The sequence below is a fragment of the Streptococcus jiangjianxini genome, from assembly GCF_040225085.1.
GTDB lineage: Bacteria > Bacillota > Bacilli > Lactobacillales > Streptococcaceae > Streptococcus > Streptococcus jiangjianxini.
In genome coordinates this window covers 1-115,343 of record NZ_JBEHGL010000004.1, presented here as the reverse complement: position 1 = coordinate 115,343, position 115,343 = coordinate 1, and the positions used below count along the sequence as shown (strand labels likewise).

Below are 115,343 nucleotides of genomic sequence, written 5' to 3'. Positions count from 1 at the left end.
GGTAGCATGTCATGGGAAAACCAATCATAGGGATTACAAGCACTGAAACAAAGGTATCACCTGACGGTTTGATGGTTCACAGCTCAGTGTCTCGACACTTTGCACGTGCAGTCATTAAATCTGGTGGGGTACCAATTCACATACCAGTTTGTAGCCCAGACATGGCTGAATCCTATGTTTCGATGATTGATCGCTTGATTTTATCAGGCGGTCAAGATGTTCAACCTTCTCTTTATCATCATGAAAATGATACCGATACTAGCCTTTATTTTCCAGAGCGAGATGATTTTGAAGTTGCTCTTGTCCAAGAAGCCATTCGTCAGAGAAAGCCAATCATGGGGGTTTGTCGTGGGATTCAACTTTATAACACGGTACAAGGTGGTAGCCTGAATCTCGATATTAAGGGGCATCAATACGAAAATCCTGAAGTTCTTGTTCATGGTATTTCCGTTGAAAAAGGAAATGCTCTTCACGATATTTTTGGAAACAAAGGTGCGGTCAATTCTCTACACCATCAAAGTATTAAAGATTTGGCACAAGGTTTAGAAATTCTAGCGCGTGATAGCAAAGATGAAACCATAGAAGCTGTCCAGTCAAAAGATAAGCGCAGTTTTCTTGGAGTCCAATGGCATCCAGAATACCTTTTGGACATCAATCCCAAAAGTCAAAACTTGTTTAATTATTTCATCAGTTTATAGTCTGTCATCAACGGTGATAGCAAGCAAGATTCTCAATAACGATAGATAAGTTCCGAAGTAAAATCTGACACTTCGGAACTTTTTCGTGTTTTAGAAACAATCAATCACAATTCCTTGTCATTCTCCTATCACGAGCTATCTCTCATAATTTTCAATTTAGCCGTATATTATCAGTAGCAAATCAACCGAAAGGGTGTTGTCACGTCACAAGCGATCCATTTTTTAGAGGTTGTACAATCTCAATGTTTTGGAAAGAAAACGAGAAATAAGCCGCTGATGATTTGCCGTAAAGCTCTTGATCAGATAAGCGAGAGAGCCAATGTCTTGCCAGGTATCTGTTCTTCCAAAAATCTCTAAACCACTTAGATTAAGGGGAATAGCGTAATACCTTACTAGAAGAGTAATAGTCTGTTTATAGGAGATAGATGAAATTGAAAGAAACATCAAACTCTCTGCGTTTATAGCGATAATTAGTATATTTTTATCAAATGTTCATGAAATGATTAACCTTACTAAGGGTTAATCATTTTTAGGTAACGATGTAACACAAAATTGATGAATCGGGCGGATAGTTTGTTAAGATATATTTACAATTATCTTATACTATCAATCATTGTTTTATCATATATTAAAAATTTAGAATATTGTTAAAGACACTCATTTTTCCTTTTTTTTGAAACAAACATAGTGGTGATAGATTGATATTATCGGTTTTATTGTTCTTTAAAACTATTTCGATTTTTTTAATTAATGATTATTACTATTAACTATTGACACGTCAAATGCTTTCTGTTACAATCACCATAATCAAAGATATACTAATATTAAACTAATAATTAACTTGTGATTAGAGGTTGGGAATGAATGAAGTTTTGCGACAAGAAAAGAAGTATTTGATTACTATCGAAGATTATTATCGTTTGTCTGAACAGTTTTCACAATTGATGACTTTAGATTCGCACAGTTCTGGTGATGGCTACTGTATTCGATCCTTGTATTTTGATTCGTTAGAGGATGTCGATTGGCATGAAAAAGATGATGGCGTTGATTTACGACGCAAGATTCGTTTTCGTAATTATGGCAGCCATAGCCAATTTGCAAAATTAGAAATGAAGCAAAAGCAAGGAGCCAATCAAAAGAAGCGGTCCTTACGTCTATCTAGAGAGGACGCACAAGAATTAATTAAGGGAAACAATTCGGTCTTGTTATCTTACCCAGATGATTTTGCGGCAGAATGCTACGCCCTGATGAGTATGAAGCTTTATAAGCCTAAAACTGTCATTGAGTACCAGCGAAAAGCTTTTGTAGCAAAAGAAAATAATATTCGGATTACATTTGATCATCATATTATTGGGACTGAGTCCTGTTACGATATTTTTTCAGAAAACTTGAACCAAAATTACCTGTTAAATCCTTATTTGGTGATTTTAGAAGTCAAGTATAATGGATTTCTTTTATCATATATTAAAGAGTTGTTGGCTTCTATAGATGGGAGCGAGTTGTCAGCAAGTAAATACTGCATGGGTAGAGCTATTAGCAAGCATTACAGATTTTAACATTAGTAGTTAACGTTTAAGAGAGAGGATTAAAATGAAACAGTTATTGAGAGAAATTTTGGAGCAAAATGGGAATTTGACCTTCCAAGATATGCTATTGCATATTCTTGTAGCGGCTTTACTGAGTGGAGCCATCTATATCTCCTATGCCTATACGCATAGTGGAACGTCTTATAGTAAAAAATTCAATGTTTCTTTAATGACTTTAACAGTTTTAACAGCAACAGTAATGACAGTTATTGGAAACAATGTGGCTCTATCTTTGGGGATGGTCGGTGCCTTGTCTGTTGTTCGTTTTAGGACGGCTATTAAGGATTCGAGAGATACTACTTATATCTTTTGGACAATAGTAGTTGGTATCTGTTGTGGTGTTGGAGATTATGTCGTTGCTTCCTTGGGCAGCAGTGTCATTTTTGTTTTACTATGGATTATGGGCAGGGTTAAAAATGAAAATCGCCTGCTATTAATTGTTCGCTGTGACAGATTACTTGAAGTAGATGTAGAAGGTATATTTTTCCAATATTTTGCCGGCAGGGCAATCCAACGAGTCAAAAATTCGACGGCTGATTCCATCGAAATGATTTTTGAAATATCTAAAAAAGATTACGATAAATACTACCAAGAAGATAATCAGCTAACAGCAAAAGTTTACCAACTGGGGGATATTGATTATTTCAATATTGTTAGTCAAAGCGATGAAATCAATGGGTAGACTTATGAGAGGAAAAGTTATTTATGTAATGACACTTATGGGGCTTTTCTTATTTATCATTTTGGCGGTTAGTCTACCTAAACGTCACCATAAGAGGGTTCATCATCATCAATTGCCTTCCTATCCTACCAAGAAGGAGGGAAAGGGACTCAAGAGTCATCTACCTATCATCAGTATTGATACAAACCATCAAGCTATTCCTCTTGTGATGAAAGAGGCAGGAGCATACATTAAGGAAAAGGATAGTGTTCCCGCAAAAGTAGAACTTCGTGACCAGCTTGATCGTTCTCATGATATCAACGAAAAGCCCAGAGTGACAACAAAAGCTTTGGTTACCTATCGAGGAAACTCTTCCCGTTATTTTGATAAAAAGTCTTTAAAAATCAAGTTTGTGACAAAAAAATTAGATGAAAAAGAGTATAAGATTGCCGGCATGTCTAAAGAATCTGAATGGGTTTTACATGGACCTTTCCTTGATAGGAGTCTCATTCGGAATTATCTTAGCTATAATATTGCCGGTGAAATCATGGACTATGCCCCCAATGTTCGCTATTGTGAACTGATTCTTAATAATACTTACCAAGGGCTTTACCTTGCTGTTGAAAGTATTGAGCAGGGGAAAAAACGTGTGGATATTGAAAAAAGTGATAAAAGAACTCCTAAAACCGCTTATATTGTGGCTTGGGATAGAGAACATAAGGCCAAACAAAAACTTGATAATTACCTCCATTATAGTCATCAAGCTGGGGTTTCAGCGCTAGATGTTAAATATCCAGGCAAGAAAAGATTGACACCAGGACAGTTGGACTTTATTAATAAAGACATTAGTCATATTGAAAAAATACTCTATTCCTATGATTTCAGTAAATATCCTAAATACATAGATCGGAAATCATTTGCAGACTATTTTATCATTAATGAATTTTTTAGAAATGTAGATGCAGGGAAGTTTTCAACCTACCTATATAAAGACTTACGTGGAAAAGTTAAATTGGCAGTTTGGGACTTTAACAATGCTTTTGATAATCAAATTGAGAGCAGGGTTGATGAAGCTGATTTTACATTGACAGACGTTCCTTGGTTTTCAATGTTGGTCAAGGACCGAGAATTCGTTGATTTGGTTATTCAAAGGTATCATGAATTGAGACGAGGGGTTTTGGCAACAGATCATTTAAACACTTATATAGATGAAACGGTTTCTTTTTTAGATTCAGCTATTGAGCGAAATAATGATAAGTGGGGCTATGTTTATCAGCTCAAACATCCTGATTCAAGAAATTATTTACTACCTTTAGATCGTAATGTGACGAGTTATGAACAATCAGTTGATCAGTTGAAAACATTTATTAGGCGAAGAGGAAGATGGCTAGATAAGCATATTGAGACCTTATATCAATACAGCGCCCCTTCTAAGAATGCCAATACTACTTTGGAGTAAATCATTATGAGAAGATATTTAAGTATTGTTGGTTTATTGACTATTGTGCTGAGTTTTAGCTATTATTTTTATTACTTTGATGGGAGTCTTTATCTGCCGAGCGGACTTTTTGAAAAATCCATCAAAACTAATTTTCAAGTCAAAGACAAGTATATTTGTCAGACACAAACTGGTCAGCCTTTTCAAGTCAAAGGTGTTGACTTGGAGTCCTCTTTTGCAGGTTATCACCAAAATGAGTTTCCCATTGAAGAAGCAACCTATCGAAAATGGTTTCGGAAGATTACTGCTATGGGAGCCAACACCATTCGAGTGAAGGTACCGATGAATGTTGCCTTTTATGATGCTCTTTACCATCATAATCAAGAAGAAGATACTCCGCTTTATTTATTGCAGGGATTTCGAATTGATTCCTATCGAAACAATGCAGCGATGACCGCTTTTGATAATCCTTATCGAGGTTATTTATTACGTGAAGCTAAGGGAGTTGTGGACATCATTCATGGTCGTAAGCAGGTTTGGAATACAGATTTTGGTAGCAGCCATTACCATCATGATTTAAGCAAGTGGCTGCTTGGCTACATAGTTGGAGACGATTGGCACAGTGGGACGGTAGCTTATACGAATCACCAACAAAAATCTCGGCCTTTCAAGGGGAATTATTTGACAACGTCGCCTGATGCCAATTCATTTGAAGCGGTGTTAGCAGAAGTGATGGAAGAAGTGATTCATTATGAGAGTAAAAAATATGGTTGGCAACACCCCATCAGTTTTTCAAACTCTCCTATGACAGATCCTTTTTTATACCATAAACGTTTTGCGGCTCAGGCACCTAAATATGTGTCTCTCAATATCGAACATATTAAACCGACTGCTCAGATCAAGGCTGGCATATTCGCATCTTATAAAGCTTTTGATTTTCATCCTGACTATAAAGATTATCTTCTTTTTCATCGAACGGGAGTCAACAATGACATTATTAGACAGGTTAAAGCCTTATCCTTGGCGCAAGGATATGTCAGATTATTGACTGCCTTTCATAAAAAGCCTGTTCTTGTTACTGGTTTTGGTTATTCTACGTCCAGAGGAGTCGATAAGGATCGAATTGATCAAACGGAGTTGCCAATGACTGAAGAAGTGCAAGGCAAACGCATTGTGGCTGATTATCATTCCTTTATTGATTCTGGGGCTGTGGGAGCTACGATTAATGCGTGGCAAGATGATTGGAACGCTAGAAGTTGGAACACCTCCTTTGCGACAGATAAACATAGCAATTTTCTTTGGGGAGATGTGCAAGTTTATAATCAGGGATATGGTCTTATAGGCTTTAAAAATGCGCTGAAAACGCACCGCATTGACGGCAAAAAGGGAAAAGGAGAATGGCAAAAACCTCTCGGGAACCAGAAGAAAGGCCACCGCTTGTTTGTTGATAGCGATCAAACCTATCTTTATTTAGGCTTAGAGGGTAACTTTAGTGATAGTAATCAAGAACTTGTGATTCCGATAGATGTAACACCAAACTCAGGTAGTAAAAAGGCAACTGGCATTTCGGCAAGCTTTGAAAGAAACAGCGACTTTTTACTGTTGCTCAATCCTAAAGGTCAATCGCGGTTGTTGGTTCAAGAAACTTATAATGCTACTAAAGCAAACTATTTAAAACAGATGAATGGTAAAGATTTCTACACTTATCCGCCTGAGAAAGATTCGAGGCAGTTTGATTTGGTTACGATGGTTTTACGTAATACAACCATTCTTGAAGATATCGAAAAAGCAGGAGCAGCTGAGAGATACCTACCAACTTTTCCAACGGGACTCCTAAAAAAGGGGATGAATCAACATGGGGTTAAGATGCTTGATTCTCAAACAGATATTGTCTTTGGAGAAAAGTGGACTGAAATGCGGATTCCATGGCAGCTGTTGAATTTTTCAAATTCGGCTGCAAAACGTATTCACGATAATTATTTTCAGCATTATGGTGTTAAACAAATGGAAAGTAATATGATTGCTCTGGGATGCGGATTAGCACAGTCAAAAGACACTATTAGTATGACTGACTATCCTTTAGCTAATTGGGAGAGGCCTAAGGTTAAGACTTTTCAAAAAGCATCATACTCAATTATTAAAAAAGAGTGGAAGAAAAAAGGAGAGTAGTAATATGGTACATCGCGTTTTATATTTTTATATTATAATTTGTGTAGCATTGATTATTTTTAATCTTACTTATATTGTGAAGCAGCGTTTTATTCAGTTTCAAAGACCGCATGCCTTTGATCATTGGAAAAAAAGACGCTAAACACTAAGATGGAGGAGAAAAAAGGATGAAACTATTCTTTACCTTTTTGCAGGTATCACAGCTCATTTTTTTAGTGCTTTTGATTGCTTATGCCAGTTTTTTAATAGTTTCTATTGTTATTGGAGGGGTCCATCTTTATGAAAAGCGGACAAGTAAAGCCAATTTAACACCTTGTTCGAGCGATATTGCTGTTTCTATTATAGTTCCAGCTTATAATGAGGCAATGACCATTATTAGTTCGATTGATTCTTTACTCCATCTTGATTATGACAACTATGAAATTATCGTGGTTGATGATGGTTCTAGTGATCAAACGTCAGACTTGCTAAAAGATCACTTCCAACTCTCTCTTCATCCAAAAGATATCAGTCAACACATCCTGACCGAGCCCTATAAAGCAGTCTATAAAGGAGAGGCTAATAGCATACAGCTGACCTTAATTAACAAGGAAAATGGTGGTAAAGGAGATGCTTTGAATATGGGAATCAATGCTTCTTGTTATGACTATTTTGTGTGTTTAGACGCAGATTCAATGTTGCAGGCGGATTCTTTAACCCAAATTGTGAAGAGAGTTCGTCAAGATCCAACGGTAGTAGCAGTGGGTGGTTTAGTTCAAGTTGCTCAAGGAGTTAAAATTGAAAAAGGACAAGTGGTCTCATACCATCTTCCGTGGCATATGATTCCTTGTGTTCAAGCGATTGAATATGATTCTTCATTTTTAGGAGCTCGTATTTTCCTAGATTATTTGAAAGCTAATTTGATTATTTCGGGTGCTTTTGGTCTTTTCAAAAAAGATGTAGTGAAAGCTGTCGGTGGATATGATACACAGACCCTTGGAGAAGATATGGAGTTGGTCATGAAACTACATTTTTTCTGTCGCAATAATCAGACTCCCTATCGCATTTGTTATGAGACTGATGCGATTTGCTGGAGTCAGGCGCCAACTAGTTTGGGAGATTTGAGAAAACAGAGACGGCGCTGGTTTTTAGGACTTTATCAATGTTTGAAAAAATATAAAAGTATTTTTGCCAATTACCGTTTTGGAGCAGTTGGGTCTATTTCATACATGTACTATATTTTATTTGAATTATTATCTCCTTTTTTTGAACTTTTTGGAATGGGAGTCGTTTTATTAGCTCTTATATTTCACCAACTCAACGTTCCTTTCTTCTTTTCTCTCATTTCTCTGTATATTTGTTATTGTATTTTAATAACGTTAACGGCTTTTTTGCACCGTATTTATTCTCAAAAATTAATGATTGGGATTATGGATATCATCAAAGTTATTTATATAGCTATTTTTCGATATCTCGTGTTACATCCTATATTGACTTTAGTTAAAGTAGCTGGCATTATTGGCTACCGCGAGCATAAGAATGTTTGGGGACAACTGAAACGCGAACTTCAGATGCAGGAATACGATAGTTCACTTTCCCAGAAGAGCCCAAAATGATAGAAAACACAGAGTAAGTTTTTTTGACGATCATCACCAAAAACTTTTTCTGTGAAAATATCCCTAAAACAGTTACACCCAATAAATGAAGTCAGTATTGTTTGTGGAATAGTAAAACATTATAAGAAAATCAATCATAGTAGTAGACTTAAAGATAGAGGTCACTACGGTGATTGATTTTATTGTTTTTATAGAAGATATGTAGGCTTTTACGATGAACCCTATTGAAAAATATCAAAGTCAGTTCGGATTGACTCCAAAAGTTGTTCTGTTGGCAATTGTTTTGGGTGCTTTTAAAGAACAGTATATAAACTTTCAGCATTTTCCTCTTTGCAAGAGTTTTCGCGTTGGTAAGACTTTCTAGAAGATAAGTTATATATTTCTCAGTGTTTAAGCCATACTGCTTAGTCATTTCCAGTAAGCTCATGATAGTGTGAGTTACCTCTAGTTCTTTGTTTTCATGTAGAAACATCTCTAATAATAGGTCAGCTGGTTGTTGTTTTCTAAGTCTCTATAACTGAGGAGTAGTGACGATACTTGTAGCTTCTTTCACAGGAGGGGAGAACGGCATAATATCATAGAATGAAATTAGGATAAGGCAACAATACTTCCAAAAAAGTGCAGCAACGAAGCATTAGTTTTCTGAGGTATGTTAAGAAAATCTGGTGAAAGTACTATATAACATGGTATCATCGTTATACGGTTTTTGTTTCATTTTACGATACTGACTAGAGTTCATCTGTTCGTTGGTTCTCACTTTATCAAAAAAGAACGCAGTTAAGTGGATGATAGATTAGATCATGGTTTTTGAGTTAAATCCCATATGACATTAGAAGAAGCGGTGAAGATAAGTTTAACAATAAGTTTGAGCTTCTTAGTGATGACTGGCTTTTCTTTCGAAATGTGTCTTGCTAATATTCATCCAAAATCAAAAAATAACACGATGTATCGAATAGCAAAATAAGATTCTGCGGTTTAGAGCGAACGAAGTGAGCTTGAAAGGACATTTTCGTCGTAGAGGTATTATTAGTGACAGCAACACTGTCACTAATAACGGAATTTTTTGAGACTTAGGCTCAAATATTAGGAATGAAACTCCGAAGGAGGTTGCTTGCGTCCGCACTACTTAAGAAAAAATCAAAAAAAGTTATTTTTTGAAATTAACTGAGTATAAGAACAGAAAGTGAAGATTGGTTAGTTAGGGAGGTTTATTTGGGGGTGAGTAGAAATAAGCTGAAGAACAAGGGATTACCAAGTTTTGTTGTGATGTTCAAGTAAAAATGCTTATTTGGAAATAGTCTGACAATAGTTAATAGAGGTTAAGTTGTCAGTTTTAAATGGTGAAAAAATTCAGGGTAATAAAAATGATTCTGTTAAGTATAAGTCGCATTTTCTTTAAAAATACGGTAAAATAGTTCTGTTATAAAACGTCAAAAGAAAAGATAAAGTTATGAAATCTATTGGAATAGGTAAGTCACATAGCAAGATCATTTTGATGGGAGAACATTCTGTTGTCTATGGTTTTCCAGCTATTGCCTTGCCGCTCAAAAATATTGAAGTGACCTGTCAATTGACACTAGCTAAACACTCGCTAAAAATGACCATTGCCGATCCTTTGATTACGGCGATTTTTGCCGCTTTAGAGTATTTAGAAATCCCGCAAGCAAAAATAAAGTACGAGATTATCTCGTCTGTTCCACAAAGGCGTGGTATGGGGTCTTCAGCAGCGGTAGCTATTGCCGCTATTCGCTCTGTTTTTGATTACTATGAACGGGATTTGGACAATCAAACCTTAGAGATATTAGTCAATCAAGCAGAAATCATTGCCCACACCAATCCAAGCGGTCTTGACGCTAAGACGTGTCTAAGCGATAAGGCCATTAAATTCATCCGAAACATCGGATTTTCAACCCTAGAAGTTGATTTGGATGCCTACCTCGTCATTGCTGATACAGGCATTCATGGTCATACTAGAGAGGCAGTTGAAAAGGTTGAAAACCAAGAAGAAAAAGCATTGCCATTATTACATGGACTCGGTCAGTTGGCCGATGCCTTTGAAGAAGCCCTTGCCGAAAAAAACTTGGAACATATGGGCTTAGCGATGAACCATGCCCACGATTTACTAGATGAATTAGGTGTGTCAAGTCCAGAATCCAACCATCTAGTGCAGGTAGCTAGAAAAGAAAGAGCTCTGGGTGCCAAGATGTCAGGTGGGGGTCTAGGAGGTTGTATCATCGCTCTCGTCCATACAAATGAAGAAGCAGAGCAGCTATCTCGGATATTAGAAAAAGAAGGAGCCGTTAACACATGGATCGAAAACCTGTAAAGGTCAAATCGTACGCCAATATTGCCATTATTAAATATTGGGGAAAAGCAGATGCTGACAAAATGATTCCTTCCACCAGTAGCATTTCGCTAACTTTGGAAAATATGTTCACTGAAACGCAATTAACACCTTTGGATAAGGCAAGTTCAGATGAATTTTACATCGGAGATGTCAAACAAGGAGCCGATGAACTTAATAAAATGAGTAAGGTCCTAGACCTATTTCGTCAAGATCCGTCAGAATTTGTCAAAATCGAGACTTGGAATAATATGCCAACGGCAGCAGGACTGTCATCAAGTTCCTCTGGTTTGTCAGCTCTTGTTAAAGCAGCTAATGACTACTTTGAAGCTAATAAGTCACAAAGTGAGTTGGCTCAAATGGCTAAGTTTGCCTCTGGCTCTTCCTCTCGTTCTTTCTTTGGGCCTCTATCGGCTTGGGACAAAACGACTGGAGACATTTATCGCGTTGATACTGATCTCAAACTTGGTATGATTATGCTGGTTTTAAACGACCAAAGAAAAGCTGTTTCAAGTCGTGAAGGCATGAAACGTGCTTCAGAAACATCAAGTTACTTTTCAGAGTGGATCAGGCAATCCGAGCAAGATTACAAGGATATGCTGGTCTATCTCAAGGCCAATGATTTTGAAAAGGTTGGAGAATTAACAGAAGCTAACGCCCTTCGCATGCATGAAACGAACCACAAGGCTCAGCCAGCTTTTTCCTATCTAACGGACAAAACTCGGGAAGCGATGGCCTTGGTCAGAGACTTACGTCAATCTGGTGCGAAATGTTACTTTACCATGGATGCAGGACCAAATGTCAAAGTGCTCTGCCTAGAAAAAGATATGGAAGACTTGGCGGCTATCTTCCAAAACCATTATCAAGTTATTACTTCCCCAACAAAGGTTTTGTAAAATGAAGAAAACCATCAGTGTTCAAACCGGAGGAAAACTCTACCTTGCTGGAGAGTACGCTGTTTTGACTCCCGGAAAAACAGCTCTTATTAAAAATATTCCCCTTTACATGACAGCTCAGGTGAGTCAAGCGACTCATTTGCAACTTAAGTCTGACATGTTTGACTATGCTGCGACTATGACAGCTGATAAAGGTTATGCTTTGATTCAAGAAAGCGTGCGTACGTTTGCTGCTTTCCTTGATAAGAAGGTGGAAGACTTAGTTCCTTTTGAATTGTCTATTTCAGGCAAGTTGGGAAAAAATGGTAAGAAATTAGGAATCGGCTCGAGCGGAAGCGTGACTGTGCTCACCATTAAAGCGTTAGCGACTTTTTTTGAGATTATCCTCAGCAAGGACCAGCTCTTCAAACTAGCTTCCTACACCTTACTCAAGATGGGAGATAATGGATCCATGGGAGATATTGCTTGTATTACCTACGACGACCTTATCGCTTACACGTCCTTTGATCGCGATGCTATTTCAGCTTTGCTTTTGGAAAAATCCTTAACAACACTTTTAGACATGGATTGGGGTTACGAGATTGTCACTCTAAATCCCAAGCTAACAGCTGATTTTTTAGTAGGGTGGACAGCTCAGCCTGCCTTATCTAGTCAGATGATTAAAAATCTCAAAAATCATATTTCGGTAAGTTTTCTAGAGGAAACACAAAAGCAAGTTTTATATGCTAAAGCGGCTTTAACAAAGGGGGATAAAGACATTCTAAAAGCATCTTTAGAAACAGTTAGCGATCTCCTAGCTTCACTCAGCCCAGCTATATATACTGATAAATTATTAGCTCTCAAAGAAGCCAGTCAAGATTTGGATGCTATCGCCAAGTCTTCAGGAGCAGGTGGTGGCGATTGTGGCATTGCCTTGTCTTTTAATCCTGAAGACACAGCCACCTTAAAAGAACGCTGGGAAAAATCTGGAATTGAGATTCTCTATCAAGAAAGTTGGTAAGCATGACAGACTTAGTATTGATTAAACCCAATATAGACTATTTAGACACCATTACTGCCTATAAAAACGAATTTGCACAAGCAAATGAGCATCTTTATGGTGGTGCGTGTTTGGAAAATTATGTTGATTTAGCCGCTTGGATTGCCTACACTCAAGCCATCGAAACAGAAAGTGGCGTTAAAGAAGAGCGTGCACCATCGTCAACCTTTCTTTGTGTGCGTCAATTAGACCAAAAGATGGTTGGCATTTGTAATATCAGGCATCATTTGAAGCAAGATTTTTTAATTCATTTTGCCGGTCATATTGGTTACTCAATTTGTCCTAGCGAGCGGGGAAAAGATTACGCCAAAAAACAATTGAAACTTGCTTTAGCTAAAGCCTACGATCTCGGCATCACAAAAGTCTTGGTAACCTGTGATGTGGATAATATTGCTTCTGAAAAAACTATTCTGGCTAATGGTGGGGTTTATGACAATACCTATGTCAACGCAGACGATCATTCCCAAACCAAACGATTCTGGATAGAGGTAAATCATGGAAACAAATCGTAAAGACGATCACATTAAATACGCCTTAAAATACCAATCGCCCTATAATAGTTTTGATGATATGGAGTTGATACACCGTTCTCTGCCAGATTATGATTTGGACGAGATTGATTTGTCAACCCAATTCTTAGGTATGGATTTTGACTTTCCTTTTTACATCAATGCCATGACTGGTGGTAGCCAAAAAGGGGCTGAAATCAATCAAAAATTAGCTCAGTTAGCAGAAGCAACTGGAATTATCATGGTGACGGGTTCCTATTCAGCCGCTTTAAAAGACCCAACGGATACCAGCTTTCAGGTTAAAAAACATCATCCCAATCTTACCCTAGGGACCAATATTGGGATTGATAAGGATTACAAACTTGGCCTAAGGGCTGTTGAAGAGATGGTGCCTGCATTTCTACAAGTGCATGTTAATCTCATGCAGGAACTTCTTATGCCAGAAGGAGAGAGACATTTTCGTTCTTGGAAGGAAAATCTTGCTGATTATGCCAAGCATATGCCAGTCCCTGTCATGCTTAAGGAAGTGGGATTTGGACTGGATTTGAAAACTATGGAAACAGCCTATGATTTAGGATTTAGAGCTTTTGATATCTCTGGTAGAGGGGGGACCAGTTTTGCCTATATTGAGAATGAGCGTGGTGGTGACCGTTCATTTCTTAATGAATGGGGACAAACCACTGTACAAGCCCTTTTAAATGCCCAGCCTATGATGACTAAAGCTGATGTTTTAGCTTCTGGTGGTGTTCGCCATCCATTAGATATGATCAAATGTCTTGTTCTTGGTGCCAAAGCAGTGGGTTTATCCAAAACTGTCTTAGAATTGGTCGAAACAAAACCAATAGAAGAAGCTGTTGCTACGGTTAATGGCTGGAAAGACGATTTGCGCTTAATTATGTGCGCTTTAAACTGCCAAAAGGTATCGGACTTAAACAAGGTCGACTACATGCTTTATGGCAAATTGAATTACCTAAAAAAAGAGGATATCAAAAACTGAAGCTAGCACCAGCTAGCTTCAGTTTTCTTGTCTCAATTTTTGGAGCAAGGCTTTAGAGGTTGACAAGTTTATGTGTTTCGCCTTTAAGAGCTCTTGAACTAATGGTCCAACTTCTTTGTCTTTGGCACCAGCAAGAAGTGCCAAGGATTTAGCCTGCAATTTCATGTGTCCTGCTTGGATTCCTGTTGAAGTCAAAGCTTTTAGGGCTGCGAAATTTTGTGCTAAACCAAGTGATACAATCAAGCCAGCGAGTTCTTTAGCGTTAGGATTGCCTAACAAATCATGAGCGATTTGAACGGTAGGATTGAGCCCAATAGAACCACCTTTAGTGGCGATTGGCATTGGTAAAGTCATATGCCCCTTGATAGTGGCAGCTTCTTCATCGTAACTCCAGTGGCTCAACCCTCGGTACTGCCCGTCTCGGCTAGCATAGGCATGAGCCCCAGCTTCAATCGCACGCCAGTCATTACCCGTTGCCATAACCAAAGCGTCAATTCCGTTAAAAATCCCTTTATTATGAGTGCTAGCACGATAAGGGTCAACTTGTGCTAGTCGACTGGCCATGACAAGTTTTTGCGCCAGGTGATGCGCTTCTTCTTTATCCCGACTAAGGCTAGCAATATTAATCTGGCAGTCAGCTGAAACTAAACTTTCGGTAGCATAGTTAGAGAGGACAGCCATTAAAGATTGTCCTTGAGACAATTCTTCTAAAGAAGGAACTAGGGCTTCCATCATGGTATTGACCATGTTGGCTCCCATAGCCTCTTGGGTATCCACTGAAACATAAACCATCAGAAAGTCTTCTTTTGGCTCTAGCCAGAGGTTTCGAGTACCGCCACCACGTTTGACGATGGAGGGGTGGGCTTGATTCGCTAGGCTAAGCAAGGAGTCTTTTTGCTCTAAAATACTAGCAGTGGCATCGTCAACATTAGGAACCTCAAAGAGGGCGACCTGTCCAATCATTTGCCGATTATGGACAGTGGTTGTAAAACCTCCCGAGCGTTTAATGATTTTAGCGGCGAAGCTAGCAGCAGCTACCACAGAAGGTTCTTCCGTCACCATAGGTAAATGATAGGTTTTACCATTGACCAAAAAGTCAGGAGCGATAGCAAAAGGTAGAGACAGCTCAGAAATGACATTTTCTGCCATCTGATTCGCTGTTTCTAGCGGTAATTTCTTCTGTTTTTGTAAAATCTCTTGGCTCTCTTCATTGAGTAAGCCAAACTCTCTAATCAGGTCAATTCGTTCTTGTGGGCTTTTTTTAGCAAAGCCAGTCCATTTTAAATTAGTCATGTTCTTTTCTCACATAGATGCGTTGATGATTTTGGATATGTTCTAGGGCGAAAGTCCCTGTATCATAAGTGTCAAACTTGGCATTTCCTTCTTCAGTTAAGTTAGCTTCCTCATAAAAAAGTTTTTCATATGCACCGATACTAAGAGCGCTACGTTTCTCCAAGTCAGCTGCGCGATCACTGCGGAGCATTTCCTTAAAACCGTCTACCAAGTAAAGGGAGAAGATCTCAGAAACGGCACCAGAACCATATGAAAAGAGCCCAATTTTATCGCCTGCTTGGAGTGTTTGGCTATTTTCTAAAAGGGACAGTAAGCCTAAATAGAGCGATCCGGTGTAGATATTGCCGACTTTTCGGCTATATTGAATTGAGGCCTCAAAATGATTGGTTAAGTGGCTTTTAAATGATTCATCCAAGCCTTTAGGCATGATTTTTTTGAGTCCTTTTAAGGCTAACTTAGGGTATGGCAAGTGGAAGCAAAAAGCTGCAAAATCTTCCAGGTTGGCTTGATGTCGCTTTTGGTACTCAGCCCAAGTTGTTTTGAGACTGTCTAAATATTGTTTGGTTGAGTAGATGCCATCAACAAAGGGTGTTGTTGAATAATTTGGGCGCCAGAAATCATAGATGTCACGGGTTTGAGCGACATTGTCATCTGAGAAAGTGGCAATGCGGGGATTGGAGGTTACTAACATGGCGACAGCTCCTGCCCCCTGAGTGGCTTCACCGGCAGATGCGATACCATATTTGGCAATGTCACTTGCAATAACGAGAGCCTTGCGGTCAGGATTTTTTTCCACGTGCAATTTAGCATAGTTTAGCCCTGCGGTTCCGGCGTAACAAGCCTCTTTCATTTCCACAGAACGAGCAAAGGGTTGGATACCAAGGAGTTGATGAACATAGACACTAGCTGCTTTGGATTGGTCAATGCCGGATTCCGTCGCTACGATAACCATGTCAATAGCTGCTTTGTCGTCATCTGTCAAAATAGTTTGAGCAGCAGAGGCCGCTAGGGTGACAATATCTTCTGTAATCGGTGTGATACTTAAGGCATCCAACATCAGACCTGTTGTGTATTTTTCAATTTTTTGCCCACGAGCTTGGGCTAATTCTTCTAACTTTAAAACGTACTGACTGGTTGCAAAACCAATCTTATCAATTCCGATGGTCATAAAACCCTTCCTTCATCTCTTCATAAAATGTTTTAGTAATTAAATTGTAACATAAAATGACTCGTTGCTTGTTATTTTGGCATATGATTTGATTAAAGTGATGGAATGATTTAATAACCATTTTTCTAGTGGAAAAAAAGAAAAAAATTCGATAAACTATATTAGTTATAGAAAAATAAACGAGGTAATTAAGCCCATGACAAAAGCAGATGATATTTTCAAAGCCAATATTAAGCGTATCTTAGATGAGGGTGTCATGTCTGAACAGGCTCGTCCCAAGTATAAGAATGGTCAAACGGCTAATTCTAAATATGTGACCGGAGCATTTGCGGAGTATGATTTAGCAAAGGGAGATTTTCCTATTACCACTTTACGCCCAATTCCTATAAAATCTGCTATTAAAGAAATTCTGTGGATTTATCAAGACCAATCTAATAGTCTGGATGTTTTAGAAGAAAAGTACAATGTTCATTATTGGAATGATTGGGAAGTTGGTGACAGTCGGACCATAGGGGAGCGTTATGGGGCTGTTGTCAAAAAACATAACATTATCCACAAGATTTTGAAGCAACTGGAAGAAAATCCATGGAATCGCCGTAATGTCATCTCGCTTTGGGATTATGAGGCCTTTGAAGAAACAGGTGGTCTTCTCCCCTGTGCCTTTCAAACTATGTTTGACGTTCGACGGATAGATGGCGATATTTATTTGGACGCGACTTTGACCCAACGTTCAAATGACATGTTGGTGGCTCATCATATTAATGCCATGCAGTATGTCGCTCTTCAAATGATGATTGCCAAACATTTTGGTTGGAAAGTTGGAAAATTTTTCTATTTTATTAATAACCTTCATATCTATGATAATCAATTTGACCAAGCTAATGAGTTATTGAATCGTGAAGCTAACATATGTCAGCCACGCTTGGTATTAAATGTTCCAGATAAAACCAATTTCTTTGACATTAAAGCAGAAGATTTTGAACTAGTGGATTACGATCCAGTCAAGCCACAATTAACATTTGATTTAGCTATCTAGTGATTTTATGTCAGCATTTTTGCTTAAATTTTGCTAGAATGATAATAGATATTGAAAAGTAGGAAGCAGATGAGCAAAGACATTATCGCCATATGGGCAGAAGATAAAAATCATTTAATTGGTCATAAGGACCGCCTGCCATGGCGTCTACCAAAAGAATTGAAACATTTTAAAGAGACCACCATGGGGCAAGTATTGCTGATGGGTAGGGTGACCTTTGAAGGAATGAACCGTCGTGTTCTTCCTGGAAGACAGACTATCGTTTTGACTAAGGATAAAGACTACCAAGCTGACGATGTTATTGTCCTACACTCAAAAGCAGAAGTGCTTGATTGGTTTAATAACCAAGATAAAACCTTGTTTATTGTTGGTGGAGCTCGCATTTATCAGAGTTTTTTGTCTGTGGCTAACAAGTTATTGAAAACGGAAGTCGATGGTGTTTTTGAAGGAGATACCTATTTTCCTGATTATCCAGAAGCAGATTTCGAATTAGTTTCTGAAAGATTTTTTGAAAAAGATGACAAAAATGCGTATGACTTTACAGTTAAAGAATTAGTAAGGAAGGTGGAGTAAGCCATGCAGCGTAGTTTATTTGGTGTTTTTACCGCATGTTTGGCGATTATCTGCTTTTTATGCGCTTTGCCAGCGTTCAAAAAAAACCGATACGGATTAGGAGTTATTTTTTTATTAAATGCCTTCACAAATCTAGTTAATACGATTCATGCCTTTTACGGTACACTATTTTAGGAGATAAGAAAAATCATGGTTGGAAATCGAACGAATGATACAATGGTTTATTGCTCTTTTTGTGGCAAAAACCAAGATGAAGTCAAAAAAATCATTGCCGGAAATGGTGTCTTCATCTGTGATGAATGTGTTGCATTGTCACAAGAAATTATTAAGGAAGAGTTGGCAGAAGAAGTTTTAGCTGACTTGACGGAAGTACCAAAGCCAAAAGAATTATTGGCTATTTTAGATCAATACGTTGTTGGTCAGGACCGAGCTAAGCGTGCTTTGGCAGTAGCAGTCTATAACCACTACAAACGGATTAGTTTCACAGAAAGTCGTGATGAAGAAGATGTTGTTCTCCAAAAATCAAATATTTTGATGATTGGTCCGACAGGTTCAGGAAAAACATTCCTAGCCCAAACTTTGGCTAAAAGTCTCAATGTGCCATTTGCTATTGCTGATGCGACATCATTGACAGAAGCAGGCTATGTTGGAGAAGACGTTGAGAATATTCTTTTGAAACTGATTCAAGCAGCCGACTATAATGTAGAACGAGCTGAACGTGGCATTATCTACGTCGATGAAATTGATAAAATTGCCAAAAAAGGTGAGAATGTTTCTATTACACGCGATGTTTCGGGTGAAGGGGTACAACAGGCACTTCTTAAAATTATCGAGGGCACGGTTGCCAGTGTACCACCACAAGGGGGACGTAAACACCCAAGTCAAGAAATGATTCAAATTGACACAAAGAATATTCTTTTCATTGTTGGTGGTGCATTTGACGGTATCGAGGAAATTGTTAAACAGCGTCTTGGTGAAAAAATCATTGGATTTGGTCAAAATAGTAAGAAAGTCTCAGATGATTCGTCTTACATGCAAGAAATCATTGCCGAAGATATTCAGAAATTCGGTCTTATTCCAGAGTTCATTGGTCGCTTGCCTGTCACAGCAGCGCTTGAACAGTTGACGGTTAATGACTTGATTCTCATTTTGACAGAACCTAAAAATGCGCTTGTTCGCCAATATGAAACCCTATTATCATATGACAACGTTGAATTAGCATTTGATCGTGAAGCCTTAGAAGCTATTGCTGCCAAAGCAATTGACCGTAAAACAGGTGCGCGTGGCTTGCGCTCTATCATTGAAGAGACTATGATGGACATCATGTTTGAAGTTCCTAGCCAAGAAGATGTCAAGCGTGTTCGCATTACCAAAGACGCAGTAGATGGCACTGGTCAGCCTATTTTGGAAACAGCTTAGGAGGATTTATGGCTGAAGAACAGGTTTTAAATACCCACAATGCCTCAATTCTTTTGAGTGCTGCCAATAAATCTCATTACCCCCAAGACGATTTACCCGAGGTAGCTCTAGCTGGTCGCTCAAATGTAGGGAAATCGAGCTTCATTAATACGCTTTTGGGACGCAAGAATCTAGCGCGTACGTCAGGAAAACCAGGAAAAACACAATTGCTAAATTTTTTCAATATTGATGATAAACTGCGATTTGTTGATGTCCCTGGTTATGGTTATGCCAAGGTATCCAAAAAAGAGCGTGCTAAATGGGGAAAAATGATTGAGGAATACTTAGTTACACGTGATAATCTAAGAGTTGTTGTGAGCTTGGTTGATTTGCGTCATGATCCATCTCAAGATGACATCCAGATGTACGAATTTCTCAAATACTATGAGATCCCTGTTATTATTGTCGCTACAAAGGCAGACAAAATTCCTCGCGGAAAGTGGCAAAAACACGAATCAGCGATTAAAAAGAAATTGAATTTTGATCCCAACGATGCTTTTATCGTCTTTTCATCAGTAACTCGTGAAGGATTGGATGCTTCATGGGACACCATTTTAGATTACCTTTAGGAGAATTATGTTGATTGTATTAGCTGGAACCATCGGAGCTGGTAAAAGCTCTCTTGCCAAGGCTTTAGGAGAACATCTGGGAACAGATGTTTTTTATGAGGCTGTTGATAACAACCCTGTTTTAGATTTGTATTATGAGGATCCTAAGAAGTATGCCTTTCTTTTGCAGATTTATTTTTTAAATAAGCGCTTTGAGTCCATCAAGGCAGCCTATAAAGATGATAATAATGTGCTTGATCGGTCTATTTTTGAAGATGAATTGTTTTTAACGCTAAACTATAAACAAGGGAATGTCACGAAAACAGAACTCGATATTTATAAAGAATTACTCGATAATATGATGGAAGAGTTGGATGGTATGCCCAAAAAGCGTCCTGATCTTCTAATCTACATCGATGTTACGTTTGAAAAGATGCTAGAGCGTATTGAGAAGCGTGGGCGTTCGTTTGAACAAATTGACGGCAATCCAGGACTTTATGACTATTATCAATTAGTTCATGGGGAGTACCCAGCATGGTATGATAATTATGATTTTTCACCGAAGATGCGCATTGTTGGAGATGAATTGGATTTCGTCAATTCAGAAGAAGATCTCCAAACGGTTTTGAAGATGATTGAAGAAGAACTAAAAAAACTCGACTTGAACAAATAAGAAACAGCTACTGAGTTCACCTCGTAAGGGAGTGATCAGTGGCTTTTTGTTTTATGGTTAATACTGATCATTTCATAGTAGATTGAGAAAGGAATAGGACAAAGCAAGGAGCTTTAGATATAACTGGCGTCTATCAAAGTGACTTAACAATGGCCTAAGCTTTATTCAATTCATTATAATTGTTTCTTAGTAAGATTTTTCAATAAGAACAAAAGACTTGCGAGGAGCTATTAGTAATGATAAACTTGTTCTTGTATTAAATACAAGTTTAAATAAGAAAGCAAAAATATGGATACAAAATTTTCTGTTGCCCTTCATATTCTAACCATGATTAGTGAAAGTAAGGAAGTGTTAAGTTCGCAAACCCTTGCAACAAGCGTTGGGACAAATCCAAGTTATATTCGGAAAGTCATTGCTCTGTTGAAAAATGCTGGGCTGATTACCTCTCATCAAGGGAAGTCGGGCTACCAGCTCAGCAAGTCTCCTGAGGAAATATCCTTGCTAGAGATTTACTATGCGACGCAGGAAGTAGACCACATCCGTCTCTTTCAAATGCATCACCATGCCAATCAGGAATGCCCTGTTGGACAGCATATCGAAGGAGCAGTAGCTCCCATTTTTACAAGTGTGGAACAAGAACTTGAAAAAAACTTGGCAGACCAAACGCTAGATCAGGTGATTAGCAATCTCTATCATGCAGCCAAGTAAGCCCGTATCTGACGAATTCGTCAGATTTTTTCAAACCAAAGCCGTACTTGTTTCAGATACAAGTACAACGAAATAAAGAAAAGGAAGAAAACATGAAAGCAGCACAGCATACAACTTATAACAAAAACAATATCGCATTAACAATGGCAGACATTGCAAAACCGCAAATAAAACCAGAACAAGTCCTTATCAAGGTCAAGGCAGCAGGCGTTAATCCACTTGATAACATGATTAGCCGCGGTGAGGTCAATATGATTGTTCCTTATAAAATGCCACAGACAGCGGGTAATGAAGTTGTTGGTGTGGTGGAACAAGTAGGAATAAGCGTCAACCAATTTGTAGTGGGAGACCGTGTTTTTGGGCGTTTGCCACTTAATCATATCGGTGCTTTTGCAGAGTATGTCGCAGTAGATGCTGAGGCACTCGCGAAAGCTCCAGCTTATTTAACAGATGTGGAAGCAGCTGCTGTTCCTCTCACGGCCCTCACCATTATGCAGGCATTGGATTTGATGGAGGCGCAAGCAGGCAAGACCATCTTCATCTCTGGTGGAACTGGGGGTGTCGGTGGCATGGCGATTCCGATTGCAAAAGCTAAGGGGTTGACGGTTATTACCAACGGAGATGGTGCCAATGCAGAGCGTGTCCTAGCTTTAGGGGCTGATCGCTTTATCGACTATAAGACAGAAGATTACACCAAGCTCCTTGCGGACGTGGATTATGTCTTAGATACTCTTGGTGGAGAAGAGACTGAGAAACAGATGTCAATTATGAAAAAAGATGGGCATTTGGTATCCCTTCGAGCCATGCCAAATGGAGCTTTTGCAAAGCGCATGAACTTACCAAAGGCAAAACAATTGTTGCTCAAAGTAGCTGGTCATAAGTTTGACAAAATGGCTGCGAAATATGGTGTGCATTACCACTTTATCTTTGTAGAAAGCAATGGTCGACAATTACAAGAAGTAGCTGATATTTTTACGAAGCTTGAAATCAAGCCTTCTATTGATATTGGTTATCCATTTGAAGAAGTCAATGCAGCTCTTGATAAAGTAGCAAATGGTCGTTCACGTGGAAAAACAGTTCTCAGTTTTGACAATCATTAAGGAGAAAAAATGTCTTATATCACAACGAAAAATCAATATATAGAGGTAGCTGGTAACAGAATTGCTTACCGAGAACTGGGGAAAGGAAAATCAGATTTACCTCTCATCATGTTGGTGCACTTAGCAGCAACCTTGGACAATTGGGATCCAAAATTACTTGACTTGATTACTGAAAAACAACACTTGGTTGTTCTAGATCTGCCTGGTGTCGGTGCTAGTCAAGGGAAGGTGGCAACTACCATTCCTGGTATGGCAGAGCAGGCGATTGCTATTGTGAAAGCCTTGGGCCACAATCGGATTAACCTACTTGGACTTTCTATGGGTGGGATGATTGCTCAAGAAATCGTACGTCTAAATCCTGACATGGTTCAGCATTTGATTTTAGCAGGGACAGGACCTCGCGGAGGTAAAGAAGTCGATAAGGTGACTGGAAAGACCTTTCGCTATATGTTAAGAGCCACTTTTGAACGTACGGATCCGAAACGTTATATCTTCTATAACCATGATGAACAAGGTCCTATCTAAGCAGAGAAAGTCTTGGGTCGCATGGGAATGAGAAGCCCTGCTCATGCCGATAAGGCGATGAAGGTGCCTGGTTTCCTCACACAGCTAAAAGCCATTAAGTGCTGGGGGAAAGCCGCTGAAGATGATTGGCGTCATATCACGCAACCAAACTTGATTGTCAACGGGGATCAGGATATGCAAGTACCGACTGAAAATTCTTATGATATGCATAAGAAGATTAAGGGAAGTAAACTGATTATCTATCCACACGCAGGGCACGGATCCATTTTTCAATATGCTGATGAGTTTTCAAAAGAATTGCTAGCTTTCTTGGCAATTTAAATTGTTCGAATCGTGGTAACATTTCCTCAATATAATCTTCTAAAATGTACTACCGATGACTGTTGCGAGTAGATAATAGGTTATCTCTCCCATTATGCTTTTCGAAAATTAGAATCAGATCTTTTGGACATGATTGGATGATATTCAGTTCGTTTTTAGCTCGGTATTACTTAGTTTGATTTCATTTTTATTGAGAATTAATGACGGGGTAATGTAGACGTTTGAAACAATAGTAGAACAAGAGTGTCTCAAGAAAAGTATCGTTATTTGGCCATGTTTTCCTAAGATGTTTTGAGTTAAGCTCTATTTTCTCAATGAGATGATATTCAGGTGATCAGGGAGAAAATAGGATTTACTGTTTGGACCGTAATTGTAGTATCTGTATTTTATTTCGTTACAGTAGGATTTTCTAAAATAAATAATAGCTAACGTCTTTAGGCGCTGGCTATTATTTTGCTCTATATGTCTCATTCAAATCCTTCAACTTGAGTAATAGGAAGGCTTCTGGATGGTAATGCCGAGTGTTGTCAGTGTAAAACATTAGAAACTTGTCCATAACGGCAGTTATTTCTTCTTAAACAGTTTGGTGTTAGTGTATTTTTCACCATAAGCAACCATCAATTCTAAAATGGGTAAAAGGTCTCTTCCTTTATCAGTTAGTGAATATTCCACCCTAGGTGGCACTTCTGGATAGACACAACGGTTAATCAATTGATCATGTTCCATCTCTTTAAGCTGCTTAGTGAGTGATCCTTGGGACAGTCCTCCGAGATGGCGTTGAATGTCACTAAAGCGCTTATCCCCATCTGTTAAATAATCTAAAATCATCAATTTCCAGCGCCCTGTCATGATATTTTGCGTATACAATAGATGAAAAATGGGTGTTGGATTTTCCAAATCTTCTTTATGAAATCCTTTTGGACAGATTTTAGCCATAGTATACCTCAATAATCGTTAATTAACCTGATTGATTGAAATCCTAAAAGGAATCAATTCAACACAAAAGTGTACCTGGTCGAAAAATATTGCCGTCTTCACAATTAATCAGGTCGATGATAGACTTATTTTATCAAAAAAATAGAAAAGAGTATAAAAATGACATCGAAAAAACAAATGAAAATTGTCTTACAAATGGTATCTGGCTATGGGGGTGAATTTAAAACTTGGCGATTACCTGAAGCTAAGGCAGATGCCTATTCAGATATGGATCTCTATGTTGAATTAGCGCAATTAGCTGAAAAAGGGAAAATCCATGCGCTTTTTATGGCTGATACACCAGCTTTAGTTAACGATTTAGAAACCAACACTCCCATGCACTCAATGGATCCCTTGATTGCGATGACGTCTGTGGCACGTGCTACTTCGCAGATCGGGCTAGTGGGAACATTTTCGACAACCTTTAATGAACCCTATAATCTAGCTCGACATTTGAAAGCGTTAGATGTTATAAGTCACGGCCGAGTGGGATGGAATGCTGTCACAACTTCGACTCCTCAAACAGCGGCGAATTTTGGAACTCACATTGCTAATCGTGCAGAGCGCTATGAGAGGGCTCATGAAATGATTGAGGCGGTTCAATCATTATGGGGCTCATGGGGACAAAATGCCTATAAACATGATAAGGACACAGGACAATTTGCAGACAGTTCACAGATTAAACCAGTTCACTATCAGGGGCAATACCTGTCAACAATGGGACCTTTGCCAATTCCACCATCTGAACAAGGACAACCAGCTATTTTTCAAGCTGGGCCAAGTGGTGAAGGGATAAGACTTGCAGGCCGTTTTGCTTCAGCGGTTTATGCTAATCCATTTACGATTGAAGAATCACGTGATTATCGGAAAATTCTCCGTCAAAGTGCTGTCGATCACGGTCGTTCTGCCGATGATATTAATATCTTTACAGGATTTATGTTTACCATTGCCGATACACGTGAGGAAGCTTTGGCTCGTCGGCGTCAAGTGATGGACTTTGATCCTTTAGAAACAGAGCAACGTCTCGATTATTTGTCAGCTATGGTTGGTGTCAATCTCAAGAGTTTAGATGTTAATCGTCCCCTTCCGCAAGGTGTTAGAGAGATGTTGCAGGCACATTGGCAAGATCCACGTTCTAAAAGAGCAGTTGAATTACTTAAAGAAGGCTATTCTCCGATGGATGCATTAGCTATGGGAGTCATCAACTACCACCCTGTTGTTGTCGGTACAGCCAAGGATGTTGCCGATTTTCTCCAAGAATGGTTTGAATCCGGTGCCACAGACGGTTTCTCTATTGTGCCGGATTTAGCACACGATGGTGTGAAACGTTTTGTAGAAGAGGTTGTTCCAATTTTACAGGAACGCGGTATTTTCCATAAAGATTATGAAGGAACAACACTTCGTGACAATTTGGACTTACCCTATCAATATGGTTTGAGAGAAGAAGACTAAACTGTTAAAAAGGTAAGAGTATTAGTGCTTTTATCTTTTTTAGTTATTGACTTTAGACTTAATCTTTCATATAGTTGTAGTTACTAACACAAAATCATGGGAGGGGCTATGCTTCAAACAATTATGTCAGCTTTAGCTGTTTTTGTTTCGACAAGTATTGATTATGTTGTCTTGCTCTTTATTATTTTTACGAGTTTGGGACGAAAGCAGTTTGTTAAAGTTTTGACCGGTCAATATATTGGTATCTCGTTGCTGGTGATTGCTAGTCTGCTAATTGCCTATCTTTTTCGTTTTGTTCCAGAAGATTGGATGATAGGTTTACTTGGTTTTATTCCAATAGCTTTAGGAATTCGCTTTGCTTTTTATGGAGAAGTGGAAGAAGATGACGAAGCTGTTAAAACAAAGCTTGATAACGAAAGAGAGGTTTTGTTAGCTGTGACGACTTTGACAATTGCCTCTGGAGCGGATAACTTGGGTGTTTATATCCCTTATTTTGCAGGTCTTCCTTGGAATCAACTGACGATTGCTCTGTTAATATTTATTGTAGCAACTTTTCTGCTTAACTGGACAATCTACCAGATCGCTGACAATTCTTGGATAGCTGATGCTGTTGAGAGAGTTGAGAAATGGCTGTTACCTCTGGTTTTGATTGGACTTGGACTTTATCTATTAATAGAGAATGGAACGCTAAGTCACTTATTGAACATAGGCTAATCTCATCAGAAATCGATGCTTTAGTAATTAGCTAGCCAAGAAAAATAAAAAAATCGCATAAAAAGCTTGCATCTTTTAAAAAAGAATGATATTATTATAAAGGTTTTGAAATAAAACTGACCTAAGACAGCAGGGGAGCGCGACTCATAAACATCCTGCCGAGGCACAAAACGTAACGAATAAAATGTAACGTATTGTACTTTCGTGTCTAGGTTTAGGTGCGATTTTTTTGTGCCTAGCCCAAAAAATAAAAACGGAGGTAAAACTACTAATGAGTGAAGCAATTATTGCTAAAAAAGCTGAACAAGTCTCAGTTGTTGCTGAGAAAATGAAAGCTGCAGCATCTATCGTAGTTGTCGATTCACGTGGACTTACGGTTGATCAAGATACTGTACTTCGTCGTAATCTTCGTGAAAGCGATGTTGAGTTTAAAGTGATTAAAAACTCAATTTTGTCACGTGCTGCTGAAGAAGCTGGACTTTCAGAACTTAAAGAACTTTTTGTTGGACCATCTGCTGTAGCCTTTTCTAACGAAGATGTTATCGCCCCAGCTAAAGTTATCAGCGAATTCGCTAAAGACGCAGAAGCTCTTGAGATTAAAGGTGGTGTTGTTGATGGTTCATTCACATCTGTGGAAGAAATCAACGCTCTTGCATCACTTCCAAACAAAGAGGGTATGCTATCTATGCTCCTTTCTGTTCTTCAAGCGCCAGTTCGCAACGTTGCATACGCTGTCAAAGCTGTTGCAGAAAAAGACGAAGACGGTGCTGCATAAGCATCTCTTCGCAACTCGTAGCCTAAGGTTACAAACATTTTATATTATATCATCTATACTTGGAGGAAATTACAATGGCATTGAACATTGAAAACATTATTGCTGAAATTAAAGAAGCTACTATCCTTGAGCTTAACGACCTTGTAAAAGCTATCGAAGAAGAATTTGGTGTAACTGCAGCTGCTCCTGTAGCTGCAGCTGCAGCAGGTGCTGCTGATGCAGGTGCTGCTAAAGATTCATTCGACGTAGAATTGACAGCTGCTGGTGACAAAAAAGTTGGCGTTATCAAAGTTGTTCGTGAAATCACGGGTGAAGGTCTTAAAGAAGCTAAAGCTATCGTTGACGGTGCACCATCAGTTATTAAAGAAGGTGCTTCAGAAGCAGAAGCTAACGAAATCAAAGAAAAACTTGAAGCAGCAGGTGCTTCAGTTACTCTTAAATAATAGAGCGACTACAAAAGTAGCTTAGAAACATGATTAAACCGCTATTCTCAAGAGTAGCGGTTTTTTCTTTATGTGACTTTTCGCTATGAGGGTGAGCATCGTTGGTTATACCAAAAAACTCCAAACGCGATACAATAAAGGTGTTCAAGCCTAATGTAAAGCGAAAGGAGCAAAATATGGCACAAAAGGCACATAGTTTATCACACACAAAGTGGATGTGTAAATACCACATTGTGTTTACATCTAAGTATAGACGAAAAGTAATCTATAATCAACATCGAAGCAGTCTAGGCAAAATCTTTCGACGTTTATGTAGTTATAAAGGAGCCGAAATAATAGAAGGACATTTAATGCCAGATCATGTTCATAAGCTAGTTAGTATTCTCCCAAGAATCAGCGATTCAAGTTTCATGGGGTACTTAAAAGGTAAGAGTGCTCTGATGATGTTTAACAAACACTGAAAAGGCAACCCTTTTCAAGAAATGCTGGATAGTCGAGAGTTTGAACAGCAAGTTAAACAAGATATGCTAGAAGCCCAACAGGCAGGGGTACAAGGTGCTCCATTCTTTGTTATTAATAATAAATATGGAATTTCAGGAGCACAACCCTATGACTATATGGTAGCTGTGCTAAAACAAATCCAAAAAGAAGGATGACAAAATGAAACAATTTAAATTAGATTTGTTTGAAGGTAATCTTGATCAAGATCTTGATTTGGTTTGTGGAGTAGATGGTTGCCAGTTTTATTTAAAAGCACTTGATAGTTCTGACGTAGCTACTGAAGATCATAAAACTCACTCTAGGCGCGATGAGAGTAAGGTGGATGATGATTGATTAATGGAGTGATTTTCGTATTTTCCTATTTTGCATGTTAATTAATCATAGATAGGGGTCACAAATCCTCTGTTTTCAAAGGTTATGTGCGATTTTCACCATTGATTGTACCCTTTATCGTTTGGGTTAAATTTAGCAATTAATCGAGAGAGAGTTGTATGAATTAAAAGAATTATCAAAAAACTTTTTAAAACAGCTTGACAAGTTATTGTTATCATACTATACTTGTAACCAATCATAAACAAGGGAGAATAAGAAATGCTTTTAACTCAGTTATCTACTAGTAACCAAAATACTTTCTTTAACTTTAGTTTCTTTAGATAGCCGTTTGTGTCTCTTAGGTACAAGCGGTGCGCAAGTTTGTATCTATGAGGCTAAAGCATTTCGTTTTGACTTGGCTGATTAGATGAATATCTAACTGGTCAAGGGAGAACTTTTGATAAGTGGCTTTTGGATTAAAGTCAGTGTAAACCAGTTAGAATCTTTCTAGCTGGTTTTTTGTTTATGACGGTAACTTTTTAGATTTTTAGGGTGGTAATCCTAAATCCTAATAGCAGATACAAATGATTTGGAGGATTTTAAAATGAAAAAAATATGGAAAATAGTTGCTACGCTTGGAGCTGCGACACTTTTGTTGGCAGCCTGTTCTCAATCAGGAGGCAAGAATGCTACAAAAGAAATGCCAAAAGTTGGGATTTTACAGTATGTCGAGCATGAGTCCCTTACAGCAGCACGCAAGGGATTTGAGAAAGGATTGGCAAAAGCAGGTTACAAGGAGGGCAAAAACATCACTATTTCTTATGAAAATGCCCAAGGGGATCAAGCCAATCTGCAATCTATTTCTGAAAAATTGGTTTCTGATAACGACTTGGTTCTTGGCATTGCTACACCAGCTGCTCAGTCTTTGGTGGCAACATCTTCAGATACGCCCATCCTATTTACTGCAGTAACAGATCCAGTCTCTGCTAAATTAGTCAAGAGTATGAAGGATCCAGCCGGCATGGCAACGGGTACTAGCGATATGTCACCAATTGATAAACAAGTGCAATTGGTCAAGGAAGTCCTTCCAGATGCTAAAAAAGTTGGTATCATGTATACCACAAGTGAACGTAATTCAGAAGTTCAAGTGAAGCAAGCTGAAAAACTATTTAAAAAAGCAGGAATCAAGGTCATCTCAAAAGGGATTTCCTCAACTAATGATGTGCAGGATACGGCTAAAAGTCTGATGAAAGATGTCGATGTCATTTTCGTACCAACGGACAATACCATTGCTAGTGCTATAACACTCTTAAGTGACTTATCGAAAGAAACCAAGGTACCTGTTGTTGGTGGATCCGCTGACATGGTTGAAGGAGGTGTGCTTTTCTCATACGGGCCAGATTACGAAAAATTGGGCGAACAGACAGCTAAATTGGCGGTTAAAGTGATTGAGGGAAAAGATGTTGCTAAGATTTCTGCGGAATACCCAGAGGCGTTAACTGTAGCGGCTAATGACGATATGGCAAAAGCGTTGGACATTGACGTTTCAGGCATCAAAAAAGAAAAATAAGGAAACTTGTTCAGGTTTTGTGAAAAAATGGGGACAGTTCCAACAGAAAAAGACCGATTGTTGAGAAAATATCAAAGCTACTGTGGCTAGTTATCCGTGAGAAAGTATAATATTTTTGAATTATTCAGAAAAAATAACTTGACAAAGTCATTTCTTTAAGATAAACTTAGAACCATCATAAAACAAGGAGAAAGAAATATGTTACGACAAACGTCTGCCATTATGGCTCAAGCAAACTCATATTATTACTTTAGTTTCTTTAGATAGGCGTTTGTACCTTGTAGATACAAACGTTGCTAGTTTGTATCTATGAGGCTAAAGCATTTTTCGATTGTCGATAGCCGATTAGATGATATCAGTCTAAGCGGCTATTTTTAGGATTTAATGCATGCACCTAAAGAAAGCCGGTTGGACTATAGTCTAATCGGCTTTTTTGTTTATGATTTTCTAAAATTAACGGTTTGCTGGTAAAGGAGTTTATGATGAAAAAACGATTTAAAATGATGGTTGGTATTGTAGCGACAGGGCTTTTGTTAACAGGGTGTTCTCAGTCTTCGGACAAGGCCAATGAAGATGCTAAACATATTGGTATCTTACAATACGTCGAATTTGAAACCTTAGACGTTGCCCGTGAAGGATTTGTAGACGAGCTGGCGAAGAAAGGGTACAAAGATGGCAAGAATATTGTGATTGATTACCAAAATTCACAAGGTGATCAAGCTAACTTGCAAAGCATTTCAGAAAAATTGGTTAAAGACAGTGACTTGGTTCTAGGGATTGCTACTCCAGCAGCCCAAGCTCTAACAACGGCTTCGTCAGAAGTACCGATTACCTTTACTGCTGTGACGGATCCTCTTTCGGCTAAGCTGGTTAAAAGTATGAAAAACCCTGGAGCTAATGCAACAGGGACTACCGATATGGCACCAACTGAGGAACGCATTGCTCTTTTGAAAAAAGTAATGCCAAACTTGAAAAAAGTGGGCATCATGTACACGACTAATGAACGTAACTCAGAAGTACAAGTCAAGGAAGCTAAAAAAGTTTTTAAAAAGCAGGGCATTGAAGTGGTTACAAAGGGTATTTCATCAACCAATGATGTTCAAGATACAGCACGGTCTCTAATGAACCAAACAGAAGTGCTTTACATGCCAACGGATAACTTAATTGATAGCTCAATCACTCTTGTGACCGATTTATCTAAGGAAATGAAGATTCCGGTGTACGCGGCCAATGCAGACTTGGTTGAAAAAGGAGCGCTCTTCTCGTACGGACCAGACTTTGAAGAATTGGGTCGTCAAACGGCTCGTCAAGCCGTAAAAATCTTAGAAGGAAAAAAAGTTTCCCAAGTACCCGTGGAATCACCTGAAAATCTGACAGTTAAAGTAAATGATGAGATGGCTAAACTTTTGAAGATTGACATGTCAGCAGTTGAAGACAAAAAATAAGTATTAGAAAAAGGAAAATAAGATGTTAGATATTGTATTATCAAGTATTTCTCAAGGGCTTCTCTGGTCGATTATGGCTATTGGGGTCTTCATAACTTTCCGTATTTTGGATATTGCGGATTTGTCAGCAGAAGGTGCCTTTCCGATGGGAGCTGCGGTGACATCAGTTGGGATCCTTAATGGTTGGCATCCCATTTTAGCAACCGTTGCGGGTTTAGCTGGTGGTATGCTTGTTGGTCTGGTGGCTGGTTTCCTACATACCAAGATGAACATTCCCCCTTTGTTGACAGGGATTATCACCTTAACAGGATTATACTCAACAAACCTTCTGGTGATGGGGCGTTCAAACGTTTCACTGTCTATGCAAAAGACTTTGGTGACGATGTTCCAAGAGATGGGACTTGATAAAACTTACGCTGTCATTCTTATTGGTGTGATTTTTATTGCCTTGGTTATCTTGTCTCTCATGCTTTTATTGAATACACAGTTAGGACTTTCGCTTCGTGCGACAGGCGATAATATCGATATGGGGCAGGCTAATGGTATTAATGTTAATCAGATGAAAGTCCTTGGCTATATGATTGGAAATGGTTTGATTGCTCTCTCAGGTGCTCTTTTAGCCCAAAATAATGGCTACGCTGACCTTAATATGGGGGTAGGTACTATTATCATTGGTTTGGCATCAGTTATTTTGGCAGAAGTTATCATCAAGCACTTGTCACTTGGTAAACGCCTTATCTCTATCGTTTTGGGTTCAGTCATCTATCGTTTGATTATCGTTGTTATTTTAACGGCTAATGTCGATGCGCAAATGATCAAATTGGTATCTGCAGTTCTTCTTGCTATCATCTTATACATTCCAGAAATTCGTTCAAAACTTGGGATTAAAGCTTCAAAATCACTAACGGAGGAAAACTAACATGTCTTTACTTAGCCTACGAAATGTTCATAAAACTTTTGAAAAAGGAACGATCAATGAAAATCATGTCCTTCGTGGTTTGGATTTGGAGGTTGAAGAAGGGGATTTCATCTCGATTATCGGTGGTAATGGTGCCGGTAAGTCAACGCTTCTTAATACCATTGCAGGTGTTGTTCAAATGGATGAGGGAGATATTTCTCTCAATGGTAAATCTATCAAGAAAGATTCTGTTGCAGCTCGTTCAAAGCATATCAGCCGTGTGTTTCAGGATCCTCGTATGGGTACTGCAACCAATTTGACGATTGAAGAAAACATGGCTATTGCTTACCTTCGTGGTAAAAAGCGCAGTATTTTCAAAAAAGCTGTCACGGATAAAGAACGCCAGATTTTTAAAGAGGCTTTAAAAGAGTTAGGTCTTGGGTTAGAAAATCGAATGAAGACTGACGCAGGTTTCTTATCAGGAGGGCAACGCCAAGCGCTGACTCTTTCTATGGCAACTCTTGTTCGACCTGATATTTTACTTTTGGATGAACATATTGCGGCTCTTGACCCCAAAACGAGTGATATGGTTATGGCTTTAACCGAGAAAGTAGTTGAAGAACATGCCCTTACAACGCTTATGATTACTCATAATATGGAACATGCGATCGCGTATGGAAACCGTCTTGTTATGCTTTACCAAGGTAAAATCGTTGTGGATGTTAAGGGGAAAGAAAAGAAAAATCTTACCGTGTCACAGCTGATGGATCTTTTCCATAAAAATTCAGGTCAAATACTCAATGACGATGCGCTTGTATTAGGATAAGAGAGTTACTGAGTCTGGGATGGACAGTCATGATAACTAAAGGATCATGATAGTCTATCTCAGTCTCTTTTTGCACTAGTCGTCTCGTATATCAAACATCCTCTCACAGCTCGGCGCTTGTTTAGAAGAGAAAATGAGTAGATTGATTAAACGTTAGGTATAAGAATCCGTATTCACAATTGTGGTATACTAGAATTATAAATACGAGTTCTAACATAATAGATGGCAGATGAGAACGATAGCTTCTTTGTTCTTCCATCTGTTTTTTGTTGAACATCTTTCGAAAGCCGTTTTAGATGATCGATATAGTGATACTTTCTGGAGAGTAGGTTTCTATCCTAGCAAGTTTGTGTTTAGGGAGATGACTGTGGGTCGTTGATGTTGGTGTCTTTCCATCAGTTTTGCTAATGTTGTTAATGTTCATTAGGCATAAGGTCGTTTGAAAATGAGTTGCAAAATGTAAAATGTAACATGAAGACAAGGAGAAATAGGTAAAAAACGAAAATACACTTGAAAGTTTTTTTTGGTTAATGGAATTCTAGTACTCATCCAAAACAAAAAATAACACGATGTATTAAATAGAAAATAAGATTCCCCAGTTTAGAGCGAACGAAGTGAGCTTGAAAGGATCTTTTCGACGTAGTGGTATTATTAGTGGCAGTGCTGATATCACTAATAACGGAATTTTTGAGACTTAGACTCAAAAATTAGGAATGAAACTCCGAAGGAGGTTGCTTTTGTCCGCACTACTTAAGAAAAGATCAAAAAAAGTTATTTTTTGAAATTAACTGAGTATAAGTTATTGGTTTCGTCAAACCAATAGAAACAAGAGAAATCTTGTAAATTATCAGAAAATTTTGCTATACTAGATAAAACAATTCAAACAAGAAAAATGAGGTATGTTATGGCAGTGAAAATTGGATTACTCGGATTTGGGACAGTTGCCAGCGGTATTCCTTTTTTATTGAAGGAAAATCAGTCAAAGATTAGGGAATTAGCTGGAGAGAATATCGAAATCGAGAAAGTTTTGGTAAGATCATCTGATGATGCCGATCGTTTGATCTCCCAAGGGTATGATTATGATTTTGTAACTTCGATTGAGGATATCATCTCTGACCATTCTATTGATATTGTGGTTGAATTGATAGGTCGTATCGAGCCTGCTAAGACTTATATCAGTCAAGCGCTCAAAGCTCAGAAACATGTTGTTTCGGCTAATAAGGATTTGATTGCTATTCATGGTCAAGAGCTTATTGTCTTGGCTCAAGAAAATGAGGTCATGTTTGCCTATGAAGCTGCTGTTGCAGGAGGGATTCCCATTCTTAGGACCTTATCGGAGTCTCTGATGGCTGATAAAATCACTCGTATACTTGGTGTTCTTAATGGGACATCCAACTATATGCTCACTAAAATGGTCGAAGAAAATTGGACTTATGATGAAGCCTTAGTGAGTGCTCAAAAACTAGGTTACGCTGAAAGTGATCCGACAAATGATGTTGAAGGTATCGATGCAGCTTACAAAGTCGCCATTTTGAGCCAGTTCGGTTTTGGTATGGCTATTGATTTCGAAGCCATTGATCACAAAGGGATTAATGTCATCAAATCAGAAGATGTTAACGCGGCTAAGGAGTTAGGGTATGTTATCAAATTAGTCGGCGACCTCCAAGAGACTGACTCTGGGCTTTGGGCAGAAGTTGTTCCAACGCTTGTTCCTCTCAATCATCCCTTGGCAGCTGTCAATGATGTCATGAATGCGGTATTTGTGGAATCTGTTGGTATTGGGCAATCCATGTATTACGGTCCTGGTGCAGGTCAAAAACCGACAGCAACTTCTGTTATGGCAGATATCATACAGATTAGCCAGCACATGCTTGAAGGAAAAGTGGTCAAACCATTTAATGCTTATCAAAGATCGGTCCGGCTGGCAGAGGCAGAAGAAGTTGTTAGTGCTTATTATTTTGCGGTAGAAGCGAGCGATCAACCGGGACAACTCTCACATTTGGCGCAGCTGTTTGAAGAATATGCTATTTCCTTAGATCAAGTCTTACAAGGTAGGGCTGATCATGGCAAAGCTTTGATCACGGTCATTACTCATAATATCAACCGTAATCAGTTAGCAGATATCGTAACTGCCATCGATAGCTCAGAAGTCTTTGTCTTAGAAAATGCCTTTAAAGTTTTAGGAGAATAATATGAAGATTAGTGTTCCAGCTACTTCAGCCAATTTGGGACCGGGATTTGATTCGGTTGGACTAGCTGTTAGCTGTTATTTAAGCATCGAAGTGTTGGAAGCAAGCTCTAAGTGGGTCATCGAACATGAGCTAGTAGGAGTTCCTTGCGATGAGAATAATTTATTAATTAAGACAGCCTTAGAAATAGCGCCTGATCTACAGCCACATTGGATCAAAATGATTTCCGATATTCCTCTTGCGAGAGGTCTGGGATCGTCGTCATCTGTTATTGTGGCAGGGATTGAATTGGCCAACCAACTAGGAAAGCTCAACTTATCAGATGATGATAAATTAAATATTGCGACAAAAATAGAAGGGCATCCTGATAATGTGGCACCCGCCATTTTTGGAAACCTAGTAATAGCTTCTTACATCCATCAAGATGTGAACAAGATTGTGGCGGATGTCCCAGAAGCAGCTTTGGTGGCTTATGTACCAGCCTATGAGTTAAAAACCAGTGATTCTAGACAAGCTCTTCCACAAGAATTACCGTTTAAAGAGGCTGTTTTGGCATCTTCTGTGGCGAACATGGCAATAGCCGGTTTGTTGACTGGCGATTTAGAAATGGCAGGACGCGCTATGAGTCAGGATCGTTTCCATGAACCTTATCGTCAGAAACTAGTTCCAGAATTTGAAGAAATTCGAAAACTAGGGCAAGTCTTTGGAGCTTATGCGACCTATCTTTCAGGGGCTGGTCCGACTGTTATGACACTGCTTCCAAAAGATAAAAAAGCGGCTTTTATCTTGGCGTTAGAAAACCAGTTACCAGCTAAGGTGCTTGATTTAGAGGTGGATCGTAAAGGAGTATTTGTTGAACTCTAAAGCAAATGGGCTGAGGGATTCAACTTAACTTTTTACCAATGGTTTGTGAGAACTGCTATCTCTGTCCTGAAATCTTTGGATAAATCTTGAAGACTCTAGTTTTCTTATCGTATTTTTTAGATGATTGTTACCATGAATGCCTAAGGTGTTTTTACCTGTTTGATTTTTGGTGTTTGTTCTGATAAAAGAAACTAGCTTTTTCAGATCTGGAATTATTCTTCGCTAAAGGGCAAAAACAGCTTCTCTTGCGATGCTATGCCTTTTTAAGGAAATTTTGTCAAGTTAGCCTTAGATGTCGTCGGTTCAGATGCCAAGTCTATCTGATGGAATACTTAGTTCTATCAGACTTTTGGTTTTGAGTTATGAAGCTATCGCTTTGAGAAAGCTACTGTATTAACATTTTCTACCTAAATAAGATTAGTTTGCGGCATTAACTCGACGATGTGCTTGTTGATGGCTGTCAGTATTTTTAGAGAAAGATGCTTCTGGAGAACGTTAGCCATTTGTTTTTTATCTGAATCACTGTTCTAATCTCTTTCCTTGGACAAGGCTGATCACAAAAACGTAAATTTAATAAAAATATTAGCTTTGGGTTGGTCAAATGACCAGCTCTTTTGTTATACTTAGGTTATGATACATCAGATTGAAACAATGACTTACGAAGAGGGTCTTGCTTGGATTCATGACCAATTAAAATTTGGTATCAAACCTGGGATTGAACGCATGAAGTGGCTGCTCAATGAATTGGGTAATCCACAAGAAAAAGTTAAAGGCATTCATGTGGTTGGGACCAATGGCAAAGGGTCAACCGTTAATTATTTACAAGCAATGTTCACAGAAGCAGGCTACGAAGTAGGAACCTTTACGTCACCTTATATCATGGACTTTAGAGAGCGGATTGCCTTAAACGGAGAAATGATTTCTAAAGATGATTTATTACATCTACTTTCTAGAGTTAAACCTTTAGCAGAGCGATTACCATCGGAGACAGGCTATGAACCAGCTACCGAGTTTGAAATCATCACAACCATGATGTTTCTCTATTTCGGGCAGGTTCATCCAGTTGATATTGCTATCATTGAAGCTGGGCTTGGTGGCCTTTACGATTCTACAAATATCTTTAATCCTTTAGCAGTTATATGTACTTCAATTGGACTAGACCATCAGACTATCTTAGGTCAAACCTATGAAGAGATTGCTGCTCAAAAAGTGGGTGTTTTAAAAGATAAAGTTCCTTTCGTTTTTGCTGAAAATCGAATGGACGTGAAGACGGTATTTTACAAGAAAGCCAATGAGATGAACAGTCAGACGTTTGAGTTAGGGCGTGACTTTGAGGTTTCTGGACATAGCAGAGCTTTTAACTTTATAGGGCAAGGCTTTAAGTTAGAGAAATTAACCTTGAAAATGCGCGGACAACATCAGGTCACTAATGCTAGTTTGGCCCTTATGACGGCCTTCTTGTTGCAAGAAAAATACCCCAAACTGACGGAAGGTGTTATTCGCAATGCACTCGCCAAAGCTTCTTGGCTAGGCCGAATAGAATTATTAGAAGACAATCTAATGATTGATGGTGCCCATAATAATGAAAGTATAGCGGTATTGGTAGCATTGTTGAAAAAGGAGTTTGCTGAAAAGAACATTCACATCCTTTTTTCAGCCATTGATACCAAGCCTATTCAAGGGATGATAGAGCAGTTAGCCACTGTCGGAGAATTAACCCTTACGACTTTTAATTATCCTAATGCCGTTTCATTAGAACATTATCCCAGTGGATATCCCAAGGTGGCAAATTTTAAAGAATGGTTAAATACATACAAATCATCAGAAGAAGACCTATATGTTATCACAGGATCACTTTATTTCATCTCACAAGTGAGACAGTTTTTATTAGATAAATAAATTAGAAATTTGGGAAAAATCATGAATCAAAAAAAAGCAGAAGCAGCTGTTTATCAACTTTTAGAAGCTATTGGTGAAAATCCTAACCGTGAAGGACTTTTAGATACGCCAAAACGTGTAGCTAAAATGTACGCTGAGATGTTTTCGGGTTTGACAGAAGATCCTAAAGACCAATTCACAGCCGTCTTTTCAGAAGGGCATGAAGAGATGATTTTGGTCAAGGATATCCCCTTTTACTCCATGTGCGAGCATCATTTAGTCCCCTTCTATGGCGTGGCGCATGTGGCCTACTTGCCTAGTGATGGACGAGTGACAGGACTAAGCAAATTAGCCCGCGCTGTTGAAGTCGCCGCACATCGTCCGCAATTGCAAGAACGCCTAACGGCTCAAGTGGCTAATGCTTTGGAAGAAGCTATGAATCCTAAAGGTGTGTTTGTCATGGTTGAAGCAGAGCATATGTGTATGACCATGCGAGGCATAAAAAAACCTGGTAGTAAAACTGTTACAACTGTGGTTCGAGGCCTTTATCAAGAAGACGGAGCAGCCCGACGTGAAGTAATGGCGATGATTAAGGAGTAATGATGGTTAAAATTGGTAAATATGAACTTGCTGGTAAGGCACTGATCATGGGAATTCTCAATGTGACACCAGATTCTTTTTCAGATGGTGGCAAGTATGATAGTATTGACAAGGCACTCCAACAAGCTGAGGAAATGATTAAAGCTGGCGTTCATGTGATTGATATTGGCGGTGAATCCACTCGTCCAGGAGCATCATTTGTAACGGCAGAAGACGAAATCAATCGTGTTGTGCCTATCATCAAGGCTATTAAAGAAAAATTTGATGTTTTGATTAGCATTGATACTTATAAAACACAGACAGCCAGAGCTGCTCTTGAAGCAGGTGCTGATATTTTAAATGATGTTTGGGCTGGGCTTTATGATGGTCAGATGATGGCATTAGCAGCTGAATGGCAAGTGCCTTATATGCTCATGCATAATCAGGAAGAAGAAGGGTATGAGAATATCACGCAAGAGGTAATAGATTTCCTTAAAGAACGTGCACAAGCTGCACTAGATGCTGGAATTGCTAAAGATAACATCTGGATTGATCCAGGTTATGGCTTTGCAAAGTCAGCTCAAGATAATATTGATTTGCTTAAAGGTTTGGACCAAATTACGGCTCTAGAATACCCTGTCTTGTTTGGCATTTCCAGAAAGCGCACAGTGGTTTCTCTGCTAGATGGGGAAACGGATATGGACGAGAAAGACCAGGCGACAGCTGCCTTGTCAGCTTATGCCATTATGAAAGGGGCAAAAATCGTCCGTGTCCATAATGTGGCTGCCAATCGTGCTATTGTTAAAGTCATTAATCAACTGATATAGGAGTATGAAATGGACAAGATTGTTTTAAAAAATTGTCGTTTTTACGGTTACCATGGGGCGCTGTCCGAAGAAAATACTCTAGGGCAAATTTTCGTGGTCAACGCTACCTTGTCCCTTGACTTAGAAAAGGCCTCTTTGTCTGATGACTTAGAGGATACGGTGCATTACGGGATGGTTTTTGACTGTATCAAGCATCAAGTTGAAAATCAGCGTTATCAGCTTATCGAGCGTTTGGCGGGCGCTATTTGCCAAGATATTTTTGATCAGTTTATTCCTGTTCAGGCGATTACTCTTGAAATTACTAAAGAAAATCCACCTATTAATGGGCATTACGATGCTGTTGGTATCAGATTGGAGCGGAACAGATGACAGTTGTTTTTTTGAGTTTGGGTTCTAATATGGGAGATAAATTAGCTTACCTTAACCAAGCGATTCAAGCCTTATCAGAAATTCCACAGACGCAAGTGGTAAAAGTTTCGTCTTTCTATCAAACAGTAGCCTGGGGTAAGACTGATCAAGATGATTTTGTGAACGCAGCGGTTCAGCTTGAAACCAACTTAGAAGCCCTTGAGCTTCTTCGAGAATGCCAGCAGATTGAAAAGGATTTGGATAGAGTTCGTCACGAACATTGGGGACCGCGTACCATTGATATTGACATTTTGTTATATGGTGAAGAAACATTTAATGTTCCAGATCTAAAAGTGCCTCATCCTTACATGACTGAGCGTGCTTTTGTTCTGGTTCCCTTGGCTGAATTAACTGATAATTTGATGCTTCCAAATACTGGTAAAACAGTCTTGGAGGCCTTGTCTCAATTAAGCCATGAAGACGTTGTGAAAATTTAAAAATTTACTGTCACACCAGTTAATTTTTGGTATAATGAAGCTTGGTTATGCCAATTTTTGTATGTATGAGGGAAATGTGATGCTTAAAGAAATGGAAGAGGCTTTGTTTGGCATTGATATTCGTGTCGATGAGCCTTTGAAAAATTATACTTATACTAAGGTTGGAGGGCCGGCAGATTATCTTGCCTTCCCTCGAAATCGTTTTGAGTTGATCCGTTTGGTCAACTTTGCAAACAAGCATGATATCCCTTGGTTGGTTCTTGGAAATGCTAGTAATCTAATTGTTCGTGATGGCGGCATTCGTGGCATGGTTATCATGTTTGACCGTTTGAAAACGACAACGATTGATGGCTATGTGATGGAAGTCGAAGCTGGTGCTAATCTCAAGGAAACGACTAAAGTAGCACGTGATCATAGTTTGACAGGTTTCGAATTTGCAGCTGGTATTCCAGGGAGTGTCGGCGGTGCTGTCTTTATGAATGCTGGTGCTTATTGGGGTGAAATCGCCCATGTCCTTGTTTCAGCTCAAGTCTTAACACGTGACGGTGTCGTCAAAACACTTGACGCCAAAGACTTAACCTTTGGTTATCGCCAATCTGCACTACAAACCTCTGGTGATATTGTCATTTCGGCTAAATTTGCTTTGAAACCGGGTGATTATACTGCAATCACCCAAGAGATGAATCGTCTTAATCACCTACGTGAGTTGAAGCAACCTCTGGAATACCCATCTTGTGGTTCTGTTTTTAAACGTCCACCGGGGCATTTTGCAGGTCAATTAATTACCCAAGCTAACCTCAAGGGGCACCGTATTGGTGGTGTTGAAGTTTCTGAAAAACATGCTGGTTTCATGATCAATGTCAATAATGGGACTGCCAAAGATTATGAGGATTTGATTGCCTATGTTATTGAAACGGTTGCAAAGACATCTGGTATCACGCTAGAACGTGAAGTTCGCATCATTGGAGAATCTCTTTAATAAAAAATGTCAGCTCAGAAAGTCATCTTTCTGGGCTGATTGGTAGTTTAGACTTTTTAACTGGCTGAAAGGCTGGCTAGGTGCTTAGCTTCGTGTTTGATGCCTTTAAGGACCATTGTGACTATATGACCAAGTCTAGCTTTTCAGTTGAGAGTTTTCGAAAAGCTAGCTGAGCCAAAGCAAAGTTAAACAAATGACACAAGAAGACATTTGCTAGAAAATCTATGGAGGATTTATGACCATTGACTAATCCAATTATTGCCTTCAAAAATGTATCAAAGACATTTGAGGACAGTGGTACAACTGTTTTAAAAGATATTAACTTCGAATTGGAAGAAGGAAAATTTTACACGCTTCTCGGAGCATCTGGTTCTGGGAAATCAACGATTCTCAATATCATTGCAGGACTTTTAGAAGCTACAACTGGCGATGTATTATTAGATGGAAAACGTATCAACGATGTTCCCATCAACAAACGCGATGTCCACACAGTTTTTCAATCTTACGCTCTTTTTCCGCACATGACTGTTTATGAGAATGTGGCTTTTGCTTTAAAATTAAAGAAAGTAGCTAAAAAAGAGATTGATCAACGTGTTAAAGAAGCCCTTAAAATGGTGCAACTCGAAGGTTATGAAAAACGTTCGATTCAAAAACTATCGGGTGGGCAACGTCAACGTGTTGCTATCGCGCGTGCGATTATCAACCAGCCTAAAGTGGTTCTTTTAGATGAACCCTTATCAGCGCTTGATTTGAAGCTCCGTACAGAGATGCAGTATGAGCTTCGTGAATTGCAACAACGTCTTGGCATTACCTTTGTCTTTGTTACTCACGACCAAGAAGAAGCTCTAGCCATGAGCGACTGGATTTTTGTGATGAATGAAGGCAAAATTGTTCAGTCAGGAACACCGGTTGACATCTATGACGAACCCATCAATCATTTTGTGGCGACCTTCATTGGTGAATCTAATATTCTTGCAGCAACGATGATTGAAGACTATTTGGTCGAATTCAATGGTAAGCGTTTTGAAGCGGTTGATGGGGGTATGCGCCCTAATGAACCGGTAGAAGTGGTTATTCGTCCCGAGGATTTGCAAATTACACTGCCTGATGAAGGAAAACTTCAAGTAAAAGTAGATACGCAGCTTTTCCGAGGTGTTCACTATGAAATCATTGCTTACGATGAACTTGGTAATGAATGGATGATTCATTCGACTCGTAAAGCCATTGAAGGTGAGATTATTGGACTGGATTTCACACCAGAAGATATTCACATTATGCGTCTTCATGAGACAGAAGAAGAATTTGAAGCACGTCTTGAAGAATATGTTGAAACAGAAGAAGTTGAAGATGGTTTAATCAATTTTATCGAGGAGGAGCGCTATGAAGAAAACGGCTAGCTTTTTCTCAATTCCCTATTTTTTATGGGTCTTTCTCTTTGTTTTAGCACCAGTTGCCATGATTATCTGGAAATCCTTCTTTGATATCTCAGGTCAGGCTACTCTGGGAAATTATCAAACATTCTTTGGCTCATGGACTTACTTAAAGATGAGTTTAAACTCCATTCTCTATGCTGGTTTGATTACCTTAGTAACCCTTTTAATTGCTTATCCGACAGCCTTTATTTTGACTAGTCTCAAGCACAAACAGCTTTGGCTGATGTTAGTTATTTTACCAACTTGGGTCAATCTGCTCTTGAAGGCTTACGCGTTTATGGGGATTTTTGGTCAACAAGGTGGGGTCAATGCCTTTTTAAGCTTCATGGGCTTGGGACCGCAGCAGATCCTCTTTACTGATTTTTCATTTGTATTTGTAGCAGCTTACATCGAAATACCATTTATGATTTTACCGATATTTAACGCCTTGGATGATATTGATCGTAACCTTATTCATGCTAGTCGTGACTTAGGAGCCAGCGGTCTTCAAACCTTTACCAAAGTTATTTTCCCCTTGTCCTTGAATGGCGTCAGATCGGGTGTTCAGTCTGTTTTTATTCCAAGTTTGAGTCTTTTTATGTTGACGAGACTTATCGGAGGTAACCGTGTTATTACGCTGGGGACGGCCATTGAACAACATTTCCTCACTACTCAAAACTGGGGGACGGGATCAACCATCGGTGTGGTCTTAATTGCTGCGATGTTGATTATTATGTGGGCGACAAAGGAGAGGAAATCATGAAAAAATTAGCTAACATTTATTTGGTTTTTGTGTTTGTTCTCCTTTATGCACCGATTTTTTATCTGATTTTCTATTCCTTTAATAAAGGTGGCGATATGAATGGCTTTGCGGGTTTTACCATGGAGCATTATCAGACTATGATTTCAGATAGCCGCCTCATGTTGATATTGGCTCAAACCTTCTTTCTAGCTTTTTTAAGTTCTTTGATTGCGACGGCTATTGGAACTTTTGGAGCAATTTTTATTCATGAAAGTAAAAAGCGCTATCAAAATGGCATGCTGTCAACGAATAATATCCTCATGGTGGCACCTGATGTTATGATTGGGGCATCTTTCTTGATTTTATTCACAACGATTAAGTTTCAATTGGGATTTGCGACTGTTTTGCTCAGTCACATTGCCTTTTCTATTCCCATTGTTGTTCTTATGGTTCTGCCTAGACTTAAAGAAATGAATCAGGATATGATTCATGCCGCCTATGATCTGGGAGCCAGTCGCTCTCAAATGCTCAAAGAAGTCATGCTGCCTTACTTGACGCCGAGTATTATTGCTGGGTATTTTATGGCATTTACCTACTCTTTAGATGATTTTGCGGTGACTTTCTTTGTAACTGGAAATGGCTTTTCGACCCTTTCTGTTGAGATTTATTCTCGCGCTCGTCAAGGCATTTCCTTAGACATTAATGCTCTTTCAACCCTAGTCTTTTTCTTTAGTATTCTTTTAGTGATAGGCTATTATTTCATTTCTCAAGATAAGGAGGTTAAAGATGCGTAAATTAACATCCTTTCTGACAGGTATTGTTGCTATCATTATTCTTTTGTGGGGGACTAGTTTTATCTTGCAAAAGCAATCAGGTGATGTTTCAGATAAGTTAGTCATCTATAACTGGGGCGATTATATTGACCCAGATTTGTTGACCAAATTTACCAAACAGACCGGTATTAAGGTTCAATACGAAACCTTTGATTCCAACGAAGCTATGTATACCAAACTTAAACAAGGTGGTACCACTTACGATATTGCCATTCCGAGTGATTATACGATTGATAAGATGATTAAAGAAGACATGCTTATCAAATTGGACAAATCAAAAATAAAAGGGCTTGATCATATTGGTAAAGAATTCTTAGGGAAAAGTTTTGATCCTGCTAATGATTATTCTATTCCTTACTTTTGGGGAACTGTTGGCATTGTATATAATAAAAAACAACTCGATACTTACCCTAAGCATTGGAATGACCTTTGGAAGCCGGAATATAAGGATAGTATTATGATGGTTGACGGTGCCAGAGAAGTGCTTGGAATTGGGTTAAATAGCTTGGGATATAGCCTTAATTCTAAAAATAAAGCACACCTTGATCAAGTAGAGAAGAAGTTAAATCAGCTAACCCCTAACATCAAAGCTTTGGTTGGTGACGAGTTGAAAGGCTATATGATTCAAGGGGATGCACCGATTGGTGTGACTTTCTCTGGAGAAGCTAGTGAAATGCTTTATGAAAATGAAGATTTGGTTTACGTTGTTCCTACAGAAGGTTCCAATCTATGGTTTGATAACATGGTTTTACCTAAAACAGCTAAACACACTAAAGAAGCTTACCAATTTATCAATTTCATGCTAGAGCCTCAAAATGCAGCCCAAAATGCAGAATATATCGGTTATTCAACTCCTAATAACACAGCAAAGGCTTTACTACCAAAAGAAATCAAGAACGATAAGGCCTTTTATCCAAGTCAAAAAACCATCGACCGTTTAGAAGTATATGATAATCTTGGGCAAAAATGGCTTGGTATCTATAATGATCTGTATCTTCAAATCAAGATGTATCGTAAATAAAAGGTTATTCAAGTGCGAAGTTATCCATTTTTAGATCATTTTTGACATTTGAAGATGAAAAAACAACATTTTACGACTTTAGGATTAACATTTTCCGATAGAGTGTTATACTTTACATATAGAGACATGGAGGAACTCTCTCTCGAAACTCTCTCCTAAAATAACTTTCTCTTAACGTTTAGGATTCTTGATTTAAACTATCAATTACCCCATGTCTTACTTATTTCTTTCTAGTCTCAACGCGATGTTGAGGCGGATCTCATCCATTGGGTGAGATTTTTTTATTCCCTTTTATAGTCAAATGAACTACCTTTCAGAACAAGGAACACAAAGGCGCAGAAGGTACTTGATACTCATCGCTGAAAACATGCCAAAAAGAGAACCAATATGATTCTCTCGCATACCTATACTCTTTGAAAATCAAAAGCAGACCTTGTTGACTTGATTTGATGCCTCTCAGCTATATCTGCACGGCATCGCCTAGTCTACTTTTAATTTTCACTTAGTAGCAAGTACGGCAAGTCAACAGTGACCATGGATCAAAGTGAATTCAAAAGACTATATTACTTCTCGATTTGTGATATGATAGTGGGAGCAATAGGAGGTAAAAAATGATAAGAAGAGCAGTTATAGCTGACATTCCAAAGATTCAGGAATTATTAGGACAAATTTTGAGAGTCCATCACAATGTTAGACCTGATATTTTTAAGTCAAGGGGCAGTAAATTCTCAGAACAAGAATTACGAGAACTGATTCCTAATGATCAACATCCTATTTTCGTGTACGAAGATGATCAGGGTGAGCTTTTAGGTCACTTGTTTTTAATGATTCAAGAAAGGCAAGGGTCAGCTATGGTGCCCCATAAAACACTTTTTATTGACGATCTTTGTGTTGATGAAGCTGCGCGTGGTCAAAAAATTGGCGAGAAACTATACCGATTTACTTGTCAAAAAGCGTCCGAATGGGATTGCTACAATGTCACACTGAATGTTTGGAATGCTAATGCTAGTGCTGTTAACTTCTACGAACGTATGGGCATGACACCTCAAGAAATGAGAATGGAAACCATTATCCATCCTCACTTAGAAAATGAGCAATAGCCATGAAAAATCTTTTAGATTATGTCGCCAATGTAGGTCAGACATTGTTTTCTGAAAAGGCTCTGACCAGTTTAGATTTCGCCTTATTTAATGAATTGAGCTATCTGTCGATCTTCGAGTATTTACCCAACGACTTGAAGCTATCGGAATCCCTTGTCATCAATGATTTGGCTTTACGATTTCAGCAATATCATCAAGACATTCAATTCACCTTTCTAAACACCAAGGAGCGTATCAAACTTTTGGAAGCAGTTCTCAATAGTAAGCGTTATCAACATGTGGCTATTAATCATTATGTTAATGATATAAATGCTGAGTTTGAACGGCAATTTGCAGCCATGGTCTTCTCCATACCAGAGGAAAATACGCATCAGTTAGTTTTTCGTGGCACAGATGATAGCTTGATTGGTTGGAAAGAAGATTTTAAATTAACTTACATGCGGGAAATTCCGGCTCAACGTGCAGCTTCTATTTATTTAAAGGAAATTCTTCCGACTTTGTCTGGCCAGGTACTGGTTTCAGGGCACTCTAAAGGTGGTAACTTAGCCGTTTATGCAGCTGCGCATTTACCAAAAGAACTGCAAGATAAGATTGCACTCATTTATATGTATGATGCTCCCGGCTTTCGTCAAAACTTTTTACAATCACAAGGTTATCTGGCTATTAGATCTAAGATCCTTGCCATTAAACCATTCGAATCCGTAGTTGGTGTTATGTTGGAATCCGACAGAAAGCCAGTAATAGTAGCTTCTAAGGATCGAGGCATGGGGCAACACCCTATGTTGAATTGGGCAATAGATTTAGACAAAAATGAATTTGAAACCGTCACACAATTATCTCCAATGAGTCGGAAACTTGAAAAGACATTTGCGATTTGGAATAAGAGTTTGTCTCATTATGAGCTGAAAAACTTATTTGACCTCTTGTTTGATCAATTAATCGCTAGTGGTGTCACCAGTCTTAATGATTTCTCGGCGAAGAAACCTCTAGAAGTGGCAAAATATGTTGAGGTTTATCGAAGGCTATCGCCAAAACAGAAACGAGTATTTACTAGAGCACTCCATTTATTTATACAAGCCTATCGAAGCAATGCAGTGAACCCTCGAAGTACTAACTTGACAAGTATGTTAGCAAAATGGCAGCAAACAAAATCAGATTAAAAGGATTTGGAGCATGAGCCCCAAATCCTTTTAATCTTTTTCTTGACCAACACTGTAATAGGCCAGAGCAGTCATGAATCCAGCGAAAATGATACCACCAATAAGAGTTCCAATTAGTGATCCAGGCTGAGTCAATAGGTCCCACAAGGATTTCCCATTTTTCAAAGCAGTTAGACTATTTTGCATAAACATGAAACCTGTAAAGAAGATGCCAGATAGGATACCACGTTTGATTGCTTTACGTCTTTCTTTATCAACATCCTCTTTTGGCACCTCAATAATGCCACTGGTATCAATATCAGCCTTATCCATTTTCATTTTAAGCGTAAGTGGAATGATAAATATGGTGACTAAAATATTGATTCCGACATAAATCATTCCTGCATAACTGGGAAGAAAGTCGTATATGGTTACAAAAATAAGCGATGAGAACAAGATGTAATAAGTTAGGATAAGATAGGCATGCCCAGCTAGGCGATAAGCGATTTGCTGAACGTATTCATCAAACACACCTGTGATTCCAAAAAAGCGTGCAAATTGTTTTTCAAGTCTATTAGTTTTCTTTGACATGATCGTTTCCTTTCAAGTGTAAAACATAGATGAAGTGACTAGTAATTGAACCAACATAAAAGATAAAACAAAGTGAAGATGGTCACAAAAACTGTCAATAGTGATTATTGGTATAGTAATGCTATCAAGCCTTAAGTATCACGTGAGGTTAAAGGGCTGTTTTGAATTTTTTTAAACATGATAGGCATACTTGACAATCGAATGATTTGAAACAAGAAAGAACTGATGCTTTGTTTTCAAACAATGCCTAGTAGCTGAGCCCAATAACAGAAGAAAGCATGAATCAATAAAAGGATCAATTAATGGGGTTTTTTAGCCATAAGTCTATTTCCTTTTCAAAAGATGGAGACTAGTGGGTGTCCAATTATAAAGAGTCACACGGCGATTAGAAAAACTTCGAATAGTATCTCTCAAAAAAGAGAAGGTCAACTGAAAGTCTCTTGTTACTTTGCAGCTTCAGTAGAAAACTAATGCCAAGAACCTACCAGATGATTTTATTGTGTTCGGCTAAGCTAGAGCAATAGAGGACAATGCCTAATCATATGAATTCGCTGCTAGTTCTTATGATATTCTTCTTTTCAAACGTTGTCATTATTCTTTCTTTTACTTGGTTCCCAAAACAGTGTGTTAAGGTCACTTTGAAGGGTTTGGGCAAGTCTAATACAAAGGTCGAGCGAGGGATTATACTTATCGTTTTCAATCAAGTTGATCGTTTGTCTGGCTACCCCAATCGATTTAGCAAGGGCAAGTTGTGAAAACCCTTGTTTAACACGAAATTCTTTGACGCGATTCATGATAATCCTTTCTAAAATAAAATACTTTTATAGATGTGACATCATCAATTACAATTAAGAAGCAGAGTGTCAACTGTCAAGTATATGTGACATTATCATTATAGCACTAAGGTAAAAAATGTCAATTATAGATGACATAACGTTTAAAGCAAACTAAAAAAACGATACTAAGATCGTTTGTAGTAATATCTGTTACTTTTTGCCTAGAACCTTTTTCAAGGTAAAGAGAATATAGCCAACAAAAATATAAGCTAACAGGATAAAAAGAGTATTCTTACCAACTTGAAACCAGCCATATTTGTTAACATTGATAAAAAAGTAAGCAAAAGGGCTATCTTCAGCGCCAGGAATTGGCCATTTAAGCACTGTACCGTTAAAAAGCGCAAAGATAAAATAAGCTAATGGTGCAGCAGTCCACCAAAATGGATCATACCAGCGATAACTGTTTTTACGATCGATGAAAAGAGTATCTGAAATAAAGCCAATCGGTACAACGTAGTGAACAATTATATTTCTGACATTCCAAAATTCCTCAGCTTCTACTAAAGGAGCCAGCATGAAATGGTAAACTAAAAAAGTAATCGTGATACTCATTGTGACAGCAGCCTTTAGTCTAAGTGTGTTATTGTCAGAAATCTTTCCTGACCTAATTTCCCTAAAAACCAGATCAAAAAGAAATGAAACCACAAGGATGTTAGAGAGAACTGTGTAATAGAGCAACATTCCCCAACCATCTTGATAGAGTTGCATAGACACGCCAATCAGCCCAATAATAGCAAGGGATAAGCGATAGATAAGAGTTTTTGACATGATAATCCTTTCTAGATTAAGAAGCTCGTTTATTAATTTGGAACATTTTTCAAGCTATTTTTAGAAAGTTTATCGCTTTCTCATATATTTGGTTAATTTTTCAAGCAATACTTGCGATTTTTGATGTAATTGGTAGGAAATAGAAGGACCTTTAGTCTGCATAGCAGTTGCTAAAATGGTCTTCTCTTCAGAAGACAAAACATCAATAGATTGCCAATAGTTCAGGATGTCAAGGGATAGATCATCCAGTCGCAGATTTCGACGATTTTTACGACGTCGGCACAAGATCTGCAAAGTCCCGTAATTTTCAGGGAGCAATGGTGGTTCCTCGTGTTTTTTAGCTTTTGGTAAATGCTTCGAAGTTTGTAGCTTTAGAGCTTGACGTAGGCGTTCGTTTTCAGCTTGTAGCGCTTTTATTTGTTGCAAGTAACGCTCATTATCATTAGAAATCGGTGAGATGGTTTCAATGGATATTTCAGGGCGTTCTTCCTCTAGCAAGAATGGTTTGATATAATCAGTCCAAAGTTGGATTAGTTGGGCAAATTCTTCAGAGCTATGGGCGTCTTTACGACCACCTTTATAAATGAAATCTTTTAAACGTTTATAATCATTGAAAGCATGAAAGTTATTTTCAGGGCGTTCTCTAAAGACATCGTTTTCTAAAAAGTATGTGAGTAAGGGCCTCGAAAAATGGGCTTTGGTAAATTCTGGCAGTTGCTGGTGGCTTGCCAAGCGTTTGAGATGTCCTAGTTTTTTGACTTCTTTGGCTGGTAGATAATCGGTTGCAGCGGTAAAATAGGTGATGCAGTTAGCGCCGACATGAACTAATCGTTTGCCATTTTTGGCATTGACTAATTCATACCAATCTTTGATGCCTCTGGTTCCACATAAACAGCGGATAGAATCATCAATCTCGTTGTGGATTTTAGCGATGCTTTGCCATTCCTTGATTGCTGTCGGTAAATGATTAGATACAGAATTCTCTAAGATTTTGTCAGCTAGTGGTTGACGAATTTTTCCCAAAATAGACCTCCTTTTTTAGTAAAAATATTATAGCATAATCTTGGTGAGATGGCTCTTGCTATTGTATGAGGGTTTCGGTACAATAAGTGAAACAAATGGAGGTATGTCATGAAAGAGGTTAAGGGACTTTTAGTCATGGATGTTGATTCAACTCTAGTTCAAGAAGAAGTCATTGATTTATTGGGTGAGGAAGCAGGTGTCGGTGACAAGGTTGCTGATATTACCGAACGTGCCATGCGTGGCCAACTGGATTTTAAAGAAGCATTAACAGAACGTGTCGCTTTACTGAAAGGCTTGCCTGAGTCCATTTTTGATAGGGTTTATGGTAAGATTCACTATAATCAAGGGGCTAAGGAATTAGTTGACGAATTGCATGCGCGTGGCTATAAGGTGGGGGTAGTATCAGGCGGCTTTCATGAAACCGTTGATCGACTAGCCACTGAACTGGGAATTGACTATGTCAAAGCGAATCGTCTAGAAGTTGTTGATGGCTATTTGACTGGAAAGACAGATGGTGAGCTTGTAACCAAAGAAACCAAGGTTGCTAAACTGAAAGAATGGGCTGCAGTCAATCACCTTGCTCTCTCTCAAACCGTTGCTATGGGTGATGGGGCTAATGATCTCCCAATGATCAAAAATGCTGGTATCGGAGTTGCCTTCTGCGCCAAACCAATCGTCAGAGAAGAAGCCCCTTACTGCATAGACAAACCAGATTTGTATGAGGTGATTGGGATTTTAAATGAAAAAGAATAGGAGTAAAAGACGTGCCAATGAAGGTGCGTTTTTTATGATGTGTCTCTAAGCTGTATCTTGCTTCGTTAGAGGCGATACGCCAGAATCACCAGTTAAATGGGGATTCAGAACGTAGATAAACCTTCTCGGACAGAGTAGTCTCAAGGCATTAACTTTTACATTATTAACTAAAAAAGATTGAAGAAAATTGCTTGAAATGGGTTGATTCTTAAACCTAAACCGTTCTTTAGTCGAATGATTGCTTACATCATCACCACACTAAAAAGCACCGATTCGATACTCATCTTAGTCAAGTTGATGATGGACTAGCCTTAGTGTTCGCTATAATTCCTATCGCTCTGACTTTTTCAGAGGTTCAGTGCACTTAGATAGTTTTTTATTTTTGGTGCTAAAGTGGTGCTAATGACAAATTAAAAAGCCTTAGAAACACTAGTTTCATAGGCTTTTTTTGCTTATTAATTCTATTCCCATTCAACGGTTGCTGGTGGTTTACTTGTGATGTCGTAGACGATGCGGTTAACGTGGTCTACTTCATTGACAATACGTGTTGAAACTTTCTTGAGAACGTCCCATGGGAGTTGTGCAAAGTCGGCTGTCATTCCATCAATAGAAGTAATAGCCCGAATAGCAATGGTGTAGTCGTAAGTACGACCATCTCCCATTACACCAACAGAACGGACGCCAGTATTAACTGTGAAATATTGCCATACATCACGATCTAAACCAGCTTTGGCAATTTCTTCACGGAGAATGGCGTCTGACTCACGGACAGTTTCCAATTTTTCTTCGGTAATAGCCCCCATCACGCGGATAGCCAGTCCTGGTCCAGGGAATGGTTGACGCCAAACGATGTCATCAGGCATTCCAAGAGCAGTACCAAGCGCACGAACTTCGTCTTTGAAGAGTGTGTTAAGAGGTTCAATCAATTGGAATTGCATATCATCTGGAAGTCCACCAACGTTATGGTGTGATTTAATCGTTTGAGCTGTTTCGGTACCTGATTCAATAATATCAGTGTAGAGCGTTCCCTGAGCTAAGAAATCAACACCTTTAAGTTTGCTTGCTTCATCATCAAAGACATAGACAAATTCATTGCCGATGATTTTGCGTTTTTTCTCTGGATCTTCAACCCCCTCAAGAAGGTTCAGAAATCGTTTCGAAGCATCAACTCTGATGATGTTAAGACCAAATTTGCCTCCAAGCATTTCCATAACTTGGTCGCCTTCGTTTTTACGAAGAAGGCCATGATCAACAAAGATACAGGTTAGCTGATCACCGATAGCGCGTTGGAGAAGTACACCGACAACTGAGGAGTCAACCCCACCTGAAAGTCCCAACAAAACGTTACGATCACCAACGGTTTCACGGATTTTCTCAACTTCCATATCGATGAAGTTATCCATTGACCAGTCACCTTTAGCACCACAGATGTTCATCGCAAAGTTGCGGAGCATGTCGTTTCCGTATTCAGAATGACGAACTTCAGGGTGGAACTGGATACCGTAGATTTTCTTATCGGTGTTTTCCATGGCAGCGTAAGGGCAATCAACAGAGTCACCAACTAGGTGGAAACCTTGCGGAATTTCTGTAACGGCATCACCATGGCTCATTAACACAAGCTGCTGTTCAGGTGTGTTCGCAAAAAGGTCAGAAGGTGATTTTAAACGAAGGTAGGATTGGCCGTATTCACGATGACCAGCATCACCAGCAGGAACGACTTTACCGCCCAATTTGTGAGTGATCAGTTGCATACCGTAACAGATACCAAGAATTGGGATGCCTAATTCAAAGATTTCTTCATCAATACCAAAAGCATTATCAGCATAAACGGAATTAGGACCACCAGATAGCACAATACCAATTGGGTTAATCTCACGAATTTCAGCAGCAGTGATTTTGTGACTCATTAGCTCTGAAAAGACCCCAAATTCACGGATACGACGTGCAATCAACTGGTTGTACTGGCTACCATAGTCAAGGACAATGATTTTTTGAACATCATTCAAAAGTGAAACGTCAGTCATGATTACCTTCCTTTTTTTACGTCACTTGGACTTTAGTTAATTTATTCTAGCACAATTGCCTAAGATTCGCATTAGCTTTCTTCAAAAAACATAAGAAACCATTCTTTAAAGCTATCTTATTTTTTAAAAATTATGATAAACTATTGGTATAGATGTTTTAATTAACAAATGAATAATTTAAAGAAAAGAAATATTGAAAAACGATAGGGGAGTTGTGCCATGATACCGGCTTACATAAGAATTCATGATAGTATCAAAAAGGGAATTGATGAAGGAAAATGGAAAATTGGTCAACGACTTCCAAGCGAACGTGACCTTTCTGATCATTTTGAAGTGAGTCGGATGACATTGAGACAGGCTGTGACGCTTTTGGTTGAAGAAGGCATCTTAGAGAGACGTGTGGGAAGCGGGACCTTTGTGGCCAGCAGTCGTGTGCAAGAGAAAATGCGGGGCACAACTAGTTTTACTGAAATCATCAAGTCTCAAGGTAAAGTCCCTTCTACTAAATTGATTTCTTATAAGCGAAGTCATCCCAATGAGCAAGAGGTAAGGCATTTAAATGTTAAACCACACTCTTATATCATTCGGATGGAAAGGATCCGTTATGCGGATCATATTCCGGTCTTATTTGAAGTGACTAGTGTTCCTGAAAAATTAGTGAGGGATTTTGATAAGACTGCTATCACAGAACATTTCTTTCAAACCATGACAGAAAATGGTTATGAGATTGCTAAAAGTCAACAGACCATTTCAGCTAAGACGGCAGATGATGAAGTGGCTTCCTATTTGGAAATAGCACCTCACAGTGCTATCTTAGCCTTAACTCAGGTTTCTTATCTTATTGATGGACAGCCTTTTGAGTATGTTCGTAGCCAGTATGTTGGTGACCGATTTGAATTTTATTTAGAGAATAATTAGCAGAAATTGGGTAATACATCTTAGAAGTTGGTCATTGATCTTCATTTTGTGGTAAAATAAATGTTATGGAAATTGAAAAAACCAATCGCATGAATGCTCTCTTCGAATTCTACGCAGCTCTTTTAACGGACAAACAAATGAACTACATTGAGCTGTATTATGCTGATGATTACAGTCTGGCAGAAATTGCAGAAGAGTTCGGTGTTAGTCGCCAAGCGGTCTATGATAATATCAAACGAACTGAAAAAGTTTTGGAAACTTATGAAATGAAGCTTCATATGTATTCCGATTATATTGTTCGAAATGAAATTTTCGATGAGATCACAAAAAAATATGCTGATGATGACTATTTACAAGAAAAAATTGCTATCCTGAGTAGTATAGATAATAGAGAGTGATTTAGGCACTTTTAGCCGTATCATTTAGAATAACAAGTAAGAAAGAGGAAGACTAACATGGCTTTTGAAAGCTTAACAGAACGCTTGCAGAGCGTCTTTAAAAATATTCGTGGGAAAAAGAAACTCTCTGAGAAAGAAGTTCAAGAGGTCACTAAAGAAATTCGCCTAGCCCTACTTGAAGCAGACGTAGCCTTACCAGTGGTGAAAACCTTTATCAAGCGAATTCGTGAACGTGCAGTTGGTCAGGAAATCATTGATACACTTGATCCAACTCAACAAATCATCAAGATTGTTAACGAAGAATTAACTGCGATTCTTGGTTCTGAGACGTCTGAACTTGAAAAATCACCTAAGATTCCAACTATTATCATGATGGCTGGTCTTCAAGGTGCTGGTAAGACAACTTTTGCTGGTAAGTTAGCCAATAAATTAATCAAGGAAGAAAACGCGCGTCCTTTGATGATTGCCGCCGATATTTACCGTCCTGCCGCCATTGACCAGTTGAAAACCCTTGGTAGCCAAATCAATGTACCTGTTTTCGATATGGGGACTGAGACACCTGCTGTAGAGATTGTTAAGCAAGGACTTGAGCAGGCACGTCAAAATCGCAATGACTATGTTCTTATTGATACAGCAGGTCGCTTGCAAATTGATGAAACCTTGATGCAGGAACTCCGAGATATTCAAGCTCTGGCACAGCCAAATGAAATTCTTTTGGTTGTTGACTCAATGATTGGTCAGGAAGCGGCTAATGTTGCGCGTGAATTTAACGAACAATTAAATATTACAGGTGTTATCTTAACCAAGATTGACGGGGATACACGTGGCGGTGCGGCACTTTCTATCCGAGAAATTACTGGTAAACCCATTAAATTTACTGGTACGGGTGAAAAAATTACCGATATTGAAACTTTCCACCCAGATCGTATGTCAAGTCGTATCTTGGGAATGGGTGACTTGCTTACCTTAATTGAGAAAGCTAGCCAAGAATATGATGAGCAGCGTTCCATGGAACTCGCTGAAAAGATGCGTGAGAACACCTTTGATTTCAACGATTTCATTGATCAGCTTGACCAAGTTCAAAACATGGGACCTATGGAAGATCTTTTGAAGATGCTTCCGGGCATGGCCGGAAATCCAGCCTTGGCTAATCTTAAAGTTGATGAAAAACAAGTTGCTCGCAAGCGGGCCATTGTGTCATCGATGACTCCAGAAGAGCGCGAAAATCCAGACCTCCTAAATCCTAGTCGCCGTCGCCGTATTGCCGCTGGTTCGGGCAACAGTTTTGTGGAAGTCAATAAGTTTATTAAAGACTTTAACCAAGCAAAACAAATGATGCAAGGCGTCATGTCTGGCGATATGGAGAAGGCTATGCGTCAAATGGGGATTAACCCCAATAATCTGCCTAAGAATATGCCAAATATGCCAGATATGAGTGGTATGGATATGTCTGCTCTAGAAGGAATGATGGGGCAAGGAGGCATGCCTGACATGTCAGCATTTGGTGGTAATATGGATATGAGCCAAATGTTTGGCGGTGGCATCAAAGGGAAAGCTGGTTCATTCATGATGAAACAAGCTATGAAACGCCAAGCTAATAAAATCAAAAAAGCTAAGAAAAAACGTAAAAAATAAGTAAAAAAACATTAAATCCAGTTCTTAAAAGTTCTGGATTTTTCAATATTTCAAAAAAGTAGTTTAATACTATTTTTCATAACCTTTTAATACTCATCAAAAATCAAAAAATAACACGATGTATCGAATAGAAAATAAGATTCCGCAGTTTAGACCAAACGAAGTGAGCTTGAAAGGCTATATTCGACGTAGTGGTATTATTAGTGACAGTGTTGCTGGCACTAATAACGGAATTTTTGAGACCTAGGCTCAAAAATTAGGAATGAAATTCCGAAGGAGGTTGCGTTCGCACGCACTACTTAACAAAAGATCAAAAAAGTTATTTTTTGAAATTAACTGAGTATAAGGCGCTTTACTTTTAAAGCAGGTGGCACCATCGACTTTAGGATTTTCAGAACCAAAGCGAGTAAGTCGAACGAAAAATCCAGGTCTGAGACAGTTTTTGCCAGCCTTGCGTAGAGTTACCAGCAGAGCTTAGATCTTCACTATTAACCTGAACAGAATATTCAATCAGAAAAAGGACAGGGTTTATTGAGATGACTGTTTAAGTCGGATACTGTTTCCATTGAGTGGACATCCGTACCATCCTGTCACGGTATGATATTGTATTTCACCCTAAATGAATCAAATTCACTAGTATTATGTCAGTTGATCCTTAAGAGATTTACCAACCATCAGGAAGTGATGAGTGAAAGTCTCGGAGCGGTTTAAGCTTGGTTAATAAATAATTTCCTGTGAGACCAACGAAAAAACCAGAGAGAATGCCACTGAATGACAAAACCGGTAGATAATTTAAGACCAACCAAGACTGTCCAATCAGGGCAAAGACAAGTAATTGTCCGATATTATGCATGATCCCCCCCATAACTGAAATGCCAATGACGCTGACGCGCTTAGGACCTAGTGCCTTAATCCATAACATCATCAAATAACTTAGTACAGTACCTGCTAAACCGTATAAAAAGGTGGAAAAGGTCCCACTCAGAAAAGTTGAAACCAATAGGCGGAAGGTAACAACTTTAGCACTATCCTTGAAAGGCAAAGTAAATAGGGAAATGATGGTAATGAGGTTTCCTAAACCTAGCTTGGCACCTGGTGCAAAAGCGAAAGGTGTTGGAAGGAACCGTTCGAAAAAGGAAATAACCACTGCTTGAGCAACGAGCATGGTGATGAACATTAATTTGCGATTGGAGTTTGTCATAGGTCTATTTTACCATAAAACTCAGCCGCTATTTTTGTGAAAAGGATCCCAAAGTATATTGTTTAATACTAATTAGTCTGATATAATTGTAAGCGTATTATGAAAAATAAATAGGGGGATTTAGCTATGACAAAAGACATTGTTGTCGTTGGTGCCGGTTATGCAGGAGTGACTGCTGCTCGCCAATTAGCTAAAAAATACAAAAAAGACAAGGATGTGTCGATTACCTTAATCGATAAAAATTCCTTTCAAACTTATATGACTGAATTGCACGAAGTTGCCGCTGGCCGTGTGGAACCAGAAGCCATCAAATACGATTTGCAACGTATTTTTAAAAAATATCCCAAAGTCAATTTGGTAACAGATAAGGTTGTCTCAATTGATTATGACAATAAAAAAGTAGTTGCTGAACATCAAACGCTAACTTTTGATTATTTGCTCTTGGCTATGGGCAGCGAAACCAATGACTTTGGAACACCTGGTGTGAAAGAAAATGCCTTTACCCTTTGGTCAATCGAAGCAGCCGAAAAACTTCATGATCACATCGTTAATTCGTGCTTACAAGCGATGGGGGAACATGACGAAGCTAAACGTCGTGCTCTATTAACGTTCACAGTTATTGGTGCTGGTTTTACGGGTATCGAGATGGTTGGCGAACTGATTGATTGGGTGCCTATTTTAGCGAAACGCTACAAACTTGATCCAAAAGAATTCTCACTTAAAGTTGTTGAAGCATTGCCAACTATCCTCAACATGGTGACTGAGAAAGAACAAACGAAAGCCCGTAAATACCTTGAGAAAAAAGGTGTTGAGTTGATTCTTGCAGATGGGGTAACAAGCGTTGAAAAAGGTGCCTTGAATCTTTCGTCAGGACGTGTTATTCCAACCTACACGTCAATCTGGACTGCTGGAGCAAAAGCAAATACTGACGCAGCAGACTTCGGTATTGAAAAAGCGCGCGCAGGTCGACTCGTTGCAAACCAATACATGGAAGCTCAAGGCAAAGAAAATGTTTACCTAGCTGGTGATATCATGTACTATGAAGACGGCTCTCAAGAAGGTCGCCCAGTTCCTCAGATAGTGCAAGCCGCTGAGCAGACAGGGCATACGGCAGCACACAATATTATTGCGGCAATTAGTGGTGGTGAAAAAGAAGTCTTCAAAGGAAAATATGACGGTTTCCTTGTTTCTATTGGAACTAAATACACTGTTGCCTACGTTATGGATAAATACCATGTGTCTGGCTTTATTGCAAGTGCCATGAAGCACTTCACTAATCTTCTATACTTCTTTACTATCCGGAGTTTTTACAATATTGGTGCTTACATGCGTCATGAATTCTTTGACGTCGCAGATGGACGGAACATGTTTGGTAGCCATACATCAAGCAAGGGAAATCGCATGTGGTTGGTGCCATTGCGTATCTTTTATGGTTCTGTTTGGTTGCTCGAAGGGGTTAAGAAAGCCTTTGGACTATTTGGAACCCAGTCATGGTTTGATGATAAGGTAGTTTTCCCGTTTCCGTGGTTGCAAGAGGTAGCTGAAGCCACTTCAGGGGCTTCAGAGACAGCTGCTTCCTCAGAAGCCGTATCAGCGGCGTCTCAAGTAGCAGAAGGTGCCGCACAAGCAACTACAGAAGCTAGTCATCAAATCTTTAGTTTGAGCTACGCCTATGGTGAGGAGCCAATGCAAGTCTTGAAAGAAATGCCAGATTGGTTTGCCTCAATTATGAAATTCATGTTGCCAAACCAAGAAGTTGCTCTCTTCATGCAGAAAATGATGACCTGTGTTGAGATTGCAATTGGTCTTGCCCTTATTGTCGGTGCCTTTGTATGGTTGGTATCAGCTGTAACAGCAGCCTTCGTACTTATGTTTAGCCTTTCAGGGATGTTCTTCTGGGTAAACATTTGGTTCATCCCAGTTGCTCTTGCTCTGATGGCGGGGGCGGGACGTTCCTTTGGTCTTGACTACTGGATAATACCATGGCTAGGTCGTCGACTTGATCAGTGGATTTATGGAAAGCCTAGCCATCTCTACAGACGTTAACAAAGATGATAGGATTTCTAAAAAATCCGTGCTATAATAAGAGTAAGGTTATCTTACGGTGGTTATATTGACTAACCTGAGATAGCCTTTCTTTTTAATTAGTCGAAAAAACGAGTCATTTGTTAATAAGGAGTTTTACGTGGTACATCACATTTGGGATGACTTCCCAGAGATTCAAGAAGACTTAGAATCTGTTAGATCAATTATGATCTCTGAATTATCAGTGATACATCCAGAGGTTAAAGAAAAGATTATTGCTTATATGGAAGCTCCTGGAAAGTATCTGCGATCAGGCTTGTGTCTTTTGCTTTCTAAATCCAAGACAGGGCATATTCCAGAAGGAAAACTTTATCTTGCAGCTTATTTGGAAACCTTACATTTAGCGACTTTAATCCATGATGATGTCATTGATGAGGCGGATAGTCGTCGCGGTTTGCAAGTGATGAATAAATCCTTTTCCAACCGCATTGCCATCTATGCCGGAGACTATTTGTTGACTTATGCCAATCAATTTTTACGAAAAGCCTCTGAGCTTTTAGATGTCGGTAAAGAAGAACAAGAGCTGGGAAAACATAAGGTGGTTGAGCGAATATTGGTAGGTGAGCTGGCGCAATTAATGAACCAATTTGATTGTCAGGTGACTATGAAAGCGTATCTGAAGCAAATCAAAGGAAAGACGGCTACACTCTTTGCACTAGCTTGTCAAATGGGGGCTTGGGAAAAAGGGACCACAAGGCGAGAATCTCGCTTAGCTTATCGTCTAGGACAATCCATTGGTATGGCTTTTCAAATCAGTGATGATCTGATTGATTATCAAATTGATGAGAAAAACTCAGGCAAACCTCGAATGCAGGATATTCAAAATGGAATCTATACAGCACCTTTCTTATTTGCCAGAGAAACTGATCGTCAACTCATTGACCATTTCCAATTAGAAGAGAAAAAAGAGTGGTCAGAAGAAGAGTTAAGAGCTTTTTACAACCGCTTGAATCAAGCAAAAGCTTTCGAAAAAACAGAACAATTAATAAAAGCTTACCTACGGAAAATGAAAGAACAAAGCCAAGAACTCTTGCCTCCTGATGAAGCAGAAGAGCTAGTAAGCTTCCTATTTGAGGTGATGAATAGACAATTTTAATAAGAGTTTTACAAAAAGGAACTAGTAATGGCTAGTTCTTTTTACTATTTAGCTAGTGAGCAATGATAGCTTCTATTATTAAAATTACAGAAAAAAGAGTATAATAATACTCAATGAAAATCAAAAGTAGACTAGGCGACACCGATGAAGATAGAACTGTGGTTTGTCAAATCAAGTCAACAAGGTCGCTTTTTGAATTTTGAAAATTAGAGGTCCAAAAAGAAAGAGGTAACCCATGAAAGTAGCTACTTTTATAAAGCCGTATGAGATGACGGTGACAGAAACTGAAAAATCAAAAATCGAAGAGCCAACTGATGCCGTCATTCGAGTGGTCCGTGCCTGTGTCTGTGGATCAGATTTATGGTGGTATCGCGGGATTTCTCAAAAAGAATCTGGAACGTTTGCCGGTCATGAAGCTATCGGTGTTGTTGAAGCAGTTGGAAGTGACGTGACTCATATTAGACCTGGCGACTTTGTTGTTGTGCCTTTTACACATGGTTGTGGTCATTGTGCTGCTTGTAAGGCAGGTTTTGACGGAAATTGCCAACATTATAAATCAGGTCCAGTTATTGGCTACCAAGCAGAGTACATGCGTTATCGGAACGCTGATTGGGCCTTGGTCAAAATCCCTGGTCAACCACAAGATTATTCTGATGATCAACTAAAATCACTTTTAACCTTGTCTGATGTTATGGCGACAGGTTTTCACGCGGCTAAGACAGCTGAGGTTAAGTCAGGGGATACGGTGGTTGTTATGGGGGATGGAGCTGTGGGTCTCTGCGGTGTTATTGGTGCCAAACTTTTGGGTGCTGACCGTATTATTGCCATGAGTAAGTACCCTGATCGTCAATCCTTAGCTAAAGAATTCGGTGCAACGGATATCGTTGCAGAACGTGGCGACGCAGCTGTCGATCGGGTCATGGAACTGACTGATGGAGCTGGAGTCGATGCTGTTTTAGAATGTGTCGGTACAGAGCAATCACTGGATACAGCCATTAACATTGCGCGTCCAGGAGCGATTATTGGTCGTGTGGGTATTCCACAAAAAGAGACTATGAACACTAACCAACTCTTCTTTAAAAATATTGGACTTCGTGGGGGGATTGCTTCTGTCACAACATTTGACAAAGAGATTCTACTAGAAGCTGTTTTATCAGGTCAAATCAATCCTGGAAAAGTTTTTACAAAAGAGTTTGCATTGGATGATATACAGGCTGCTTATGAAGCGATGGATAAGCGAGAAGCGATTAAGTCTTTGATTGTTTTTTAATGGGATAATATTGAAAAGTTGAGCAGCCTCAAGCGCTCAGCTTTTTTAGTTAGTAATGCCAATATGACAAAAAGGGTAATTTTATCAAAAAAGATTGACCCAATAAGTCAAGTGACATTAAGCCCTTTTAAACTGACTGTTTGATAACTTTCTGATAGGGTGACCAGGCTATATCCGTTGACGATATCGGTCAAAAGTTGTAAATTATACCCTGGAGGAATTTATGAATAAAAAAATATCGACTAAGGTCTTTATGTGGTCAGCAGCCGTGACGGTCTTGTTAGTCTTGTTAGGAATTGTGATCCCAAAGCCCTTTCAAACGGCAACACAGCATTTGAGAAATGTTATTACCACTAACTTTGGTTGGCTTTACTTGCTATTAGTAACGACCATTTTAATGTTTTGTATTTTCTTTATTGTTAGTCCACTTGGACAGATTCGTCTGGGAAATCCAAATTCTAAACCAGAACATGACACCGCATCTTGGATTGCTATGATGTTTTCTGCAGGTATGGGAATTGGGTTGGTCTTCTACGGAGCAGCAGAACCCTTGAGTCATTTTGCCATCTCAACACCTAATGCACCACTGCAATCACAAGAAGCTCTGGCGGATTCATTTCGTTTTACCTTTTTCCACTGGGGTGTCCATGCTTGGGCAGTCTATGCTCTGGTCGCATTAGCACTTGCTTACTTTGGATTTCGTAAAAAAGAAAAATACCTCTTGTCTGTTACTTTGAAGCCATTCTTTGGCGATAAAGTAAATGGACCCTTAGGTACGATTGTCGATACTATTACAGTTTTAGCGACGGTTATCGGAGTTGCGACAACGCTTGGTTTTGGTGCAGCTCAAATCAATGGTGGTCTGTCATATGTCTTTGGTCTTCCTAATAACCAGTTTGTACAGATTATCATTATTGTTATCACAACTGGACTTTTTATCATGTCGGCTTTATCTGGTCTGGGCAAAGGGGTTAAGATTTTATCAAATATCAATTTGATTTTAGCCATAGGTCTTTTAGCCTTAGCGATTATCTTGGGGCCGACGGTCACTATTTTTGATACCTTTACCGAGACGATTGGTCTCTACCTTCAAAATTTTTTCCGCATGAGTTTCCGGGCGGCAGCTTTTGATAATGCTAAACGGACCTGGATTAACAACTGGACCGTCTTTTATTGGGCTTGGTGGATTTCTTGGTCGCCATTTGTTGGGGTCTTCATTGCTCGTATTTCCAAAGGGCGTACTATCCGAGAATTTTTAACCGTAGTTCTTTTAGTACCAACTATTTTGAGTTTCCTGTGGTTTTCATCTTTTGGTACACTTGCAAATAATGTCCAAACGGCGGGAACAGATTTAACAGGTTATGCAACAGAAGAGATTCTCTTTGCGACATTTGGGCAATATCCAGTGGGGAGTGTTTTATCAATTGTTGCCATTATTTTAGTTTCAACCTTCTTTATCACCTCAGCCGATTCAGCTACTTATGTTTTAGCGATGCTGACAGAAGATGGTCACTTGAATCCAACTAATCGCAAAAAATTAATTTGGGGCGTTGCTTTGGCAGGGATTGCTATTGCACTCTTGCTTTCAGGTGGTTTAAATGCTCTTCAAAATACTTTGATTATTGCAGCCCTACCTTTCTCAGTAGTTCTTATCCTGGTTCTTTTTGCTCTTTTGAAAGAATTATATCATGAGAAAAACGAAATGGGACTTGAGATCACACCAGATCGTCAACCTAAGAAAAATGAACCATTCCGTTCATATGAAGATTAAACAAGTAACTTTTCGTTACTATCAGTGGCTGAATTACAGCCAGAAAGGAGAGGAGATTTTTTGTCTGCTCTCTTTTTGTGTTTAAAATCCCAAATGACTTAATCTCAACATGTTTAAGAACGTCTAATGACCAGATTAGGTTAAATACTCTTAGGTGATTCAGAGAAGGTGCTAAAGCATCAGGTTTTCTATTAGTAATATCAAGAAGGGAGTGACATAAAACCAGTAAGACTAGGATTCAATAACTACTGGTATGGCATAACCATTACATTTTTGTAAAGAAGTTCAGAGAAAGCCTGATTTAATGCCGATGCTTTTCTTGAGATATTCTATTCTTATAATAACTGGGAAACTATTGACTGTCTGGAAAAAGGTCCATCTAAGCCATCTGTGGTATCTTTGCCAACCACTGAAAGACTTATTTAAAGTCATTGATGACGACATCATTTACCAAGAAGATATTTTAGGTAAAAGGCATCATCTCAATCAGAAAGACACAGGACTTTAGCTGACAGATGCTTCTATTAGTGAGATTGCTTAGCTGACGTCTCTCAGCCAAATGCGGAGCTTTAGCTGTGCCAAACGTAAACCCTTTTTTGTGTCTAGCTTAACCTTATACTTCAGAAACTAAAAATTGTCTCAAAACTTGTGGTATAATAAAGATTATCAATACCAAGAAAGTAAGATTATGGCAGATCAAGTAGATATTAACCGTTATCACCAACTAGCCCTTCAAAAACAGGACGTTCATCGTAAATTTCTTGCAAAACTCAAGAAAAAACCACCTAAACAGCTGGATAAAATCACCAAAGAACTTCATGAGCAAGTCTTCCGCGAGATTGATTGCACCAAGTGTGCTAACTGTTGCAAAGACTTAGGGCCGGATTTGACGGAAGCAGATATTATCCGCATGTCAAAACTCTTTCGCATGACATTATCAAGGTTTGAAAAGACTTATCTTCGCGTGGATGAAGATGGCGATAAGGTTTTTAAAGCCATGCCTTGCCCATTTCTGGGACCTGACAATCTCTGTGATGTCTACGATGCTAGACCTAAGGCTTGTGCAGCTTTTCCCCATACAGATCGCAAACGCATCTACCAAATTAATCACCTGACCTTAAAAAATACACTGATTTGTCCAGCTGCTTACCTTTTTGTCGAAAAATTACGGCAACGATTAGACTACTAAAAAATGATGGAAAATCTTGTTTATCTCGATTCAAGACTAGGCTAGAACACCGACTATTACTAGTTTTTTCCAGTCATTAAACCTACCACAACCTGCTAAGACTTAACAATCAAGTTAGGATGAAGAGAATCAGCTTATAGCTGATAACACTTATTTGGAATGCTTTCTTTTGTCTTAAAAACTGGATCATAACCTTTTACTAAGGCAGTAAAGGTCACATAGTTTAGATGGGTAACATTGATAATGTCATTCTTTTCATGACGAGCTCTAATGATTCAGATAGACCTTATATAACTTAGATCAGTTGGAGAGTCAACCAAAATGTCATTACATAAAGATAGATTTTTTTGAAATAAAACTAGGTTTTTTCTTGACTTAGAGTTAGTCTAACTTGATATAATAAAGGTGTAGGGATGTTCAATGCCTACAATCAAAGCTATATCAGAAATGATAGGCATTTCTGCACATGCCATTCGGTTTTATGAAAAAGAAGGCATGGTGGAGATTGCGAGAAATTTCAGAGGCATTCGCCAATTTGACGATTCTAGTATTGGCCGCCTGAAGGCTATTGCGCATTATCGTAGGGTTGGGATGTCCATAGAAGATATCCGACGTATTTTAGGAGAGTGTCACAATCATGCCTTGTCAATTGAGCTATTGGAGAAAACCCAACTTGAGTTGGAAAAGCAAATTGCAGAACTTCAAGAAACCCATCGCTATCTGATGGCAAAAATAGAAATTCATCGCCGCTTGGCTGAACTGGAAAAACAAAGTTTGTCAGATGCTGGGTGAACATATGCTTACGATAAACTCAAGTAAATAGAAAAGACTTGTCATAGCGAGCACCTTTTTAAATAATAGTTAGTAAAAAATCGATGACAAACAAGTCATCAAGGAGGATTTTATGGAAAATTACACACTTTCTAACGGCGTTCAAATTCCTAAAATTGGATTTGGAACATGGCAAATTCCCGATGGAGAGGAAGCATACAATAGTGTCACACATGCTCTTAAAGTTGGTTACAATCACGTTGATACCGCTCAAGTTTATGGTAATGAAGTGAGTGTTGGTAAGGCCATTGCTGACAGTGAGCTTGCTCGCGAAGACATTTTCTTAACCACCAAGGTATGGAATGACAAGCACGACTATGAGTTAGCCAAAGCTTCCATTGACGAATCACTTGAAAAACTAGGTGTTTCATACGTTGACCTTCTCTTGATTCATTGGCCAAATCCAAAACCAATCCGTGACCACTGGAAAGAAGGAAACGCTGGCGCTTGGAAAGCAATGGAAGAAGCTTATAAAGCAGGTAAAGTACGGGCTATCGGTGTTTCTAACTTTATGCAACACCATATTGAAGCTCTTCTTGAAACAGCTGAAATCAAACCGCATGTTAACCAAGTTCTTCTAGCACCAGGATGCCCACAAGATGAATTGGTTGCATTCTGTAAAGACAATGACATTCTGTTAGAAGCTTATAGCCCACTTGGGACTGGAACAATTTTCTCTAACGATATCGCAAAAGAAGTTGCTGAAGCAAATGGAAAATCGGTAGCACAAGTTGCCCTACGTTGGAGCTTGCAAAAAGGTTTCTTGCCGCTTCCAAAATCGGTAACACCAAAAAATATCGAATCAAACCTTGAGATTTTTGATTTTGAGCTATCAGCAGAAGATATGGCAACCTTAGATACTATCGAAGGAGTGAAAGCACAGAAAGATCCAGATACAACTGATTTCTAATGACAGTAACAAACCAAGGTGATTATCATCTTGGTTTTTATAGTCCTCCCAATCATTTTTAAGAAGCGGTAATATGCTATAATAGCCTAAAAGGAGGTACTATGACTCATTACAAATTTCTACTGTTCGACCTTGACCATACCCTATTAGACTTTGAAGCTGCTGAAGACGCAGCTTTGACAGAGATGCTTCTTGAAGTTGGGGTTGAGGATGTTGATGCTTACAAAGCTTATTACAAACCTATGAATCAGCAGCTATGGCGTGATTTGGAAGCTAAAAAAATCACTAAACCGGATTTAGTAAAAATGCGTTTCGTCTTATTGTTCGAGCATTTTGGTCATCAAGTTGATGGAGAAGCCATGGCCATGCTTTACGAAAAGCACATTAGTCAGCAGGGGCAAACCTACCTTGGCGCCCATGAACTCTTGGAGGATTTGATTGCGAATGGCTATGAGATTTATGGGGCAACCAATGGCATCACAGCTATCCAAGAGGGTCGTTTGTTACGTTCTAGCATCGGCACTCTCTTTAAGCATGTTTTTATCTCAGAGCAAGCTGGAACAGCTAAGCCAGATATTGCTTACTATGATTGGATTGGAGCTAATATCGAAGGTTTTGCCAAAGCTAAAGCTCTCATGATTGGTGATAGCTTAACGGCTGATATCCAAGGGGGACACAATGCAGGGCTTGACACGATGTGGTATAACCCAAAACATCACGTTAATAATAGTGGATTAGAACCAAACTATATTGTCAGTGACTATGATGATATCCGCAAGGTTTTATTACCCTAAACAAAAAGACAGAATTCAAAATGAATGGCACTCCAAAAGCTAGACAAAAAGCCAACCTTTGGATGTTATTTTTATGACATTAAGAGTTGAAAATAACAGCTACAATTGTGTTTGCTGAATAAAGAGGACGCACCCAGTATATCGATTTTTAAACGTTTCTAGTGTCATAATTGATAGTTTGTATTTGACAGTGAAAGCAATTGGCACAATCGTTTATTCCTTTATTTTATGAGTTGGAACAGGCAGCGACAAATCTCATTTATGGATGATTGTGATTCATACAAAGAATCGTAGGATGTCATTGTTATATTTCTTTGAAACTTGAAGGAATGACATCTGATAACGTAACATTTAACGGTTATCCTAACCTTCCAACTTTTTTCATGCTGGTATACATCAAAAGGCCAATATCATTTCCATGGTATATTTGAGACTTTTCATCAATTAAGAAACCATCTTTTTGGTATAATGATAGTATGAATCAACTGATCAAAAACAAGTTGGAGTTGTTGCCAAATAGTCCAGGTTGCTACCTCCACAAAGATAAAACGGGCAAAATCATTTATGTCGGAAAGGCTAAGAATCTTAGAAATCGAGTCCGTAGTTATTTCCGTGGTAGTCATGACACTAAGACAGAGATGCTGGTTTCTGAAATCGCCGATTTTGAGTTTATCGTCACTGAGTCGAATATCGAGGCATTGCTACTTGAAATAAACCTCATTCAAGAAAATATGCCTAAGTACAATATCAGGCTTAAAGATGATAAGTCCTATCCTTTTATAAAGATAACGAATGAAACTTACCCTCGCTTGATTATCACGCGTCAAGTCAACAAAAAGGACGGCGGTCTTTATTTTGGCCCCTATCCTGATGTCTATGCGGCTAATGACATCAAGCGTCTTCTAGATCGTATGTTTCCTTTCAAGAAGTGTAAAAATCCTGCTAACAAGGTTTGTTTTTATTACCACATTGGGCAATGCAATGCTCATACCGTCTGCCATACGAACAAATCTTACTGGGATGGTTTGATTACAGATGTCAAAAATTTCCTCAATGGTCATGATGACAAGATGGTTAAGGAAATGCAAAGCAAAATGAAAACTTTTGCTGAACGCATGGAATTTGAAAAGGCAGCTGAATACCGAGACTTACTAACAGCTATCCAAACCCTGAGAACCAAGCAGAGAGTTATGAGTCAGGATATGCAAGACCGCGATATTTTTGGTTACTATACCGAAAAAGGATGGATGTGTGTGCAGGTCTTCTTTGTTCGCCAAGGGAAACTGATTCAACGAGACGTCAATCTCTTCCCATATTACAATGAGCCAGAAGAGGACTTTCTGACCTACATGGGACAATTTTACCAAGAGTCTAAACATATCTTACCCAAGGAAGTTTTTATCCCATCAGACATCGATGAATCATTGGTTAAGGCAATTGTGCCAAGTAAGGTTATTAAGCCGCAGCGTGGAGAGAAGAAGCAGCTGGTTAATCTAGCTATCAAAAATGCTCGCGTCAGCTTGGAACAAAAATTCAATCTTTTGGAAAAAGATATTAAAAAGACCCAGGGCGCTATTGAAAATCTAGGTCAACTTATGGGAATTGATACGCCTGTTCGTATAGAGGCTTTTGATAACTCTAACATAATGGGAACAAGCCCCGTGTCAGCTATGGTTGTCTTTGAAAATGGCAAGCCAAATAAGAAAGAGTATCGAAAATATAAGATTAAGACGGTTGAGGGACCTGATGACTATGCTAGTATGCACGAAGTTATTCGTCGCCGCTATGGACGTGTCAAGAAAGAGCAGCTGACACCGCCAGATCTCATCATCATCGATGGAGGACAGGGGCAAGTTAATATTGCCAAAGATGTTCTCAAAAATGAACTCAATATGCCTATTCCTGTTGCTGGGTTACAGAAAAATGATAAACACCAAACGCAGGAACTCTTGTTTGGTGATCCTTTAGAAGTCATTGATTTACCGAGAAATTCAGAAGAATTTTTCCTGCTCCATCGTATCCAAGATGAAGTCCACCGTTTTGCCATAACCTTTCACCGCCAAGTACGAAGCAAGAATTCCTTTAGTTCCAAGCTAGATGGTATCAAAGGCCTAGGTCCTAAGCGCAAGCAAACCCTCTTAAAACATTACAAGTCACTGAGCAAAATACAAGGAGCCGACATTGCAGAAATGAAAGTCTTGGGCATTCCTGAAAAAGTAGCTGAAGACCTAAAAAAACGGCTAGGACACCAAGATGAGCAGTGATTAGATCTACAAATGTTAGAAGTGCAGAATTTTTAATAAAATAGCAATGGTTAATAAAGTCATCTTACAAACTTAGAGATATTGTTAAAAATGTTAAAATAAGGTACAATGTTCTTTGGTATTAAAACGGGAGTGGAAAATTATGGCGAAGCATAAACGCTCAATGAACGGTCGTTATCGGTCAAAATCATGGCAGTTGATTAACACCTGTTTATTGGGCTTGTATACATTATTAGCAGGTTTAACAGCAGTCATCTTATATAAAAATCATATTTTAGCGGTTAATGGGCTAAACTGGATTATATTTGCCGTCTGGATTCTGATTTTTTTAATAGCACTGATATGTCTCATTAGCAACAAACTTAATAAATTAATAGCTGTTGTCCTTATTTTATCAACTCTCTTAATTGGCGGTGTTCTTTTCTTTGCCAAATCAACGGTTGATGCTACAAAGAGAATGAATGAATCAGCCTTTTATTCGGAAGTGGAAATGTCAGTTATCGCTCATAAAGATAGTGCGCTCAATTCCATATCGGATGTGACAGCAGTTGAGGCACCGGTCGCACTAGATAGATCCAATATTGCTCAACTAAGGGATCACCTTCAGGAAAGTGACCAAAAAGAGTTGTCTCTGACTGAAACAGAATCTTACCAAACAGCCTACGAGACGATCCAAGCAGATCACAGTAAAGCGATGGTGATGAACAGTGCTTATATGCCATTGTTAGAGCAGTTGGATCAATCTGTTAAGGATAAAATAAAAACTCTTTACACTTATACCATTCGGAAAAAATCTAAAAATCAGCTCAAGCAGCATCAGTCTGATGTAATGAATATCTACATCAGTGGTATCGATACTTATGGTCCGATCACTACGGTGTCTAGATCTGATGTTAATATGATTATGACGATTAACAAGAAGACTAAGAAGATTCTTCTAACAACAACGCCACGGGATTCCTACGTTAAGATTCCTGATGGTGGTGCTAATCAGTTTGATAAATTAACACACGCTGGAATTTATGGTGTTGAAACGTCAGAAAAAACGCTCGAAAATCTGTATGGTATTAATATTGATTACTATGCACGGATTAACTTCACGTCCTTTATGAATCTGATTGATTTATTAGGCGGCATTGAAGTGATCAATGACCAAGCATTCTCTAGCAATGGTTATGATTTCCCAGTAGGAAAAGTTTCTCTAGATTCTAGAAAAGCCTTAGTATTTGCGAGAGAACGTTATCAACTAGAAGGTGGAGACAACGATCGTGGTAAAAATCAACAAAAGGTTATTACTGCCATTGTTAATAAACTCTCTAGTTTCAAGACGATATCAAACTTTTCAGGTATTGTTAATGGTTTAAGTGACTCTATCCAGACAAATATGCCAACCGAAACGATGATGCGTTTTGCTAATGATCAGATTGCTAGCGGCGGACGCTTCTCTGTGACTTCTCAGGAAGTTACAGGAACAGGCTCAACAGGAGAGTTAACCTCATATGCTATGCCAAATGCTAACCTCTATATGTACTCACTTGATAATGCTTCAGTAGAGAAAGCCAAGGCAGAAATCCAAAAGATAATGGGAGAGTCGCATGATTGATCTTCATTCTCATATTATTTTTGATGTTGATGATGGTCCTAGCACGTTAGAGGAAAGCATCGCGTTAATTGGAGAAAGTTACCGACAAGGTGTTAGAACTATCGTCGCAACGTCTCATCGTAGAAAAGGCATGTTTGAGACAGCCGAAGAGGTCATTTACCATCATTATGATCTTGTCAAAGAAGCAGCTGAAGCACAATTTTCAGGACTAGAGCTCTTTTATGGTGGCGAACTTTATTATACGACCAGTTTGATACAAAAACTTGAGTCTAAACAAGTTCCCACATACAATAATGGTCGTTATATCTTACTTGAATTTAGCGGCTCAACCCCTTGGAAAGAGATCCACAGAGCTGTGACACGAGTTTTAATGCTTGGTTTAATCCCTGTTGTTGCCCACATCGAGCGTTACAATGCTCTAGAATTTCATCAAAAAAGAGTTCAAGAACTCAGAGATATGGGGTGCTATACACAAGTTAATAGTCTTCACCTTTTGAAACCAAAACTATTTGGTGATAAGGAGAAGCAGTACAAAAAACGCGGACGATTCTTTTTGGAGCACGATTTGATTGACTGTGTTGCCAGCGACATGCACAATCTAACTAAGCGGCCCCCTTATATGGCACAAGCCTATCAGGTGGTTTTGAAACAAAAAGGGTCTGCTATTGCGGATGACTTGTTTAACCATACCCCAAAAATGATTATTGCCCAATAAAAACTAGGAGAAAACATGCAAACACCAACTATAGAAATTGATATGTTACAGCTATTAAAAAAAATCTGGAATCGAAAGTTTCTCATTTTACTCATATCCCTAATAGGCGCCGTTATTGGTTTATTGATTAGTATCTTTATAATCACGCCAGAGTACAAATCAACGACAAGACTGTACGTGGTTAGTCAATCATCTGGTGCCGACAATCCAACCGTTCAAGATATTCAAGCCGGTGGCTACTTGGTTAATGATTATAAAGAAATCATTACTTCTGAAGACGTTCTTGCTGAAGTGATTGAGAAGAAAGGTCTGACTTTATCACCTGGACAGCTATCGGCTAAAATGTCAGTGAGTATCCCAGCTGATACCCGTATTATTTCCGTTAGCGTGATGGATGAAAACGCCAATGAAGCTAGTGATATTGCAAATACACTTCGAGAAGTTTCAGCAGAGAAAATCAAAACAGTCACTAATGTACAAGATGTGACAACACTTGAAGCAGCGAAACCCTCAAAATCACCAGCAACGCCAAACACGAAACGAAATATATTGTTAGGTTTTGCTGTCGGTTTTGCGATCACGATTGTTGGTGTTATGATCGTTGAAATCTTGGATGACCGCGTTAAGAGACCAGAAGACATCGAAGATCAACTGAAATTAACATTACTGGGCATTGTTCCAGACTCTAAACATTTATAAGGAGAAGACCAGCTATGCCTAGACTAGAACTACATAGTAAACGTGAACAAGGGTTGGCGAAGACGGAAGAATACTTCAACTCAATTCGTACTAATATCCAATTTTCTGGGAATGATTTGAAAACGATTGTTATCACCTCTGTACAACCTAACGAAGGAAAATCAACAACCTCTGTTAGTTTGGCAAACTCTTTTGCTACTGCAGGTTTTAAGACTTTACTTATCGATGCGGATCTTAGAAACTCTGTGATTACAGGATCTTTTTTAGCACTTGAAAGATATGAAGGATTGACAAGTTATTTAACAGGTAATGTCGGTATTACTGAAATTTTTTGTAGCACCAACATCGACAACCTTGTCGTTATCCCATCTGGACAAAAATCTCCTAATCCAACATCTTTGTTACAAAATGCTCAGTTTGATCAGTTGTTACAAAAAGCAAGAAGTATTTTTGATTACATCATTATCGACTCACCACCAATTGGGCTAGTTATTGATTCGGCTATCATTGCTAAGCAATGCGATGCTAGTCTTTTGGTTGTTGAGGCAGGCGCTATCAAGCGACGTTTTGTCCAAAAAGCTGTTGAGCAAATGACACAAAGTGGGACACCTTTCTTGGGCGTAATTCTCAATAAAGTCGATTTGACTAAAGAAAAATACGGCGTTTATGGAAATTATGGGAATTATGGGAAAAGAGTAGAAACTAAAAAAGAAGCCAAAAAAGCTAAAAAAAACAAACGCAAGACGCGTTCAAGAGCATCGAGATAGCTTGTCGATAAGATTGATGAGTGAATAAATAGCATTGTGATGCTGGCTACTGGCTATATAGCGATAATTAGTTGAGGAGTTGATAACTATTTTTAAAACAGTAGGTTTTAAGTTGAGTCGTTTAAGAAGAAATATCAAGCGTTTGATTTTGATTTTAACCGACTTGTCTATGATCTTTCTGAGTACTTTATTCACACTGTGGATTCTTCAGGATTCACATTTGATGTTTAGTAAAACTCATATCATTGTATTTTTAATCATTAGCATTATTTATCTCATCGTGAGTTTTCAACTGCGCTTGTTCTCCATACTAACGCGCTACACCGACTATCGTGCTCTTCTTAATATTTCCTTGGCCCTATTTTGTTCTCACCTAGCCTTATTTGTGATTGAACAATTGGCACCTTTATCTCTTTTGATTTATCGCTTTCCTTTTTTGTCATTTGTTTTTTCAACTGCTTTCGTGTTTGTACCAAGGATATTATGGCGAACCTTGAATGATGAACGGCTGCAAAAAAACACTTCATCTGTCAAGTATGTCAAAACACTTGTATATGGTGGGGGAAAGGCTGGACGTATCTTTATTGAGATGATCAATAATAGCCAGACTGATATTGAAATTGTGGGAGTTATTGATGATGACCCTTATAAACAAGGTACCATCATCAATGGTGTCTGGGTTTTAGGGAATCGCGATGATTTAGTAAAAGTTGTTAAAGAATATGAAGTAAAGCAAGTTGTCTTAGCCATTCCATCATTGACTGGGCCAGAGCGGGAAACAATTCTTGACTTAACAAGAGGGCTAGATGTTAAGTTAACAGAAGTTCCATTGATAGAAGATACTATTCTCGGTCACATATCAGCGAGTTCTCTGAAAGAAATTGACATCGCCGACTTGTTAGGTCGAAAAGAGGTTGTTCTGGATCAATCGAGTCTCAATCAGTATTTTGCTAATCGAACCGTTTTAGTGACGGGAGCAGGTGGATCTATCGGCTCTGAGATTTGTCGACAAGTGGCAAAGTTTGGACCAAGAAGGTTACTGCTCTTGGGACATGGCGAAAACTCCATTTATTTGATTAATCGTGAGTTGTCTGGAATTTATCAGGGTGAAATTGAGATTGTTCCCTTGATTGCTGATATTCAAGATAGAGAGCTAATTTTTAATATCATGGAAAATTATGGGCCAGACATTGTTTACCATGCGGCGGCTCATAAACATGTGCCACTGATGGAATACAATCCTAAGGAAGCTGTTAAAAATAATATTTTTGGCACAAAAAATGTGGCAGAAGCCGCTAAACATGCTAACGTAGGCAAATTCATCATGGTTTCAACAGATAAAGCTGTCAACCCTCCAAATGTGATGGGAGCAACAAAACGTGTTGCAGAAATGATTGTGACCAGCTTAAATGAACCTGGGAAAACTCAATTTGCCGGTGTTCGCTTTGGTAATGTTTTGGGGAGTCGTGGGTCTGTTGTGCCACTATTTAAAGAACAGATTGCTAAAGGTGGTCCTATAACGGTTACGGATTTTCGAATGACACGGTATTTTATGACAATCCCAGAAGCTAGTCGATTGGTCATTCAGGCGGGTCACTTAGCACAAGGTGGTGAAATTTTTGTCCTTGATATGGGAGAACCAGTTCAAATCCTTGAGTTAGCTAAAAAAATGATTAAACTTAGCGGTTATAGTGAAAAGGATATCGGTATCATTGAAACTGGTATTCGACCAGGGGAAAAACTATACGAAGAGCTATTATCTACTAACGAACGTGTCAGTGAGCAGATATATGAAAAGATATTTGTTGGGAAAGTTGAGACAAAAGAGCGAGAAGAAGTTCTAAACTTTATTTATGACCTTGATAAGTTGGATAATGTTTCTCTAAAAGAAAAGTTAATTACTTATGCAAGGCAAGACTAACATTTAAAAGTGGTAAATGTTTTATTTACCCCTTTTACATAATCTAATACTGTTTATTTGATTATGTAAAGGGATTTTAGGAGGTTATTGTGTATCCAATTATTAAACGTTTGATGGCTATCATTTTATCCTTGAGTGCCATTGTAATTCTAAGTCCAATTATGTTATTGATTGCACTTGTCATCAAAATGGATTCAAAAGGTCCAGTTCTCTTTAAGCAAAAGCGCATTGGAAAAGATAAAAAACATTTTATGATTTATAAGTATCGAAGCATGTATGCGGATACTCCAGCTGATATGCCAACGCATTTATTGAAAGACCCAAATGCGATGATTACTAATGTTGGAAAATTTCTTAGAAAAACAAGTCTAGACGAACTTCCACAATTGATTAATATCTTAAAGGGCGAAATGGCTATTGTTGGACCGAGACCAGCACTTTGGAACCAGTATGACTTAATTGAAGAACGTGATAAATATAAGGCAAATGATATTCGACCAGGTTTGACAGGATGGGCTCAGATCAACGGTCGAGACGAGCTTGAAATAGAAGAGAAAGCCAAATTAGATGGCTATTATGTCAACCACCTAAATTTCTTCATGGATCTGAAATGTTTTATTGGAACCTTTATCAGTGTCTTAAAAAGTGATGGTGTTGTTGAAGGCGGAACTGGACAAAAGGATAAGGAAAATTAGATGAAAAAAATTCTAATTACAGGTGCAAATTCGTATATTGGAACTTCAGTAGAAAAATGGTTACTAAAAACACCTGACAACTTTCAAGTTGATACTTTGGACATGATTGATCCTAAATGGAATGAACATGATTTTTCCAAATATGATAGTATCTTTCATGTGGCGGGTATTGCACATTTTTCAAAAGATGAATCTAAGAAGGCACTTTATTATAAAATAAATACTGATTTAACAGAATCAGTCGCTCTGAAAGCTAAAGAGCAAAATGTCAAACAATTCATTTTTATGAGTAGTATTATTGTTTATGGTGATAGTACTTCTAAAGAAAGAATTATAACTAAGGATACTGAGCCATCACCAAGTGATTTTTATGGTGACAGCAAGTTGCAGGCAGAATTAAAACTTAAAACATTGAGTGATGATAATTTTAAAATTGTGATTGTAAGACCTCCAATGATATATGGAAAAGGTTCAAAAGGAAATTATCCTCGTCTATCTAAGTTAGCAAAAAGATTACCAGTTTTTCCTGATTTCAAAAACCAAAGAAGTATGCTACATATTGATAATCTAAGTGAATTCATCAAACAAATTATCTTACGACAAGAAGAAGGGGTATTTTTTCCTCAAAATAAAGAATATGTATCAACATCAGAATTAGTTAGCGAAATTGCAAAAGTACATCATCATAAAGTTTATTTAACTAAAATAGGTAATCCACTAATTCGTCTTTTATTTTTTAATGATAACATTAAAAAAATATTTGGCAATTTAATATATGAAAAAAAAATGAGTGAATATAATTTTGGATATCAAATTAGAGATTTTAAAGAATCAATAACAATTACAGAAAGTTAGTATGAAGAAAAAAGTTTTATTTTTAGTTAATCATGATTTAGTAATTTATAATTTCCGATTAGAAATTATTGAAAGGTTATTAAGCGAAGGTTTTGAAGTTCATATATCATCTCCGAATGGTATTAGAATTCTCGAGTTAGTTTCCATGGGTTGTAAATTCCACGAAATACATATCAATAGACATGGAATGAATCCAATGGAAGAAATGAGACTTATTCAGACGTACAAAAAATTATTTAGAAAAGTAAAACCATTGGTAATTCTTGGGTTCACCATTAAACCTAATATTTATGGAGCAATAGCAGCTAAAAAGTTTAATATTCCCTTTATTGCTAACATCACTGGATTAGGCACAGCTGTTGAATATAAAAGTTGGAAGCAACCCATTTTTATAAAGCTATATCAATATGCTTTTAAAGGTATAAACAAGGTTTATTTTCAAAATACTGCTAATCGAGATTTTTTCTTAAAGAATAAGATAGTCAAAAATAACTTTAGCTTAATTCCGGGTTCAGGTGTTAATTTAGAACGGTTTTATGAAAAAGAATACCCAAATGAAAAAATTATTAGATTTGCGTTCATCTCGCGGGTTATGAAAGAAAAAGGAATAGATCAGTATCTAGATACCGCAAGATATATTAAAAATAAGCATTCAAATACTGAATTTAATATTTATGGTTTTTGTGAGCAATCCTATGAAGATGAGTTGAAACAGCTAGAAACTGATGGTATTGTTAAATTTCATGGTATGATTACAGATATTGCTGGCGCTCTCGAAAGAACAAATTGCTTAATACATCCCAGTTACTATCCGGAAGGACTCTCAAACGTTCTTCTTGAAGCTTCAGCGACAGGAAGACCTATAATAACAACTGACCGACCAGGGTGTCGAGAAGTTATTGATGATGGAGTAAACGGTTTTTTAGTTAATCAACAAGATTCTAAAGATTTAATATCAAAAGTTGAAAAGTTTATCCTGTTATCTCATTCTGCTAAATCACAGTTGGGTCATAATGCAAGACTAAAAGTTGAAAAAGAATTTGACAGACAAATAATAGTAGAGCAATATATGAAAGATATTACTGATGTTTTAAAAGAGAAATGTTATGAATAAATATTTGAGAGCAATAACTGATTTACCAACTGCCATGATTAAAACCTTCTTATTGAAAGTCCGTCATGGTAAAAATGTAACTATTTCTTCTAGTGTTTTTATGTCACCATTTTCTGAGGTAACAGTTGATAAAGGTGCAGTATTTAAATTGGGAAAAAAATTTCGTCAAAGAAGTCAAGCAAAAATTAGAGTACGAAAAGGTGCTGAATTAACAATAGGCAAAGATATTTCTCTTAATCATGGTTGTATGATTGTGGCTCGTGAAAAAATAACAATTGATGATGGGGTTCAGTTTGGTCCAAATGTTTTACTTTATGATCATGATCATGATTATAAAATTAAGGGTGGTATCAATGCTGGTGCTTTCAAAACATCTCCAATAATCATCGGGAAAAATGTCTGGATTGGAGCAGGTTCAATAATTTTACGGGGAACTACTATTGGAGATAATTCTGTTGTTGCAGCAGGAAGTGTTGTAAAAGGTGAATTTAAAACCAATAGTTTAATATATCAAGTTAAAGAGACTAAAGTAAAAAGAATAAATTTTTGAGAAAATATTGAGAGTACATATGAAACAGAAATTATCTATATTAACACTCTATACTAAGGAAGGAGCTTCCTCAAATTATAGAGCATATATTTTTAACGAAAAACTTGCTGAGTCGTTTGAACTAAGTTGGTTTAATTTTTGGAATAAAAATTATTCAGGAAAATATATGCACAATAAAAAAAAATATTTGTTACGAATAGCTTTACTATACATATGGGGTACTTTAAAAAGACTTTTCCAACTTTATTTTTTAATTCCAAATTCTGACATTCTTTTGATTCAAAAGGGTGTTATACCGAAATTAAAACCTGTTTTTCTGACTCATTTAAAAAGAAAAGGTATTAGAATTGTTTTTGATGTTGATGATGCAATTTATTTGTTTGACAATGATAATAGCGATAGAATTGCATCTGTTTCAGATATCGTAATATGCGGAAATCAGACACTTCAAACCCATTATTCAAAGTTTAATACAAACTGTGTTATAATTCCAACCACTGATAATATTAATTTATATGAACCCTATTGGTCAAATACTTTTGATAAAAAAGTAATTGGATGGATTGGGAGCAAGACGACTGTTAATAATATTGATCAAATTGTGTCTGTAATTAATCAATTAGTTGATAAATATCCAGGCGTTAGTTTTGATATTATTAGTAATAGTGCATTAGATTTTCCGAAAAAAATTAAGAATACCCGATTAGTTCAATGGTCTTCCCAAAACTATTTAAAAGATCTTTCAAAAATCACTGTAGGGATAATGCCTCTAGAAGATACTCCAATAAATCAGGGAAAGTGTGGCTTTAAATTAATTCAATATTTAAACATGAAGAAGCCAGTCGTCGGCAGCAATATTGGAGTTAACGGTGAGATCATTGGCAAAAATGGATTTGCTGTTGATAGTGAAAGAGATTGGTTTATTGCTCTTGAAAAATTATTATTTGATCGCAGTGCATATCAAAATTGTATTAAGAATATTGAAGAAAAGTTTTTCCCAGTATATCATTATGATATAGTAGCACAAGATCTAATTGATATTTTAAAAGGAAAATCTAATAAAAAAAGTGAGGTATAAATGGCCTATATATTATTAGCAATGTTGTTACTTACAATATATTTTTCTTCAAAATTGTATGGTAATATGTTTAATCCAATAAGCGTGTTTTTGGGAGTAAATTTAGTTTCGTTAATTTTAATGTATGGATTATCTGGGTTAAATAATGAACTTTCTTTAACTATTTGGATTGTTATTATAATCATGTTTGTCTCATATTTGGTAGGTGTGTGTTTGGGATCATTCAAATATCGTCTATCAAGTAAAAAGGAGTCCAAAGTAAAGAAAACTTCGAGACAACGATTAATTTATTTACTCGTTGTTTATTGTGTGATATACAATATTTCGGCTTTTTGTTATCTTTGGAAATTGGACACTACTTATGGTCTATTTAGTTTTTTATCAAAGTTGGCAGAAATGAATGTGGCTTTTCAAGCTGGGGAGTTTAATATTGGAATAATAACTCATTTTTTACCATTGGCTTATACAATTTCTTTGCTGGTCCTATATCATATCAAATATTACGGAGGAAACATGATTCTATATATTCAATATATATTATGTTATATACCAGCAATTTCACCGCGTAGAGATACTTTATTCTATTTGATATTTATGTCTTTAGTATTTGTTTTTATGACTTCTAAAAAAGCTTCTACTGATGAAGAGTTAAAAAAATATTTTAAAATTTTTAGTATTAGCTCTATAGCTCTGTGGCTTATGAGCGTAAGCCAATCTCTTTTAAATAAAGCTTCAGAGAGTAATTTTAGACTTTTTAATTTACCCATACCAGCTTCTTTAAATGATTCTGTCATTTATATTGCAGGTAATTATCCTTATCTACAAAAATTATATGATTTTGGTCAGGTAAATTTTTATTATTTTTTAATTTCTACTCTTAGGATAGTTTATAAATATATTTTCTTGCTATTTGGTCTTTCGATTGATACGACGAATATTTTTGATTTACCTCTATACAATGTAGGAAGTAGTCATAATTTTTTATTTAACACAGCGCCTCTGGTTTATTACTTTATAAAAGAAAGTGGAGTATTTTTTTTCATAGGATTTATTATCCTCGGTTTAGTTACCCAAAAACTACATAATAGATTCGTATCAAATAAAAGTGCTGGAAATCTGTTGTTAGCTTCTTACGCCTATTTTATTGTATTCTTTTCTTTCAGATCTTATAATTTAATATATTTATCAACGGTATTGATGTTATTATATATGCTAATCGCTTATTTTGTAATTGAAGTAGAAAAGGATTAATTATGACAAAAATTTTAGTAGTCTCCTATCACTATCCTCCTTTTGAAGGGTCGTGTAGTGATAAAAATATACGAATTGTAAAAAAATTACTGAATTCAGGTTTTGAAGTTGTTGTTTTAACAAAACATGCTATAACTGATGACGAGAAAATGGATAAGTTCACGGTTATTCGAACTGAAAGCAATGGTGTTTTTCATAAAAATATTGATAAAATTCCAACATCTATATCCTCTAATAGCAATGGCTTTAACTACAAAAGACTCATCTCTGATAATTTAATACCCGACTCAGCAATTGACTGGTTTCCGGAAGCAAAAAAAACTTTCAAGAAAAATAAGGATAACTTTACTGATGTTGATTTAATTCTTTCTATTTCATCACCATATTCAGCTCATCTTGTATCTTCCTACATTGCTAAAAAACTCAATAAACCCTATATAATGGTGTATGGTGATCCTTGGCTATATGAACCTAAGCGAAAAAGAGGTTTTTTCAGATATCGTTTAGAGAAATTGATGGAACAAAAATTAGTTCAGAAAGCATCAAAAGTTCTTCTGATTACTGAATGGAATAAAAAAAAATATCAAGAACTTTATAACTTACCTGAAAATAAAGTTGTCACTTATCATATTGGTTTCGATCCACTTGATAGGATTAGTTGGGATAGTTCTATTAATAGTAGAGAAGGAGAACAAAGGACTCTAAAGATTATTTATGGTGGTTCGCTTGATGAAGTACACCGTGATCCCCGCCCGTTCTTAGAAGCTATGAAAAATATTGAGAATATTCATTTATCAATTTATAATTCTGACAACTCTAAAATTGCTGAATTTATTAAGAAATATGATTTAGAGGATAAGGTAACCCTCTCTCCACTTGTCTCAAGTTCAAAATTCAATGAGTTGTTAAATCATAATGACACGTTACTACTATTTGGAAATAGAACCCCTTTTCAAGTTCCTGGTAAAGTATTTAATTACATTGCTACTGGAAAAACTATTATCTATGTAAAAAATAATAGTTATGATAATGATGGTACAAAAGAAGTTTTAGAGAAATATAGTAATTATCTACTCATTGATAATACAGTAGAATCTATTGTTTCAAATATCCGTCAATTTCAAAAAAATAAGCAGAGAGAAAGTAACATTAGTCAATTTTCTTATAATGAAACCATGCAACCTATTGCAGATGCCATTAATGATGTTTTAGGAATCGAACATGAATAATCAAAAAAAAGATTTAGCAATTCATACCTTTGTTCGTATACTAGGTGGATTTATTTCATTTTCTTCTGTTTTCTTGATGACCTATATTTTTCCAGTTTCACAAATTGGTGAGTATAATCTTATTTTGAGTAGCATTAATATTAGCGTATCCTTAGGAACTTTATGGTTAGCGCAAAGCATCTTACGTTTTTACTACAATGATAAAAAACTTGGCTTTATAATTATTTTAAGTTGTTGTTCATTGTTGGTGAGTGTATTAATTTATATTATTTTTGCCTTAATTTTTAAGCAAAATATTAATTTCTGGATTATTACTTATATTATTATATTCGGTGTTTATCAAATAGGAGATGCGTTTTTTAGAAGTTCTAATAAAATTTATTACTATATGATTCTAGAACTAGCGATTTCAATAGGTAGAATTTTTCCGATGATTGTTTTTGCATTAATTTTTAAATCTATTAATGCTATCTTTGCTAGCCAAATTATATTAGTCGGTGCTTTATTATTAATTTTGATACTTAGAAATTGGAGAACATTTTTTAGTTTAGATTACAAAGTTGACCGAGCTGATTTTACTAGGTATTTTAAATATGGACTACCTTTAGTTGGTCTTACTGTCTCAAATTGGGTTCTGTCGGCTTCTGACCGCTATATCATTTCTTTTTTGGGGAGTAATAGTCAGGTAGGTATTTATTCAACCAATTATTTATTAGCAAATAGTATTTATATGTTGTTTTCGTTAATTGTTCTGGGAGCTTTCCATCCAATGATAATGCGAGAATGGCAAATAAGTAAGAGCAGCACAGAAAAGCTTGTCAACGAATCTATTAATGTTTATTTATCTTTAATGATTCCTCTATCTTTTTATGGAATTTTAAAATCTCCTGTTCTATTGAGTTTCTTTAAGGGAAGTAACTACTCTCATTATGCGAGTATTTTCAACTGGACTGTACTTGGGATTTTTATATACGGCTTGTCTATGTTATTTCATAAATATTTTGAATTAATTGAGAAAACAATTTTAATTTTTTATTTTAATATGATTGCGGCAGTTTTAAATATTATTTTGAACCTTGTATTAATACCACTATTTGGGTTTCAAATTTCTGCTTTTACTACATTCTTATCCTACCTTGCTTATATCATTTTAGTTCATTTAAATACTAGGAATAGTTTCACAATAAAATTCAATAAAAAGCACCTAATCATCCATTTTATTTTTAATTTAATATTTTATCTATTAGATTTATTTTTGGTAAAAAATAATTCAGCGATTACATTCTTTATAGAAGGCATCATCTATGTAAGCTTGACATTTTTGATCTATCAATTAACAAATATTTTTAAAATAACTGATTTAATTAAAAAAAATAGAGATTTAATCTTAATTTTTAATAACAGATGTAAACTTATGGTTAGTGATTGGTTGAAATTTTATGAAAAAGTGAGTTTATAAATCCCGCGTTGAAAACTGAAGTGCACCATAAAAGACAAATGAACATATCAAATCATCATTCTAGCAAAAAGTCTTCGTAATCTTACTTATCAACCTCACTAAAACTGGTTGTCAATGGCGCATGCTCCTACATGACTAACGGAATGGAGTTTCTTTCGTCGGCTCAAGGAAACTGGTCTGTGGGATGAGATTCTGACAGAGCTTGTTAAAAAAAAACGAGTAAAAACTAGCAGAGCAGTCTCTCCAACCTATACTATCGTTGATTCTCAAAGCGTGAAAACGACGGATACTGCTGAGGAGCGTGGTATTGATGACAGTAAAAAAGTCAAAGGAAGCTAGCGAATCATCCCCAAGCGTTGGGTTGTCGAGAGGACTTTCTCCTGGTTGAACCACTCTAGACGATTGTCAAAGAATGTTGAAAAGTCAGTATCATCAGAGGTCGCCTTTGTGAAACTATCGCATATTAGTCGCATTCTAAAGGTGCTATTATGTTGTAAATATAGATTCTAAATTCTCGTATAAAGCATCAGTGAAGTACGAGGTGTCGTTTTAAAAAAATTCCAGCAAATGAAACAGTCGCTAGTAACAATGCTAAGAATATACTATCATATATCCTCAGCACGATTAATAAAAAAGAAAGTGAGAAAATGAATGAAAAAAGTAATGATTGTTTTTGGAACAAGGCCAGAGGCTATAAAAATGTGTCCTTTAGTGAACGAACTCAAAAAACGATCAAATTTTGATGTTAGAGTTTGCGTAACTGGTCAACATAGAGAAATGCTTAATCAAGTTCTGAATGTCTTTTCGGTTATCCCTGATTATGATTTGTCTATTATGAAAGCTAATCAAACATTATATGACGTAACGAGTAATATTATATTAGGAATTAGAGGGGTTTTAGAATCAGAAAAACCTGATGTAGTTTTAGTACATGGAGATACATCGACAACCTTTGCGACTGCTTTATCAGCATTTTATTCACAAATTCCAGTTGCTCACGTTGAAGCTGGGCTAAGAACTTACGATATTTATTCTCCATACCCAGAGGAATTTAATCGTCAAGCAGTAGGCATTATTAGTGATTTCAACTTTGCACCTACTGAGACCGCTAAAAATTACTTGCTTAACGAAGGTAAAAAGGCGGATAGTATTTTTGTTACTGGTAATACTGCAATTGACGCTCTTAAAACAACAATAGAAAAAGATTATTATCATGAGCATTTGGAATGGGCTTCCGATAGTCGTTTGATTTTAATAACAGCACATCGTCGTGAGAATCTAGGTCCTGCTATGGAAAATATGTTCAAAGCCATTCGCCGTGTTATTGAAGAATTTTCTGACATTAAAATTATCTATCCTATTCATTATAATCCTAAAGTTAGAGAAGTCGCAAAAAAAATTTTCAAAAATTCTGATCGGATTCGCTTAATTGATCCTCTAGAAGTTGTTGATTTTCATAATTTTTTAAACGCCAGTTATTTAATTTTAACAGACTCTGGAGGCATTCAAGAAGAAGCTCCAAGTCTAGGAAAACCAGTTCTTGTTATGAGAGATACTACGGAACGTCCTGAGGGTGTCGAAGCAGGAACTTTAAAATTAGTGGGTACTGAAGAAGAAACAATTTACAAAGAATTTAGAACGTTATTAACAGATGAATCTGTATATAAGGAGATGAGTCGTGCTTCAAATCCTTACGGTGATGGATTCGCTTGCAAAAAAATAGCAGATATATTAGAGAAAAAATTATAAATTAAACATGAATGGATTAGAATTAAGCAATAAAACAATCTTAATCACCGGTGCTGCAGGTTTTATCGGTGGTAACCTTGTTATAGAACTTTTAAAGCAAGAAAACATTGGTCACATTATAGGATTAGACAATATGAATAATTATTATGATGTGGCTCTGAAAGATTTTAGACTTTCTCAAATCGAAATGTTAGTAACACAAAATAATGTTTCTTGGACGTTTATTAAAGGTTCTATCTCAGATAAAGAATTAATTGACGAAATTTTTACAACGTATAAACCTGATATTGTTGTCAATTTAGCAGCCCAAGCTGGTGTAAGGTATTCCATAACAAATCCTGATGCTTATATTGAAAGTAATATTGTTGGTTTTTATAATATTTTAGAAGCCTGTCGCCACTATCCTGTTGAACATTTGGTATATGCTTCCTCGTCTTCTGTCTATGGTGCTAATGCTAAAATACCATATAGTACAAGTGATAAAGTTGACAATCCAGTTTCACTATATGCTGCAACTAAAAAATCTAATGAATTGTTTGCTCATTCGTATAGTAAGCTTTATAATATTCCGACGACTGGTCTACGATTTTTCACAGTATATGGCCCTGCGGGTAGACCTGATATGGCTTATTTTGGATTTACTGATAAGTTAATCAAAGGTGATACTATTCAAATTTATAATTATGGAAATTGTCAACGTGATTTTACTTATGTAGATGATATTGTCAAAGGGATAACACTTGTTATGAATGGTGCTCCTAAGCAGAAAAATGGTGAAGATGGTTTACCAATTCCACCATATGCTATTTACAATATAGGAAATAGTCAACCAGTGAACTTATTGGATTTTGTTACTATTTTACAGGAAGAATTAGTTTTATCGGGGGTATTACCAACTAATTTTGATTTCGAAAAACATAAAGAACTAGTTTCTATGCAGCCTGGAGATGTTGCAGTGACTTATGCAGACACTAGCGATCTGGAACGTGATTTTGGATATAAGCCAAGCACAAGTCTTCGTCAAGGTTTAAGAGCATTTGCCGAGTGGTATTATGACTTCTATGTGAAAGGATGCTAATATGAAAAAAATCACAGTAGCTGGTACTGGTTATGTTGGACTATCAATGGCGGTACTATTGTCTCAGTATCATCAGGTGACCGCGGTTGATATTGTAGCTGAAAAGGTTGATCTAATTAATCGTAAAAAGTCCCCTATTCAAGATAAGGAGATCGAAGAATTTTTAGCCACTAAGGACTTGAATTTAACGGCAACTCTTGATGTTGAGTTGGCATATAAGGATGCCGATTTTGTGATTATAGCTGCTCCAACAAATTATGATAGTGACAAGGATTTCTTTGACACCTCAGCTGTTGAAACAGTTATTGAAACAGTATTGTCCCATAATGATCATGCGACAATGGTTATCAAATCAACGATTCCTGTAGGTTATACTGAGTCTGTACGTCAAAAATATCAGACTGATCGTATTTTGTTTAGCCCAGAGTTTTTGAGGGAATCACGCGCTTTGTATGATAATCTCTATCCAAGTCGTATCATCGTTGGGACAGACCTATCAGATGCTCAGGCTAAAGAAAAGGCAGAAACTTTTGCTAGTATGCTGGATAAAGCATCATACAAAGAGGACAATGATATCCTAATTATGGGATTGACAGAAGCAGAAGCTGTTAAACTTTTCTCGAATACTTATTTGGCACTACGCGTGTCTTACTTTAATGAGTTGGATACCTATGCGGAGTCTAAAGGCTTATCAACCACTGAAATCATTCAGGGTGTTGGTCTAGATCCACGTATTGGCGATTACTATAATAACCCTAGTTTCGGCTATGGTGGTTATTGCTTACCAAAAGATACGAAACAATTACTTGCCAATTATAGAGATGTTCCTCAAAACATGATGACTGCAATCGTAGAGTCAAACCGTACTCGTAAAGATTATATTGCGGATCAGGTGTTAAAACTTGCTGGTGCCTACCATGGTAGTGAATCTTATAATGCTGAAAAAGAGCATAAAGTGGTCATCGGAGTTTATCGTCTAACGATGAAGAGTAACAGCGATAACTTCCGTCAATCATCAATACAAGGTGTTATGAAAAGAGTTAAAGCTAAAGGCGCTGAAATTGTTATTTATGAGCCTTCTCTTGAAGATGGAACGACATTCTTTGGTTCAAAAGTTATTAATGATTTAAACGTATTTAAAGAAGTGACACATTCAATTATTGCTAATCGTTATGATAGTAGTCTTGATGATGTCAGTGATAAAGTTTATACGCGAGATTTATTTGGACGCGATTAATTATTTGTGAATTTTGGGAGATCTTTTGATCTTCTTTTTCTTGATGTCTTATCCCTCCCGTGAATTCCTTTCCATTTCGTGGTATAATGAGGTGTTGAAATTAAAAATTTCTAGCTATATTTTAGTTGATTAGGTCAGTTTTTGGCTAGTAAGTAAAGGAGTATGTTTATGTCTACGATTGATTTTAAAGCAGAGGTTGATAAACGCCGTGAGGATATGATGGCAGATTTGTTTACGCTTTTGAGTATTAATTCTGAGCGTGACGATAGTCAAGCGGATGCGCAGCACCCATTTGGTCCTGGTCCTGTTAAGGCTTTGGAGGCATTCTTGGAGATTGCTAAGCGTGATGGTTACAAGACACGAAATATTGATAATTATGCGGGTGAGTTTGAATTTGGAGATGGTGATGAGGTCATGGGGATTTTTGGTCACCTTGATGTCGTTCCTGCTGGTTCTGGTTGGGATACTGACCCTTATACACCTGTTATTAAAGATGGTCGTCTCTATGCGCGTGGCGCATCTGATGATAAAGGGCCTACAATGGCTTGTTACTACGGGCTTAAAATCATCAAAGAACTTGGTCTTCCTGTTTCTAAAAAAGTGCGTTTTGTGGTAGGTACTGACGAGGAGTCTGGTTGGGCTGATATGGACTATTACTTTGAGCATGCCGGTGTAAAAAAACCTGATTTTGGTTTTTCTCCGGACGCTGAGTTTCCAATCATCAATGGTGAAAAAGGTAATATCACTGAATACCTTCATTTCTCAGGTGATAATGACGGTGCGGTCGTTCTTCACAAATTTGAAGGTGGTCTGCGTGAAAACATGGTTCCTGAATCAGCAACAGCCCTTATTTCAGGTGATATTAATTTTGAAGACTTGTCTGAAAAACTTCGTGTCTTTAACGCTGATAACGACTTGACTGGTGAGATTTCTCAAGATAACGATGGTAATGTATCTATTACAGTTAATGGTAAATCTGCCCACGGCTCTATGCCATACAAGGGTGTTAACGGTGCAACTTTCCTTGCTAATTTCTTGAAAGACTTACCTTTTGAAGGTGGAGCACGTGCTTTTATTGATATTACAGCTGATGTCCTTCATGAAGATTTTGAAGCTGAAAAGCTTGGTTTAGCCTATACTGATGCCAAAATGGGTTCAGTTAGCATGAATGCAGGTGTTTTCTCTTTCTTGAAAGAAGAAGACAGCACTATTGCACTAAACTTCCGTTACCCTAAAGGAACAGATACTCAAACCATCAAAGCTGGACTTGAAAAACTTGAAGGAGTTGAAAAAGTAACGCTTTCTGAGCATGAACACACGCCTCACTATGTGCCGGCTGAAGACCCATTGGTTGAAACGCTACTTTCAGTCTATGAAAAACATACTGGACTTAAAGGACACGAACAAGTTATCGGTGGTGGTACCTTTGGTCGTCTCTTAGAGCGTGGCGTTGCCTTTGGTGCCCTCTTCCCAGATTCTATCGATACCATGCACCAAGCTAATGAATTCTCAGATGTTGAAGAACTCTTCACAGCAGCTGCTATTTATGCAGAGGGAATCTATGAATTGATAAAATAAGAATAAGTCAATAACTCACTCAGGTTGAAGGACAGGTCCGCTTTAGGCGAACTTTCTTCGGCCTTTTTGAGTTTTCTGATTAAAATGAGAGCAACCCCAACCTTTTTAAGGATTTGGTGTCAATCTGAGATTGCCAGCGACATTCAAAAAAGTGACAATCTGAAACTGGTTTTTAAGCTAAAAAACGGTATAATAGAGACTGTTACTAATATCAGGAGTATAGATTATGATTGAAGTTATTGGACCTGACTTGGCCAAATATCACCAACAAAAATTAGCCGATTATCTGGCCGCTAATCAGCGAGACCCTAAAGATGCGATTGTTTTTACAGGAGACTCGATTATTGAATTCTTCCCTTTGAAGAAATTTTTTGGTCGAGAACAAGTCATCTTAAATCGAGGAATTGCTGGAACAGATACCAATTGGCTTAAAGCGCACATCAAGGAACAAGTTTTAGAGGTCGAACCTGCCAAGCTATTTATTTTAATTGGAACCAATGATCTTGGTCTTGGTTATGACGAGAAGCATATTCTTAACAATATTGAGACCATTTTGGAGACTATCCAGTTTGAATCTATTGCGACCAAGGTCTATTTGATTTCTATTTTGCCGATTAGTCAAAAGAAAGACTATCAAGACAGGGTAAAAATCCGAAATAACAAGGCTATTCAGCGTTTAAATCAGAAACTTGAAGAACAACTTTTGGCTGACTATATTGATCTTTATCCGTATTTATGCGATGAAGAGGGTAACTTGGCTGATGAGTATACAACTGATGGTTTACATTTAAGTCAAAAAGGTTATGCTCTTATTTCTGAACACTTGAAGATGTATTTATAGAGTAAAAGGAGAATTCGTGAAAATAACAAAAAAAGAAGTAGGTTATATCGTTCTGACATTCTTTCTCTGTTTTGGGATTTATCAGAATTGGGAAAGTGGTGCTGGTCTGATAAAGACCTTCTGGAATGCTTTAAGACCCTTTTTGGTAGGAGCAGGTATTGCCTATATTATTAATATTGTCATGTATGTCTACGAAAACTGGTTTGGGAAGTTTATCAAGATACCGTTTTTACTAAAAATGAAGCGCTCCATTTCAATGATTCTGGCTTATCTGACCTTTATTTTAGTTGTGGTTTGGATTTTTTCAATCGTTCTTCCAGATTTGATTTCGAGTTTGCAAATGCTTTTGAAAATTGATACTCAAGCTGTTTCAAAAATCATTTCTGAATTAAATGACAACAAGGTGGTTGATCGTCTCTTAGACCTCTTTGGTCAAAACTCTGATATCAGCTCTACCATTTCCAAATCTACGCAACAAATCACCAAACAATTGCTATCTGTTCTGACGAACATCTTGACGTCTGTTTCCAATATCGCTTCAACAGTTATTAATGTCTTTGTTAGTCTTGTTTTTTCTTTTTATGTTTTGGCAAATAAGGAAACCTTGATTCGACAGGCGAGAACTTTGACAGAACTTTATACCGGTAGATGGGCTTCTAAGATTTTCTATGTCACAGAAATCCTTCATGACCGCTTTCATAGTTTCTTTGTGGGGCAGACCCTTGAAGCCGTTATTCTTGGTGCTTTAACGGCTATTGGCATGGTTATTTTTGGATTTCCCTATGCTGTAACCGTGGGGGTTTTGATTGCTTTTACTGCCTTAATTCCGATTGTTGGGGCATTTATTGGAGCTGGGGTTGGTTTCATTTTAATTGCGACGAAATCCTTCCAATTGGCCGTTTTTTTCATTATTTATCTGCTAATCCTACAACAAATTGAAAGTAACCTCATTTATCCTAAGGTTGTTGGAAATTCTATTGGTCTTCCAGGGATGTGGGTGCTTTTGGCAATTACTGTTGGAGGTGCTGTCAATGGTGTTCTTGGCATGCTAGTCGCTGTTCCAATTGCAGGAACCCTCTATCAGGTTCTTAAAGACAATGTCAGAGAGAAGCAGAAGAAGTCAGAAAAACAAGTGAGACCACCGCATTATTAAACAGAGCATAAATTTTAGAAGTAAATACAAACAAAGTTCTTAGAATTCAGTTTCTAAGAGCTTTTTGATGCAGCATGACATCAATGGCTTGCCGCTCCTATCAGATGAGAGTGTTTTTTGGTTGACTTACAAGGGGAATTTATGTGAAAATAGTTATAAATTATTGAAAGGTGGTTTTAGCAATGATTATTGGTATTCCAAAAGAAATTAAAAATAATGAAAATAGGGTTGGACTGACACCAGCAGGAGTTTTAGCTTTTAAACAAGCAGGACACAAGGTTTGGATTGAAAAAGATGCAGGTCTTGGTTCTGGCTTTTCTGATGAAGATTATATTGCTCAAGGAGCTGACATCAAACAAACGGCTGAGGAAACCTGGGCAGCTGATATGGTTATCAAAGTTAAAGAACCATTAGCTTCTGAATACGGTTATTTTCGTCCAGACTTACTGTTATTCACTTATCTACATTTAGCACCAGCACCTGAATTAACAGCTGCTTTACTTGATGGCGGATTAGCTGCAGTAGCTTATGAAACAGTCGTTGAAGATGGAAGATTACCTCTTCTCAACCCCATGAGTGAAGTTGCGGGACGTATGGCAACTCAACTGGGAGCACGCTTCTTGACAAAGATTGAGGGCGGATCTGGAATTCTTTTAGGTGGTGTGCCCGGTGTCAGAAAAGGCCGTGTAGTCATTATCGGAGGCGGTAATGTAGGGGTTAACGCAGCTAAGATGGCTGTCGGCTTAGGAGCAGATGTCACTATTTTAGACGTTAATCCAGCGCGTCTAGCACAACTCGATACACAATTTGATGGCAAAGTTCAAACCTTGATGTCAAATACTCTCAATATTGCAGAGGTTGTTGCAGAGGCTGATTTGTTGATAGGGGCAGTTCTTATTCCTGGAGCACGCGCTCCTAAGTTAGTCACTAAGGAAATGGTAGCTACTATGAAACCTGGCTCAGTGATCATCGACGTTGCTGTCGATCAAGGTGGCATTATTGAAACAGCTGACCGAGTGACGACACACGATGCCCCTACTTATGTCGTTGATGGTGTGATTCATTATGCTGTGGCAAATATGCCAGGTGCTGTCGCAAGAACTTCGACACTTGCCTTAACAAATGCTACATTACCGTATGCGCTTGAGTTGGCTAATAAGGGTCTTGAAACAGCGATTGCTGAAAATCCTGCTCTTCGATCAGGCCTCAACATTTATCACGGAAAATTGACCAACCAAGCTGTTGCTCAGGCTCATGATTTACCTTATCATGCTATTTAAGTCTTCGATATAGATGTTTGAAAGCATTAAATGCCATGTGCTAGGCTGTCAATTGAAAAGTGTCAGTGAACATCAATGGTTAAAAGAGATGAGATTCCGAGATTGTGTTGACATAGTAATCAGTAAACGTCAATGATAGAGATTGATAATTTGGTTGTTCAGATTTGAAGATACAGTCTTTGGGATGAAGAAATTTAATTCTTTATATTTGATTGGAAAAGCTAGGCAAACGTCTAGCTTTTTTGATATTTTTACGAATAGATAGATAGGACAATCAAATGACAAGGGGATTATTCTATGTATCAAGTTACTATTCCAAATGAAGCTCTGTTGCCTCGCGAACGTTTAGTTCAACTAGGGGCCGAAAAACTCAGTAATCAAGAACTACTAGCCATTTTATTACGGACAGGAACGAAAAAAGAGCCGGTAATGGCTCTGTCTCAATCGATTTTGTCTGAACTCAATAGTCTAGCTGATTTACAGGAGTTATCACTACAAGAGTTACAAACGATTCATGGTATTGGTCTAGCAAAATCAACGGAACTCAAAGCCATGCTTGAATTGGCTAAGCGGATTCATGCTTCAGAGACGAGACGTTCTGAGAGAATCATGGGAAGTCAGCAGGTTGCCAAAAAAATGATGATAGAGATAGGCAAGAAGAAGCAGGAGCATCTGGTTGTCCTTTATCTGGATACACAAAATCGTATTATTGAACAACGAACGATTTTTATTGGTACCGTCAGACGATCTGTTGCTGAGCCACGTGAAATCCTTTATTATGCCTGTAAAAACATGGCAACATCCATTATTTTAGTTCATAATCACCCTTCAGGGACTGTTGATCCGAGTGAGAATGATTTACGTTTTACAGAGAAATTGAAACGTTGTTGCGATGATATGGGATTGGTTCTGTTGGATCATCTGATTATTGGAAATAAGGACTATTTTAGCTTCCGAGAAGAGTCTGATGTACTGTAAATCATATTGATGACAGAATAAAATAGACCTTGCTCTATCGGCCAAGGATGCTTCAGAAATGCTGGTTGTGGTTGAACGCTTAGTCAGGGGGAGAGCGGAGTTTTCATTGAGACAACTCAGAAGTATCAACCTTTTGGGCTTTAGCAATCGCAACTTACTCAATGGTTGAAGCTTTAATACATTGGCGGTAGAAATCCTTGGTCTGGTTATTCTAACCATAGATTGCTATAAAAACCTTTTTTCTAATAGCTGACAGACATTTTCAATTGTTTGAGAGACTTAACAACAAAAAAGAGCGATTCTTATTAGAAATCGCTCGTCAAATATTAGGGGATTACCTTAACTCAAAAAAGTAGATTGTATGCTCTTTACCCAGTAAAATGAACTGAATAATCATGAATACGTGAGAAGAAGACAGGGTCAGAAATAGGAAGATAACAGGTTGATCATCAGATCCTTTATTCTCTTTTTAACCTTATGGAGGGCATTATCTCTTAAATACCTTCTTTAAAATGACAGGCAAAATCACGAGTCTTCGAAATCTTTGAAGCTAATTTTGTTTCTGGTTCATAAAGTAGAGAAGTGTCTGTAATTCGCTGGTAAGGTCTACGTATTGTACGACAACATCTTTTGGCACAGTAAGATGGACAGGAGAGAAGCTTAAGATCCCTTTGATACCAGCTTCGACTAGCTGATCAGCGACTTCTTGGGCTTGAAGGCTTGGAACGGTCAGGATAGCTGTTTCAATGTCAGTATCTTTGAGAGTTTCTTTAATGGTAGAGATGCCATGAATAGGAATGCCATCTGGAGAACTTGTTCCAACGATTTCATTATCATCGCGGTCAAAGGCAATGGCAATTTGCATTTTGTTGCGGTCATGGAAGCGATAGTGCATAAGGGCACGACCAATATTCCCCACCCCAACTAGTGTAACATTTGTGGTAGAGTGGTCGTCCAGAATATCAGCGAAGAAATTCATTAATTTCTTAACATCATATCCAAAACCGCGGCGACCTAATTCCCCAAAGTGTGAAAAGTCACGACGGACGGTAGCAGAGTCAATTCCCATTGCATCGGCGATTTGTTTAGAACTTGCTTTTTCAATATTATCAGTATAAAAACGTTTAAAAATACGGTAATAAAGTGATAAACGTTTGGCTGTCGCTTTTGGAATAGTTTTTTCAACAGACATAACTGTGTCTCCTTTTCTAAGATGTAGTTTAATCTTGATAAATACATCACTTGTTTAAATTGCTTTTACCTACCTATTTTAAATAATCTTTGTGAAAAATGCAACTTTTATGTCTAGCACGAATGTTTTGATGTCAACAATAAACAAGATAAAGAGACATATGATTAGAACGCTTAATGCTCTATAAAGCAGCTAGAATAAAGCAAGAAGCAAGCTTTTACCTGAGGCTAATGAATCCTTTAAAGGTTAAAAAAGAAGCTAGGATAACATTTCCCAACTTCAACTTGGTGTATTAGCTTAATGCTTTTTTATCAAGTGCGTAAAAGAGATTTCCGAAGTTACCGGAGTAGTCGATTTCCTCATCTTTGTATAGAACTTTTGTCACAGGAAAATGATCAGAAATACTAATCATACAAGCCATCTGGGCTCGACGATAGGCATCATAAGTCTCATAGCTAACTTCTTTTTCTTGTTTAGCATCGTTTAGATAGGAAATGGTTAGCATAAACCCTCCTTATAGCTCTTTTTTGGTAAAGACTTGACGTTCTACAAGACTGTCCATTAGGAAGTAGAATTTATCTTGCAGTATTTTATGGTCATCAGATTTAAAGATATTCACTAAGCGAAGACCTGATTGATCAGTAATATTGAGTTTAAAACCAGTTAATTCCTTATGGATAACAATTTTTAAGAGGAATCCTTGACCAGAGTTGGGGACTTCCTCCAAAAGGCGACTCAGTTCATAATGACCAACTTTATTTTCTGAAAAAGTTAAATCTTTGAGGGTATATTTTTTGATGTTTGGGTCAATAGCATAGCTGTATTGACAATCTTTTAGTGAAATTGATTTTTCAAAAGCCATTCTAGTCTCCTAATAATGATTTTAGTAGGTTAGCCAATCCGATAACCTCCTCTTCAGTATTTAATTCTGAAAAGCTAATTCGGATGGATTCTTGAAGCTTGGGTGAGTCCGTTCCATATTTGGCAGCCAAGACGTGACTGGGATCAACTGTCCCTGCTGTACAAGCTGAACCAGTGGAGACAGAGTATCCTTGTAAATCAAGCTGTGTTAAAAGAATGCCATTGTTGGCACCTGGAAAACCAATGTTTAACACATGTGGTATTGCTTTAGTATTGGTATTTAAATAAAAATTCAGTCCAGCTACCTGTTCCAAGAAAACGTGTTTGAGCTGAGTAACTTTATCCCAGTTTTCATCCAAATGCTTATGGCTATCAGATAAGGCCTTAGTCATGCCCGCAATACCGATGAGATTTTCAGTGCTGGCGCGACGTTTCTCTTCTTGTTCTCCGCCGTGTAGGAGAGGATCAAACAGCATCCGATTGCTAAACAGGATACCCACACCCTTAGGTCCATGAAACTTATGGGCTGAGATAGACATGAAATCAATGCCTAGTTTCTCTGGTTCTAGAAGGATTTTTCCAGCCACTTGAACGGCATCAACATGAAAGGCAGCAGGGTGGTCTTTTAATAAGTTACCGACTTCAGCAATTGGCAACATGTCTCCGGTCTCATTGTTGGCATACATGAGACTAACCAGAATAGTATCTTCTCGCAAAGCACCCTCTATGTCTTCAAGACGAATGACGCCATTAACTGGCTGCAGGTAGGTCACTTCGAAACCAAAGCGTTTTTCCAAATACTCCAGAGTATGTAGTACAGAATGATGTTCGACGGCTGATGTGATAATATGCTTGCCATTTTTCTGATGGGCTAGGGCATAGCCTTTTAAGGCAGTGTTATTACTTTCGGTTCCTCCAGAGGTGAAGATGATATTATTTGGAGTCGTGCTTAGAAGCGATGCTACTGTCTGTCGGTACTCTCTTAATTTTTGACTAGCTAATCGTCCATGCGCGTGAATACTCGATGGGTTTGCCAGCTGGAGTGTCATTGCTTGTGTCATCTCAGCGATAACAGGCTCTGTTAAGGGGGTAGTTGCAGCATTATCCAAATAAATCAAAATGTATTAATCCTTGTCTTGGTGAAATGTAAAGAGTGGGCTAAGTGGTTGGCGTTTTTGGATACGAACAATGGCATCGGCAAACAACTCACTAGCTGTGATGTATTTTGCATTGCTAGGGACACGTTCTTTTGATAAGACAGAGTCTGTTAAAAGAATTTCTTTGATAGGAGCAGCTTCTAAAATATCGGCAGCCCCACCAGCAAAGAGACCGTGACTTGATACAGCGTAAATGTCAGTAGCACCACCGCGCTCAACAATTTTACTTGCTTCTGCGAAGGTCTTACCAGTGTTTAAAATATCGTCAATAAGGATTGCTTTTTTACCAGCAACATCACCGATGATGTAACCTTCTTCACGATGGCTATCGTCTTCTTGTGCGTAATCAATGATAGCGATTGGTGCATCAAGGTATTCTGCTAGGCTACGAGCACGTTTGATGCCAGAATTTTTAGGGCTGACAACAACCACATCTTGCCCTGACAAGCCTTTGTTGATGTAGTGTTCAGCAAATAAGGGGGTTGTGAAGAGATTATCAACTGGGATGTTGAAAAATCCTTGGACTTGAACGGCATGTAAATCAAGGGTAACAACACGATCAACGCCAGCTTTAACCAGCATATTAGCGACTAGTTTAGCTGTAATAGGTTCACGAGATGCAGCAACACGGTCTTGGCGTGAATAACCAAAATATGGCATAACAACCGTGATTGAATTAGCACTGGCGCGTTTGCAGGCATCAATCATAATAAGCAATTCCCAAAGATTATCATTAACAGGGAAGTTGGTAGACTGAATGATGTAGATATCATCACCACGAACACTTTCTTCAATGTTAATCATAATCTCACCATCAGAGAACTGACGAGAAGAAAGTTTTCCAAGAGGAATGCCTGAGGCTTCAGAGATTTTTTCAGCGATATCATGATTTGATGTCAAAGAAAAAAGCTTCATTTGAGGGGTGGCGTTGTTTTGTGCCATGACAAAATGCTCCTTATATAATTAGTACAAGTATATTTTACCAAAAAAAGCCAGAAAAATACATGGAGACTAATTGTTTAACCAGACCATACGCATGAAACGATTATTTTCGAATGAAAGCATAGCTAACAATCGATAATTTTGGCATTTTTGAAAGTAATATGAGGAGTTGCTCATTGAAAAGGAAATGTGAGAATCGGGGACTTGGGGATCTGGAACGGTCCATCATGTTGCGTGGTCTTTAGCAGATGAAGAGAACGAAAAAGATTGACGAAAGTATCTGATTGAAAATGGTCACGATGTGACGGTTATTAGAGATCGAAAATATTTTAAATTTATCTATTTTAGAGAACCAGGTCAGGTTATTTTGAGATGGCAACACAGGTTCCAGGGCTTACGGTTGGCGAGACCAGAGAAAATCTTGGGAAAATCCTGCATTTGCCACAAAAATATGAATCACACCGTAAAGAGATTGAGAACAGGTTACCTAGGCAAAGGTAGTGTTCATGATAGGGATAATGAAAAAAGAGCTGAAGGATTTTCGGCTCTTTCTTATCGTCTATTTTGAAGGGTTGCTACAAAGCGGGCAACTTTACTTTTAGCATATTTAAAACTGATATTATGAGTCTCAAGGTAATCGTCAAAATCCTTTTGACCTTGTGTAGCATCTTCAACTTCCAGTTCTAGTTCGTAATCGATGCGATCGGCATAGTGATTTTTATCCAGAGCAAGGAGGCCAATTGGTAGACGGGTTTCGCGTCGAATAGTTGTTAAATGGCCTAAAACAGATAGTCTTTCGAGAGGGATATTTTTTTCGGTGAGTAGTTCTCTGACTTTACAATCGGGGAATTGTCCGCTATCCATGATTTCTCTGGCTTCTTCCTTGGTCAGGTCAACATTATATTCCATAGTGCCTACTTTTTCAGGGATTTTTAAGGTTAATTCGGCCGCCTTGTCGAAGGTTCTAATACGAAGAGAGAGTTTTTTGGCACGCATATCTCCTTCAGGAGTGTCAAAATAATAATTGGTTTGGGTGACAGGACTGACATGCATCAGGAGATTTTGCAGATGATTAAATTCTGCTTTATTGAGCATGGTCTTGTATTCGATTTCGAGATTACTCATAGACGGTTTTATTTCCTTTTTTGGTCTGAATATTATGCTATAATAATGATTAGACTTATTTTATAAAAAACTCCTCTTTTTTACAAGGGTGTGCCGTAAAACAAGATGGAAATTAGACAGGAGTCCTCAATGACAATGGATTGGGAAGAATTTTTAGACCCCTATATTCAAGCCGTTGGCGAATTAAAAATTAAACTGCGGGGTATTCGTAAACAATATCGCAAGCAAAAAAAGCACTCTCCTATCGAATTCGTTACAGGACGAGTGAAATCGGTAGAGAGTATCCAAGAAAAAATGGCTCTTCGTGGTGTTCTTTTGGAGAATATTGCCCAAGATATTCAGGACATCGCGGGGCTTCGAATCATGGTTCAGTTTGTAGATGATGTAGATGAGGTTTTGCAGTTATTACGACAACGCCATGATTTAACAATTATTCAAGAACGGGATTATATTCGACATATGAAGTCCAGTGGTTATAGATCCTATCACGTTGTGGTCGAATATCCTGTTGACACTATTGATGGGCAAAAGACTGTTTTGGCTGAAATTCAAATCAGGACCTTAGCGATGAACTTTTGGGCAACTATTGAACATTCGCTGAACTACAAGTATCGTGGGGATTTTCCAGATGATATAAAACAACGATTGGAAATAACAGCAAGAATGGCATTTGAACTTGATGAGGAGATGCGAAAAATTAGAGAGGACATTCAAGAAGCTCAGTTACTTTTTGATCCGGCTAATAGAAGTTTAAGTGATGGTATAGGAAACAGTGATGACACAGACGAATATTACAGATAAGCCGATGCGAGTGGCGATTATCGCCAATGGAAAATATCAAAGCAAGCGTATTGCTTCAAAATTGTTCAATGTATTACGTGATGCGCCAGATTTTTATTTGAGCAAGCAGAACCCTGATGTTGTGATAACAATCGGTGGTGATGGTATGCTGTTATCTGCTTTTCATATGTACGAAAAAGAACTGGATACCGTTCGTTTTGTTGGGATTCATACAGGTCACCTAGGTTTTTACACGGATTATCGTGATTTTGAAGTGGATAAGTTGATTGATAACTTGAGACACGACAAAGGAGAAAGCATTTCCTATCCCATCCTTAAAGTTAAGGTGACTTTGGATGATGGGCGGATTTACCGCTCACGTGCCTTGAATGAAGCAACCTTAAAACGTATTGAAAAAACGATGGTCGCAGACGTTTTAATTAACAAAGTCAAGTTTGAGCGTTTCCGAGGTGATGGCATCTTGGTATCGACACCAACAGGAAGCACCGCTTATAATAAATCTCTAGGAGGTGCCGTTCTTCATCCAACGATTGAGGCTCTCCAGATGACTGAAATTTCAAGTATCAATAACCGTGTCTTTCGTACGCTTGGGTCATCTATTATTATTCCAAAAGATGATCGCATCGTTCTTGTGCCAAAACGTTTAGGGACTTATACGGTTTCGATTGATAATAAAACCTATCATCATAAAAATATCGCTAAGGTGGAATTTTACATTTCTAATCATAAGATTCATTTTGTGTCTACGCCTAGCCATACTAGCTTTTGGGCTAGGGTTAAGGATGCCTTTATCGGAGACTTGGATTCATGAGGTTTGAATTTGTCGCCCACAGACCAGGCAAGGTCAAATCTCTTTTAAAGGAACATGATATTTCCAAGGGTCTTTTGGCTAAAATTAAGTTTAGGGGAGGCCGTATCTGGGTTAACAATGAGGAGCAAAATGCGATTTACATTGTTGAGGTTGGGGATGTGATCGCTGTTGATATCCCAGATGAATTGCCTTATGAAAAATTAGAGCCGATTATGGAGCCTTTGTCGATCGTATCTGAAGATGACCATTTTTTGGTGCTTAATAAGCCTTCGGGGGTGGCTAGTATTCCTAGTGTCAACCATTCCAATACCATGGCCAACTTCGTTAAAGGCTATTTTATGAAAAACAAGTACCCCAATTTGCAAGTTCACATTGTCACACGTTTAGACCGTGATACTAGCGGGCTGATGTTATTTGCCAAGCACGGCTATGCGCATGCTCGCTTGGATAAGCAGTTACAAAAGAAGGCTATTGAAAAACGCTATTTTGCCCTCATTTCTGGTAAAGGAAAACTTGACAAGCAAGGTGAAATCATTGCACCGATTGCGCGTGATGAGGATTCTATCATCACTAGAAGGGTCCACCATTCTGGAAAATATGCTCATACAACCTATGAGGTAGTTGCTTCGTATGGTGATGTTCATCTCGTTGATATCCGTCTTCATACAGGGCGTACGCACCAAATACGGGTTCACTTCGCTCACATCGGTTTTCCTCTCTTAGGCGATGATCTATACGGCGGCCGAATGGATTTGGGGATTGAGCGACAAGCCTTGCATTGTCACACCTTATCATTCTTCGATCCTTTCAAAGGAGAGAGGGTGACACATGAACTTGGCTTGACAAATGATTTCGAAAACGTTATCATGTCATTAGAAAATAATAATAGATAGAGGTATTTTTTTAACAATGGAAGGTATTCGTTCACTTTTTGGTAGTTTGCGTGAAAAAGTTGCTGGAAAACATGTTAAAATTGTTTTTCCAGAAGGAAATGATGAGCGTGTTGTTCGTGCGGCAGCCCGTTTGAAATTTGAAGGTTTGGTTGATCCAATCATCTTAGGTAAACCAGAAAAAGTCAAAGCTTTGCTAGCAAAACTAGGCTTTGAAGATCCAAAATCTGAAATTATCGATCCAGAAACTTACCAAGATTTTGAAGCGATGAAGGAAGCATTTGTTGCCATCCGTAAAGGGAAAGCAACTCTAGAAGATGCTGATAAAATGCTTCGTGATGTGAACTATTTTGGTGTGATGCTGGTTCAAATGGGACTTGCTGATGGTATGGTGTCTGGTGCTATTCATTCAACAGCTGATACTGTTCGCCCTGCTCTTCAAATCATCAAAACGAAACCAGGTATTTCTCGCACATCAGGCGTTTTCTTGATGAACCGTGAAAATACCAACGAACGTTATATCATGGCTGACTGTGCTATCAATATTGAGCCAAATGCTCAAGAATTAGCTGAAATTGCTGTTAATACAGCGCAAACAGCAGCTATCTTTGATATTGATCCTAAAGTGGCTATGTTGAGCTTCTCAACGAAAGGTTCTGGTAAATCACCACAAGTTGACAAGGTAGCTGAAGCAACTAAATTGGCCAAAGAACTGGCGCCTGAACTTGCCTTGGATGGTGAATTACAGTTCGATGCAGCCTTTGTTCCAGGGACAGCAGCCATTAAAGCGCCAGATAGCGATGTTGCTGGGCAAGCAAATACCTTTGTCTTTCCAGATCTTCAATCAGGAAACATTGGTTATAAAATTGCACAACGCTTAGGAATGTTTGATGCTATTGGACCAATTCTTCAAGGACTTAACAAACCTGTTAATGATCTTTCTCGTGGTTCAAGTGCTGATGATATTTACAAACTTGGTATCATTACAGCAGCCCAAGCACTAGAAGAAAAATAATTCTAAAAGCTGAGTTCTTTACTCGGCTTTTGTCGTTTTAAAAGAAGAAAAGGAGTATATAATGGTAAAAACAGCCTTAGTAACAGGAGCAACAGCTGGTTTTGGAGCTTCAATTGTAAAAGAATTAGTAGCAAAAGGTTATCAAGTTATTGGGACAGGTCGTCGCTTAGGACGTTTGACGGCTTTAAAAAATGAGTTAGGCGATGCATTTTTTCCCCTTCAAATGGATCTGCAATCAAAAGAAAATATCTCTGAAGCACTTGATCAGATTCCAGAGGTATTTCACCCCATTGATATATTGATCAATAATGCAGGGTTGGCTTTGGGTCTTGAAAAAGCCCATGAAGCTAATTTTGATGATTGGGAAACTATGATTATGACTAATGTCATGGGATTAACCTACTTGACTCGCCAACTCTTGCCAGGTATGGTGGACCGTCAGTCTGGTTATGTGATTAATATAGGATCAATTGCTGGCAACTACCCCTATCCAGGTGGCAACATTTATGGTGCCACTAAGGCTTTTGTAAAACAATTTTCGCTTAATCTTCGGGCTGATTTAGCTGGAACGCATGTCAGAGTAACCAACATTGAGCCTGGTTTGGCTGGTGGAACAGAGTTTTCAACTGTTCGCTTTAAAGGTGACGACGAAAAGGCAAGCAAACTCTATGAAAAAGCCAACAGTCTTCAGCCAGAAGACATGGCTAGAACAGTGGCTTGGTTGGTTGAACAGCCTGAACACATGAACGTCAATCGTATTGAAATCATGCCAACTTCCCAAAGTTTTGGTGCTTTGCCCGTTTATAAAGAAGATTAACCTCTAAAAAATGTCCAATTCCTTTGTTTGTAAAGGGGTGTTGAAGAAAACAAGAAAAGTGAAGTTGAACCTAAAATTCAACTTCACTTTTGGTTTAATCATCCTCTATTTTTGTAATTTGATGGTAGATTAAATACCACTTTTCGTTACGACGCCAGAGGCTCATGTGTTGTTTGTTTTCTAAAGTATAGGTGAGTAATTTTGTTTTTTGGCTAATGTTTCTTACTTGGAAGTTAGTGAAGTTGGCAGGGTAAAAGATTTTTTGATCTATAACTTGGTTCTTATTCAGAATGTTCCCGTTGGCTTCAATAGTAACGAAATCTTCGGAGATGTATTGCTCAAAATCTGGGATTTTGGAAAGGATAATCATTTCATTTTTATATAGTTTTTTGACCACATTTCCAAAAATATCGTCTTCAGGAATAGCAGCGGGTTCAACGTGGATATCAATATCATAAACTGAGAAACGTTCACTGAGCATTTTTTCGACTTGTTCTGTAATGTCATGGCTCTCATAAACCGAAAGATCAGGATTCATCTCTAAAACGATATCTAGGTAAATATTACTACCGTATGTTCGTCCACGCTGCGATTTGACTGCGGTTATTTTGGGAATTTCTAGAATGGCTGCTTCATATTTTTTGAGTTGAGATTGATCAAAACCGTCAGAGAGGCTAAACGTCGCTTCCATAAATATCCCATAGGCTGTTCTAAGGATAAAAAATGTGATGATAACAGCAACCAAGTGGTCAATAATGGGGAAATTTAGTGAGGATGCGATGATAGCAACCATAGTTCCCAAAGAAGTTAGAGCGTCAGAAAGGTTATCTTTTGAGGCGGCAACTAAGGCACTCGATTTTACTTTTTTAGAGAGCGTTTTATTGTAAACATAAACCCCAAACATGACAAGGGCTGAGATAAGGCCAACAATAGCAGCGAGAGGGTCAATGGCAGCCTCTTTGCCTGAGATGATTCTTTGAACGGTTTGGATTAATACTTGAAAACCAACCAAAAACATGATGAATGATGTGATAAGACTAGAAAGATCTTCAATCTTCCAATGACCAAAGCGGTGGTCTTCATCAGCTGGCTGGCTGGCTAAATGTAACCCAATCAAAAGTGTAATGTTTCCGACGATATCGGACAAGTTATTAAAGCCATCAGCTATTAGTGAAGACGAATTAAACCAATAACCAGAAATTAGTTTACCGATAGTAAGGACCATGTAAGCTGAAATACTCAAAATCGGACCACGCTTGGCTAAGCGTAAATTTTCAGAAGGATGTGACATGAAAGCTCCTCTATTTTTCTTAACTCTACCATTATAACACAAGAAAAACACCAGTTTCCTGATGTTTGTGTCTTATTTTTGCTTCGTAAAATATTTCTTCGTTTCATGAAGGATGACCGGTGATAATCCAAGCAATGCTATGAGGTTAGGAAAGGCCATGAGACCATTAACAATATCAGCCAACACCCAAATCGTTTCCAAACTAATATAGCCGCCAAGAGCAATCATAATAACATATAAAATGCGATAGACAATGATTGATTTACTACCAAAGAGGAATTCAAAACAACGTTCCCCGTAGTATGACCACCCGAGGATAGTTGTAAAGGCAAAGAGTATGAGACTGATCGTCAAGGCGATTTGACCAATATTACCGAAAACTTGCCCGAAGGCAAATTGTGTTAGGATAGCACCGTTTAAGTCTGTTGACCACCCATCAGTAACGATAATAGCCAAGCCAGTTAGAGTACAGATAATAATGGTGTCGATAAAGGTACCGGTCATTGAAATCAATCCTTGTTCAACGGGTTCATTGGTACGAGCAGCGGCAGCAGCAATAGGAGCAGACCCCAAACCAGACTCATTAGAAAAGACTCCTCGAGCCACACCAGATTGAATGGCTAACATGAAACCGGCACCTGCAAATCCTCCCAGAGCAGCTTGTCCCGTGAAGGCCGATTTAAAAATAAGGATGAGACTTGGAATAAAGTTGTTGGCATTAGCAAGGATAACCGCAATAGCTGCTAGAATATAAATCCCTGCCATGAAAGGAACTAACTTTTCAGAAACTTTTGAAATGGATTGAATCCCACCAAAGATGATGGCAGCTACAAGAACAGCCAAGATCGGACTGACCAGTTGTGGCGAAAGACCTATCGTATTTTTAAGGGAATCCGTAATGGAATTGACTTGTGTAAAGGTTCCTGATCCTAGTAGCGCCACCATGGATCCAAAAATGGAGAAAATGACTGCTAGCCATTTCCATTTTTGTCCCAGGCCATTGGTGATATAGTACATCGGCCCACCAGCTTTTTCACCATTTTCGTCTGTGATCCGATATTTGATAGCAAGCAGTCCTTCAGCATATTTGGTTGCCATACCAAAGAAAGCAGCAACCCACATCCAAAAGAGAGCGCCAGGCCCACCAAGCTTAATCGCAGTGGCAACACCAACAATATTACCTGTTCCTACTGTCGCAGCGAGTGCGGTTGCTAAAGCAGCGAAACTGGAAATATCGCCATCGCCATTAGCATCATCTGAAAAAATCAGTTTAATAGCAGTAGGGAGTTTGAAAATTTGAATAAAACCTAGTCGGCTAGAAAGGAAGATCCCAGTTCCAACCAAAAGGATTAGTAAGGGAGGTCCCCAAACGTATCTGTCAATGGATGATAGTAATTCGTACATGGTTGTATACTTTCTATAATGATTATTGAATAAAGGTTATAAATTAACGTTGTCTATTATATAGCTACTTGAAATGATTTGTCAAATAGAGAAAACACTATAGAAAATGAGTATTGTCAGCTAATTTTTATCAAAATATCGCTTAGTTTCTTTAATAATGATTGGTGAAAGCGCTAAAAGTGCTATTAAATTAGGAATGGCCATGAGACCGTTAACGATGTCGGCCAAAATCCAAATCAACTCTAGATTGAGAAAACCACCTAAACTAACCATGAGAACAAAAATCAAACGGTATAACGACAGGTGTTTGACACCAAATAGGAACTCAAAACACCGCTCACCATAATAAGACCAACCAAGGATTGTTGTGAAAGCAAAGAGTAAAAGCGAGATAGTCAAGGCGATAATACCCCATTCTCCAAAAATATCAGCAAAGGCAGCTTGGGTAAGAGGAGCACCGTCGAGAGATGTTGTCCATTGACCAGTTACCAATATGGCTAAACCCGTCAGGGTACAGATAATGATGGTATCAATAAAAGTACCAGTCATTGAAATCAAACCTTGCTCCACAGGTTCATCTGTTTTAGCTGCCGCTGCCGCAATTGGTGCAGAGCCTAGTCCAGATTCATTTGAGAAAACCCCACGCGCGATACCTTTTTGGATAGCTTCCTTTACTACGGCGCCAGTAAAACCACCGATAGCAGCAGTTTTGCTGAAGGCTGAGGTGAACACAAGGGAAATCGTCGGGAGGATGTGTTGGTAATGAAAGGCAATAACTAATAAAGCAGCAATGATGTAAAGGCTTGCCATAAATGGAACGACCTTTTCTGAAATTTTTGAGATTGACTGGATGCCGCCGAAGATAATAAGGGCAGTTAAGACTCCTAAAACAAGACTAACCAATCTAGGTGAGAAGCCAAAGCTATTTTCCAAAGAAGAGGTAATGGAATTGACCTGTGTAAAGGTTCCGATACCAAACCAAGCGACCAAGACTCCCGCGACAGCAAAAAAGATCGCTAATGGCTTCCACTTTTGTCCCATTCCATTGATAATATAGTACATTGGTCCACCAGAAACGTCACCATTAGCATCCTTGCTGCGATATTTAACTGCCAAGAGCCCTTCAGCGTATTTAGTGGCCATACCGAAGAAAGCAGCGATCCACATCCAAAATAGAGCACCAGGACCACCACTTTTAATAGCCGTCGCCACTCCAACAATATTTCCAGTACCCACGGTTCCTGCTAATGCCGTTGCTAGAGCAGCAAAACTAGAAATGTCACCTTCACCCTTATCATCAGCAAAAATGAGTTGAATGGCTTTGGGTAATTTGGTCACTTGAATAAGATGTAATCTGCTTGAAAGGTAAATGCCAGTCCCAACCAAGAGAATTAAAAGCGGTGGTCCCCAAACAAGACTATCTAGATGAGAGAAAAAAGCAATCATGACAAACTCCTCAACCGAAGGATTATTGGTTAAACAAAAGTAAAGAAAGAAAACCCACCTCTATTGAGATGGGTGTATGGTTACTAACGAAAATAGACGATGATGATAGCTAAAAAGTCTATCAAAACAGACCCTTAATAACAGGTCTCTTTCATTTGGTCCTTGCTTTCTGTCCTTTTGCCTGAGAGATTGAGCATAGCCTTGCCCCTTCGGCGCCCCACTAAAGGGGTCTCTCCAGAAGTCCGTCAGTAAACCAGTCCCACCTCTAATGAGGTACCTGAGAGTTTAACTCCTTCGGCGATAGTTGTTGGACTATCTTCTCCTGATTAACATCATTCGGTATATTTTATTTTGATTTATCATAATTCAATTAGTTTGGCTTGTCAAGTTTATTTTTAGAAATATTTTAAACTGACCTAGAAAACGAACAATGTGAGCCCTTTAAGCAAAAACAGAAAAATTCTAGGAGATTTTACACGTTAAAAGTGGTAAAATAGTAAATGATTTTACAAAAAGAAAGAGGACCTTATGAATCCTTTGTTAAACGGAATGAATGATCGTCAAGCTGAAGCGGTACAAACGACAGAAGGACCGCTTTTAATTATGGCAGGGGCAGGCTCTGGTAAAACACGCGTTTTAACACACCGTATTGCCTACTTGATTGATGAGAAATTTGTTAATCCTTGGAATATTTTAGCCATTACCTTTACCAATAAGGCTGCGCGTGAAATGAGAGAACGTGCTATGGCACTTAATCCAGCGACACAAGACACTTTAATAGCTACTTTCCACTCCATGTGTGTGCGTATTTTACGTCGCGAAGCTGATCACATTGGTTACAATCGTAACTTTACCATTGTTGATCCCGGTGAACAACGGACATTGATGAAAAGGATTCTCAAAAACCTTAATTTGGATCCCAAAAAGTGGAACGAACGTGCGATTTTAGGGACCATTTCTAATGCTAAGAACGATTTGTTAGATGACAAAGCTTACGAGATGCAAGCAGGAGATATGTATACGCAAATCGTTGCTAAATGTTACAAGGCCTATCAGGAAGAGCTACGGCGTTCTGAAGCTATGGATTTTGATGATTTGATCATGATGACCTTACGTCTTTTTGATCAAAATCCTGATGTTCTTAGCTACTACCAACAGCGCTATCAGTATATCCACGTGGATGAATACCAAGATACCAACCATGCCCAATATCAATTGGTTAAATTATTGGCGTCGCGCTTTAAAAATATTTGTGTCGTCGGGGATGCTGACCAGTCTATTTATGGATGGCGTGGGGCTGATATGCAAAATATTTTAGATTTTGAAAAAGATTATCCTCAAGCCAAGGTTGTTTTATTAGAAGAGAACTATCGATCGACCAAGAAAATTCTCCAAGCTGCAAATGAAGTCATTAATAATAACCGAAATCGCCGTCCTAAAAAGCTCTGGACACAAAACGCTGACGGTGAGCAATTGGTCTACTATCGTGCCAACAATGAACAAGAAGAGGCAGTTTTCGTGGCTTCGACCATTTCCAATATGACACGTGAAATGGGTAAAAACTTCAAAGATTTTGCTGTTCTTTATCGTACCAATGCTCAGTCTCGTACCATTGAGGAAGCTCTTCTCAAGTCCAATATTCCTTATACAATGGTTGGTGGGACTAAGTTCTACAGCCGTAAGGAAATTCGGGATGTGATTTCTTATTTGAATGTTATTGCCAATACAGCAGATAATATTTCCTATGAGCGGATTATCAATGAGCCTAAGCGTGGTGTTGGACCAGGAACATTAGAAAAAATCCGTAGCTTTGCAAACACTCAAAACATGAGTTTACTTGATGCTTCTGAACAAATCATGCTTTCAGGTGTTAAAGGAAAAGCTGCACAGGCGGTATGGGATTTGGCTAATCTGCTCTTAAATCTGCGATCTGATTTGGATAAGTACAGTATTACAGACCTGGTTGAAGCTGTTTTGGAGAAATCCGGTTACCTAGAGGCTCTGCAATTGCAGAATACTCTAGAAAGTCAGGCTCGCATTGAAAATATTGAAGAGTTTCTCTCAGTAACCAAAAACTTTGATGAAACCAACGTGGATGGACCTGATGACGAAACAGGAATTGATAAACTTGGCCGTTTCCTAAATGATTTGGCACTAATCGCCGATACAGACGATGGGAATCAAGAAGCCGCTGAGGTAACTCTGATGACACTCCATGCAGCCAAAGGTTTGGAATTTCCTGTTGTTTTCTTGATTGGTATGGAGGAAGGTGTCTTTCCACTCTCACGCGCTGCAGAAGATCCAGAAGAGTTAGAAGAAGAGCGACGCCTTGCCTATGTTGGCATTACACGAGCTGAAGAGATTCTTTTTATGACCAATGCTAACACACGTACCCTTTTTGGTAAAACTTCTTATAATCGTCCGACACGATTTCTGAGGGAGATTTCAGATGACTTGCTCCAATACCAAGGTTTAGCAAGACCAGCAACGTCTGCCTTTGGTGTCAAATATACCAAGGAGCAACCAACCCAATTTGGACAAGGCATGAGTTTATCGCAAGCGCTTCAAGAGCGTAAATCTCAAGCACAACCTCGTCCGGCAGATCGATCATATCACTCAAATAAGGGACCATTACCCTTCAGAAAAACAAGCCAATCTAACGCAACAGAAGTTGATTGGCAGATTGGTGATATTGCCCATCATAAAAAATGGGGAGATGGTACTGTCCTAGAGGTATCCGGCTCTGGGTCAACACAAGAATTAAAAATCAAATTCCCAGAAGTTGGCTTGAAAAAACTTCTGGCTTCTGTTGCACCTATTGAGAAAAAATAGGAGTTGTCAGAATACAGAATATGACCAAGATTGATAAGTCAATGAACTTGCTACTGATTTCTCTAGTAGCAAGTTCATTTTGTATCGGGATAACCCTTAGAAGAGACAATGAGGTTAGACTTAATAAAATTCAGAAATAGCGACATCGTAGTTAAGATAAAATAACTCATTGCTTTCCCACTAAAATCGATTGTACATAGAGACTAGGTTACCGCTATTTTTGGTTTTGAAACAGCATTATCTAGTAATCTGAAACCAAAACAGTAACAACACATTACCGATATGCTATAGTCAATAGATTTTCATAATACAGTTACTAAAAGGATTACCTAATGGGTGATTCTGTTAGTTGGTTTAGGTTGTCCTGTTCCTTGGCTAATGAGATCAATGAGATCTTGTCAATGCTCAGTTACTTGGTAGTATGGCTACAGTGATGGTGTTCTTGAATCCTATGCCACTTATTCGTCTTTTCTTGTTGATTTGAATCATGAGGGTTGACGTATTATTTGGTTTACAAAGTAAGAACAAGACATTGGCAAGCATATCTATATTAATTAATAATATCGTTAGAGGAGTTTTGGTCAAACAACTGTTAGATAGTAAGACATGTAGCAGTTTTTTGAAAGCGCTTTTCATTTACATTGCCATTACCATTTTTTCTGAAAACGAACTCTTGTAAAAAAAACATAAAAAACGTTCGTGATGTACTTGTTTATTCTGATCTTTTTGATACAATAAAATTATCAAATGACAGGAGATGCTTATGAAAAAAAAGGCTATTTATAAGTATATGATACAAGCGTCGGTTCTCTTCGCACCGCTTGTTTTATCTGCTAATTTACCTCAACAAAATGTGCTTGCTGATGAATCAGATCCTACATCTGAAATAATACAGCCCAAAACAGAGTATTTAGATAATAGTTCGGATTTATCAGGAACTCCCGTTAATGAAAATGTTTTGGATACTGATCAAACAGCACTGAAGGTTCAAGGGACAGATCCAAATTCCCTTGTTGATTCTGCCTCGGAGTTATCGGAGTCTAGTTCAACCGCTGAGAGTCCAATAATACCGCTAGCTCAGGCGCGCGCGAGTGAAAAAGGACAGACTGTCACTGTTTCTGGTAAGGTTATTAGTAGTGTTAACGCTTGGGGTGGAAATGGTTTCTACATTCAAGACGAAGCTGGTGATGGGCTTTATGTTTATCCTGGGAAAAAACAAGATGTTACAAGAGGCGACACTGTTCAATTAGATGGTACTTTAGGGGATTTCAGTGGGGAAGTTCAACTGACTAAAGTTTCTAAACTTGCTAAAGTCCCTGATATTTCAGTTCCCCAACCAACACTCACAACTGTTGATGGTTTATCTGATAAACTTCAGTCAACTTTAGTGACTTTAAAAGAAGTGACTGTTGGTCCTATCTCAAGTGATACAAATGGGACGTCAACATTTTACATTACAGATCAAAAAGGCCAGAAAGTTGCTGTTCGAGTAGATAGTCGTACAGGTATTGACAACACTAAGTTGTTAAGTTTGATTTCAGAAAATGATACGATCAACCTCACTGCGATTTTATCCACCTATAGAGGTAATAAGCAGCTAAAACCATTTTTAGAGAATCAGTTTGAAGTGGTTAAAAAAAGTGTCACACCACCTCCAGTGGAAAGAATAGTGTCGGTAGGACAAATCCAAGGAGAAAGTCACACGTCGCCACTTGAGCATCAGACGGTCACCGTTAAAAACGTTGTTGTGACATATGTTGCCAATAAAAACCATTTTTATGTGCAAGATATAGCACCCGATGGCAATCCTAAAACATCGGATGGTATTGATGTTTTTCTAGCCAATCATGACGTTTCCGTCGGTGATAAATTAACCGTAATGGGAAAAGTGGTTGAATATCTAGGAACTGGTTATAGTGAGAAAGAACTTACTGATTTAACCACTACTCAAATTGCTGCGACATCAGTGATTAAAGAGGGGCAAGTAACGGTACCAGCACCTGTTATGCTTGGTGTTGATCGTATTGCTCCAACTAAAGTTGTTGAAGATGACGCCTTTTCATCTTTCGATCCAGATACAGATGGTCTTGATTTTTGGGAATCTCTAGAAGGTATGCTTGTTGGTATTGATAATGCTAAAATTATTGGACCGCAAGCTAATAAAGAAGTTTATGTCGTTCCAGGCAGTTATAAAGGTCTTATGAATAAGGTAGGAGGGCTTACCTTAGAACCAGATAACGCTCATCCAGAAAAAATTGCTGTTCTTTTTGATAAGAAACTGATTACAAAAACAGGAGATTCCTTCCAAGGACGGATCTATGGTCCAATCACATATGGATACACTAACTACAAGTTATTAGCTAAAGTTGCCAATTCTCCTAAAGTGACTGATGGCGGTGTAAAACCAGAAATAACGACAATTGTTAAAGATGAGGAGAAGCTAACGATTGCTTCTTACAATATTGAAAATTTCTCAGCCAATAATAAAACAACAGATAATGCTAAGGTGAAACGAATTGCAAGATCATTTGTTAATGACTTGAAATCACCAGATATTATTACCTTAATTGAAGTTCAAGATAATAACGGTACTACCGATGACGGTACAGTTGATGCTAGTCAAAGTGCTCGTCGCTTGATCGAAGCAATCAAAGCTGAAGGTGGACCAAACTATCAATATATTGATATTGCTCCAGAAAACAACATGGATGGTGGCGCTCCTGGATCTAATATCCGTACAGGATTTCTTTACAATGCTGATCGGGTGAGTTTGGCTGATAAACCAAAGGGTGATGCCAAGACACCTGCTGTTTGGGAAAACGGTGAACTGAAATATAGCATAGCTCGTATCGATCCGATGAACGCTGCTTGGAGCAACTCTCGCAAGCCAATAATTGCAGAATTCCATTTCAATGGACAAAAAATTAACCTTGTCGCTGTTCATCTAAATTCAAAACGTGGTGATGATGGTATTTTTGGTAAGGTACAGCCTGTCAGCTTTAAATCAGAAAAGCAACGCCATCAAATGGCTACTATTATCAATCAGTTTATCTCCGAAGGAATGAAGCAAAATAGTGATTTAAATGTTGCTATGTTAGGGGATTACAATGATTATGAGTTCACCAAGACACTAGACATTGTCTCAGGGGACATTATGTCTAATTTGGTCAGTCGCCATGATAAGTCAGACCGTTTCTCATATTTCTATCAAGGAAATAACCAATCGCTTGATAATGCAGTTATCTCAAACAATCTTCTAGATCGCTACGAGTTTGACATGGTTCATGTTAATTCTATTTTCATGAAAGAACATGGCAGAGCTTCAGATCATGACCCATTATTATTACAACTGGATTTAAGACCAAAAAAATCGACTGAACCAGGTTCTAGTGAAGAGGATATTACGGGTAACGCTTCAGCAACAATCGCTGTTAAAGACAATGCTTCAAACCCAGTAGCTGGCGCAACCGTTGAATTGTTGGCAGCAGATGGAACAGGTCGTCAAGTGAAAACTGATGAGTTTGGTAATGCCAACTTCACAGATGTAAAACCAGGTAAAGGTTACACAGCAGCTCTAGCTTCTGTTCCAGAAGGCTATGAGTACAACAGCTACCGTACAGCAGCATTTGACTTAGACAATGCTGATCATCATGAAGACTTTATCTCTGTTGATAAAACTCAAAAAGAAGCACCAAAAGAAGACAAAGAAGTTGGTAATGCTTCAGTAACTGTTAAAGTAGTTGACAATGGCTTCAAACCAGTAGTTGGCGCAACTGTTGAATTGTTGGCAGCAGATGGATCAGGTCGTCAAGTGAAGACAGATGAGTTTGGTAATGCTAACTTCACAGATGTGAAGCCAGGTAAAGGCTATACAGCTGCTTTGGCAATGGTTCCAGAAGGCTATGAGTACAACAGCTACCGTACAGCAGCATTTGACCTAGCTAACACAGATCACCACGAAGACTTCATCACAGCAGATAAGACTCAAAAAGAAGCACCAAAAGAAGACAAAGAAGTTGGTAATGCTTCAGTAACTGTTAAAGTAGTTGACAATGGCTTCAAACCAGTAGTTGGCGCAACTGTTGAATTGTTGGCAGCAGATGGATCAGGTCGTCAAGTGAAGACAGATGAGTTTGGTAATGCTAACTTTACAGATGTAAAACCAGGTAAAGGCTACACAGCTGCTTTGGCAATGGTTCCAGAAGGCTATGAGTACAACAGCTACCGTACAGCAGCATTTGACCTAGCTAACACAGATCATCACGAAGACTTCATTACTGTTGATAAGACTCAAAAAGAAGCACCAAAAGAAGACAAAGAAGTTGGTAATGCTTCAGCAACCATTAAAGTAGTTGATAATGGCTTCAACCCTGTGGTTGGTGCAGTTGTTGAGTTGAAAGCAGCAGACGGTTCAACTCGTCAAGTAACAACAGATGAGTTTGGTAACGCTAACTTTACAGATGTAAAACCAGGTAAAGGCTTCACAGCATCTCTAGTTTCTGTTCCAGAAGGTTATGAATTGAACAGCTACCGTACAGCAGCATTTGACCTAGCTAATACAGATCATCACGAAGACTTTATCGCTGTTGATAAAGTTCAAAAATCTGAGAAGCCAGGTGAAGATCAACCAAAAGAGGAAAAACCAGAAGCACCAAAAGCAGATGATTCTCAAAAAGAAGAACAAGGTAAAGATGGTTCTAATGCTTCAGATAAAGGAGCTAAAAAAGTTGCTGATAAATCAGAAGTAAAAGCATCAGCTGCTAAAGCAACAGCTTCTTCTGAAAAAGCAGAAGCATCAAAAGCTGCGAATAACGATCAATTGCCAAGTACTGGTGAAAAATCATCATCAACAGCAGTTGTAGCAGGTTCAGCTATTGCACTTGCTTCACTAGGTTTTGCAGCATCACGTCGTCGTAAA

102 protein-coding genes, 2 pseudogenes, 2 riboswitches and 1 other annotated feature are annotated in these 115,343 nt (G+C 38.2%); of the genes and pseudogenes, 86 read left to right on the top strand and 18 right to left on the bottom strand.

Annotation, left to right across the window (positions count from 1 at the left end):
• Nucleotides 1–11: 11 nt before the first annotated feature.
• From ABP870_RS03530 to fni, 11 genes are all read left to right on the top strand, one after another.
• On the top strand, nt 12–698 hold the full coding sequence (locus ABP870_RS03530) for a gamma-glutamyl-gamma-aminobutyrate hydrolase family protein (protein ID WP_350014111.1): 687 nt from the start codon (nt 12–14) through the stop codon (nt 696–698).
• 860 nt (nt 699–1,558) lie between these two features.
• Nucleotides 1,559–2,254, top strand: a complete 696-nt coding sequence (locus ABP870_RS03525) for a polyphosphate polymerase domain-containing protein (protein ID WP_350014110.1) — start codon at nt 1,559–1,561, stop codon at nt 2,252–2,254.
• 34 nt (nt 2,255–2,288) lie between these two features.
• The gene (locus ABP870_RS03520) at nt 2,289–2,966 is read left to right on the top strand and encodes a DUF4956 domain-containing protein (RefSeq protein ID WP_350014109.1); all 678 of its coding nucleotides are present in this window, start codon (nt 2,289–2,291) and stop codon (nt 2,964–2,966) included.
• A complete protein-coding gene (locus ABP870_RS03515; protein WP_350014108.1) occupies nt 2,959–4,404 on the top strand; it encodes a CotH kinase family protein in 1,446 nt (481 codons plus the stop codon). The genes ABP870_RS03520 and ABP870_RS03515 overlap by 8 nt, the downstream gene beginning before the upstream one ends.
• A gap of 6 nt (nt 4,405–4,410) precedes the next feature.
• Nucleotides 4,411–6,552: a hypothetical protein gene (locus ABP870_RS03510; RefSeq protein WP_350014107.1), complete on the top strand. Its 2,142-nt coding sequence runs from the start codon at nt 4,411–4,413 to the stop codon at nt 6,550–6,552.
• Between the two features lie 167 nt (nt 6,553–6,719).
• Nucleotides 6,720–8,147: a glycosyltransferase family 2 protein gene (locus tag ABP870_RS03505; RefSeq protein WP_350014106.1), complete on the top strand. Its 1,428-nt coding sequence runs from the start codon at nt 6,720–6,722 to the stop codon at nt 8,145–8,147.
• Nucleotides 8,148–9,597: 1,450 nt separating this feature from the next.
• Nucleotides 9,598–10,473 carry a mevalonate kinase gene (gene mvk, locus ABP870_RS03500; RefSeq protein ID WP_350014105.1) on the top strand — a complete coding sequence of 292 codons (876 nt, stop codon included), beginning with the start codon at nt 9,598–9,600 and terminating at the stop codon, nt 10,471–10,473.
• On the top strand, nt 10,455–11,387 hold the full coding sequence (gene mvaD / locus ABP870_RS03495) for a diphosphomevalonate decarboxylase (RefSeq protein ID WP_350014104.1): 933 nt from the start codon (nt 10,455–10,457) through the stop codon (nt 11,385–11,387). Before mvk ends, mvaD begins: the two co-directional genes overlap by 19 nt.
• 1 nt (nt 11,388) lies before the next feature.
• Complete coding sequence (locus tag ABP870_RS03490) at nt 11,389–12,387, top strand: phosphomevalonate kinase (protein ID WP_350014103.1); 999 nt, start codon at nt 11,389–11,391, stop codon at nt 12,385–12,387.
• Nucleotides 12,388–12,389: 2 nt separating this feature from the next.
• Nucleotides 12,390–12,938, top strand: a complete 549-nt coding sequence (locus tag ABP870_RS03485) for a GNAT family N-acetyltransferase (RefSeq protein WP_350014102.1) — start codon at nt 12,390–12,392, stop codon at nt 12,936–12,938.
• Nucleotides 12,922–13,932, top strand: a complete 1,011-nt coding sequence (gene fni, locus ABP870_RS03480) for a type 2 isopentenyl-diphosphate Delta-isomerase (protein WP_350014101.1) — start codon at nt 12,922–12,924, stop codon at nt 13,930–13,932. The genes ABP870_RS03485 and fni overlap by 17 nt, the downstream gene beginning before the upstream one ends.
• An 18-nt stretch (nt 13,933–13,950) precedes the next feature.
• Here the strand turns inward: fni and ABP870_RS03475 are convergent, their stop codons facing one another.
• Both ABP870_RS03475 and ABP870_RS03470 read right to left on the bottom strand, forming a co-directional pair.
• Nucleotides 13,951–15,225 (bottom strand): hydroxymethylglutaryl-CoA reductase, degradative, encoded by a 1,275-nt coding sequence (locus tag ABP870_RS03475; protein WP_350014100.1) that lies wholly within the window; start codon nt 15,223–15,225, stop codon nt 13,951–13,953.
• Complete coding sequence (locus ABP870_RS03470; RefSeq protein ID WP_350014099.1) at nt 15,218–16,393, bottom strand: hydroxymethylglutaryl-CoA synthase; 1,176 nt, start codon at nt 16,391–16,393, stop codon at nt 15,218–15,220. The genes ABP870_RS03475 and ABP870_RS03470 overlap by 8 nt, the downstream gene beginning before the upstream one ends.
• A 196-nt stretch (nt 16,394–16,589) precedes the next feature.
• On the opposite strand from ABP870_RS03470, the gene ABP870_RS03465 reads away from it, so the two are divergent.
• From ABP870_RS03465 to ABP870_RS03430, 8 genes and pseudogenes are all read left to right on the top strand, one after another.
• Nucleotides 16,590–17,429, top strand: a complete 840-nt coding sequence (locus tag ABP870_RS03465) for a thymidylate synthase (RefSeq protein WP_350014098.1) — start codon at nt 16,590–16,592, stop codon at nt 17,427–17,429.
• Nucleotides 17,430–17,498: 69 nt separating this feature from the next.
• Nucleotides 17,499–18,002, top strand: a complete 504-nt coding sequence (locus ABP870_RS03460) for a dihydrofolate reductase (RefSeq protein ID WP_350014097.1) — start codon at nt 17,499–17,501, stop codon at nt 18,000–18,002.
• A 189-nt stretch (nt 18,003–18,191) separates the two neighbouring features.
• The gene (gene clpX, locus ABP870_RS03455) at nt 18,192–19,421 is read left to right on the top strand and encodes an ATP-dependent Clp protease ATP-binding subunit ClpX (RefSeq protein ID WP_350014096.1); all 1,230 of its coding nucleotides are present in this window, start codon (nt 18,192–18,194) and stop codon (nt 19,419–19,421) included.
• 8 nt (nt 19,422–19,429) lie between these two features.
• Nucleotides 19,430–20,029 carry a ribosome biogenesis GTP-binding protein YihA/YsxC gene (gene yihA / locus ABP870_RS03450; protein WP_350014095.1) on the top strand — a complete coding sequence of 200 codons (600 nt, stop codon included), beginning with the start codon at nt 19,430–19,432 and terminating at the stop codon, nt 20,027–20,029.
• 7 nt (nt 20,030–20,036) lie between these two features.
• Nucleotides 20,037–20,681: a deoxynucleoside kinase gene (locus ABP870_RS03445; protein WP_350014094.1), complete on the top strand. Its 645-nt coding sequence runs from the start codon at nt 20,037–20,039 to the stop codon at nt 20,679–20,681.
• Between the two features lie 288 nt (nt 20,682–20,969).
• Nucleotides 20,970–21,389 carry an Rrf2 family transcriptional regulator gene (locus tag ABP870_RS03440; RefSeq protein WP_350014093.1) on the top strand — a complete coding sequence of 140 codons (420 nt, stop codon included), beginning with the start codon at nt 20,970–20,972 and terminating at the stop codon, nt 21,387–21,389.
• A 92-nt stretch (nt 21,390–21,481) separates the two neighbouring features.
• Entirely contained in the window at nt 21,482–22,489 is a 1,008-nt protein-coding gene (locus tag ABP870_RS03435) for an NADP-dependent oxidoreductase (RefSeq protein ID WP_350014092.1), read from the top strand.
• Nucleotides 22,490–22,498: 9 nt separating this feature from the next.
• Nucleotides 22,499–23,335 (top strand): annotated as a pseudogene (locus ABP870_RS03430) (alpha/beta fold hydrolase).
• 564 nt (nt 23,336–23,899) lie between these two features.
• On the opposite strand, the gene ABP870_RS03425 reads toward ABP870_RS03430, so the two are convergent.
• Nucleotides 23,900–24,271, bottom strand: coding sequence for a winged helix-turn-helix transcriptional regulator (locus tag ABP870_RS03425; protein WP_350014091.1), 372 nt, complete (start codon nt 24,269–24,271; stop codon nt 23,900–23,902).
• Nucleotides 24,272–24,430: 159 nt separating this feature from the next.
• Between ABP870_RS03425 and ABP870_RS03420 the strand changes: the two genes are divergently transcribed.
• The 25 genes and pseudogenes from ABP870_RS03420 to ABP870_RS03300 all read left to right on the top strand — a co-directional run bounded on the left by ABP870_RS03420 (nt 24,431) and on the right by ABP870_RS03300 (nt 47,675).
• A complete protein-coding gene (locus ABP870_RS03420) occupies nt 24,431–25,762 on the top strand; it encodes an NtaA/DmoA family FMN-dependent monooxygenase (protein ID WP_350014090.1) in 1,332 nt (443 codons plus the stop codon).
• A 108-nt stretch (nt 25,763–25,870) separates the two neighbouring features.
• Entirely contained in the window at nt 25,871–26,476 is a 606-nt protein-coding gene (locus tag ABP870_RS03415; protein ID WP_350014089.1) for a cadmium resistance transporter, read from the top strand.
• Between the two features lie 102 nt (nt 26,477–26,578).
• Nucleotides 26,579–26,715, top strand: a sequence feature (ribosomal protein L10 leader region).
• A gap of 32 nt (nt 26,716–26,747) precedes the next feature.
• Complete coding sequence (rplJ, locus tag ABP870_RS03410) at nt 26,748–27,251, top strand: 50S ribosomal protein L10 (protein ID WP_018379546.1); 504 nt, start codon at nt 26,748–26,750, stop codon at nt 27,249–27,251.
• A gap of 74 nt (nt 27,252–27,325) precedes the next feature.
• A complete protein-coding gene (rplL, locus tag ABP870_RS03405) occupies nt 27,326–27,694 on the top strand; it encodes a 50S ribosomal protein L7/L12 (RefSeq protein ID WP_062708119.1) in 369 nt (122 codons plus the stop codon).
• A gap of 176 nt (nt 27,695–27,870) precedes the next feature.
• Nucleotides 27,871–28,152 (top strand): annotated as a pseudogene (tnpA, locus tag ABP870_RS03400) (IS200/IS605 family transposase); the annotation flags it as partial.
• A gap of 24 nt (nt 28,153–28,176) precedes the next feature.
• Complete coding sequence (locus tag ABP870_RS03395) at nt 28,177–28,350, top strand: DsbA family oxidoreductase (RefSeq protein ID WP_350014088.1); 174 nt, start codon at nt 28,177–28,179, stop codon at nt 28,348–28,350.
• Nucleotides 28,351–28,354: 4 nt separating this feature from the next.
• Nucleotides 28,355–28,528 carry a hypothetical protein gene (locus tag ABP870_RS03390; protein ID WP_350014087.1) on the top strand — a complete coding sequence of 58 codons (174 nt, stop codon included), beginning with the start codon at nt 28,355–28,357 and terminating at the stop codon, nt 28,526–28,528.
• A gap of 583 nt (nt 28,529–29,111) precedes the next feature.
• Nucleotides 29,112–30,077, top strand: a complete 966-nt coding sequence (locus ABP870_RS03385) for an ABC transporter substrate-binding protein (protein WP_350014086.1) — start codon at nt 29,112–29,114, stop codon at nt 30,075–30,077.
• Between the two features lie 482 nt (nt 30,078–30,559).
• Nucleotides 30,560–31,522 carry an ABC transporter substrate-binding protein gene (locus ABP870_RS03380; RefSeq protein WP_350014085.1) on the top strand — a complete coding sequence of 321 codons (963 nt, stop codon included), beginning with the start codon at nt 30,560–30,562 and terminating at the stop codon, nt 31,520–31,522.
• A gap of 22 nt (nt 31,523–31,544) precedes the next feature.
• Nucleotides 31,545–32,441, top strand: coding sequence for an ABC transporter permease (locus tag ABP870_RS03375; protein WP_350014084.1), 897 nt, complete (start codon nt 31,545–31,547; stop codon nt 32,439–32,441).
• Nucleotide 32,442: 1 nt separating this feature from the next.
• A complete protein-coding gene (locus tag ABP870_RS03370; RefSeq protein WP_350014083.1) occupies nt 32,443–33,246 on the top strand; it encodes an ABC transporter ATP-binding protein in 804 nt (267 codons plus the stop codon).
• Nucleotides 33,247–34,150: 904 nt separating this feature from the next.
• Nucleotides 34,151–35,437, top strand: a complete 1,287-nt coding sequence (locus ABP870_RS03365; RefSeq protein ID WP_350014082.1) for a homoserine dehydrogenase — start codon at nt 34,151–34,153, stop codon at nt 35,435–35,437.
• Nucleotide 35,438: 1 nt separating this feature from the next.
• Nucleotides 35,439–36,299, top strand: coding sequence for a homoserine kinase (thrB, locus tag ABP870_RS03360; RefSeq protein WP_350014081.1), 861 nt, complete (start codon nt 35,439–35,441; stop codon nt 36,297–36,299).
• Between the two features lie 651 nt (nt 36,300–36,950).
• Entirely contained in the window at nt 36,951–38,198 is a 1,248-nt protein-coding gene (locus ABP870_RS03355) for a bifunctional folylpolyglutamate synthase/dihydrofolate synthase (RefSeq protein ID WP_350014080.1), read from the top strand.
• 18 nt (nt 38,199–38,216) lie between these two features.
• Entirely contained in the window at nt 38,217–38,777 is a 561-nt protein-coding gene (gene folE, locus ABP870_RS03350; RefSeq protein ID WP_350014144.1) for a GTP cyclohydrolase I FolE, read from the top strand.
• A 2-nt stretch (nt 38,778–38,779) separates the two neighbouring features.
• Nucleotides 38,780–39,583: a dihydropteroate synthase gene (folP, locus tag ABP870_RS03345; RefSeq protein ID WP_350014079.1), complete on the top strand. Its 804-nt coding sequence runs from the start codon at nt 38,780–38,782 to the stop codon at nt 39,581–39,583.
• A gap of 9 nt (nt 39,584–39,592) precedes the next feature.
• Nucleotides 39,593–39,952 carry a dihydroneopterin aldolase gene (folB, locus tag ABP870_RS03340; RefSeq protein WP_350014078.1) on the top strand — a complete coding sequence of 120 codons (360 nt, stop codon included), beginning with the start codon at nt 39,593–39,595 and terminating at the stop codon, nt 39,950–39,952.
• Complete coding sequence (folK, locus tag ABP870_RS03335) at nt 39,949–40,428, top strand: 2-amino-4-hydroxy-6-hydroxymethyldihydropteridine diphosphokinase (RefSeq protein ID WP_350014077.1); 480 nt, start codon at nt 39,949–39,951, stop codon at nt 40,426–40,428. Before folB ends, folK begins: the two co-directional genes overlap by 4 nt.
• Before the next feature lie 79 nt (nt 40,429–40,507).
• Complete coding sequence (gene murB, locus ABP870_RS03330) at nt 40,508–41,407, top strand: UDP-N-acetylmuramate dehydrogenase (protein ID WP_350014076.1); 900 nt, start codon at nt 40,508–40,510, stop codon at nt 41,405–41,407.
• A 242-nt stretch (nt 41,408–41,649) separates the two neighbouring features.
• Nucleotides 41,650–42,804: an ABC transporter ATP-binding protein gene (locus tag ABP870_RS03325; protein ID WP_350014075.1), complete on the top strand. Its 1,155-nt coding sequence runs from the start codon at nt 41,650–41,652 to the stop codon at nt 42,802–42,804.
• The gene (locus ABP870_RS03320; RefSeq protein WP_350014074.1) at nt 42,788–43,582 is read left to right on the top strand and encodes an ABC transporter permease; all 795 of its coding nucleotides are present in this window, start codon (nt 42,788–42,790) and stop codon (nt 43,580–43,582) included. The genes ABP870_RS03325 and ABP870_RS03320 overlap by 17 nt, the downstream gene beginning before the upstream one ends.
• Nucleotides 43,579–44,355, top strand: coding sequence for an ABC transporter permease (locus tag ABP870_RS03315; protein ID WP_350014073.1), 777 nt, complete (start codon nt 43,579–43,581; stop codon nt 44,353–44,355). Before ABP870_RS03320 ends, ABP870_RS03315 begins: the two co-directional genes overlap by 4 nt.
• Nucleotides 44,348–45,415 carry an ABC transporter substrate-binding protein gene (locus ABP870_RS03310; protein ID WP_350014072.1) on the top strand — a complete coding sequence of 356 codons (1,068 nt, stop codon included), beginning with the start codon at nt 44,348–44,350 and terminating at the stop codon, nt 45,413–45,415. The genes ABP870_RS03315 and ABP870_RS03310 overlap by 8 nt, the downstream gene beginning before the upstream one ends.
• A 611-nt stretch (nt 45,416–46,026) precedes the next feature.
• Nucleotides 46,027–46,515 carry a GNAT family N-acetyltransferase gene (locus ABP870_RS03305; RefSeq protein ID WP_350014071.1) on the top strand — a complete coding sequence of 163 codons (489 nt, stop codon included), beginning with the start codon at nt 46,027–46,029 and terminating at the stop codon, nt 46,513–46,515.
• A 2-nt stretch (nt 46,516–46,517) separates the two neighbouring features.
• Entirely contained in the window at nt 46,518–47,675 is a 1,158-nt protein-coding gene (locus ABP870_RS03300) for an Mbeg1-like protein (RefSeq protein ID WP_350014070.1), read from the top strand.
• 30 nt (nt 47,676–47,705) lie between these two features.
• Here ABP870_RS03300 and ABP870_RS03295 read toward each other — a convergent pair whose 3' ends face one another.
• From ABP870_RS03295 to ABP870_RS03280, 4 genes are all read right to left on the bottom strand, one after another.
• Nucleotides 47,706–48,245, bottom strand: coding sequence for a DUF3278 domain-containing protein (locus ABP870_RS03295; protein ID WP_350014069.1), 540 nt, complete (start codon nt 48,243–48,245; stop codon nt 47,706–47,708).
• A 578-nt stretch (nt 48,246–48,823) separates the two neighbouring features.
• Complete coding sequence (locus tag ABP870_RS03290; protein WP_350014068.1) at nt 48,824–49,039, bottom strand: helix-turn-helix transcriptional regulator; 216 nt, start codon at nt 49,037–49,039, stop codon at nt 48,824–48,826.
• Nucleotides 49,040–49,231: 192 nt separating this feature from the next.
• On the bottom strand, nt 49,232–49,849 hold the full coding sequence (locus ABP870_RS03285; protein WP_350014067.1) for a Pr6Pr family membrane protein: 618 nt from the start codon (nt 49,847–49,849) through the stop codon (nt 49,232–49,234).
• 69 nt (nt 49,850–49,918) lie between these two features.
• Entirely contained in the window at nt 49,919–50,872 is a 954-nt protein-coding gene (locus ABP870_RS03280) for a hypothetical protein (RefSeq protein WP_350014066.1), read from the bottom strand.
• Between the two features lie 108 nt (nt 50,873–50,980).
• Here ABP870_RS03280 and serB point away from each other — a divergent pair, with 108 nt between their 5' ends.
• The gene (gene serB, locus ABP870_RS03275; protein WP_350014065.1) at nt 50,981–51,625 is read left to right on the top strand and encodes a phosphoserine phosphatase SerB; all 645 of its coding nucleotides are present in this window, start codon (nt 50,981–50,983) and stop codon (nt 51,623–51,625) included.
• Between the two features lie 461 nt (nt 51,626–52,086).
• Here serB and guaA read toward each other — a convergent pair whose 3' ends face one another.
• Nucleotides 52,087–53,649: a glutamine-hydrolyzing GMP synthase gene (gene guaA, locus ABP870_RS03270; protein WP_350014064.1), complete on the bottom strand. Its 1,563-nt coding sequence runs from the start codon at nt 53,647–53,649 to the stop codon at nt 52,087–52,089.
• 219 nt (nt 53,650–53,868) lie between these two features.
• On the opposite strand from guaA, the gene ABP870_RS03265 reads away from it, so the two are divergent.
• The 4 genes from ABP870_RS03265 to ABP870_RS03250 all read left to right on the top strand — a co-directional run bounded on the left by ABP870_RS03265 (nt 53,869) and on the right by ABP870_RS03250 (nt 56,847).
• The gene (locus tag ABP870_RS03265) at nt 53,869–54,567 is read left to right on the top strand and encodes a GntR family transcriptional regulator (RefSeq protein WP_350014063.1); all 699 of its coding nucleotides are present in this window, start codon (nt 53,869–53,871) and stop codon (nt 54,565–54,567) included.
• A 65-nt stretch (nt 54,568–54,632) separates the two neighbouring features.
• A complete protein-coding gene (locus ABP870_RS03260) occupies nt 54,633–54,965 on the top strand; it encodes a putative DNA-binding protein (protein WP_350014062.1) in 333 nt (110 codons plus the stop codon).
• A gap of 57 nt (nt 54,966–55,022) precedes the next feature.
• Nucleotides 55,023–56,600 carry a signal recognition particle protein gene (ffh, locus tag ABP870_RS03255; protein WP_350014061.1) on the top strand — a complete coding sequence of 526 codons (1,578 nt, stop codon included), beginning with the start codon at nt 55,023–55,025 and terminating at the stop codon, nt 56,598–56,600.
• A 118-nt stretch (nt 56,601–56,718) separates the two neighbouring features.
• The gene (locus ABP870_RS03250; protein ID WP_350014060.1) at nt 56,719–56,847 is read left to right on the top strand and encodes a hypothetical protein; all 129 of its coding nucleotides are present in this window, start codon (nt 56,719–56,721) and stop codon (nt 56,845–56,847) included.
• Nucleotides 56,848–57,264: 417 nt separating this feature from the next.
• On the opposite strand, the gene ABP870_RS03245 is transcribed toward ABP870_RS03250, so the two are convergent.
• A complete protein-coding gene (locus tag ABP870_RS03245) occupies nt 57,265–57,801 on the bottom strand; it encodes a Gx transporter family protein (protein WP_350014059.1) in 537 nt (178 codons plus the stop codon).
• A gap of 126 nt (nt 57,802–57,927) precedes the next feature.
• Between ABP870_RS03245 and ABP870_RS03240 the strand changes: the two genes are divergently transcribed.
• The 30 genes from ABP870_RS03240 (at nt 57,928) to radC (ending at nt 93,841) form a co-directional block, all read left to right on the top strand.
• Complete coding sequence (locus tag ABP870_RS03240; RefSeq protein ID WP_350014058.1) at nt 57,928–59,847, top strand: FAD-dependent oxidoreductase; 1,920 nt, start codon at nt 57,928–57,930, stop codon at nt 59,845–59,847.
• Nucleotides 59,848–59,986: 139 nt separating this feature from the next.
• On the top strand, nt 59,987–60,982 hold the full coding sequence (locus ABP870_RS03235) for a polyprenyl synthetase family protein (protein ID WP_350014057.1): 996 nt from the start codon (nt 59,987–59,989) through the stop codon (nt 60,980–60,982).
• 235 nt (nt 60,983–61,217) lie between these two features.
• The gene (locus tag ABP870_RS03230) at nt 61,218–62,252 is read left to right on the top strand and encodes a zinc-dependent alcohol dehydrogenase family protein (protein ID WP_350014056.1); all 1,035 of its coding nucleotides are present in this window, start codon (nt 61,218–61,220) and stop codon (nt 62,250–62,252) included.
• 223 nt (nt 62,253–62,475) lie between these two features.
• A complete protein-coding gene (locus ABP870_RS03225) occupies nt 62,476–64,023 on the top strand; it encodes a BCCT family transporter (protein WP_350014055.1) in 1,548 nt (515 codons plus the stop codon).
• A 688-nt stretch (nt 64,024–64,711) separates the two neighbouring features.
• Complete coding sequence (locus ABP870_RS03220) at nt 64,712–65,212, top strand: YkgJ family cysteine cluster protein (protein ID WP_350014054.1); 501 nt, start codon at nt 64,712–64,714, stop codon at nt 65,210–65,212.
• A gap of 420 nt (nt 65,213–65,632) precedes the next feature.
• Nucleotides 65,633–66,004 (top strand): MerR family transcriptional regulator, encoded by a 372-nt coding sequence (locus ABP870_RS03215; RefSeq protein WP_350014053.1) that lies wholly within the window; start codon nt 65,633–65,635, stop codon nt 66,002–66,004.
• A 112-nt stretch (nt 66,005–66,116) separates the two neighbouring features.
• Nucleotides 66,117–66,953 carry an aldo/keto reductase gene (locus ABP870_RS03210; protein WP_350014052.1) on the top strand — a complete coding sequence of 279 codons (837 nt, stop codon included), beginning with the start codon at nt 66,117–66,119 and terminating at the stop codon, nt 66,951–66,953.
• A 101-nt stretch (nt 66,954–67,054) separates the two neighbouring features.
• On the top strand, nt 67,055–67,747 hold the full coding sequence (locus tag ABP870_RS03205; protein ID WP_350014051.1) for a YjjG family noncanonical pyrimidine nucleotidase: 693 nt from the start codon (nt 67,055–67,057) through the stop codon (nt 67,745–67,747).
• 476 nt (nt 67,748–68,223) lie between these two features.
• Nucleotides 68,224–70,011 carry an excinuclease ABC subunit UvrC gene (gene uvrC / locus ABP870_RS03200; RefSeq protein WP_350014050.1) on the top strand — a complete coding sequence of 596 codons (1,788 nt, stop codon included), beginning with the start codon at nt 68,224–68,226 and terminating at the stop codon, nt 70,009–70,011.
• Nucleotides 70,012–70,153: 142 nt separating this feature from the next.
• Complete coding sequence (cpsA, locus tag ABP870_RS03195) at nt 70,154–71,614, top strand: LCP family glycopolymer transferase CpsA (protein ID WP_350014049.1); 1,461 nt, start codon at nt 70,154–70,156, stop codon at nt 71,612–71,614.
• Nucleotides 71,607–72,329, top strand: a complete 723-nt coding sequence (locus ABP870_RS03190; RefSeq protein WP_350014048.1) for a CpsB/CapC family capsule biosynthesis tyrosine phosphatase — start codon at nt 71,607–71,609, stop codon at nt 72,327–72,329. Before cpsA ends, ABP870_RS03190 begins: the two co-directional genes overlap by 8 nt.
• Before the next feature lie 15 nt (nt 72,330–72,344).
• A complete protein-coding gene (locus ABP870_RS03185; protein WP_350014047.1) occupies nt 72,345–73,028 on the top strand; it encodes a Wzz/FepE/Etk N-terminal domain-containing protein in 684 nt (227 codons plus the stop codon).
• Nucleotides 73,029–73,042: 14 nt separating this feature from the next.
• Nucleotides 73,043–73,795, top strand: coding sequence for a tyrosine-protein kinase (locus ABP870_RS03180; protein ID WP_350014046.1), 753 nt, complete (start codon nt 73,043–73,045; stop codon nt 73,793–73,795).
• Nucleotides 73,796–73,964: 169 nt separating this feature from the next.
• Complete coding sequence (locus ABP870_RS03175) at nt 73,965–75,716, top strand: polysaccharide biosynthesis protein (protein WP_350014143.1); 1,752 nt, start codon at nt 73,965–73,967, stop codon at nt 75,714–75,716.
• Between the two features lie 89 nt (nt 75,717–75,805).
• Nucleotides 75,806–76,411, top strand: a complete 606-nt coding sequence (locus tag ABP870_RS03170) for a sugar transferase (protein ID WP_350014045.1) — start codon at nt 75,806–75,808, stop codon at nt 76,409–76,411.
• A complete protein-coding gene (locus ABP870_RS03165) occupies nt 76,412–77,266 on the top strand; it encodes an NAD-dependent epimerase/dehydratase family protein (protein WP_350014044.1) in 855 nt (284 codons plus the stop codon). It begins immediately after the preceding gene.
• Nucleotide 77,267: 1 nt separating this feature from the next.
• Nucleotides 77,268–78,380, top strand: coding sequence for a glycosyltransferase family 4 protein (locus tag ABP870_RS03160; protein ID WP_350014043.1), 1,113 nt, complete (start codon nt 77,268–77,270; stop codon nt 78,378–78,380).
• The gene (locus tag ABP870_RS03155; RefSeq protein ID WP_350014042.1) at nt 78,373–78,930 is read left to right on the top strand and encodes an acyltransferase; all 558 of its coding nucleotides are present in this window, start codon (nt 78,373–78,375) and stop codon (nt 78,928–78,930) included. The genes ABP870_RS03160 and ABP870_RS03155 overlap by 8 nt, the downstream gene beginning before the upstream one ends.
• 19 nt (nt 78,931–78,949) lie before the next feature.
• Nucleotides 78,950–80,008, top strand: coding sequence for a glycosyltransferase (locus tag ABP870_RS03150; protein WP_350014041.1), 1,059 nt, complete (start codon nt 78,950–78,952; stop codon nt 80,006–80,008).
• On the top strand, nt 80,009–81,259 hold the full coding sequence (locus tag ABP870_RS03145; protein WP_350014040.1) for an O-antigen polymerase: 1,251 nt from the start codon (nt 80,009–80,011) through the stop codon (nt 81,257–81,259).
• 2 nt (nt 81,260–81,261) lie between these two features.
• Nucleotides 81,262–82,488, top strand: coding sequence for a hypothetical protein (locus tag ABP870_RS03140; protein ID WP_350014039.1), 1,227 nt, complete (start codon nt 81,262–81,264; stop codon nt 82,486–82,488).
• A complete protein-coding gene (locus ABP870_RS03135; protein ID WP_350014038.1) occupies nt 82,481–83,947 on the top strand; it encodes a lipopolysaccharide biosynthesis protein in 1,467 nt (488 codons plus the stop codon). Before ABP870_RS03140 ends, ABP870_RS03135 begins: the two co-directional genes overlap by 8 nt.
• A 651-nt stretch (nt 83,948–84,598) precedes the next feature.
• Nucleotides 84,599–85,696 carry a non-hydrolyzing UDP-N-acetylglucosamine 2-epimerase gene (gene wecB / locus ABP870_RS03130; RefSeq protein WP_350014037.1) on the top strand — a complete coding sequence of 366 codons (1,098 nt, stop codon included), beginning with the start codon at nt 84,599–84,601 and terminating at the stop codon, nt 85,694–85,696.
• Between the two features lie 7 nt (nt 85,697–85,703).
• Nucleotides 85,704–86,774 (top strand): NAD-dependent epimerase/dehydratase family protein, encoded by a 1,071-nt coding sequence (locus ABP870_RS03125; RefSeq protein WP_350014036.1) that lies wholly within the window; start codon nt 85,704–85,706, stop codon nt 86,772–86,774.
• A 1-nt stretch (nt 86,775) separates the two neighbouring features.
• Nucleotides 86,776–88,011, top strand: coding sequence for a nucleotide sugar dehydrogenase (locus ABP870_RS03120; protein WP_350014035.1), 1,236 nt, complete (start codon nt 86,776–86,778; stop codon nt 88,009–88,011).
• 168 nt (nt 88,012–88,179) lie between these two features.
• On the top strand, nt 88,180–89,589 hold the full coding sequence (gene pepV / locus ABP870_RS03115) for a dipeptidase PepV (RefSeq protein WP_350014034.1): 1,410 nt from the start codon (nt 88,180–88,182) through the stop codon (nt 89,587–89,589).
• Nucleotides 89,590–89,815: 226 nt separating this feature from the next.
• Nucleotides 89,816–90,430 (top strand): SGNH/GDSL hydrolase family protein, encoded by a 615-nt coding sequence (locus tag ABP870_RS03110; RefSeq protein WP_350014033.1) that lies wholly within the window; start codon nt 89,816–89,818, stop codon nt 90,428–90,430.
• A gap of 16 nt (nt 90,431–90,446) precedes the next feature.
• Nucleotides 90,447–91,583 (top strand): AI-2E family transporter, encoded by a 1,137-nt coding sequence (locus ABP870_RS03105; protein WP_350014032.1) that lies wholly within the window; start codon nt 90,447–90,449, stop codon nt 91,581–91,583.
• Nucleotides 91,584–91,765: 182 nt separating this feature from the next.
• A complete protein-coding gene (gene ald, locus ABP870_RS03100) occupies nt 91,766–92,863 on the top strand; it encodes an alanine dehydrogenase (protein WP_350014031.1) in 1,098 nt (365 codons plus the stop codon).
• 297 nt (nt 92,864–93,160) lie between these two features.
• Nucleotides 93,161–93,841 (top strand): RadC family protein, encoded by a 681-nt coding sequence (gene radC / locus ABP870_RS03095; protein ID WP_350014030.1) that lies wholly within the window; start codon nt 93,161–93,163, stop codon nt 93,839–93,841.
• A gap of 550 nt (nt 93,842–94,391) precedes the next feature.
• On the opposite strand, the gene ABP870_RS03090 is transcribed toward radC, so the two are convergent.
• The 6 genes from ABP870_RS03090 to ABP870_RS03065 form a co-directional block, all read right to left on the bottom strand.
• Nucleotides 94,392–95,033 carry a redox-sensing transcriptional repressor Rex gene (locus ABP870_RS03090; RefSeq protein ID WP_350014029.1) on the bottom strand — a complete coding sequence of 214 codons (642 nt, stop codon included), beginning with the start codon at nt 95,031–95,033 and terminating at the stop codon, nt 94,392–94,394.
• Between the two features lie 292 nt (nt 95,034–95,325).
• Nucleotides 95,326–95,538 (bottom strand): DUF4649 family protein, encoded by a 213-nt coding sequence (locus ABP870_RS03085; RefSeq protein ID WP_350014028.1) that lies wholly within the window; start codon nt 95,536–95,538, stop codon nt 95,326–95,328.
• Nucleotides 95,539–95,547: 9 nt separating this feature from the next.
• A complete protein-coding gene (locus ABP870_RS03080) occupies nt 95,548–95,895 on the bottom strand; it encodes a DUF1831 domain-containing protein (RefSeq protein ID WP_350014027.1) in 348 nt (115 codons plus the stop codon).
• Nucleotide 95,896: 1 nt separating this feature from the next.
• Nucleotides 95,897–97,012 carry a cysteine desulfurase family protein gene (locus ABP870_RS03075; protein ID WP_350014026.1) on the bottom strand — a complete coding sequence of 372 codons (1,116 nt, stop codon included), beginning with the start codon at nt 97,010–97,012 and terminating at the stop codon, nt 95,897–95,899.
• Between the two features lie 6 nt (nt 97,013–97,018).
• The gene (locus ABP870_RS03070; protein WP_350014025.1) at nt 97,019–97,993 is read right to left on the bottom strand and encodes a ribose-phosphate diphosphokinase; all 975 of its coding nucleotides are present in this window, start codon (nt 97,991–97,993) and stop codon (nt 97,019–97,021) included.
• A 552-nt stretch (nt 97,994–98,545) separates the two neighbouring features.
• Nucleotides 98,546–99,118 carry a CYTH domain-containing protein gene (locus ABP870_RS03065; RefSeq protein ID WP_350014024.1) on the bottom strand — a complete coding sequence of 191 codons (573 nt, stop codon included), beginning with the start codon at nt 99,116–99,118 and terminating at the stop codon, nt 98,546–98,548.
• Nucleotides 99,119–99,247: 129 nt separating this feature from the next.
• On the opposite strand from ABP870_RS03065, the gene ABP870_RS03060 reads away from it, so the two are divergent.
• From ABP870_RS03060 to ABP870_RS03040, 5 genes are all read left to right on the top strand, one after another.
• Nucleotides 99,248–99,919: a GTP pyrophosphokinase gene (locus ABP870_RS03060; protein WP_350014023.1), complete on the top strand. Its 672-nt coding sequence runs from the start codon at nt 99,248–99,250 to the stop codon at nt 99,917–99,919.
• A complete protein-coding gene (locus ABP870_RS03055) occupies nt 99,894–100,730 on the top strand; it encodes an NAD kinase (RefSeq protein ID WP_062708377.1) in 837 nt (278 codons plus the stop codon). The genes ABP870_RS03060 and ABP870_RS03055 overlap by 26 nt, the downstream gene beginning before the upstream one ends.
• Nucleotides 100,727–101,623, top strand: a complete 897-nt coding sequence (locus ABP870_RS03050; RefSeq protein WP_350014022.1) for an RluA family pseudouridine synthase — start codon at nt 100,727–100,729, stop codon at nt 101,621–101,623. Before ABP870_RS03055 ends, ABP870_RS03050 begins: the two co-directional genes overlap by 4 nt.
• A 16-nt stretch (nt 101,624–101,639) precedes the next feature.
• Complete coding sequence (gene pta, locus ABP870_RS03045) at nt 101,640–102,635, top strand: phosphate acetyltransferase (RefSeq protein ID WP_350014021.1); 996 nt, start codon at nt 101,640–101,642, stop codon at nt 102,633–102,635.
• A gap of 61 nt (nt 102,636–102,696) precedes the next feature.
• Complete coding sequence (locus ABP870_RS03040) at nt 102,697–103,452, top strand: SDR family NAD(P)-dependent oxidoreductase (protein ID WP_350014020.1); 756 nt, start codon at nt 102,697–102,699, stop codon at nt 103,450–103,452.
• A gap of 94 nt (nt 103,453–103,546) precedes the next feature.
• Here the strand turns inward: ABP870_RS03040 and ABP870_RS03035 are convergent, their stop codons facing one another.
• The 3 genes from ABP870_RS03035 to ABP870_RS03025 all read right to left on the bottom strand — a co-directional run bounded on the left by ABP870_RS03035 (nt 103,547) and on the right by ABP870_RS03025 (nt 107,593).
• On the bottom strand, nt 103,547–104,743 hold the full coding sequence (locus ABP870_RS03035) for a cation diffusion facilitator family transporter (protein WP_350014019.1): 1,197 nt from the start codon (nt 104,741–104,743) through the stop codon (nt 103,547–103,549).
• Nucleotides 104,744–104,815: 72 nt separating this feature from the next.
• Nucleotides 104,816–106,147 (bottom strand): alanine/glycine:cation symporter family protein, encoded by a 1,332-nt coding sequence (locus ABP870_RS03030; RefSeq protein ID WP_350014018.1) that lies wholly within the window; start codon nt 106,145–106,147, stop codon nt 104,816–104,818.
• A gap of 120 nt (nt 106,148–106,267) precedes the next feature.
• Nucleotides 106,268–107,593: an alanine/glycine:cation symporter family protein gene (locus tag ABP870_RS03025; protein WP_350014017.1), complete on the bottom strand. Its 1,326-nt coding sequence runs from the start codon at nt 107,591–107,593 to the stop codon at nt 106,268–106,270.
• A gap of 159 nt (nt 107,594–107,752) precedes the next feature.
• Nucleotides 107,753–107,841, bottom strand: a riboswitch (glycine riboswitch).
• A gap of 12 nt (nt 107,842–107,853) precedes the next feature.
• A riboswitch (glycine riboswitch) is annotated at nt 107,854–107,928 on the bottom strand.
• A gap of 193 nt (nt 107,929–108,121) precedes the next feature.
• Here ABP870_RS03025 and pcrA point away from each other — a divergent pair.
• The gene (gene pcrA / locus ABP870_RS03020) at nt 108,122–110,425 is read left to right on the top strand and encodes a DNA helicase PcrA (RefSeq protein WP_350014016.1); all 2,304 of its coding nucleotides are present in this window, start codon (nt 108,122–108,124) and stop codon (nt 110,423–110,425) included.
• Between the two features lie 763 nt (nt 110,426–111,188).
• Nucleotides 111,189–115,343: SpaA isopeptide-forming pilin-related protein (locus ABP870_RS03015; protein ID WP_350014015.1), on the top strand; the 4,155-nt coding region annotated here is incomplete at its 3' end.

Excerpts from the sequence above, each read along its gene's own strand:
- guaA (WP_350014064.1), bottom strand. The coding sequence starts at position 53,649 with ATGACTGACGTTTCACTTTTGAATGATGTTCAAAAAATCATTGTCCTT.
- ABP870_RS03060 (WP_350014023.1), top strand. The coding sequence starts at position 99,248 with ATGACAATGGATTGGGAAGAATTTTTAGACCCCTATATTCAAGCCGTT.
- ABP870_RS03305 (WP_350014071.1), top strand. The coding sequence starts at position 46,027 with ATGATAAGAAGAGCAGTTATAGCTGACATTCCAAAGATTCAGGAATTA.
- ABP870_RS03505 (WP_350014106.1), top strand. The coding sequence starts at position 6,720 with ATGAAACTATTCTTTACCTTTTTGCAGGTATCACAGCTCATTTTTTTA.
- ABP870_RS03140 (WP_350014039.1), top strand. The coding sequence starts at position 81,262 with ATGACAAAAATTTTAGTAGTCTCCTATCACTATCCTCCTTTTGAAGGG.
- ABP870_RS03260 (WP_350014062.1), top strand. The coding sequence starts at position 54,633 with ATGGAAATTGAAAAAACCAATCGCATGAATGCTCTCTTCGAATTCTAC.
- ABP870_RS03465 (WP_350014098.1), top strand. The coding sequence starts at position 16,590 with ATGACAAAAGCAGATGATATTTTCAAAGCCAATATTAAGCGTATCTTA.
- ABP870_RS03375 (WP_350014084.1), top strand. The coding sequence starts at position 31,545 with ATGTTAGATATTGTATTATCAAGTATTTCTCAAGGGCTTCTCTGGTCG.
- ABP870_RS03285 (WP_350014067.1), bottom strand. The coding sequence starts at position 49,849 with ATGTCAAAAACTCTTATCTATCGCTTATCCCTTGCTATTATTGGGCTG.
- ABP870_RS03035 (WP_350014019.1), bottom strand. The coding sequence starts at position 104,743 with ATGTCACATCCTTCTGAAAATTTACGCTTAGCCAAGCGTGGTCCGATT.
- ABP870_RS03520 (WP_350014109.1), top strand. The coding sequence starts at position 2,289 with ATGAAACAGTTATTGAGAGAAATTTTGGAGCAAAATGGGAATTTGACC.
- ABP870_RS03320 (WP_350014074.1), top strand. The coding sequence starts at position 42,788 with ATGAAGAAAACGGCTAGCTTTTTCTCAATTCCCTATTTTTTATGGGTC.
- ABP870_RS03390 (WP_350014087.1), top strand. The coding sequence starts at position 28,355 with ATGAAACAATTTAAATTAGATTTGTTTGAAGGTAATCTTGATCAAGAT.
- ABP870_RS03485 (WP_350014102.1), top strand. The coding sequence starts at position 12,390 with ATGACAGACTTAGTATTGATTAAACCCAATATAGACTATTTAGACACC.
- ABP870_RS03530 (WP_350014111.1), top strand. The coding sequence starts at position 12 with ATGGGAAAACCAATCATAGGGATTACAAGCACTGAAACAAAGGTATCA.
- pcrA (WP_350014016.1), top strand. The coding sequence starts at position 108,122 with ATGAATCCTTTGTTAAACGGAATGAATGATCGTCAAGCTGAAGCGGTA.
- ABP870_RS03355 (WP_350014080.1), top strand. The coding sequence starts at position 36,951 with ATGACTTACGAAGAGGGTCTTGCTTGGATTCATGACCAATTAAAATTT.
- mvk (WP_350014105.1), top strand. The coding sequence starts at position 9,598 with ATGAAATCTATTGGAATAGGTAAGTCACATAGCAAGATCATTTTGATG.
- radC (WP_350014030.1), top strand. The coding sequence starts at position 93,161 with ATGTATCAAGTTACTATTCCAAATGAAGCTCTGTTGCCTCGCGAACGT.
- clpX (WP_350014096.1), top strand. The coding sequence starts at position 18,192 with ATGGTTGGAAATCGAACGAATGATACAATGGTTTATTGCTCTTTTTGT.
- ABP870_RS03165 (WP_350014044.1), top strand. The coding sequence starts at position 76,412 with ATGAAAAAAATTCTAATTACAGGTGCAAATTCGTATATTGGAACTTCA.
- mvaD (WP_350014104.1), top strand. The coding sequence starts at position 10,455 with ATGGATCGAAAACCTGTAAAGGTCAAATCGTACGCCAATATTGCCATT.
- ABP870_RS03425 (WP_350014091.1), bottom strand. The coding sequence starts at position 24,271 with ATGGCTAAAATCTGTCCAAAAGGATTTCATAAAGAAGATTTGGAAAAT.
- ald (WP_350014031.1), top strand. The coding sequence starts at position 91,766 with ATGATTATTGGTATTCCAAAAGAAATTAAAAATAATGAAAATAGGGTT.
- ABP870_RS03415 (WP_350014089.1), top strand. The coding sequence starts at position 25,871 with ATGCTTCAAACAATTATGTCAGCTTTAGCTGTTTTTGTTTCGACAAGT.
- ABP870_RS03460 (WP_350014097.1), top strand. The coding sequence starts at position 17,499 with ATGAGCAAAGACATTATCGCCATATGGGCAGAAGATAAAAATCATTTA.
- ABP870_RS03230 (WP_350014056.1), top strand. The coding sequence starts at position 61,218 with ATGAAAGTAGCTACTTTTATAAAGCCGTATGAGATGACGGTGACAGAA.
- ABP870_RS03190 (WP_350014048.1), top strand. The coding sequence starts at position 71,607 with ATGATTGATCTTCATTCTCATATTATTTTTGATGTTGATGATGGTCCT.
- yihA (WP_350014095.1), top strand. The coding sequence starts at position 19,430 with ATGGCTGAAGAACAGGTTTTAAATACCCACAATGCCTCAATTCTTTTG.
- ABP870_RS03240 (WP_350014058.1), top strand. The coding sequence starts at position 57,928 with ATGACAAAAGACATTGTTGTCGTTGGTGCCGGTTATGCAGGAGTGACT.
- ABP870_RS03365 (WP_350014082.1), top strand. The coding sequence starts at position 34,151 with ATGGCAGTGAAAATTGGATTACTCGGATTTGGGACAGTTGCCAGCGGT.
- ABP870_RS03300 (WP_350014070.1), top strand. The coding sequence starts at position 46,518 with ATGAAAAATCTTTTAGATTATGTCGCCAATGTAGGTCAGACATTGTTT.
- fni (WP_350014101.1), top strand. The coding sequence starts at position 12,922 with ATGGAAACAAATCGTAAAGACGATCACATTAAATACGCCTTAAAATAC.
- ABP870_RS03445 (WP_350014094.1), top strand. The coding sequence starts at position 20,037 with ATGTTGATTGTATTAGCTGGAACCATCGGAGCTGGTAAAAGCTCTCTT.
- ABP870_RS03120 (WP_350014035.1), top strand. The coding sequence starts at position 86,776 with ATGAAAAAAATCACAGTAGCTGGTACTGGTTATGTTGGACTATCAATG.
- ABP870_RS03175 (WP_350014143.1), top strand. The coding sequence starts at position 73,965 with ATGATCTTTCTGAGTACTTTATTCACACTGTGGATTCTTCAGGATTCA.
- ABP870_RS03515 (WP_350014108.1), top strand. The coding sequence starts at position 2,959 with ATGGGTAGACTTATGAGAGGAAAAGTTATTTATGTAATGACACTTATG.
- ABP870_RS03025 (WP_350014017.1), bottom strand. The coding sequence starts at position 107,593 with ATGATTGCTTTTTTCTCTCATCTAGATAGTCTTGTTTGGGGACCACCG.
- thrB (WP_350014081.1), top strand. The coding sequence starts at position 35,439 with ATGAAGATTAGTGTTCCAGCTACTTCAGCCAATTTGGGACCGGGATTT.
- ABP870_RS03050 (WP_350014022.1), top strand. The coding sequence starts at position 100,727 with ATGAGGTTTGAATTTGTCGCCCACAGACCAGGCAAGGTCAAATCTCTT.
- ABP870_RS03205 (WP_350014051.1), top strand. The coding sequence starts at position 67,055 with ATGACTCATTACAAATTTCTACTGTTCGACCTTGACCATACCCTATTA.
- ABP870_RS03090 (WP_350014029.1), bottom strand. The coding sequence starts at position 95,033 with ATGTCTGTTGAAAAAACTATTCCAAAAGCGACAGCCAAACGTTTATCA.
- ABP870_RS03525 (WP_350014110.1), top strand. The coding sequence starts at position 1,559 with ATGAATGAAGTTTTGCGACAAGAAAAGAAGTATTTGATTACTATCGAA.
- ABP870_RS03435 (WP_350014092.1), top strand. The coding sequence starts at position 21,482 with ATGAAAGCAGCACAGCATACAACTTATAACAAAAACAATATCGCATTA.
- folK (WP_350014077.1), top strand. The coding sequence starts at position 39,949 with ATGACAGTTGTTTTTTTGAGTTTGGGTTCTAATATGGGAGATAAATTA.
- ABP870_RS03420 (WP_350014090.1), top strand. The coding sequence starts at position 24,431 with ATGACATCGAAAAAACAAATGAAAATTGTCTTACAAATGGTATCTGGC.
- murB (WP_350014076.1), top strand. The coding sequence starts at position 40,508 with ATGCTTAAAGAAATGGAAGAGGCTTTGTTTGGCATTGATATTCGTGTC.
- ABP870_RS03395 (WP_350014088.1), top strand. The coding sequence starts at position 28,177 with ATGCTGGATAGTCGAGAGTTTGAACAGCAAGTTAAACAAGATATGCTA.
- pta (WP_350014021.1), top strand. The coding sequence starts at position 101,640 with ATGGAAGGTATTCGTTCACTTTTTGGTAGTTTGCGTGAAAAAGTTGCT.
- wecB (WP_350014037.1), top strand. The coding sequence starts at position 84,599 with ATGAAAAAAGTAATGATTGTTTTTGGAACAAGGCCAGAGGCTATAAAA.
- ABP870_RS03295 (WP_350014069.1), bottom strand. The coding sequence starts at position 48,245 with ATGTCAAAGAAAACTAATAGACTTGAAAAACAATTTGCACGCTTTTTT.
- ABP870_RS03085 (WP_350014028.1), bottom strand. The coding sequence starts at position 95,538 with ATGCTAACCATTTCCTATCTAAACGATGCTAAACAAGAAAAAGAAGTT.
- ffh (WP_350014061.1), top strand. The coding sequence starts at position 55,023 with ATGGCTTTTGAAAGCTTAACAGAACGCTTGCAGAGCGTCTTTAAAAAT.
- ABP870_RS03290 (WP_350014068.1), bottom strand. The coding sequence starts at position 49,039 with ATGAATCGCGTCAAAGAATTTCGTGTTAAACAAGGGTTTTCACAACTT.
- ABP870_RS03440 (WP_350014093.1), top strand. The coding sequence starts at position 20,970 with ATGGATACAAAATTTTCTGTTGCCCTTCATATTCTAACCATGATTAGT.
- ABP870_RS03030 (WP_350014018.1), bottom strand. The coding sequence starts at position 106,147 with ATGTACGAATTACTATCATCCATTGACAGATACGTTTGGGGACCTCCC.
- pepV (WP_350014034.1), top strand. The coding sequence starts at position 88,180 with ATGTCTACGATTGATTTTAAAGCAGAGGTTGATAAACGCCGTGAGGAT.
- ABP870_RS03155 (WP_350014042.1), top strand. The coding sequence starts at position 78,373 with ATGAATAAATATTTGAGAGCAATAACTGATTTACCAACTGCCATGATT.
- ABP870_RS03080 (WP_350014027.1), bottom strand. The coding sequence starts at position 95,895 with ATGGCTTTTGAAAAATCAATTTCACTAAAAGATTGTCAATACAGCTAT.
- ABP870_RS03150 (WP_350014041.1), top strand. The coding sequence starts at position 78,950 with ATGAAACAGAAATTATCTATATTAACACTCTATACTAAGGAAGGAGCT.
- ABP870_RS03125 (WP_350014036.1), top strand. The coding sequence starts at position 85,704 with ATGAATGGATTAGAATTAAGCAATAAAACAATCTTAATCACCGGTGCT.
- ABP870_RS03265 (WP_350014063.1), top strand. The coding sequence starts at position 53,869 with ATGATACCGGCTTACATAAGAATTCATGATAGTATCAAAAAGGGAATT.
- cpsA (WP_350014049.1), top strand. The coding sequence starts at position 70,154 with ATGGCGAAGCATAAACGCTCAATGAACGGTCGTTATCGGTCAAAATCA.
- ABP870_RS03470 (WP_350014099.1), bottom strand. The coding sequence starts at position 16,393 with ATGACCATCGGAATTGATAAGATTGGTTTTGCAACCAGTCAGTACGTT.
- folP (WP_350014079.1), top strand. The coding sequence starts at position 38,780 with ATGGTTAAAATTGGTAAATATGAACTTGCTGGTAAGGCACTGATCATG.
- ABP870_RS03135 (WP_350014038.1), top strand. The coding sequence starts at position 82,481 with ATGAATAATCAAAAAAAAGATTTAGCAATTCATACCTTTGTTCGTATA.
- ABP870_RS03040 (WP_350014020.1), top strand. The coding sequence starts at position 102,697 with ATGGTAAAAACAGCCTTAGTAACAGGAGCAACAGCTGGTTTTGGAGCT.
- ABP870_RS03490 (WP_350014103.1), top strand. The coding sequence starts at position 11,389 with ATGAAGAAAACCATCAGTGTTCAAACCGGAGGAAAACTCTACCTTGCT.
- ABP870_RS03370 (WP_350014083.1), top strand. The coding sequence starts at position 32,443 with ATGTCTTTACTTAGCCTACGAAATGTTCATAAAACTTTTGAAAAAGGA.
- ABP870_RS03475 (WP_350014100.1), bottom strand. The coding sequence starts at position 15,225 with ATGACTAATTTAAAATGGACTGGCTTTGCTAAAAAAAGCCCACAAGAA.
- ABP870_RS03185 (WP_350014047.1), top strand. The coding sequence starts at position 72,345 with ATGCAAACACCAACTATAGAAATTGATATGTTACAGCTATTAAAAAAA.
- ABP870_RS03055 (WP_062708377.1), top strand. The coding sequence starts at position 99,894 with ATGACACAGACGAATATTACAGATAAGCCGATGCGAGTGGCGATTATC.
- ABP870_RS03110 (WP_350014033.1), top strand. The coding sequence starts at position 89,816 with ATGATTGAAGTTATTGGACCTGACTTGGCCAAATATCACCAACAAAAA.
- folB (WP_350014078.1), top strand. The coding sequence starts at position 39,593 with ATGGACAAGATTGTTTTAAAAAATTGTCGTTTTTACGGTTACCATGGG.
- ABP870_RS03180 (WP_350014046.1), top strand. The coding sequence starts at position 73,043 with ATGCCTAGACTAGAACTACATAGTAAACGTGAACAAGGGTTGGCGAAG.
- ABP870_RS03315 (WP_350014073.1), top strand. The coding sequence starts at position 43,579 with ATGAAAAAATTAGCTAACATTTATTTGGTTTTTGTGTTTGTTCTCCTT.
- ABP870_RS03065 (WP_350014024.1), bottom strand. The coding sequence starts at position 99,118 with ATGAGTAATCTCGAAATCGAATACAAGACCATGCTCAATAAAGCAGAA.
- rplL (WP_062708119.1), top strand. The coding sequence starts at position 27,326 with ATGGCATTGAACATTGAAAACATTATTGCTGAAATTAAAGAAGCTACT.
- ABP870_RS03160 (WP_350014043.1), top strand. The coding sequence starts at position 77,268 with ATGAAGAAAAAAGTTTTATTTTTAGTTAATCATGATTTAGTAATTTAT.
- serB (WP_350014065.1), top strand. The coding sequence starts at position 50,981 with ATGAAAGAGGTTAAGGGACTTTTAGTCATGGATGTTGATTCAACTCTA.
- ABP870_RS03225 (WP_350014055.1), top strand. The coding sequence starts at position 62,476 with ATGAATAAAAAAATATCGACTAAGGTCTTTATGTGGTCAGCAGCCGTG.
- uvrC (WP_350014050.1), top strand. The coding sequence starts at position 68,224 with ATGAATCAACTGATCAAAAACAAGTTGGAGTTGTTGCCAAATAGTCCA.
- ABP870_RS03510 (WP_350014107.1), top strand. The coding sequence starts at position 4,411 with ATGAGAAGATATTTAAGTATTGTTGGTTTATTGACTATTGTGCTGAGT.
- ABP870_RS03210 (WP_350014052.1), top strand. The coding sequence starts at position 66,117 with ATGGAAAATTACACACTTTCTAACGGCGTTCAAATTCCTAAAATTGGA.
- ABP870_RS03385 (WP_350014086.1), top strand. The coding sequence starts at position 29,112 with ATGAAAAAAATATGGAAAATAGTTGCTACGCTTGGAGCTGCGACACTT.
- ABP870_RS03245 (WP_350014059.1), bottom strand. The coding sequence starts at position 57,801 with ATGACAAACTCCAATCGCAAATTAATGTTCATCACCATGCTCGTTGCT.
- ABP870_RS03215 (WP_350014053.1), top strand. The coding sequence starts at position 65,633 with ATGCCTACAATCAAAGCTATATCAGAAATGATAGGCATTTCTGCACAT.
- ABP870_RS03250 (WP_350014060.1), top strand. The coding sequence starts at position 56,719 with ATGTATCGAATAGAAAATAAGATTCCGCAGTTTAGACCAAACGAAGTG.
- ABP870_RS03310 (WP_350014072.1), top strand. The coding sequence starts at position 44,348 with ATGCGTAAATTAACATCCTTTCTGACAGGTATTGTTGCTATCATTATT.
- ABP870_RS03070 (WP_350014025.1), bottom strand. The coding sequence starts at position 97,993 with ATGGCACAAAACAACGCCACCCCTCAAATGAAGCTTTTTTCTTTGACA.
- ABP870_RS03220 (WP_350014054.1), top strand. The coding sequence starts at position 64,712 with ATGGCAGATCAAGTAGATATTAACCGTTATCACCAACTAGCCCTTCAA.
- ABP870_RS03145 (WP_350014040.1), top strand. The coding sequence starts at position 80,009 with ATGGCCTATATATTATTAGCAATGTTGTTACTTACAATATATTTTTCT.
- ABP870_RS03380 (WP_350014085.1), top strand. The coding sequence starts at position 30,560 with ATGAAAAAACGATTTAAAATGATGGTTGGTATTGTAGCGACAGGGCTT.
- rplJ (WP_018379546.1), top strand. The coding sequence starts at position 26,748 with ATGAGTGAAGCAATTATTGCTAAAAAAGCTGAACAAGTCTCAGTTGTT.